101 protein-coding genes and 3 tRNA genes (2 of these 104 running past the window's edge) are annotated in these 114522 nt (G+C 73.3%); 45 read left to right on the plus strand and 59 right to left on the minus strand.

The genetic code is table 11. From position 1 onward, the window contains the following. From D7M15_RS13915 to D7M15_RS13925, 3 genes are all read left to right on the plus strand, one after another. Positions 1-558 carry the end of an acyl-CoA dehydrogenase gene (locus D7M15_RS13915; protein WP_121517802.1) on the plus strand. It extends 1281 nt beyond the left edge of the window, so the window shows 558 of its 1839 coding nt (coding positions 1282-1839); its start codon lies off the left edge, out of view; it ends in the stop codon at positions 556-558. Between the two features lie 247 nt (positions 559-805). Beyond that, on the plus strand, positions 806-2101 hold the full coding sequence (locus D7M15_RS13920; RefSeq protein ID WP_121517803.1) for a M18 family aminopeptidase: 1296 nt from the start codon (positions 806-808) through the stop codon (positions 2099-2101). A 145-nt stretch (positions 2102-2246) separates the two neighbouring features. After that, positions 2247-2462 (plus strand): hypothetical protein, encoded by a 216-nt coding sequence (locus tag D7M15_RS13925; protein ID WP_121517804.1) that lies wholly within the window; start codon positions 2247-2249, stop codon positions 2460-2462. 24 nt (positions 2463-2486) lie between these two features. Here the strand turns inward: D7M15_RS13925 and D7M15_RS13930 are convergent, their stop codons facing one another. Both D7M15_RS13930 and D7M15_RS13935 read right to left on the minus strand, forming a co-directional pair. Continuing rightward, positions 2487-4421: an NHL domain-containing thioredoxin family protein gene (locus tag D7M15_RS13930; RefSeq protein ID WP_121517805.1), complete on the minus strand. Its 1935-nt coding sequence runs from the start codon at positions 4419-4421 to the stop codon at positions 2487-2489. A 69-nt stretch (positions 4422-4490) separates the two neighbouring features. Next, complete coding sequence (locus tag D7M15_RS13935; RefSeq protein WP_121517806.1) at positions 4491-5045, minus strand: MarR family transcriptional regulator; 555 nt, start codon at positions 5043-5045, stop codon at positions 4491-4493. A 122-nt stretch (positions 5046-5167) separates the two neighbouring features. Here D7M15_RS13935 and D7M15_RS13940 point away from each other — a divergent pair, with 122 nt between their 5' ends. Continuing rightward, positions 5168-5581: an organic hydroperoxide resistance protein gene (locus D7M15_RS13940; RefSeq protein ID WP_121517807.1), complete on the plus strand. Its 414-nt coding sequence runs from the start codon at positions 5168-5170 to the stop codon at positions 5579-5581. Positions 5582-5701: 120 nt separating this feature from the next. Beyond that, positions 5702-6190, plus strand: coding sequence for an LURP-one-related family protein (locus D7M15_RS13945; RefSeq protein ID WP_121517808.1), 489 nt, complete (start codon positions 5702-5704; stop codon positions 6188-6190). Positions 6191-6270: 80 nt separating this feature from the next. On the opposite strand, the gene D7M15_RS13950 is transcribed toward D7M15_RS13945, so the two are convergent. Then, on the minus strand, positions 6271-7050 hold the full coding sequence (locus D7M15_RS13950) for a carbon-nitrogen family hydrolase (protein WP_121520763.1): 780 nt from the start codon (positions 7048-7050) through the stop codon (positions 6271-6273). Positions 7051-7256: 206 nt separating this feature from the next. Here D7M15_RS13950 and D7M15_RS13955 point away from each other — a divergent pair, with 206 nt between their 5' ends. Further along, entirely contained in the window at positions 7257-8087 is an 831-nt protein-coding gene (locus tag D7M15_RS13955) for a maleylpyruvate isomerase family mycothiol-dependent enzyme (protein ID WP_121517809.1), read from the plus strand. Positions 8088-8149: 62 nt separating this feature from the next. Here the strand turns inward: D7M15_RS13955 and D7M15_RS13960 are convergent, their stop codons facing one another. The 7 genes from D7M15_RS13960 to D7M15_RS13990 all read right to left on the minus strand — a co-directional run bounded on the left by D7M15_RS13960 (position 8150) and on the right by D7M15_RS13990 (position 17250). Further along, positions 8150-9391: an MFS transporter gene (locus D7M15_RS13960; RefSeq protein WP_121520765.1), complete on the minus strand. Its 1242-nt coding sequence runs from the start codon at positions 9389-9391 to the stop codon at positions 8150-8152. Positions 9392-9516: 125 nt separating this feature from the next. Next, positions 9517-10224, minus strand: coding sequence for a GntR family transcriptional regulator (locus D7M15_RS13965; RefSeq protein WP_121517810.1), 708 nt, complete (start codon positions 10222-10224; stop codon positions 9517-9519). Between the two features lie 134 nt (positions 10225-10358). Beyond that, positions 10359-11846: a dihydrolipoamide acetyltransferase family protein gene (locus tag D7M15_RS13970; protein ID WP_121517811.1), complete on the minus strand. Its 1488-nt coding sequence runs from the start codon at positions 11844-11846 to the stop codon at positions 10359-10361. Positions 11847-11867: 21 nt separating this feature from the next. After that, positions 11868-12851, minus strand: coding sequence for an alpha-ketoacid dehydrogenase subunit beta (locus D7M15_RS13975; protein WP_121517812.1), 984 nt, complete (start codon positions 12849-12851; stop codon positions 11868-11870). Continuing rightward, complete coding sequence (gene pdhA, locus D7M15_RS13980; protein ID WP_121517813.1) at positions 12848-14023, minus strand: pyruvate dehydrogenase (acetyl-transferring) E1 component subunit alpha; 1176 nt, start codon at positions 14021-14023, stop codon at positions 12848-12850. The genes D7M15_RS13975 and pdhA overlap by 4 nt, the downstream gene beginning before the upstream one ends. Positions 14024-14497: 474 nt before the next feature. Then, positions 14498-15553: a phosphotransferase gene (locus D7M15_RS13985; RefSeq protein WP_121517814.1), complete on the minus strand. Its 1056-nt coding sequence runs from the start codon at positions 15551-15553 to the stop codon at positions 14498-14500. Between the two features lie 20 nt (positions 15554-15573). After that, a complete protein-coding gene (locus D7M15_RS13990; RefSeq protein WP_121517815.1) occupies positions 15574-17250 on the minus strand; it encodes a protein kinase in 1677 nt (558 codons plus the stop codon). A gap of 438 nt (positions 17251-17688) precedes the next feature. On the opposite strand from D7M15_RS13990, the gene D7M15_RS13995 reads away from it, so the two are divergent. Further along, a complete protein-coding gene (locus D7M15_RS13995) occupies positions 17689-19380 on the plus strand; it encodes a protein kinase (RefSeq protein ID WP_121517816.1) in 1692 nt (563 codons plus the stop codon). Between the two features lie 196 nt (positions 19381-19576). Here the strand turns inward: D7M15_RS13995 and D7M15_RS14000 are convergent, their stop codons facing one another. The 9 genes from D7M15_RS14000 to D7M15_RS14040 form a co-directional block, all read right to left on the minus strand. Then, on the minus strand, positions 19577-20143 hold the full coding sequence (locus D7M15_RS14000; protein WP_121517817.1) for a bacterial proteasome activator family protein: 567 nt from the start codon (positions 20141-20143) through the stop codon (positions 19577-19579). 185 nt (positions 20144-20328) lie between these two features. Continuing rightward, positions 20329-21132, minus strand: a complete 804-nt coding sequence (locus D7M15_RS14005; RefSeq protein WP_121517818.1) for a hypothetical protein — start codon at positions 21130-21132, stop codon at positions 20329-20331. A 319-nt stretch (positions 21133-21451) separates the two neighbouring features. Further along, the gene (locus tag D7M15_RS14010; protein WP_121520767.1) at positions 21452-22456 is read right to left on the minus strand and encodes an NAD(P)H-quinone oxidoreductase; all 1005 of its coding nucleotides are present in this window, start codon (positions 22454-22456) and stop codon (positions 21452-21454) included. A gap of 221 nt (positions 22457-22677) precedes the next feature. After that, on the minus strand, positions 22678-23694 hold the full coding sequence (locus D7M15_RS14015) for a potassium channel family protein (RefSeq protein WP_240649642.1): 1017 nt from the start codon (positions 23692-23694) through the stop codon (positions 22678-22680). Between the two features lie 163 nt (positions 23695-23857). Then, the gene (locus D7M15_RS14020; RefSeq protein WP_121517820.1) at positions 23858-25564 is read right to left on the minus strand and encodes a molybdopterin molybdotransferase MoeA; all 1707 of its coding nucleotides are present in this window, start codon (positions 25562-25564) and stop codon (positions 23858-23860) included. Continuing rightward, positions 25561-26415 (minus strand): DUF6457 domain-containing protein, encoded by an 855-nt coding sequence (locus D7M15_RS14025; RefSeq protein WP_121517821.1) that lies wholly within the window; start codon positions 26413-26415, stop codon positions 25561-25563. Before D7M15_RS14025 ends, D7M15_RS14020 begins: the two co-directional genes overlap by 4 nt. A gap of 3 nt (positions 26416-26418) precedes the next feature. Next, on the minus strand, positions 26419-27972 hold the full coding sequence (locus D7M15_RS29410; protein WP_121517822.1) for a dihydrolipoamide acetyltransferase family protein: 1554 nt from the start codon (positions 27970-27972) through the stop codon (positions 26419-26421). Continuing rightward, positions 27972-28997 (minus strand): alpha-ketoacid dehydrogenase subunit beta, encoded by a 1026-nt coding sequence (locus D7M15_RS14035; RefSeq protein ID WP_121520769.1) that lies wholly within the window; start codon positions 28995-28997, stop codon positions 27972-27974. The genes D7M15_RS29410 and D7M15_RS14035 overlap by 1 nt, the downstream gene beginning before the upstream one ends. Positions 28998-29083: 86 nt before the next feature. Continuing rightward, the gene (locus D7M15_RS14040) at positions 29084-30340 is read right to left on the minus strand and encodes a thiamine pyrophosphate-dependent dehydrogenase E1 component subunit alpha (protein ID WP_121517823.1); all 1257 of its coding nucleotides are present in this window, start codon (positions 30338-30340) and stop codon (positions 29084-29086) included. A 183-nt stretch (positions 30341-30523) separates the two neighbouring features. On the opposite strand from D7M15_RS14040, the gene D7M15_RS14045 reads away from it, so the two are divergent. The 5 genes from D7M15_RS14045 to D7M15_RS14065 all read left to right on the plus strand — a co-directional run bounded on the left by D7M15_RS14045 (position 30524) and on the right by D7M15_RS14065 (position 34788). Next, positions 30524-31033, plus strand: a complete 510-nt coding sequence (locus tag D7M15_RS14045; RefSeq protein WP_121517824.1) for an Lrp/AsnC family transcriptional regulator — start codon at positions 30524-30526, stop codon at positions 31031-31033. 176 nt (positions 31034-31209) lie between these two features. Further along, entirely contained in the window at positions 31210-31959 is a 750-nt protein-coding gene (locus D7M15_RS14050) for a VCBS repeat-containing protein (RefSeq protein WP_121517825.1), read from the plus strand. Between the two features lie 246 nt (positions 31960-32205). Continuing rightward, entirely contained in the window at positions 32206-32874 is a 669-nt protein-coding gene (gene dhaL, locus D7M15_RS14055; protein WP_240649302.1) for a dihydroxyacetone kinase subunit DhaL, read from the plus strand. Positions 32875-33022: 148 nt separating this feature from the next. Continuing rightward, complete coding sequence (locus tag D7M15_RS14060; RefSeq protein WP_121517826.1) at positions 33023-33799, plus strand: DUF4097 family beta strand repeat-containing protein; 777 nt, start codon at positions 33023-33025, stop codon at positions 33797-33799. Between the two features lie 125 nt (positions 33800-33924). Beyond that, positions 33925-34788 carry a hypothetical protein gene (locus D7M15_RS14065; protein WP_240649303.1) on the plus strand — a complete coding sequence of 288 codons (864 nt, stop codon included), beginning with the start codon at positions 33925-33927 and terminating at the stop codon, positions 34786-34788. Between the two features lie 270 nt (positions 34789-35058). Here the strand turns inward: D7M15_RS14065 and D7M15_RS14070 are convergent, their stop codons facing one another. Further along, positions 35059-35385 (minus strand): AzlD domain-containing protein, encoded by a 327-nt coding sequence (locus D7M15_RS14070; RefSeq protein ID WP_121517827.1) that lies wholly within the window; start codon positions 35383-35385, stop codon positions 35059-35061. After that, positions 35382-36116, minus strand: coding sequence for an AzlC family ABC transporter permease (locus tag D7M15_RS14075; protein WP_121517828.1), 735 nt, complete (start codon positions 36114-36116; stop codon positions 35382-35384). The genes D7M15_RS14070 and D7M15_RS14075 overlap by 4 nt, the downstream gene beginning before the upstream one ends. 66 nt (positions 36117-36182) lie before the next feature. Here D7M15_RS14075 and D7M15_RS14080 point away from each other — a divergent pair, with 66 nt between their 5' ends. Then, positions 36183-36749: an XRE family transcriptional regulator gene (locus D7M15_RS14080; RefSeq protein ID WP_121517829.1), complete on the plus strand. Its 567-nt coding sequence runs from the start codon at positions 36183-36185 to the stop codon at positions 36747-36749. 91 nt (positions 36750-36840) lie between these two features. Here D7M15_RS14080 and D7M15_RS29415 read toward each other — a convergent pair whose 3' ends face one another. Next, positions 36841-37635: a pentapeptide repeat-containing protein gene (locus tag D7M15_RS29415; protein ID WP_276314489.1), complete on the minus strand. Its 795-nt coding sequence runs from the start codon at positions 37633-37635 to the stop codon at positions 36841-36843. A gap of 306 nt (positions 37636-37941) precedes the next feature. On the opposite strand from D7M15_RS29415, the gene D7M15_RS14090 reads away from it, so the two are divergent. Next, a complete protein-coding gene (locus D7M15_RS14090; protein ID WP_121517831.1) occupies positions 37942-38781 on the plus strand; it encodes an alpha/beta hydrolase in 840 nt (279 codons plus the stop codon). A 65-nt stretch (positions 38782-38846) separates the two neighbouring features. Here D7M15_RS14090 and D7M15_RS14095 read toward each other — a convergent pair whose 3' ends face one another. Both D7M15_RS14095 and D7M15_RS14100 read right to left on the minus strand, forming a co-directional pair. Continuing rightward, positions 38847-39371 carry a GNAT family protein gene (locus D7M15_RS14095; protein ID WP_121517832.1) on the minus strand — a complete coding sequence of 175 codons (525 nt, stop codon included), beginning with the start codon at positions 39369-39371 and terminating at the stop codon, positions 38847-38849. Between the two features lie 136 nt (positions 39372-39507). Then, the gene (locus D7M15_RS14100) at positions 39508-40140 is read right to left on the minus strand and encodes a TetR/AcrR family transcriptional regulator (protein ID WP_121517833.1); all 633 of its coding nucleotides are present in this window, start codon (positions 40138-40140) and stop codon (positions 39508-39510) included. A gap of 457 nt (positions 40141-40597) precedes the next feature. Between D7M15_RS14100 and paaN the strand changes: the two genes are divergently transcribed. Continuing rightward, entirely contained in the window at positions 40598-42265 is a 1668-nt protein-coding gene (gene paaN / locus D7M15_RS14105) for a phenylacetic acid degradation protein PaaN (RefSeq protein WP_121520773.1), read from the plus strand. Positions 42266-42345: 80 nt separating this feature from the next. Here the strand turns inward: paaN and D7M15_RS14110 are convergent, their stop codons facing one another. The 3 genes from D7M15_RS14110 to D7M15_RS14120 form a co-directional block, all read right to left on the minus strand. Next, positions 42346-43182, minus strand: coding sequence for a TrmH family RNA methyltransferase (locus D7M15_RS14110; RefSeq protein ID WP_121517834.1), 837 nt, complete (start codon positions 43180-43182; stop codon positions 42346-42348). A gap of 128 nt (positions 43183-43310) precedes the next feature. Further along, complete coding sequence (locus D7M15_RS14115) at positions 43311-44795, minus strand: HTTM domain-containing protein (protein WP_240649304.1); 1485 nt, start codon at positions 44793-44795, stop codon at positions 43311-43313. Continuing rightward, positions 44792-45451, minus strand: a complete 660-nt coding sequence (locus D7M15_RS14120) for a DUF5819 family protein (protein WP_121517835.1) — start codon at positions 45449-45451, stop codon at positions 44792-44794. The genes D7M15_RS14115 and D7M15_RS14120 overlap by 4 nt, the downstream gene beginning before the upstream one ends. A gap of 266 nt (positions 45452-45717) precedes the next feature. Here D7M15_RS14120 and paaA point away from each other — a divergent pair, with 266 nt between their 5' ends. The 5 genes from paaA (at position 45718) to D7M15_RS14145 (ending at position 49634) form a co-directional block, all read left to right on the plus strand. Further along, positions 45718-46692, plus strand: coding sequence for a 1,2-phenylacetyl-CoA epoxidase subunit PaaA (gene paaA, locus D7M15_RS14125; protein WP_240649646.1), 975 nt, complete (start codon positions 45718-45720; stop codon positions 46690-46692). Continuing rightward, positions 46689-47015, plus strand: coding sequence for a 1,2-phenylacetyl-CoA epoxidase subunit PaaB (paaB, locus tag D7M15_RS14130; RefSeq protein ID WP_121517837.1), 327 nt, complete (start codon positions 46689-46691; stop codon positions 47013-47015). Before paaA ends, paaB begins: the two co-directional genes overlap by 4 nt. Before the next feature lie 80 nt (positions 47016-47095). Further along, the gene (gene paaC, locus D7M15_RS14135; protein ID WP_121520775.1) at positions 47096-47809 is read left to right on the plus strand and encodes a 1,2-phenylacetyl-CoA epoxidase subunit PaaC; all 714 of its coding nucleotides are present in this window, start codon (positions 47096-47098) and stop codon (positions 47807-47809) included. Next, positions 47803-48543, plus strand: a complete 741-nt coding sequence (gene paaD / locus D7M15_RS14140) for a 1,2-phenylacetyl-CoA epoxidase subunit PaaD (protein ID WP_346428804.1) — start codon at positions 47803-47805, stop codon at positions 48541-48543. The genes paaC and paaD overlap by 7 nt, the downstream gene beginning before the upstream one ends. A gap of 2 nt (positions 48544-48545) precedes the next feature. Then, positions 48546-49634, plus strand: a complete 1089-nt coding sequence (locus D7M15_RS14145; RefSeq protein ID WP_121517838.1) for a 2Fe-2S iron-sulfur cluster-binding protein — start codon at positions 48546-48548, stop codon at positions 49632-49634. Between the two features lie 183 nt (positions 49635-49817). Here the strand turns inward: D7M15_RS14145 and D7M15_RS14150 are convergent, their stop codons facing one another. From D7M15_RS14150 to D7M15_RS14165, 4 genes are all read right to left on the minus strand, one after another. After that, on the minus strand, positions 49818-50162 hold the full coding sequence (locus D7M15_RS14150) for a rhodanese-like domain-containing protein (RefSeq protein WP_121517839.1): 345 nt from the start codon (positions 50160-50162) through the stop codon (positions 49818-49820). 20 nt (positions 50163-50182) lie between these two features. Then, the gene (locus D7M15_RS14155; protein ID WP_240649305.1) at positions 50183-51265 is read right to left on the minus strand and encodes a J domain-containing protein; all 1083 of its coding nucleotides are present in this window, start codon (positions 51263-51265) and stop codon (positions 50183-50185) included. A 24-nt stretch (positions 51266-51289) separates the two neighbouring features. Continuing rightward, positions 51290-52756 carry a DUF2252 domain-containing protein gene (locus D7M15_RS14160; protein WP_121517840.1) on the minus strand — a complete coding sequence of 489 codons (1467 nt, stop codon included), beginning with the start codon at positions 52754-52756 and terminating at the stop codon, positions 51290-51292. 437 nt (positions 52757-53193) lie between these two features. After that, positions 53194-53601, minus strand: coding sequence for a helix-turn-helix domain-containing protein (locus tag D7M15_RS14165; RefSeq protein ID WP_121517841.1), 408 nt, complete (start codon positions 53599-53601; stop codon positions 53194-53196). A 118-nt stretch (positions 53602-53719) separates the two neighbouring features. Between D7M15_RS14165 and D7M15_RS14170 the strand changes: the two genes are divergently transcribed. Then, positions 53720-54370, plus strand: coding sequence for an NAD(P)H-dependent oxidoreductase (locus D7M15_RS14170; protein ID WP_121517842.1), 651 nt, complete (start codon positions 53720-53722; stop codon positions 54368-54370). A 167-nt stretch (positions 54371-54537) separates the two neighbouring features. On the opposite strand, the gene D7M15_RS14175 is transcribed toward D7M15_RS14170, so the two are convergent. Beyond that, positions 54538-54621 (minus strand) — tRNA-Leu (locus D7M15_RS14175). Between the two features lie 376 nt (positions 54622-54997). Here D7M15_RS14175 and D7M15_RS14180 point away from each other — a divergent pair. From D7M15_RS14180 to pknB, 6 genes are all read left to right on the plus strand, one after another. Beyond that, positions 54998-55846, plus strand: coding sequence for a DUF3662 and FHA domain-containing protein (locus D7M15_RS14180; protein WP_121517843.1), 849 nt, complete (start codon positions 54998-55000; stop codon positions 55844-55846). Between the two features lie 10 nt (positions 55847-55856). Further along, positions 55857-56375: an FHA domain-containing protein gene (locus tag D7M15_RS14185; protein WP_121517844.1), complete on the plus strand. Its 519-nt coding sequence runs from the start codon at positions 55857-55859 to the stop codon at positions 56373-56375. A gap of 27 nt (positions 56376-56402) precedes the next feature. Next, a complete protein-coding gene (locus D7M15_RS14190) occupies positions 56403-57995 on the plus strand; it encodes a Stp1/IreP family PP2C-type Ser/Thr phosphatase (protein WP_121517845.1) in 1593 nt (530 codons plus the stop codon). A gap of 15 nt (positions 57996-58010) precedes the next feature. Then, a complete protein-coding gene (locus tag D7M15_RS14195) occupies positions 58011-59420 on the plus strand; it encodes an FtsW/RodA/SpoVE family cell cycle protein (protein ID WP_121517846.1) in 1410 nt (469 codons plus the stop codon). After that, positions 59417-60889, plus strand: coding sequence for a penicillin-binding protein 2 (locus tag D7M15_RS14200; protein ID WP_121517847.1), 1473 nt, complete (start codon positions 59417-59419; stop codon positions 60887-60889). The genes D7M15_RS14195 and D7M15_RS14200 overlap by 4 nt, the downstream gene beginning before the upstream one ends. A gap of 141 nt (positions 60890-61030) precedes the next feature. Next, positions 61031-63037, plus strand: a complete 2007-nt coding sequence (gene pknB, locus D7M15_RS14205) for a Stk1 family PASTA domain-containing Ser/Thr kinase (RefSeq protein WP_121517848.1) — start codon at positions 61031-61033, stop codon at positions 63035-63037. A 127-nt stretch (positions 63038-63164) separates the two neighbouring features. On the opposite strand, the gene D7M15_RS14210 is transcribed toward pknB, so the two are convergent. The 5 genes from D7M15_RS14210 to D7M15_RS14225 all read right to left on the minus strand — a co-directional run bounded on the left by D7M15_RS14210 (position 63165) and on the right by D7M15_RS14225 (position 67465). Beyond that, positions 63165-63872 carry a class E sortase gene (locus D7M15_RS14210; protein ID WP_240649648.1) on the minus strand — a complete coding sequence of 236 codons (708 nt, stop codon included), beginning with the start codon at positions 63870-63872 and terminating at the stop codon, positions 63165-63167. A 300-nt stretch (positions 63873-64172) separates the two neighbouring features. Continuing rightward, on the minus strand, positions 64173-65861 hold the full coding sequence (locus D7M15_RS14215) for a class E sortase (RefSeq protein WP_121517849.1): 1689 nt from the start codon (positions 65859-65861) through the stop codon (positions 64173-64175). After that, positions 65858-66487: an aminodeoxychorismate/anthranilate synthase component II gene (locus tag D7M15_RS14220; RefSeq protein ID WP_121517850.1), complete on the minus strand. Its 630-nt coding sequence runs from the start codon at positions 66485-66487 to the stop codon at positions 65858-65860. The genes D7M15_RS14215 and D7M15_RS14220 overlap by 4 nt, the downstream gene beginning before the upstream one ends. Before the next feature lie 17 nt (positions 66488-66504). Next, on the minus strand, positions 66505-66666 hold the full coding sequence (locus D7M15_RS28460; RefSeq protein WP_165906254.1) for a hypothetical protein: 162 nt from the start codon (positions 66664-66666) through the stop codon (positions 66505-66507). A 91-nt stretch (positions 66667-66757) separates the two neighbouring features. Continuing rightward, a complete protein-coding gene (locus D7M15_RS14225) occupies positions 66758-67465 on the minus strand; it encodes a DUF881 domain-containing protein (RefSeq protein WP_346428805.1) in 708 nt (235 codons plus the stop codon). A gap of 135 nt (positions 67466-67600) precedes the next feature. Here D7M15_RS14225 and crgA point away from each other — a divergent pair, with 135 nt between their 5' ends. Continuing rightward, positions 67601-67867, plus strand: coding sequence for a cell division protein CrgA (crgA, locus tag D7M15_RS14230; protein WP_121517852.1), 267 nt, complete (start codon positions 67601-67603; stop codon positions 67865-67867). A gap of 340 nt (positions 67868-68207) precedes the next feature. On the opposite strand, the gene D7M15_RS14235 is transcribed toward crgA, so the two are convergent. Together D7M15_RS14235 and D7M15_RS14240 are read right to left on the minus strand one after the other, a co-directional pair. After that, positions 68208-69077 carry a rhomboid family intramembrane serine protease gene (locus D7M15_RS14235; protein ID WP_121517853.1) on the minus strand — a complete coding sequence of 290 codons (870 nt, stop codon included), beginning with the start codon at positions 69075-69077 and terminating at the stop codon, positions 68208-68210. Between the two features lie 151 nt (positions 69078-69228). Then, entirely contained in the window at positions 69229-69756 is a 528-nt protein-coding gene (locus D7M15_RS14240) for a peptidylprolyl isomerase (RefSeq protein WP_121517854.1), read from the minus strand. Positions 69757-69970: 214 nt separating this feature from the next. Here D7M15_RS14240 and D7M15_RS14245 point away from each other — a divergent pair, with 214 nt between their 5' ends. The 3 genes from D7M15_RS14245 (at position 69971) to D7M15_RS14255 (ending at position 73323) form a co-directional block, all read left to right on the plus strand. Further along, a complete protein-coding gene (locus D7M15_RS14245) occupies positions 69971-70705 on the plus strand; it encodes a DUF5324 family protein (RefSeq protein WP_121517855.1) in 735 nt (244 codons plus the stop codon). A 392-nt stretch (positions 70706-71097) separates the two neighbouring features. Beyond that, complete coding sequence (locus D7M15_RS14250; RefSeq protein ID WP_121517856.1) at positions 71098-72078, plus strand: fibronectin type III domain-containing protein; 981 nt, start codon at positions 71098-71100, stop codon at positions 72076-72078. Positions 72079-72135: 57 nt separating this feature from the next. Further along, a complete protein-coding gene (locus tag D7M15_RS14255) occupies positions 72136-73323 on the plus strand; it encodes an amidohydrolase family protein (protein WP_121517857.1) in 1188 nt (395 codons plus the stop codon). Between the two features lie 10 nt (positions 73324-73333). Here D7M15_RS14255 and D7M15_RS14260 read toward each other — a convergent pair whose 3' ends face one another. Beyond that, positions 73334-74071 (minus strand): SDR family oxidoreductase, encoded by a 738-nt coding sequence (locus D7M15_RS14260; RefSeq protein WP_121517858.1) that lies wholly within the window; start codon positions 74069-74071, stop codon positions 73334-73336. A gap of 94 nt (positions 74072-74165) precedes the next feature. Between D7M15_RS14260 and D7M15_RS14265 the strand changes: the two genes are divergently transcribed. Continuing rightward, positions 74166-75026 (plus strand): LysR family transcriptional regulator, encoded by an 861-nt coding sequence (locus D7M15_RS14265; RefSeq protein WP_121517859.1) that lies wholly within the window; start codon positions 74166-74168, stop codon positions 75024-75026. Between the two features lie 61 nt (positions 75027-75087). Here D7M15_RS14265 and D7M15_RS14270 read toward each other — a convergent pair whose 3' ends face one another. Beyond that, positions 75088-76311: a histidine kinase gene (locus D7M15_RS14270; RefSeq protein ID WP_240649306.1), complete on the minus strand. Its 1224-nt coding sequence runs from the start codon at positions 76309-76311 to the stop codon at positions 75088-75090. Positions 76312-76496: 185 nt separating this feature from the next. Between D7M15_RS14270 and D7M15_RS14275 the strand changes: the two genes are divergently transcribed. Then, positions 76497-78023, plus strand: a complete 1527-nt coding sequence (locus D7M15_RS14275; protein WP_121517861.1) for an alpha/beta hydrolase — start codon at positions 76497-76499, stop codon at positions 78021-78023. A gap of 97 nt (positions 78024-78120) precedes the next feature. Here the strand turns inward: D7M15_RS14275 and D7M15_RS14280 are convergent. Next, a tRNA-Ala gene (locus D7M15_RS14280) sits at positions 78121-78193 on the minus strand. A 131-nt stretch (positions 78194-78324) separates the two neighbouring features. Here D7M15_RS14280 and D7M15_RS14285 point away from each other — a divergent pair. After that, entirely contained in the window at positions 78325-78876 is a 552-nt protein-coding gene (locus tag D7M15_RS14285) for a DNA-binding protein (RefSeq protein WP_121517862.1), read from the plus strand. Beyond that, the gene (locus D7M15_RS14290) at positions 78877-80178 is read left to right on the plus strand and encodes a serine/threonine-protein kinase (RefSeq protein ID WP_121517863.1); all 1302 of its coding nucleotides are present in this window, start codon (positions 78877-78879) and stop codon (positions 80176-80178) included. Positions 80179-82139: 1961 nt separating this feature from the next. On the opposite strand, the gene D7M15_RS14310 is transcribed toward D7M15_RS14290, so the two are convergent. The 10 genes from D7M15_RS14310 to dnaA form a co-directional block, all read right to left on the minus strand. Next, entirely contained in the window at positions 82140-82274 is a 135-nt protein-coding gene (locus D7M15_RS14310) for a DLW-39 family protein (protein ID WP_240649307.1), read from the minus strand. 123 nt (positions 82275-82397) lie between these two features. Beyond that, positions 82398-82471: transfer RNA gene (locus D7M15_RS14315), tRNA-Ile, on the minus strand. A gap of 93 nt (positions 82472-82564) precedes the next feature. Next, positions 82565-83068 carry a DUF3566 domain-containing protein gene (locus D7M15_RS14320; RefSeq protein WP_121517866.1) on the minus strand — a complete coding sequence of 168 codons (504 nt, stop codon included), beginning with the start codon at positions 83066-83068 and terminating at the stop codon, positions 82565-82567. 261 nt (positions 83069-83329) lie between these two features. After that, entirely contained in the window at positions 83330-85969 is a 2640-nt protein-coding gene (gene gyrA, locus D7M15_RS14325; protein ID WP_121517867.1) for a DNA gyrase subunit A, read from the minus strand. A gap of 61 nt (positions 85970-86030) precedes the next feature. Then, the gene (gyrB, locus tag D7M15_RS14330; RefSeq protein WP_121517868.1) at positions 86031-88106 is read right to left on the minus strand and encodes a DNA topoisomerase (ATP-hydrolyzing) subunit B; all 2076 of its coding nucleotides are present in this window, start codon (positions 88104-88106) and stop codon (positions 86031-86033) included. Positions 88107-88513: 407 nt separating this feature from the next. Further along, positions 88514-89134: a DciA family protein gene (locus D7M15_RS14335; protein ID WP_121517869.1), complete on the minus strand. Its 621-nt coding sequence runs from the start codon at positions 89132-89134 to the stop codon at positions 88514-88516. Then, positions 89127-90284: a DNA replication/repair protein RecF gene (gene recF / locus D7M15_RS14340; RefSeq protein ID WP_121517870.1), complete on the minus strand. Its 1158-nt coding sequence runs from the start codon at positions 90282-90284 to the stop codon at positions 89127-89129. The genes D7M15_RS14335 and recF overlap by 8 nt, the downstream gene beginning before the upstream one ends. An 85-nt stretch (positions 90285-90369) precedes the next feature. After that, a complete protein-coding gene (gene gnd, locus D7M15_RS14345; protein WP_121517871.1) occupies positions 90370-91251 on the minus strand; it encodes a phosphogluconate dehydrogenase (NAD(+)-dependent, decarboxylating) in 882 nt (293 codons plus the stop codon). Positions 91252-91425: 174 nt separating this feature from the next. Further along, positions 91426-92556, minus strand: coding sequence for a DNA polymerase III subunit beta (dnaN, locus tag D7M15_RS14350; RefSeq protein WP_121517872.1), 1131 nt, complete (start codon positions 92554-92556; stop codon positions 91426-91428). 970 nt (positions 92557-93526) lie between these two features. Next, positions 93527-95335, minus strand: a complete 1809-nt coding sequence (gene dnaA, locus D7M15_RS14360; RefSeq protein WP_121520781.1) for a chromosomal replication initiator protein DnaA — start codon at positions 95333-95335, stop codon at positions 93527-93529. Positions 95336-95718: 383 nt separating this feature from the next. Here dnaA and rpmH point away from each other — a divergent pair, with 383 nt between their 5' ends. From rpmH to D7M15_RS14405, 9 genes are all read left to right on the plus strand, one after another. Further along, positions 95719-95856 (plus strand): 50S ribosomal protein L34, encoded by a 138-nt coding sequence (gene rpmH / locus D7M15_RS14365; RefSeq protein WP_016906158.1) that lies wholly within the window; start codon positions 95719-95721, stop codon positions 95854-95856. 24 nt (positions 95857-95880) lie between these two features. Further along, on the plus strand, positions 95881-96246 hold the full coding sequence (gene rnpA, locus D7M15_RS14370) for a ribonuclease P protein component (RefSeq protein ID WP_121517873.1): 366 nt from the start codon (positions 95881-95883) through the stop codon (positions 96244-96246). Next, positions 96243-96533 carry a membrane protein insertion efficiency factor YidD gene (gene yidD, locus D7M15_RS14375; protein WP_121517874.1) on the plus strand — a complete coding sequence of 97 codons (291 nt, stop codon included), beginning with the start codon at positions 96243-96245 and terminating at the stop codon, positions 96531-96533. Before rnpA ends, yidD begins: the two co-directional genes overlap by 4 nt. Before the next feature lie 3 nt (positions 96534-96536). Further along, positions 96537-97691 carry a membrane protein insertase YidC gene (gene yidC, locus D7M15_RS14380; protein ID WP_121517875.1) on the plus strand — a complete coding sequence of 385 codons (1155 nt, stop codon included), beginning with the start codon at positions 96537-96539 and terminating at the stop codon, positions 97689-97691. A gap of 14 nt (positions 97692-97705) precedes the next feature. Beyond that, complete coding sequence (locus D7M15_RS14385; protein ID WP_121517876.1) at positions 97706-98206, plus strand: R3H domain-containing nucleic acid-binding protein; 501 nt, start codon at positions 97706-97708, stop codon at positions 98204-98206. Further along, positions 98203-98931, plus strand: a complete 729-nt coding sequence (gene rsmG / locus D7M15_RS14390; RefSeq protein ID WP_121517877.1) for a 16S rRNA (guanine(527)-N(7))-methyltransferase RsmG — start codon at positions 98203-98205, stop codon at positions 98929-98931. The genes D7M15_RS14385 and rsmG overlap by 4 nt, the downstream gene beginning before the upstream one ends. 351 nt (positions 98932-99282) lie before the next feature. After that, positions 99283-100377, plus strand: a complete 1095-nt coding sequence (locus D7M15_RS14395; protein ID WP_121517878.1) for a ParA family protein — start codon at positions 99283-99285, stop codon at positions 100375-100377. Next, positions 100374-101588: a ParB/RepB/Spo0J family partition protein gene (locus D7M15_RS14400; protein ID WP_121517879.1), complete on the plus strand. Its 1215-nt coding sequence runs from the start codon at positions 100374-100376 to the stop codon at positions 101586-101588. The genes D7M15_RS14395 and D7M15_RS14400 overlap by 4 nt, the downstream gene beginning before the upstream one ends. Before the next feature lie 36 nt (positions 101589-101624). Next, positions 101625-102242, plus strand: coding sequence for a GNAT family N-acetyltransferase (locus D7M15_RS14405; protein ID WP_121517880.1), 618 nt, complete (start codon positions 101625-101627; stop codon positions 102240-102242). Between the two features lie 65 nt (positions 102243-102307). Here D7M15_RS14405 and trxA read toward each other — a convergent pair whose 3' ends face one another. The 7 genes from trxA to D7M15_RS14440 form a co-directional block, all read right to left on the minus strand. Continuing rightward, positions 102308-102637: a thioredoxin gene (gene trxA / locus D7M15_RS14410; protein ID WP_121517881.1), complete on the minus strand. Its 330-nt coding sequence runs from the start codon at positions 102635-102637 to the stop codon at positions 102308-102310. 67 nt (positions 102638-102704) lie between these two features. Further along, entirely contained in the window at positions 102705-103694 is a 990-nt protein-coding gene (gene trxB / locus D7M15_RS14415) for a thioredoxin-disulfide reductase (RefSeq protein ID WP_121517882.1), read from the minus strand. A gap of 207 nt (positions 103695-103901) precedes the next feature. Then, positions 103902-104897, minus strand: a complete 996-nt coding sequence (locus D7M15_RS14420) for a zf-HC2 domain-containing protein (protein WP_121517883.1) — start codon at positions 104895-104897, stop codon at positions 103902-103904. After that, complete coding sequence (sigM, locus tag D7M15_RS14425) at positions 104894-105628, minus strand: RNA polymerase sigma factor SigM (protein ID WP_121517884.1); 735 nt, start codon at positions 105626-105628, stop codon at positions 104894-104896. Before sigM ends, D7M15_RS14420 begins: the two co-directional genes overlap by 4 nt. 62 nt (positions 105629-105690) lie before the next feature. Beyond that, the gene (locus D7M15_RS14430) at positions 105691-107775 is read right to left on the minus strand and encodes a protein kinase family protein (protein ID WP_121517885.1); all 2085 of its coding nucleotides are present in this window, start codon (positions 107773-107775) and stop codon (positions 105691-105693) included. A 132-nt stretch (positions 107776-107907) separates the two neighbouring features. Further along, on the minus strand, positions 107908-110433 hold the full coding sequence (gene murJ, locus D7M15_RS14435; RefSeq protein WP_121517886.1) for a murein biosynthesis integral membrane protein MurJ: 2526 nt from the start codon (positions 110431-110433) through the stop codon (positions 107908-107910). 38 nt (positions 110434-110471) lie between these two features. Continuing rightward, positions 110472-113012: a DUF6049 family protein gene (locus tag D7M15_RS14440; protein WP_206337365.1), complete on the minus strand. Its 2541-nt coding sequence runs from the start codon at positions 113010-113012 to the stop codon at positions 110472-110474. A 341-nt stretch (positions 113013-113353) separates the two neighbouring features. Between D7M15_RS14440 and D7M15_RS14445 the strand changes: the two genes are divergently transcribed. Further along, positions 113354-114522 carry the 5' portion of a CCA tRNA nucleotidyltransferase gene (locus tag D7M15_RS14445; protein ID WP_121520783.1) on the plus strand. The gene runs 271 nt beyond the window's last position, so only the first 1169 of its 1440 coding nucleotides appear in the window; its start codon is at positions 113354-113356; its stop codon lies off the right edge, out of view.

Genomic DNA, 114522 nt, shown 5'->3' on the forward strand with positions numbered 1-114522 from the left:
GAGTACCCGGTCGAGCAGTACATCCGGGACGCCAAGATCGACACCCTCTACGAGGGCACCACCGCGATCCAGGGCCAGGACTTCTTCTTCCGCAAGGTCGTACGCGACCAGGGCCAGGCGCTCACCGCGCTCTCCGAGGAGATCAAGAAGTTCCTCGCGGAGGCGAAGGGCGGCGAGGAGCTGGCCGCCGCGCGCGACGAGCTGTCCCGCGCCACCGGCGACCTGGAGGCCATCGTCGGCGCGATGCTGACCGACCTGGCCGCCACGGAGAAGGACGTCAGGTCCATCTACAAGGTGGGCCTGAACACCACCCGCTTCCTGATGGCCTCCGGCGACGTCGTCACCGGCTACCTGCTGCTGCGCGGCGCGGCCGTCGCCGCCGAGAAGCTGGCCGAGCGCACCGCGAGCGGCAGCACCAAGGACGTGGCGTTCTACCAGGGCAAGATCGCCGCGGCGAAGTTCTTCGCGACGACCGTGCTGCCGGGGCTCGCCGTGGAGCGCGCGCTGTCCGAGTCGGTGGACCTGTCCGTCATGGACCTGGACGAGTCGGCGTTCTGACGCCACGGCCCCACGGGGCCGCGCACCAGCCCCCCATGCGGGACGGGCCCCACTCCCGGTCGGGGGAGCGGGGCCCGTCCCGTGCGCGCCGCGGGCGTACGGGGGCGGGTCCCGCAGGCGTACGGGGGCGCGCGCCGCGGGCGTACGGGGAGCCGTCCCGTTCGCGCGGAGGGTCCCGCGCCGTCCGGACAGTGGAGTCCGCCCCCGTTCGTCCGGTGGTCACGGGCCCGTTCGTATGCTGAGGGCCATGACGAACGCCAGTCGCTTCGACCGCGGACACACCGACGAGTTGCTGACCTTCCTCACGGAGTCGCCCACGCCGTACCACGCCGTGGCCACCGCCGCGCGGCTGCTGGAGAAGGCGGGCTTCCGGCAGGTCGAGGAGACGGCCGCCTGGGAGGGCGGGACCGGCGGCAGGTACGTGCTGCGGGGCGGCGCGCTGATCGCCTGGTACGTGCCGGAGGGCGCCGGGGCCGCCGCCCCGTTCCGCATCGTGGGGGCGCACACCGACTCCCCGAACCTGCGGGTCAAGCCGGTGCCGGACACCGGCGCGAACGGCTGGCGGCAGATCGCCGTCGAGATCTACGGCGGCACCCTGCTCAACACCTGGCTCGACCGCGACCTGGGGCTGGCCGGGCGGCTGTCGCTGCGCGACGGTACGACGCGGCTGGTGAACGTCGACCGGCCGCTGCTGCGCGTTCCGCAGCTCGCCATCCACCTGGACCGGCAGGTCAACGACGGGCTGAAGCTGGACCGGCAGCGGCACATGACGCCCGTCTGGGGCCTCGGCAGCCCCCGCGAGGGCGACCTCCTCGACTTCCTCGCCGGGGAGTGCGGGGCCGGGGTGAGCGCGGCGGACATCACCGGCTGGGACCTGATGACCCACAGCGTGGAACCCCCGGCGTACCTGGGCCGGGAGCGCGAACTGGTCGCCGGGCCCCGCATGGACAACCTGCTGTCCGTGCACGCGGGCGCCGCGGCGCTGGCGGCGGCGGCCGGGCGTACGGACCTGGCGCACGTGCCCGTGCTCGCCGCCTTCGACCACGAGGAGAACGGCAGCCAGTCCGACACCGGCGCGGACGGGCCGCTGCTCGGCACGGTGCTGGAGCGCTCGGTGTTCGCGCGCGGCGGCAGCTACGAGGACCGGGCGCGCGCCTGGGCCGGGACGGTCTGCCTGTCGTCCGACACCGGGCACGCCGTCCACCCCAACTACGCCGAGCGGCACGAGCCGGGGCACCACCCGATGCCGAACGGCGGCCCGATCCTCAAGGCGAACGTCAACCAGCGCTACGCCACCGACGGCACCGGCCGCGCGGTCTTCGCGGCGGCCTGCGAGCGGGCGGACGTGCCGTGGCAGCACTTCGTCTCCAACAACGGGATGCCGTGCGGCACCACCATCGGCCCGATCACCGCGGCCCGGCACGGCATCGCCACGGTGGACATCGGTGTGGCGATCCTCTCGATGCACTCGGCACGCGAACTGTGCGGCGCGGACGACCCGTTCCTGCTGGCGAACGCGCTCGCGGCGTTCCTCGCGGGCTGAGGCGGCCCGCCCCGGACGCCGGGGGGCGGGGCAACGGGGTGCGGGCGTAAGGAGGTTGGCGGGGCGTCAGCCGTTTGCCGTGCGCCGGGCCTGGTACCCGCCTCCCGGACAGCACAGACAGCGTCCGAAGGAGGCGGGACAACCCATGGGCATCGTCATGCTCGCCGCGGGGGCCATCCTCACCCTGGCCGTCGACTGGAACACGGAGGCCGTGAACCTCGACGCGGCCGGGCTCATCCTGATGGCGGTCGGGATGCTCGGACTCTCCGTCTACGTGAGCATCTTCAAGCGGCGGCGTACGCAGCCGCCGAGCCCGGCGGCGCCGATCAGCGTCGAGGACAACCAGCACCACTGGGGGTAGTCCCGGTCTCCGGGCGCCCGGCGCTCAGTGGTCGGCGGCGTCGGTGGCGGCGTCGGTGTCGGCATCGGTGTCGGTGGCGTCCGCGTCGCCGTCGGTGTCCAGGCCCGCCAGCACCAGCGGGAGGCGCCGCGCGCCGTCCGGCGTGACCCGGACCGGGACGCCCCAGTCCTGCTGGTGGACGTGGCAGGCCGGGTACGGGTTAGCCGGGTCGTCGTCGCAGGACGCGGCCATCGCGGAGACGTGCAGCACGCCCTCCGTACCGGCGTCCGGCGCGAGGACGAGGGCGCGGGTGAGGTCCGTGCCGTCGCCCGCGCCCTCCGCCAGCAGCTCCGGCGGGGTGGCGCTGACGCGCAGCCGGGTGGAGGGGCCGTAGCGCGTGTCGAGCTTCTGGCCCGCGGGCGCCCGGAAGACGACGTCCAGCCGGAGCGCGCCCGGCGCGACCCCGGTGGCCGCGCGCCGCGTGCGGTGGGCGACGGACGGGACGCGTACCGCCTCGTCCGGCAGCCGCAGCCGGGTCAGCCGGTGCCGCGCGGACTCGACGGCCAGCAGCTCGCCGCCGTCCGCGAGCACCGCGTCCGACACCTCGCGCAGGTCGGTGGCGAGGGTGCTGACGCGGCCGGTCGCGGGGTCGTAGCGGCGCAGCGCGTGGTTGTACGTGTCGGCCACGGCCACCGAGCCGTCCGGGAGCGCCGTCACACCCAACGGGTGCTGGAGCAGGGCCTGTTCGGCGTCGCCGTCGCGGTGGCCGAAGTCGAAGAGGCCGGTGCCGACGGCCGTACGGACCTCCCAGCCGTCCGCGTACGCGTCCCCGTGCCCGTACGGCTCGCTGTCCGTACGGGCGCCGTCCGCGCGCCGGACCCAGCGCAGCGCCGAGGTCTCCGCGTCCGCCACCCACAGCCGGTCCCCGGCCGCCGCCAGCCCGGACGGCTGCGCGAACCACGCCTCGCCCGCCGGGCCGTCCACCAGCCCCTCGTCGGCGGTGCCCGCGGTGAGCGCCACCGTCCCGGCGGCGGGGTCGTACGTCCACAGCTGGTGCGTACCGGCCATCGCCACCCACACCCGGTCCGCGAACCACGCCACGTCCCACGGCGACGACAGCGCCACCTCCCGCGCCGGGCCGCGCACCGACCCGCCGCGCCACCACTGCGCGCCGGTGCCCGCGAGGGTGCCGACGAAGCCGGTCACCGGGTCGTACGAGCGCAGCGCGTGGTTGACCGTGTCCGCGACGACGACCGTGCCGTCCGGCAGCGCCGCGAGGCCCTGCGGCTCGCTGAAGCGGGCCGTTCCCGGCGGGCCGTCGACCAGCCCGCGTACGCCGTCCCCGATCCGCCGCAGCGGCGTCTCGCCGTCCTCCGCCAGCTCCACGAGCTGGTGCCGGGTGGTGTCCGAGACGAGGAACCGGCCGGTGCCCGGCAGGCGCAGCGCCTTGCCGGGGAAGCGGAGCACACCGGGCTCCGGCTCGGGCGGCACGTACGGGCCGTCGCCGCGGCGCAGCGTGCCCTTCGCCGCGTGCTCCTCGACCAGCTCCCCGACGAGGGTGTCCAGCGCGTGCGCGTGGCCCTCGCCCGCGTGCTGCGCGACGACGTACCCCTCGGGGTCGACGACGACGAGCGTCGGCCAGGCGCGTACGGCGTACTGCTGCCAGGTCGCCAACTCCGGGTCGTCCAGCACCGGGTGGTGCACGTCGTAGCGCTCGACGGCGTCCACGACGGCGCCCGGCTCGGCCTCGTGCGCGAACTTCGGCGAGTGCACGCCGACGACGACGAGCGTGTCCGCGTACCGGCGTTCCAGGTCGCGCAGTTCGTCGAGGACGTGCAGGCAGTTGACGCAGCAGAACGTCCAGAAGTCCAGCAGCACGATCCTGCCGCGGAGTCCGGCCAGGGTCAGCTCCCGGCCGCCGGTGTTCAGCCAGGCGCGGCCCCGCAGCTCGGGGGCGCGTACGCGCGCACGTCTCGTCATGCCCCCAGGGTGTCACGCCGGAACGCGGTCGCGGCCGGGTCGCGCCTGGTCACGACGGGTTACGGCAGGTTACGTCCGGTCGCGTACGGCGTCGTCCAGCGCCCGCGTGAGGCGGTCGAGCCGCTCGCGCAGCCCGTGCAGGTCGTCGGCCTCGATCCCGGCGGCGGCCCCGATCCGTACCGGGATCGAGCGCGCCCGCTCGCGCAGCGCCCACCCCTCCCGCGTCGGGCTGACGAGCACGGAGCGCTCGTCCTCGGGGCTGCGCCGCCGCCGTACGTACCCGGCCGCCTCCAGCCGTTTGAGCAGCGGCGACAGCGTCCCGGAGTCCAGGCGCAGGCGGCGGCCCGCGTCCCGTACGGGCAGCTCGCCGTCCTCCCAGAGGACGAGCATGGCGAGGTACTGGGGGTAGGTCAGGCCGAGGTCCTTGAGCAGGACGCGGTAGAGGCCGTCGAACGCGCGGGAGGCGGCGTGGAGGGAGAAGCAGATCTGCTGGTCGAGGCGGAGGGCGTCGACGGGGGCGGCGGGGTCCGGCGGTTCGGTCGGGTCCGGCGGGTCCGCGGGGTCCGCCGGGGCGCCCGGGGTGCCCGGAGGGGTGTCGGACGCGGGTTGCGGGAGCGGGCTCATGCGATCAGGGTAGCGCCGCCGAGATTTAAGTTGTGCACAACTTAATTGCGTGCTTGAATTACCGCCGTGGACGGCCGGGCAGGCCGCCACGAGCCCGGACCCACGACGTAAGGACGGACCCGATGAACCCGCTCTACACCGCCACCGCCACCGCCACCCACGGCCGTGACGGGCGGGCCGTCAGCTCCGACGGCAAGCTCGACCTCGACCTCAGCGTGCCCAAGGAGATGGGCGGCGACGGCGTCGGCACCAACCCCGAGCAGCTGTTCGCCGCGGGCTACGCCGCGTGCTTCGCCGGTGCCCTCGGCGCGGTCGGCCGGGCCGCCAAGGCCGACGTCGCCGACGCGTCCGTCACCGCCGAGGTCGGCATCGGCAAGGAGGGCGAGGGCTTCGCGCTCGCCGTCACCCTGCGCGTGGAACTCCCCGAGTCCCTCGACCAGGAGACCGGCCGCAAGCTCGTCGAGCAGGCCCACCAGGTCTGCCCGTACTCCAACGCCACCCGCGGCAACATCCCGGTCGAGCTCGTCGTCGAGTGACACCCGCCGCGCGCGCACCGCGCCGCCCGTCCGCGCCGTCCGGGGGACGACACGGGCGGGCGGCGTGCTTTCCGGCCGTACGGAGGTGAGATCTCGCGCGGGCGGGGAAACAGCTGAGCCATGAGGTATCTGGTACGGGAACGCGTGTTCGGCATCGGCGACGACTTCTGGGTCACGGACGAGAACGGGGAACGGGCCTTCCTCGTGGACGGCAAGGCGCTGCGGCTGCGCGAGACGTTCGAGCTGAAGAACCCGGCGGGCGACATCGTCGCCGTCATCCGGAAGAAGGCCGTCAGCATCCGCGACACCATGGTCGTCGAGCGCGACGGGGACACCCTGCTGACCGTCCGCGAGAAGCACTTCACCCCCATGCGGAAGGTCTACCGGGCCGAACTGGCCACCGGCGAGGAGCTGGAGATCCGGGGCGACCTGATCGGCAAGGAGTACGACGTCGAGTACGAGGGGGAGCGGCTGGCGCGGGTCTCCCGCAAGTGGTTCCGGGTGCGCGACACGTACGCGGTGCAGGTGGAGCGGCCGGACTCGGACCCGTCGGTGCTGATCGCCCTCGCGGTGTGCGTGGACCGGCTGATGGAGGACGACGACGAGTAGGCGGTGTCCGGGCGGCGGCCCGAGCGACGGCCGCCGCCGGCCCGTCCCGTTCCCGGCCCGTTCCCGTCCCGTTCCCGGCCTTACAGCACGCGGTCCTTCAGCGCCGGGAACTCCTCCCGCACCCGCGCCACCTGCGCCGGGTCCACCACCGCCGTGAGGACGCGCTCCGCCGCGTCCGGCGCCTCCGCGAGGACCTCGCCCCACGGGTCGACCACGACGCTGCGCCCGGCCTGCGGCACGTCCGCGTGCGTACCGGCGGAGCAGCACGCCAGCACGTACGCCTGGTTCTCCACCGCGCGGGCGCGGGCCAGCAGCGACCAGTGCGCCGCGCGCCGCGCGGGCCAGCCCGCGGGTACGACGAACAGGCCCGCGCCCGCGTCGACCAGCAGCCGGAACATCTCCGGGAAGCGCAGGTCGTAGCAGGTGGCCAGGCCCAGTACGGCCGACGGGTGCGCCACGGTGACCGGTTCGGTGCCCGCCTCCATCAGGACGGCCTCGCCCCGGTCGAAGCCGAAGCGGTGGATCTTGCGGTACGTGGCGACCAGCGCGCCGTCCGGCGAGAACACCAGCGAGGTGTTGAACAGCCCGCCGTCCGCTGCCCGTTCGACGACGGAGCCCGCGTGCAACCACACCCCCGCGTCGCGCGCCGCCGCCGACATCGCCTCGGCGGTGGGGCCCTCCGCGGGGGACTCGGCCTCCGCGTCGAAGCGCGGGTAGTCGAAGGCGCCGGTGGGCCACAGCTCGGGCAACACCACGAGATCCGCGGCGTGTTGGGCGCGTACGAGGTCGGCCGTACGGGCGCGGCGCGCGGCGGGCGGCTCGGCCGGGTCGACGTCCAGCTGGATCAGGGACACCCGGATCGGCGCCCCTCCGGTCGGGGCCGGGACGGACTCCGTGACCGGTTCCTTCGGGTTCGGGGAGGAAGCGCGCACCGTACCACCGTCCTTGCGTTCAAGGGGCTCGAAGGGACATAGCATCGTCACCCGAAAGCACTGCCGCCGTCCCCGTGGGCAGCGTAACTTGAGAGCACCCAGCCCGCCGAACGACCGTACCGCCGAGGGGTTCCGTGTCCGACCACCCAAACCTTCAGCACTACGCCGACGCCTGGACGCAGTCCATAGAATCGATATCGGAGCTGGTACGGCCGCTCGCCGAGGGCGAGTGGAACCGCAGGACCGACTGCACGGGATGGTCCGTCCGCGACGTCGTCTCACACATCATCGGCATCGAATGCGAGCTGCTGGGCGATCCGCGCCCGATCCACACACTTCCCCGCGACATCCGCCACGTGACGGACGAGTTCAGCCGCCACATGGAGATCCAGGTCGACGTGCGGCGCCACCACACGGGCCCGGAGATGACGAGCGAGCTGGAGTACACGATCATCCGGCGCTCCCGCCAACTGCGGAACGAGAAGCGCGAGCACGACTCGATGGTGCGGCACGTGCTCCCCGGCTGGGCGGAGGTCACCCTCGAACAGCAGCTGATGCTGCGGGCGTTCGACGTGTGGGTGCACGAGCAGGACGTCCGCCGGGCGCTGCGGCTCCCGGGCAACCTCGACTCGCCCGCGGCGCTGGTCACCCGCGACGTGCTGATCTCGGGGCTGGGCCCGGTGGTCGCCGAGCGGGCGGCGGCCCCGCGGAACTCGGCGGTGGTCATCGACGTCAGCGGGCCGGTGGAGTTCCTGCGCACGGTGCGCGTCGACGAGAACGGGCACGGCACGGTGAACGGCAGCCCGTCGCTGGGCCCGGCGGTCACGCTCTCTCTGGGCTGGGAGATGTACGTACGGCTGGCCTGCGGGCGGGTACGGCCGGAGGTGGCGGCCGAGCACGTCACGGTGGACGGGGACGCGGCGCTGGCGAAGGCGATCATGAAGAACTTCACCGTCGTCCCCTGACCCCGTCGTTCCCTGACCCCCCTTCGGGCGGCGGCGGGCCGACGGGGCGCGCGGCACGCCGTTCACGCCGGGACGTGGTGGACCGCCTCGACGCGGCTGGCGACCACCCGTTCCCGCTCCCGGCGCCGCGCGCGCCCGCGCAGCCGGAGGATCTGGCTGAGCCCGACCGCCTGGAGCACGAAGATCGTGCTGAACGCGGCACGGTAGTCGTCACCGGTCAGGTCCAGCAGCACGCCCACCGCGAGCAGCGTCGTCATCGAGGCCGTGAAACCGCCCATGTTGACGATGCCGGAGGCGGTGCCCTGACGCTCCGGCGGGTTGGCCGGGCGGGCGAAGTCGAAGCCCACCATGGACGCCGGGCCGCACGCGCCGAGCACCGTGCAGAGCGCCACCAGCACCGCCATCGGCGCCCGGCCCGGCCAGGCGAGCACCAGCGCCCAGACCCCGGCGGTCGCCGCGACCGTACCGAGCACGATCGGCATGCGCGCGGTGTGGTGCCGGGCGATCACCTGGCCGTAGACGAGGCCGAAGACCATGTTCGCCAGCACGATCAGCGTCAGCAGCCCGCCCGCCGTACCGCGCCCGAGGCCCTGCGCGTCCACGAGGAACGGCAGCCCCCACAGCAGCAGGAACACCATCGCCGGGAACTGCGTGGTGAAGTGCGCCCACAGCCCCAGCCGGGTGCCCGGCTCGCGCCAGGCGTCGGCGATCTGGCGGCGCACGTAGTCCCGTCCGAGGCGGGTGGGGGGCGCCGGGGCGTGGCCCTCCGGGTGGTCCCGGAGGAAGAGGAGCACCAGCGTCAGCGCCAGTACGCCGCCGAGCGCGCTGCCCGCGAACGTCGGCGTCCAGCCCGCCGCGGCGAGCACCCGGGCCAGTACGAGCGTGGTGACCAGGTTGCCCGCCATGCCGACCAGCCCGGCCAGCTGGCCGATCAGCGGGCCGCGCCGCGCGGAGAACCAGCGCCCGCCGAGCCGCAGCACGCTGATGAACGTCATCGCGTCACCGCAGCCGAGCAGCGCCCGGCAGGCCAGCGCCGTCCCGTACGTCTCGGACAGCGCGAAGCCGAACTGCCCGAGCGTGAACAGGACCGTGCCGAACGCCAGCACGCGCTTGGTGCCCCAGCGGTCGACCAGCAGGCCGACGGGGATCTGCATGCCCGCGTACACGAGGAGTTGGAGCAGGGAGAACGTGGAGAGGGCGGAGGCGTTGACGTCGAAGCGCTCCGCCGCGTCGAGCCCGGCGACGCCGAGGCTGGTGCGGAAGGTGATCGCGACGAAGTAGACGCCGACGCCGATGCCCCACATCGCGACGGCCCGCCGCCCGCCGAGCCCGGAGCCCTCCGGGGAACCGGCGGAGGAACCGGACGGGGAGCCGGGCGCGCGGCCGGGCGGGGAGCCGGGCGACGAGCCGCCGCCCGCGGATATGCCGCTCACGTCAGGTCACCGCGTACCAGGTGCCGTACGCGGCTGACGTGCTGCCGTACGGAGTCGGCGGCCGCGTCGGCGTCGCCCGAGCGGATCGCGTCGAGGATGCGGGCGTGCTCGGTGATGCTCTTCGCGACCCGGTCGGGGTGGGAGTGCATCACGGCGACGCCCATGCGCAACTGGCGGTCGCGGAGCTGGTCGTAGAGGCGGACCAGGATGTCGTTGCCGGTGGCGCGGACGATCTCGGCGTGGAAGCAGCGGTCGTGCACGGCGACCTCCGCGAGCCGACCCGAGGCGGCCTCGGCGCGCTGGCGCGCGAGCAGCTCCTCCAGCCGGTCGGTCAAACCGGCGGGCGGGGCGGCGGCGGCCTTGCGGACGGAGTGCTCCTCGACGAGCAGCCGGGTCTCGACCACGTCGGAGATCTCCTGCGCCGAGACGGGCAGCACCAGCGCGCCCTTCTTCGGGTACAGCCTGATCAGCCCCTCGGCCTCCAGCCGCAGCAGCGCCTCCCGCACCGGCGTACGGGAGACCCCGACCGCGGCGGCCAACTCGCCCTCGGTGAGCAGCATCCCGCCCTCGTAGCGGCGCTCCAGCACGGCCTGCTTGATGTGCGCGTAGACGCGGTCGGGCGCCGGGGGCCGCTTCGCGGGAGCGGAGGCGGACGCGGCCCCGGACGTGGGCGCGGGTGGGGTGAGGGCGGACGGGGAAGGCATGCACGCATCTTAGATACAACAGGTATGCGTACGGTACGCCGGTCCAGGATGCGGACCGGGCGGCCACCGGCCCCGCCCGCCCGCGGCGGGTGCCGGGGCGGACGGGGCCGGGTGGTCGCCGGGAACGGGACCGGTCAGGACCAGGTGATCAGGCGGCGCGGCCGTTCCAGCACGGCGGCGATGTCCGCCAGCACCCGCGAGCCGAGGGCGCCGTCGACCAGCCGGTGGTCGAACGACAGCGCCAGCGTGGTGACATGGCGCGGCTTGACCTTGCCCTTGTGCACCCAGGGCTGCTCCCGCACCTGGCCGAAGGCCAGGATCGCGGACTCGCCCGGGTTGAGGATGGGCGTGCCGGTGTCGACGCCGAAGACGCCGACGTTGGTGATCGTCACCGTGCCGCCCTGCATGTCCGCCGGGCTGGTCCTCCCCTCCCGCGCGGTGGCGACCAGGTCGCCGAGGGCGGTGGCCAGCTCCGGCAGCGTACGGGCGCCCGCGTCCTTGATGTTCGGGACGATCAGGCCGCGCGGGGTGGCGGCGGCGATGCCCAGGTTGACGTAGCCCTTCTGGACGATCTCCTGGTTCTCCTCGTCCCAGGCCGCGTTCACCTCCGGGTTCCGCCGGATCGCGACGAGGAACGCCTTCGCGACCAGCAGCAGCGGGTTGATCCGCAGCCCGGCCAGGTCCGGGTCCTCCTTCAGCTCCCGGACGAGCCGCATGGTGCGGGTGACGTCGACCGTCACGAACTCCGTGACGTGCGGCGCCGTGAACGCGCTGCTGACCATCGCCGCAGCGGTGGCCTTCCGCACGCCCTTGACGGGGATGCGGGTCTCCCGCGCCGCGTCGCCGGACGCGGGCCGTACCGCCGGGGCCGTCCGTCCGGCCACGGGCTCCGTACGCCCGGCCGCCTCGGCGGCGGGCGCGGGCTCGCGTGCGACGGCCGCGTGCACGTCGTCGCGGGTGATCACGCCGTCCGCGCCGGTCGGGGTGACCGTGGCCAGGTCGATGCCCAGGTCCTTGGCCAGCTTCCGTACCGGCGGCTTGGCCAGCGGGCGGCCCGCGCCGTTCGGGGACGCGGGTACGGGCGCCGGTTCCGGTTCGGGTACGGGCGCCGGTTCGGGTACGGGCGCCTCCGCCCGGCCGTTCAGCTCACCGGGGCGCTGCTTGCGCGGGCGGCGCTTGGTGGAGCTGGCGCTCACCCCGTACCCCACCAGCACCGGCTGCCGCTTGCCGCCCTCGGGCCCGTCCTCCGCCTCGTCGGCGTCGGTGTCGGCACCCGCCGTGTCCACGGAACCGGCGGTGTCCGCGGCCCCCGCGGCGGTCGCGGCGTCCACGACCTTCGCCGGGGACCCCACCGGGCCGGCCGACGGGTCGGTGTCGACGGTGATGATCACCTGCCCGACGTCGACCGTCACCCCCTCCTCGAAGCGCAGCTCGTGCACCGCGCCGTCGTAGGGGATCGGCAGCTCCACGGCGGCCTTCGCCGTCTCCACCTCGCAGACCACCTGCCCGTCCGCGACCGTGTCACCCGGCCGTACGTACCACTTGAGGATCTCCGCCTCCGTCAGCCCCTCGCCCACGTCGGGCATCCGGAACTCGCGGATACGGGTCGAAGTGTCCGTCATCGTCACGACTCTCCTCGGTCCTCAGTACGCCAGCGCGCGGTCGACGGCGTCGAGCACCCGGTCGAGACCCGGCAGGTACTCGTCCTCCAGCCGGGCCGGCGGATACGGCGCGTGGAAGCCGCCGACGCGCAGCACCGGGGCCTCCAGGTGGTAGAAGCAGCGCTCCGTGATCCGGGCGGCGATCTCCGCGCCCGCACCGAGGAAGACCGGCGCCTCGTGCACCACGACCAGCCTGCGCGTCTTCTCCACCGACCGCTGGACGGTGTCGAAGTCCACCGGGGAGATCGAACGGAGGTCGACGACCTCCAGGGACCGCCCCTCCTCCTCGGCCGCGGCGGCCGCCTCCAGGCACGTCTTCACCATCGGCCCGTACGCCGCCAGCGTCGCGTCCGTGCCCTCCCGCGCGATCCGCGCGGAGTGCAGTCCGGGGCCGGGGACGGTGGAGGTGTCGACCTCGCCCTTGTCCCAGTAGCGCCGCTTGGGCTCGAAGAAGATGACCGGGTCGTCGCTCTCGATGGCCTGCCGCAGCATCCAGTAGGCGTCCGAGGAGTTCGACGGGGAGACGCACTTGAGGCCCGCGACGTGCGCGAACAGCGCCTCCGGCGACTCGCTGTGGTGCTCCACGGCGCCGATGCCGCCCGCGTACGGGATGCGGATGACGACCGGCACCTTCACCTTGCCCAGCGCACGCGCGTGCATCTTGGCGAGCTGCGTGACGATCTGGTCGTACGCGGGGAAGACGAAGCCGTCGAACTGGATCTCCGCCACGGGCCGGTAGCCGCGCAGCGCCAGCCCGATGGCCGTGCCGATGATGCCGGACTCCGCGAGCGGGGTGTCGATGACCCGCTCCTCACCGAAGTCCTTCTGGAGTCCGTCGGTGATCCGGAAGACGCCGCCGAGCTTGCCGACGTCCTCTCCCATGACGAGGACCTTGGGGTCGTCCTCCATCGCCTTGCGCAGCGACTCGTTGAGCGCCTTCGCGAGAGGCATCCTGGTGGCGGTCACGACTGCTCGCCCTCCTCGGGCTCGAAGGACTCGAGGTAGGCGGCGTACTGCGCGCGCTCCTCGTCGACGAGGGCGTTCCCGTCGGCGTAGACGTGCTCGAAGATGGCCGTGGTGTCCGGGTTCGGCATGGTGCGCACCGCGTCCCGTACGCGCTTGGCGAGCGCGTCGCTCTCCTCGTCGATCGAGTCGAGGAACTCCTTGTCGGCCAGCTTCTCCTTCTCCAGCAGCGTGCGCAGACGCAGGATCGGGTCCTTCACCTCCCACGCCTCGCGCTCCTCGTCCCGGCGGTACTTCGTCGGGTCGTCGGACGTGGTGTGGGCGCCCATGCGGTACGTGAACGCCTCGACGAGCATCGGCCCCTGGCCGGAACGGGCCCGTTCCAGGGCCGCCTTGGTGACGGCGAGGCAGGCCAGCACGTCGTTGCCGTCGACCCGTACGCCGGGGAAGCCGAAGCCGGCGGCGCGCTGGTAGATCGGCACGCGGGACTGGCGCTCGGTGGGCTCGGAGATGGCCCACTGGTTGTTCTGGCAGAAGAACACGACCGGCGCGTTGTAGACGGCGGCGAAGGTGAACGCCTCGGCCACGTCGCCCTGGCTGCTGGCGCCGTCGCCGAAGTACGCGACGACCGCCGAGTCGGCGCCGTCCTTCGCGACGCCCATCGCGTACCCGGTCGCGTGCAGCGTCTGGGAGCCGATGACGATCGTGTAGAGGTGGAAGTTGTTGCTGTTCGGGTCCCAGCCGCCGTGGTTCACGCCGCGGAACATGCCGAGGAGGTTCGTCGGGTCGACGCCGCGCACCCAGGCGACGCCGTGCTCGCGGTAGGTCGGGAAGACGTAGTCGTCGTCGCGCAGCGCGCGTGCCGAACCGATCTGGGCGGCCTCCTGGCCGAGCAGCGAGGCCCACAGGCCCAGCTCGCCCTGGCGCTGCAACGCCGTGGCCTCGGCGTCGAAGCGCCGGGTCAGCAGCATGTCGCGGTAGAGGCCGCGCAGCTCGTCGGGGGTGGGGTCGAAGGCGTAGTCCGGGTGCTCGACCCGCTCGCCCTCGGGGGTCAGCAGCTGGACCAGCTCCGGGTCGCCCGAGGCCGCCTTCTTCTTCCTGGCCGCGCTCGCGCGCTTCCCGGTGCCGCCGCTGCGGCGCGTCGCGCTGCGCGCGGCAGTGCCTTCCACGGTCACGTGTGCTCCTCCGTCTTTCCGGCCCCCGGGATCTGCCGGGCGACCAGTGCGGCTCGCCCGGCCCCGGCACGGCGCACGGGGTTGGGTGCGGCGCGGACGGAACCGAGCGGTGACAGGCGTCCCGTTCGATGGCCCGCTGGGGAACAAGCTACCCAGCGGTGCCTGGTGCTTGCGAAGCCCTGTTGACCTGCGAATTTGCTCGGACGTCCAAGCAAAACCACGTTGATGTGCGATCGCACTGGTCACAGCCTCGGAAGCGGACGGGACTGTCGCACGGTATCCCGGCCCCCCGGAGCTCGGGAAGAGCCGAGAGCGGGCGGTGTACGGGACCGAACGGGTACCCGGAAGGGGTGGAAGCGGTACGTTCCGGGCGGGCGCGGCATACGGCGTCCGGCATATGGCACCCGGCACATCCACCTCGGGACGGGGACGGGGGCGGGGCGGCCCGACGTACGGCTGCCCGCGCGGTGCCCCTCAGCCGCAGAACGCCTCGCGCACCCGCTCGTAGTGCCGCGTCCACCAGACCACCAGCGCCGACGCCGCCGGGAACTGCGGGTCCGTACGCCGGTCCCGCAGCTGGTAGCGCCAGCGCAGCATCCAGAAGTCGTTCAGCCGCTCCCACCACACCCGGTGCACCGCCGCGCTCAGCTCCGCGACGGAGGCGGCGGCACTGCGCCGGTACGCCCGCGCGTACGCCCGCACCTTGGCCAGGTCCATCGTGCCGTCGGGCCGTACGAAGAAGATCGCCCCGCCCCGTACGGCCTCCTCCGCGCGCGGCTGCACGTCCAGCCGGTCCCAGTCGACGATCGCGACGGGCTCGCTGGCGCGGCCGGGGGCGAGGACGCCGTAGAGGAGGTTCAGCGGGTGGAAGTCGCCGTGCACCCAGCCCGTGGCGGGCACCGTGTCCGCGTCGGGGCGGCGACCGCCGTGCGCGCGGAGCAGCTCCAGCCGTTCCAGCAGCCGGTACTCGGCCAGCTCGTCGAAGCCGTCCCGGTCCCGGCGCGACCGCACCCGCCGCAGCAGCTCCCCGATGAGGCCCTCCGTCTCCGCCGGGTCCGCGCTGACCTGCGCCGCGACCGCGCCCGGCCCCGGTACGGGCGCGGGCTGCACCTGCGCCAACCGCGTGTGCACCTGCCCGAGGAGGCCGCCGAGCCGACGGCACTGCGCCGTCGTCAGCTGGTCGCCGTGGCAGTGGCGGCCCTCGACCCAGGGGTGCAGCGCGTAGCAGCGGCCGTCGACGACGGTGACCGTACGCCCGTCGCCGTCCGCCATCGGCGGCACCGCGGGCAGCCCCAGCTGCTCCAGCCGCGCCGTCGCCCGGTGCCGCTGCTCCAGCGGCGCGGGGTCGGCGGGGTCGGCGTCGAGGTGGTGCTTGAGGAAGAACCGGCCACGGGTCGTACCGAGCCGGTAGCCGTGGTTGAGCAGCCCGTACGAGAGCGGCTCGCAGGAGAGCACCTCGCCCACGCGGTGGCGGGCGAGCAGCGTCCGGAGGGTGTCCGCGGCGAGGCGCGGACGCGGCGGGTGGAGCACCGTACGGCCGGGAGCGTCGGTCAGTTGCCGGTGGCGCCGCCCGCGTCGGGCGCTCCCGCTTCGCCGCCGCCGTCGTCCGCACCGCCCGCCGGGTCGCCCTCGGAGCCGCCGTTCCCCGGGTCCGGCGGGTCCGTCGGACCGGTGCCGCCGTCGTCCGCGCCGCCCGCCGGGTCGCCGCCGCCGGGGGCGCCGCCGCCCTCGGTGCTGCTGTTCGGGCCGGACGGGGTGTCCGTCGGGTCGCCGGACGGGGTGTCCGAACCGTCGGTGGGCCGGGTGTCCGTCCACGTCGGGGACGGCTCCCAGGTGTTGCCGCCGTCGCCGCCGGTGCTGGTGCCCGGGTCCTCCGTCTCGTCCGGCCCGTCCGTCGGCTCGTCGCTCTTCTTCTCCTTCTTCGTGCTGCTGGAGCTGGTCTCGGGGTTGACGTCCTTCTTGTCCCCGTCACTGCCCAGGTCGAGCGCGAAGAAGATGCCCGCGGCGATCGCGATGACCGCGAGGAAGGCGATCAGCGCGTACTTGAAGCCGCCGCCACCGCCGCCACCGTGCCCGGCGCCGCCCGCGCCCATGGCGCGCGTGCCGTCGTACGCCCCGCCGTCGTCCCGGTCGGGGCGGCCCATCAGCAGCGGCGGACCCATCTGCGACGTGTCCGAGTGCTGCGGGTGGCCGAGCGCGCCCGCGCCGGGCACGCCCATCGCCGGGGTGGAGCCGCCGCCGTGCCCGACCGGGCCGGTGTTCCACAGGCCGCCGGTGTGGCTGCCCTGCTCGTGCAGCATCCGCAGCGCGTACTGGACGAGGCCGCGCATCTCCTCGGCGCTCTGGAACCGGTCGTCCGGGTCCTTCGCCAGCGACCGCATCACCAGGCCGTCCAGCTCCGGCGGCACCGCGTCGGAGACCTCGGACGGGGGCGCGGGGATGTCCTGCACGTGCTGGTAGACCACCGACAGCGGGGTCTCGCCCGTGAACGGGGGCCGCAGCGACAGGAGTTCGTAGAGGAGGCAGCCGGTCGCGTACAGGTCGGACCGGGTGTCGACGGTCTTGCCGAGCGCCTGCTCCGGCGAGAGGTACTGCGGGGTGCCCATCACCATGCCGGTCTGCGTCATGGTGTTGGACGCGCCGTGCAGGGCGCGGGCGATGCCGAAGTCCATCACCTTGACCGCGCCCTGGGCGGTGATGATGACGTTCGCCGGTTTGATGTCGCGGTGCACGATGCCGTGCTGGTGGCTGTAGGCCAGCGCCTCCAGCACGCCCGACACGATGATCAACGCCTGGTCGGCGGGCGGGGAGTCGGCGTTCTGGAGCAGCTCGCGGATGGTGCTGCCCTCGACCAGCTCCATCACGATGTACGGCGTGACGTTGCCGCCGCCGGTCTCCTCGCCGGAGTCGTAGACGGCGACCACCGCGTGGTGGTTGAGTCCGGCGACGGACTGGGCCTCGCGCGTGAAGCGGGCCTTGGAGACGGGGTCCTCGGCGAGGTCGGGGCGGAGCAGCTTGACCGCGACCGTACGGCCGAGGCGTACGTCCTCCGCCGCGAAGACCTCCGCCATGCCGCCGCGCCCGAGCCGGTGGGTCAGCCGGTAACGGCCGTCGCCGACCAGGCCGTTGTTCCCCCACGCCTCCGGCGAATCGGACATGGAACCGCCCGCTGACCCGCGCGACGCGTCAGGCTCCGAGGGGCCCCCAGCGGCTTGCGTCTGTGCCATCAGTCCTCGCCGTCGATCGTCCGCGGGTGGTGCGGTCGGGTACGCTCTCCCCCGCCTGGAGGCTACCGCCTCGCCGGGAGTGCCGGGATCGGGGCGGAACCGTCATCCAACCGGCTACGGCGTCCGGCTGGCAAGTTCGCTGACCGCGACGTGGGGGTACGCACCGCGGAGCCCTGAATTGAGATATGTGTCTCGCCGCCGCGGGCGCGAGGCGCGCATCGGGTCACGGAACGGGCAACGCGCTTGACGTGGCGTCCCCCTGCGGCAGACTTGACCAGGATCAGGGATCGGTGACGGCTGTCCGCGGGGCGCGGCCGCGGCGTCCCTGCAGCGCCGGGCGGACCGGCCGCGGACCCGGCGGGCCCGCGCCAGCCGCCCGCACCACTCGATCGAGGCTCGACACGCGCCGTTCAGCGCCGCCAAGGGGGAAGCAGTCAGATGAGCGACGACGGCGGGCAGGGTGCCGCGCACTACTTGGGCCGCTCGGTCGGCAACGGCCGGTTCCAGCTGCGGAGCCTCCTCGGCGCGGGCGGCATGGCGTCCGTCTACCTCGCGTACGACTCGGTGCTCGACCGGCAGGTCGCGGTCAAGACCCTGCACACGGAGCTGGGCCGCGAGCAGTCCTTCCGCGAGCGCTTCCGGCGCGAGGCGCAGTCCGTCGCCAAGCTGACGCACACCAACATCGTCTCCGTCTACGACTCCGGTGAGGACGAGATCGACGGCGCGATGGTGCCGTACATCGTCATGGAGTACGTCGAGGGCAAGCCCCTGCGGAACGTGCTGGACGAGGACGTCGCGCAGTTCGGCGCGATGCCCGCCGACAAGGCGCTGAAGATCACCGGGGACGTGCTGGCGGCCCTGGAGGTCAGCCACGAGATGGGCCTGGTGCACCGGGACATCAAGCCGGGCAACGTGATGGTGACCCGGCGCGGCGTCGTCAAGGTGATGGACTTCGGCATCGCGCGGGCCATGCAGTCCGGCGTCACGTCGATGACGCAGACCGGCATGGTCGTCGGCACCCCGCAGTACCTCTCGCCCGAGCAGGCCCTGGGACGCGGCGTGGACGCCCGTTCCGACCTGTACTCGGTGGGCATCATGCTCTTCGAACTGCTCACCGGGCGGCTGCCGTTCAACGCCGACTCGCCGCTGGCCATCGCGTACGCGCACGTCCAGGAGGAGCCGGTGGCGCCCTCCTCGATTAACCAGTCGGTGACGCCCGCGCTGGACGCGCTGGTGGCCCGCACCCTGAAGAAGAACCCGAACGAGCGCTTCCCGTCCGCCGAGGCCCTGCGCGACGAGTGCCACCGCGTCGGCGGCACGGGCGCCACGCCCGTCATCATCAGCGCCGGACCGGCCGCCAGCGGCGCCGGGCTCGGCCAGGCCGTGTTCCCTCCCGTGGACGCCAACGCGCAGCCCCCGGCGGGGAGCGTGCAGCAGCCGTACCAGCCGCAGCAGTACGGCGGTTACGCCCCGTCCACCCCGCCGCCCACACCCGCGTACGGGCAGCACCAGCAGGGGTACGCGCAGCCCGCGTACGGGCAGCACCAGCACGGCGGACCGCAGACCCCGCCCCCGTACAACCTGACGCCCGGCGGCGGGTCCGGCGGTGGCGGTGGCGGCAGGAGCGGCAACGGCATGCTGATCGGCGCGGCCGTGGTCGCGGTCGCGGTGGTCGTCGCCGTGGTCGTCGCGGTCGCGATGAAGGGCGACGACGACAAGCAGGCCGGCGGCGACCCGCAGGACACCGCCTCCGCGCAGGCCGAGACCGGGGGCGGCACCGACGGCGGCGCCACCGAGGACGCGGCGGACGCGGGTGGGACGCAGGAGCAGGAGAAGTTCAAGGGCGAGGACAAGACGAAGACCATGGACGCCACGGAGTGCACCGAGGCCCGGGAGCACTACGAGGACAAGAACAAGGTCTACGTCCCCGACTTCACGTACAAGAACCTCAGCTCCGTGAAGGAATGCATCCGCAAGGCGGGCTGGAAGCTGGGCGACGTGTCGTACGAGGACGAGAACGTCTGGGGCAAGAACGCGGTCCTGGAGCAGACCCCGGACGACCTGGACGGCTTCGACCCGAAGAACGACAAGGTCGACCTGACGGTCTCCTCCGGCCAGCCCGGCAGCTAGCCCGGACACCGCCCAGTCCGTACGGCGGCGCGCCGACGGGCGGCACGGCACGGTGAGGGGCCCCGCGCACCAGGTGGTGTGCGGGGTCCCTTCGGCTCCGTCGCGGGCGGCGGGCGCGTACGGCGGCGGGTGCGTGCCGCGGTACGGCGCGTGCCGCGGTACGGCGGGCGCGTACGGCCCGTCGCGTGCGGTGGGCTCAGAGGTACGGGCCGCCCGTGCGCGCGTCGCCGGGGTCCTCGACGTCCGGGAGGTCGTCCGGGAGCGTGCCGGGCGGCAACGCCCGGCGCATCTGCTCCAGTTGGGCGCGGGCCGCCATCTGCTGCGCGAACAACGCCGTCTGGATGCCGTGGAACAGCCCCTCCAGCCAGCCCACCAACTGGGCCTGCGCGATGCGCAGTTCGGCCTCGGTGGGCACGCCCTCGTCGGTGAAGGGCAGCGAGAGCCGTTCCAGCTCCTCGATCAGTTCGGGCGCGAGACCGTCCTCCAGCTCCTTGACCGAGCTGGTGTGGATCTCCTTGAGCCGTACCCGGCTCGCCTCGTCGAGGGGGGCGGCCTTCACCTCTTCCAGCAGCTGCTTGATCATGCTGCCGATCCGCATGACCTTCGCGGGCTGCTCGACCATCTCCGTCAAGGGGACCTCAGCCTGCTCGCCGGTTTCACCGTCGCCGCCTCCGGAGGCGGCACTGCCGAGAGCCATCCCGTCCGGTCCCACGACCAGGACGTGCGGGCTCTCCTGCGTCCGTTCACTGCTCGGCTGTGTCATACCCCCATTCTGCATCCCGGCCACCCGTCGGGCCCGGCCACTCCCGGGAACCGGGCGGGGGCGCGGTGGGGCACCGGGGCACGGGCCCGGTGCGCGGGGCGTACGCGGTCACGGGGCGCGGGGGCGGTACGGCGGCGTGGGCGGTACGGCGGCGGTACGGGGTGCGGGTCCGCGCCGGGTACCGGTCAGGCGCGGCGCAGGCGGAGGGCGAGGAAGCCGAGGCCCAGGCCGAGCGAGGTGAGGCCCGCGCCCAGCGGCAGCACCGGCAGGATCGGCTCGCCACGGCCCGCCGCGGTGGCGCCGGTCCCCTCGAACGCCGCCTCCACGCCGCGCGCCGCGTCCGTACGGGCGCGGGCGTCGCCGCCGGGCGACACGACGGGGGCCGGGCTCCACGGCTCGGAACCGACCTGCGGTTCCGTCTCCGGCTCGACCGGGGAACGCACGGACAGCCGCTCCGCCGCCGGCTCCACCGGCTCCGGCGCGGGCTCGTCGGCGGGCCGCTCGCGCGGCGTCCGCCCGTACGCGCCGGGGTGCGCGCCGTCCACGCGGCCGTCCAGCGCGTCGCCGGGGCGCGGCGACGGCTCCGCGCTACCCGTACGGGCGCCGTCGCGCGCGCCCTCCGGGCGCTCCGCGCGGCGTTCCGCGGCGGTCTCGCCGCGCGGGTCGGCCGGGGTGCCGGGGCGCGCCGCCGAGGGGTCGTCGGCGTCGGGTCCGGCACCGACGGCGCCCCACCCGGCGCCCGCCCACGGCGGGGTGGCGGGCGCGGAGTCGGGCCCGTGGCGCGGCGGTTCGTTGCCCGCGGCGGCGAGCGGGGCGGGCAGCAGCACGGCGGCGCAGGCGAGCACGGTGACGCCGAGGGAGGCGCGGGCGGCGCGTGCGGCACGGGTGCGGACGCGGGGGCGATCGCGTCCGTGGTCGCGGGTGCCGGGGTCACTGCGGGTGTTGTGCTCGCTGCGGGTGCTGCCGAGGTTCCGACGCGCGTCAGCCACGATCGCTTCCCTCCCGTACCGGGCCTGTCCAACGGCGTGTCCAGCGTCACACGAACCGACAAGCCCGGCATCTCGGACATAGGTCACGACCGTCCCGAAGGTCACTTCGGTCCCACGGGACTCCTGCATCCCACGATTCACTGCCGTCCCATGCGTCACTGCCGCCACTCGCGCCCCGTCATTCGTTTCCGTCACCGCTGCCATCCGCCGCCACTCGCCGCCCGTCCTCCGCCACCGCCCCGTGCGGTCGCCGCCGCCACGCACCGCCGTGGCCCACCGCTACAACTCGCCCGCACGGGGGGGAGGTCACTGCCGTCACTCACGTGGTGGTGAGCACGACCTTCCCGACGTGCGTGCTCTCGTCCAGGACCCGGTGCGCCTGGGCCGCCTCGCGCAGCGGCAGCGTACGGTCCACCACCGGCCGTACCCGCCCGTCCGACAGCAGCGGCCACACGTGCTCCCGTACGGCGCTGACGATCGCCGCCTTCTCCCCCGCCGGGCGCCCCCGCAGCGACGTCACCGTCACCGCGCCGCGCTTCGCGCCGAGCGCGCCGAGGTTCAACTCGCCCTTGATGCCGCCCTGGAAGCCGATGATGGCGAGCCGCCCGTTGACCGCGAGCGCCCGTACGTTCCGCTCCAGGTACTTCGCGCCCATGATGTCCAGGATCACGTCCGCGCCCTGCCCGTCCGTGGCCGCGAGCAGCTCGTCGACGAAGTCCTGCTGCCGGTAGTCGATGAGGATGTCCGCGCCCAGCTCCGCGCAGCGCGCCAGCTTCTCCGGGCTGCCCGCCGTCACCGCGACGCGCGCGCCCGCCGCCTTCGCCAGCTGCACCGCCATGGTACCGATGCCGCTGCCCCCGCCGTGCACGAGCAGCGTCTCGCCGGGCCGCAGGTGGGCGATCATGAAGACGTTCGACCAGACGGTGCAGACCACCTCCGGCAGCGCGGCCGCCCGTACCCAGTCCAACCCCTCGGGCACCGGCAGCAGTTGGCCGACGGGCACCGCGACCTTCTCCGCGTAGCCGCCGCCCGCGAGCAGCGCGCACACCTCGTCGCCGACCGCCCAGCCGCCGCCCGCGCCGGGCGCCCGCTCCGCGACACCCGGCCCCAGCGCGGCGATCCGGCCCGCACACTCCAGGCCCGGGTACGGCGAACTGCCGGGCGGCGGCGGGTAGAAGCCCTGCCGTTGGGCCAGGTCGGCGCGGTTGACGGCGCTCGCCGCCACCTCGACCAGCACCTCCCCCTCACCGGGTACGGGGTCGGGGACCTCCGCCCACACCAGTGCGTCGGGACCGCCGGGCTCGGGAATCGTGATCGCATACATGCCCGCGACGCTACCGCGCCCCGCACCGCAACCCGCACGGAGAGGGACGGTCACGGGCGGCAGCGGGCGTTCCCGCGCGAACCCGGCGAACGGCGGCACCTCCGGCACCGGCCCGCAGCGGCCAGGGCACGCCCGTACGGAACCCGCGCGACGGCCGTACGGGACGCGCGCGGGACGGCCGTACGGGACGCGTGGCGGGCCCGACTCCCGTACGGCGGGCGTCAGTTCGCGTCGGGGGCCGTCGACGGGGACGGGGACGAACGGTGGATGACCACCACGCGGTCCGTGAGCTGGAGCGTGGCCGCCTCCGGGTCGTCGAAGCCGAGCAGCCGGTGGCCGCGTACGACCGTCACCACCAGGTCCCCGCACTCGCGCGGCGAGCGGCCCGCCTCGGCCTTGGTGACGGGGCGTTCGCTGAGGCTCAGACCCGTGCCCTGCTGGATCAGGTCCTCCATCACGGAGCTGGCGTTCGGGCTGAGGACCGAGAGGCCCAGCAGGCGGCCGGCGGCGCTGGAGCTGGTGATCACCGAGTCGGCGCCGGACTGGCGGAGCAGCGGCGCGTTCTCCTCCTCGCGTACGGTCGCGACGATGCGGAGCTTCGGGTTCAGCTGACGGGCCGTCAGGATGACGAGCACGGCGGTGTCGTCGCGCTGGGGCGCCACGACGATCTGCTTCGCGCGCTGCACCTCGGCGCGTACGAGGATGTCGCTGCGCGTCGCGTCACCGATCACGCCCGCGTAGCCCTCCTCGGCGGCGAGCTTGATGACGTGGTGGCTGGTGTCGATCAGTACCAGCCGCTCCCGGGCCGTACCGGTGGACAGCAGCGTCTGGGCCGCGGACCGGCCCTTGGTGCCGAAGCCGACGACTACGGTGTGATCGCGCAAATCGGACCTCCAGCGCGTCTGGCGCCACTGCTCGCGGGTGCGCTCGGTGAGGACTTCGAGCGTCGTACCGACGAGGATGATCAGGAACAGGACGCGGAGCGGTGTGACCAGCAGGATGTTGACGAGCCGGGCGCCGTCGCTGACCGGCGCGATGTCGCCGTAGCCCGTGGTGGAGAGGGTGACGGTGGTGTAGTAGACGGAGTCGAGGAACGAGACCGAGTCGTCGTAATTGTCGGCGTACTCGTCGCGGTCCATGTAGACCAGCAGGACCGTCGCCAGCAGCACCGCCCCCGCCGCCAGCAGGCGGCGGGCGACCTGCACCAGCGGGCCGACCGTCGACTGCGGCAGCAGGATGTGCTGGTCGGCGGTCCCGCGCTGCCTGCGCGGCCTCACCGGGTCCGCCGGGCGGGCGCGGTGGCGCGTACGGGCGCGGGCGGGCTCACGGGCGCGGTGGCGCGTGCGCGGGCGGGCGTCGGGGCCGTGCGGGCGCGGGCGTTCGGGGTGGTACGGGCGGTGGTCACCAAGGCAGTTCCAGGAGCTGTACGGGGGTGCCCGCCGCGGCGCCGCCGGGCGGTACGACGGCCAGGTGGGACGCCGACGCGATACCGCGCAGCATGGCAGGCCCCGTGTAGTGCAGCGGCACCGCCCCCGCGCCGTCCCCCGCGTACTCGACCGGCACCAGCCGGGTGTCGCGCGGATGCCCGGCCACGGCGGCGGTCAGCGGAGCCCGTACGGGGGCGGGCGCGGGGCGGCCCGCGAGCGCGCGGATCAGCGGGCCCGCGAGGGTCAGCAGGCCGGAGACGGCGGCGAGCGGGTTGCCGGGCAGGCCCACCAGATGCCGGGCGCCGAGGTCCGCGAGGAGCATGGGGTGGCCGGGGCGCACCTCCACCCCGTCCACGAGCAGCCGCGCGTCGAGCCGCCGCAACGTCGGACGCACGTGGTCCAGCGGGCCCGCGGCGGTGCCGCCCGTGGTGACGACCAGGTCGGCGTCCGTACCGGCCAACGCCCCGTGCAGCGCCTCGGCGTCGTCCCCGAGCCGCCGCGTCGCCACCACGTCGGCGCCGAGCGCGGCCAGCCACGGGCCGATCATCGGGCCGAGCGCGTCGCGGATACGGCCGTCCCGCGGGCGCCCCTCGTACAGCAACTCCTCGCCCAGCACGAGCACTTCGACGCGGGGGCGGGGGACGACGGTCAGCCGGTCGTACCCGGCGGCGGCCACCAGGCCCAGCACGGCGGGCGTCACGACGGCGCCGGAGGCCAGCAGCCGGTCGCCGGAACGGCACTCCTGGCCGCGCGGGCGGATGTCCGTACCCTGCCCGGCGCCGCCGCGCGGCGCGTCCGGCGCGAGGCGCAGGCGCGTACCGGCCTCGCGGGCGCGCTCGCTGCGCAGCACCGCCGTGGCGCCGCGCGGGACGCGGGCGCCGGTGGCGATACGTACGGCGTGGCCGTCGGACAGCGGCGCGGGGGCGTCCTGACCGGCGACGATGCCGCGCGCGGCGGCGGCGGTGGGGGTGGGGGCTTCCTGCGCGGCCGGGTCGGCCGGGGCTTCGGGGGTGGCGGGGGCTGCCGGGGCGGCGGAGCCGTCGGGTGCGGCGAGGTCCCAGGGGCCGGGGCCGGAGACGGCCCAGCCGTCCATGGCGGAGGTGTCGAACGGCGGGAGGTCGGTCAACGCCTCGACGGGCGCGGCCAGTACGTGCCCCAGCGCCTCGTCGCACGGCAGCGTGACGGGCGTACCGGAGGAGGCGGCGCGGCCTGCCGTACGGCGCGCCTCGCGCCAGTCGGTACCGCCGTGCCGGTCGGGCGGCGCGACGGTGGGGGTGGGGGCTTCCGGGGCGGCCTGGTCGGCCGGGGCGGGGGCGGTACGGGCGGGGGCGTGCAGCCAGTCGGGCACCAGCTCGTCCCCGGGGGCGGGGGGCTCGGCGGCCGGGTCCGGAGCCGTACGGGCGGGACCCGTACGGGCGGGGGCGTGCACCCAGTCCGGCAGCAGTTCCTCGTCGTCACCCGGGTCGCCGGAGGGGGCGGTGACGGCGGCGACCGGCGGCGGGGCGTCCCCGCGCCCGGCGCCGCCGCTCACGTCCGCGCCCCCACCCCCGTCCCCGCCCGCCGTGAGCCAGCCGGGCAGCAGCCCGTCGTCGCCCACGGCGGGCTGGCGCCGTGAACCGGCCTTCGGCAGGCGGTCGTTGGCGAGGGCGAGCGCCTCGTCCAGCTCGTCGGCGCCGCTCATCCCGCGTCCGTTTCGGCTTCCCAGCGTTTGGCCAGCTCCGCCGCCTTGCGGGCCAGCTCCGACACGGTCTCCGGCGAGGCGTCGCCGCGCCGCCCGGCCGCGTACCCGACCAGGAACGTGGTCAGCGGCGCCGCGGGCCGCGCCACCCCGTGGGCGGCGTCGCGGGCCACGGCGAGCAGCTCGTCGACGTCCACGTCGAGGTCGATGCCCAGTTCCGCCTTGACTGCTTCGGTCCATTCGTCCAGCACGTGGTCATGCTCCCTGATACGGGCCCGTGCCGCCGCGACGTCCTCCCAGGTGTCGCAGTCGGCCGCGTCGGCGGCGGCGGTGCGGCGGAGCCGCAGTCCGGGCAGGAGGAGCCGCAGCGGGAGGCCCCCGAGGCGGTCGTACTCGGTGCGGAGCAGGGCGAGTTCGCGGCGGAGCGGCTCCGCGCGGTAGGCCGCGACGAGCGGCTGGTCACGGTCGCCGAGGACGGCGACGGTGCCGTCGTCACCGTCCCGTACGTCCAGCAGCTCCCGTACGGTGCTCCGCCGCAGGAACGGCACGTCCGCCGAGAGCACCAGCACCGTGTCCCGCCCGGTGTGCCGCAGGCCCGCGTCGAGCGCGGCGAGCGGGCCGCCGCCGGGCGGGTCCTCGCGGACCCGGACGACGGGCCGGTACGCGGGGCGGCGCGGCCCGACGACGACCGTCGTCGCGGCGTCGCGGCAGGCGGCCAGCACCCGGTCGAGCAGGGCGCGGCCGCCGACGGTGAGGGCGGGCTTGTCCGCGCCGCCGAGGCGGCGCGCGCCGCCGCCCGCGACGACGATCGCGTCGTACGCGGGCGGCGGGCCGTGCGGAGAGTCGTGTGCCACGTCTCAGAGCGTACGGAGCAGCACCGCCGGATGCTCCACGCAGTCCGCGACGTAGCGCAGGAAGCCGCCCGCCGTACCGCCGTCGCACACCCGGTGGTCGAACGTGAGCGACAGCTGCACCACGTGCCGTACGGCCAGCTCGCCGCCGACGACCCACGGCTTCTCGATGATGCGGCCGACGCCGAGCATCGCGGCCTCGGGGTGGTTGATGATCGGGGTGGAGCCGTCGACGCCGAAGACGCCGTAGTTGTTGAGGGTGAAGGTGCCCCCCTGGAGGTCGGCGGGGGACAGCGTGCCCGCGCGGGCGGATTCGGTGAGCCGGGCGAACTCGGCGGTGAGCTGCTCGGCGTTGCGCGCGTGCGCGTCCCGTACGACGGGGACGACCAGGCCGCGTTCCGTCTGCGCCGCGAAACCGAGGTGCACGGCGTCGAGCCGGACGATCTCGCGGGCCTCGGTGTCGACGGTGGCGTTCAGCTCGGGGTGGCGGGCGAGGGCGGCGGTGCAGACGCGGGCGAGCAGCGCGAGGAGCGATATGCGGGCGCCCGGGGCGGTGTGGCCCTCGTTCGCGGCCTGGCGGGCGGCGAGGAGTTCGGTGGCGTCGGCGTCAACCCAGCAGGTGGCGTCGGGGATCTCGCGTCGGCTGCGGGACAGCTTCTCGGCGGCGAAGCCCCGGAGTCCGCGCAGCGGCAGACGTATCCCCTCGGGCGCGGCGGCCGCGCGGGGCACCGGCGCGGGGCTGTGCACGGGGGCCGTGCCACGGGGGGCGGGCGCGGTGGTGCCGTACGACCGCTCACGGACGGCCCGTTCCACGTCGGCGCGGAGCACCAGTCCGTCGGGGCCGGTGCCGGGCACGTCGCGCAGGTCGACACCGTGCTCGCGGGCGAGGCGGCGGACCAGCGGGGAGATGACCGGCACGGGGCCGGTGGTCGCCGGGGCGGGACCGCTGGCGGTCGTCGTCGGGGGCGTTGGGGCGGGTGTCGGTCGGGCGGGCGCGGTGCCCGCCGCGCCGTTCAGGTGCCGGGGCGCGCCGGACCGTACGGGCGCGGGCGCCGTCGCGGCGGCCGGGTCCGGGCCGTACGGCTCCGGGCCCGTGGCCGGGGCCGGTTCCGGTGCCGCTGCCGGTGTCGTGAGGGGCGCCGGGCCGCCGACGCGGCCACGGCGGCGGGTGGAGGGGGCGCGGGTGCCGTACCCGACGAGCACGTTGCCCGAGCCCTCCTGCTCGGCGGCGGGCACGGCCGCCGGAGCCGGGGCCGCCGGAGCGGAAGCGGAGGCCACGGACGCGGCGGTGGCGGCGGGTGAGGCACCCGCGTGGCCCGCCACGGCGACCGCCACCAGCGGCGTGCCGACGGGCACCTCGTCGCCCTCCTCGCCGTACCGCGCGGTGACCACGCCACCGTGCGGGCACGGGACGTCCACGAGCGCCTTGGCCGTCTCCACCTCGACGACCGTCTGGTCCACGGCGACCACGTCGCCGACCGCCACCATCCACCGCACGATGGTGGCCTCGGTCAGGCCCTCGCCCAGGTCGGGGAGGTTGAATTCGCGGACTTCAGCCATCAGTCACCGCCGCCTTCGGTACCGCCGTCGCCGCCGCCGTCGCCGGACATCGTCCGACCACTCTCCCACTGGAGCCGTGCGACCGCGTCCAGAACGCGGTCCACTCCCGGCAGATGATGCCGTTCCAGCATGGGCGGCGGATAGGGGATGTCGAGACCGGTGACGCGCAGCACCGGCGCCTCCAGGAAGTGGAAGCAGCGCTCGGTGATCCGCGCGACGATCTCGCCGCCGGGCCCGCCGAAGCCGGAAGCCTCGTGCACGACGACGGCGCGGCCCGTCCGCCGTACCGACGCCGCCACCGTCTCCTCGTCGAACGGCACCAGCGAACGCAGGTCGACGACCTCCAGCTCCCAGCCGTCCTCACGCGCCGCCTCGGCGGCGGCCAGACAGACCGGCAGCGACGGGCCGTACGTGATCAACGTCGCCGAGGTGCCGCGTCTGCGGACCACCGCGCTGCCGATGCCCGGGACCTCCTCGGGGTCCTCGGGCGACCACTGCTCCTTCGCCCAGTAGAGCCGCTTGGGCTCCAGGACCACGACCGGGTCGTCGGAGGCGATCGCGGCGCGCAGCAGCCCGTACGCGTCGGCCACCGTGGCGGGCGTGACGACGTGCAGGCCGGGGGTGGCCACGTAGTACGCCTCGGAGGAGTCGCTGTGGTGCTCGACGCCGCCGATGCCGCCGCCGTAGGGCACGCGGAGGGTGAGGGGCATCGGGAGGGAGCCGCGCGTGCGGTTCCGCATCTTGGCCACGTGCGAGATCAGCTGCTCGAACGACGGGTACGCGAACGCGTCGAACTGCATCTCCACGACCGGCCGCAGCCCGTACATCGCCATGCCCACCGCCGTGCCGAGGATGCCGGCCTCGGCGAGCGGGGTGTCCGTGCAGCGGTCCTCGCCGAACTCCGCAGTGAGGCCGTCCGTCACCCGGAACACGCCGCCGAGCGCGCCGACGTCCTCGCCCATGACGTGCACGGCGGGGTCGGCCGCCATCGCGTCGCGCAGCGCGCGGTTGACGGCCTGCGCCATCGCGACGGGCTTGCGGGCGCCCGCCGCGCCGCGCCCCGCCGCCGCACCGGCGCCCGTACCGCCGGGTGCCGCCGTGTCGAGCGTGCTCATCGGCCGCCGCCTTCCGTACGGGTCTCCGCCCGGTTGTCCGCCTCGGCCCCGGCTTCCGCCGCGGCCTCCGCGTCCAGCTCCGCGCGGAGCTGCGCGGCCTGGGCCGTCAGTTGGGGTGTGGGCGCGGCGTAGACGTCCGCGAAGAGGTCCGCGGGACGCAGCTCCGGGTCCGCGTTCATCCGGGCGCGCAGGTCCGCGGCCATCTCCTCGGCGTCGCGCGCCGCCTCCGCGACGCCCGCGTCGTCCAGCAGGCCGCGGGACCGCAACTCCCGTTCCAGCAGGGCGACCGGGTCGTGCTCGCGCCACGCGGCCACCTCGCCGTCGGTGCGGTAGCGGGTGGCGTCGTCGGCGTTGGTGTGGGCGTCGATGCGGTACGTGACGGCCTCGACCAGGGTGGGGCCGCCACCGGCGCGGGCGTGGGCCACGGCGTCGCCGAGGGCGCTGTGCATGGCCGCCACGTCGTTGCCGTCCACGAGGCGGCCGGGCATGCCGTACCCGACGGCCTTGTGCGCGAGGGAGGGCGCGGCGGTCTGCTTGGCGAGCGGCACGGAGATGGCGAAGCCGTTGTTCTGCACCAGGAAGACGACGGGCGCCCGCCACACGGCGGCGAAGTTGAGCGCCTCGTGGAAGTCGCCCTCGCTGGTCCCGCCGTCCCCGACGAGCGCCAGCGCCACCAGGTCGTCGCCCGCCAGCCGGGCGGCGTGCGCCAGCCCGACCGCGTGCGGCAGGTGCGTGGCCAGCGGCGTGCAGAGGGGGGCGACGCGGGTGGCGCGCGGGTCGTAGCCGCCGTGCCAGTCGCCGCGCAGCAGCGTCAGCACCTCGACGGGGTCGAGGCCGCGGGCGACGGCGGCGAGCGTGTCCCGGTAGCTGGGGAACAGCCAGTCGCGCTCCTCCAGCACCAGCCCGGCGGCGACCTGCGCGGCCTCCTGGCCGGTGGAGGACGGGTAGACGGCGAGGCGGCCCTGCTTGGTGAGGGCGGTGGCCTGCTGGTTGTAGCGACGCCCGCGGACGAGCGCGCGGTGGAGGCGCAGCAGCAGCTCGGGGTCGAGCGCGCCGCCGTCCGCCGTACCGGCGTGCGCGCCGGACGCGGCGCGGCCGTCCGCGTCGGCACCCGCGCCGCCGTCCGGGCCGGTGCCCGTGCCCAGCAGGCGGAAGGGCGCGGCGTCCGGCAGCAGCGGGGCGGGGTCGGTACGGGGTCGCCAGCCGGGCGGCGGGGCGAGGCGGTAGGCGCCGGGCTGCTCGAGGACCGTCACGGTGAGCACCTCCTCGTAGGGGGTCGCTACAGGCGGGAGGCTCCTGTCGGAACCACCCGTGCTTCCCTACCGATTGTTCGGTCGCCGGTACGTTTTGGCTACACGCGGCCCCAGCCTGTGGACAAACGGCCCGGTACCCCGATCCGCGCGTGCAGGGCGTCCACGGCGGGGAAGCCTGAACGTATGTCCGACGAACAAATGGCCCGGCCGCCCGGCCCGGAGGACCCGGAAGCGCTCCGTCCGCCGGTCCGTCCGCTCGACTCCGTGGACCGCGAGATCCTGCGGATACTGCGCGCGGACGGCCGGGCGTCGATCCGTTCCGTCGCCGAGCAGGTGCACGTGTCGCGGGCCAACGCGTACGCGCGGATCAACCGCATGATCGACGACCGCGTGATCCGCGGCTTCAGCGCCCGTGTCGACCAGGAACGGGCGGGCCACGGCACGTCCGCGTACATCACGTTGAAGATCGTCCAGGACTCGTGGCGCTCCGTACGGGAGCGGCTGCGCGAGTTGCCCGGCGCCTCCCACATGGCGCTCGTCGGCGGCGACTTCGACGTGCTGCTGCTGGTGCACACGGCGGACAACCGGTCGCTGCGGGACCTGGTGCTGACCCGTATCCAGGCGATCCCGGAGGTGCTGAGCACCCGCACGCTGCTGGTCTTCGAGGAGACTGACCTGGACCCGGAGCCGTGAACGGGCACCCGGGGCGCGGCACCGCGCGGGGGTGCGTGCGGGGTGTAGGGGGCGTGCGGGGGACGTCGCCGGAATCTCGTCCTCCTGTCACACCCTCGTAACGCGGTGAACGGGAGGGCAACGGACGGCGGCACCCAGGCATCTCACTTCTCGACCACAGGAAAGGAAGCCCTGAGATGCTTCGTACACGTACGCGCCTGATCGTCGCCCCCGTGGCGGCGGCAGCCGTCGCCCTGACCCTCGCCGCCTACCAGGCCGGCGCCACCGAGCCCACGGACGGCTCGTCGCACTCCGGCGCCGTGGGGGCGGCGCCCTGCCTGAGCGGCCTCGACGTCCTCATCGGCGACCTCGACGGCGACTCGTACCCGGACCGGATCGGCAACCGGGGCCTGGACGGCACCAAGACGACCGTCGAGTGGGGGAACGCGGACGGTTCGTTCGGCGACAAGCAGGAGATCAACGACCTGGTCGGCGCGGGGAACGACGAGACCGCCACCGCGGCCGTCGCGGACTTCCAGAACGACGGCGTCCTCGACCTCGTCGTGAACATCGTCGAGCCCTCCGGCGGCGACGACCCCTCGACGGCGCGCCTCTCGGAGTACCGCCCCGGCCCGCTGAAGCGTGCCGACCTGTCCTCCGGCGAGACGCAGAAGCTGGACATCGACAAGCACGGCGAGGTCCGGACGCTCGGCATCGCCCGTTACGACGAGCCGGTCGGGAACCCGGACGACTTCCCCGACCTCGTGATGGTCAACTACGCCGGTGACGGCGTGCTGGAGCGTTCCGTGCGCCTGTCGCAGGCGGACGGCACGCCGGGCGCGTTCAGCCGCGAGGCCGACGACAAGTACGGCGACTGGGGCACGCCCGCCGAGCCGCCGAGCATGCCCAACGACGGCTGGAAGCAGTTCTACGAGCCCTGCTCCTGAGCCGTCGCACGAGAGACGTCGCACCCGGACGTCGCCACCCCCCGGTCCGCGCGTGGGCCGGGGGGGTCGCGCCGCGCGCACCGTACGGGCGCCGCGGGTCCCGCGTGGACCCGCGGCGCCCGTTGCCGTGGGGGCGGGGTGGCGGGAGGCTGGTGCGCGGCACGTGGCGGCGTCACCGCCGTCACCCGCCGCCGTCACCCTCGTCAACGCCGTCATCGCCGTCATCGCCGTCACGAAGGAGTTCCCGTGGACCCGCAGGTGGACATCGCCCTCGTCCGGAGCTGGATACGGTCCGTCGCCGCCGCCGTGGACGCGCACAAGGACCAGCTCACGGAGTACGACTCGGCCATCGGTGACGCCGACCACGGCGCGAACCTGCACCGCGGATTCTCCGCCGTCCTCGACGCCCTCGCCGCGCAGGAACCGGCCACCGTCGGCGACGTACTGGTGAAGACCGGCAGCACCCTCGTCTCCAAGGTGGGCGGGGCGGCGGGACCGCTGTACGGGAGCGCGTTCCGGGCCGCCGGCAAGAAGCTGACGGAACCGACGGCGGACACCCGGGAGTTCGGGGAGGCGCTGGCCGCCGGGCTGGAGAGCGTACGGCGGCTGGGCGGCGCGGCACCCGGCGACAAGACGATGGTCGACGCGTACGCGCCCGCGCTGGAGGCGTTCCAGCGGGTCGCCGCCGAGGGCGGCGGCCTCGCGGTCGCCGCGCGCGCGGCGGCGGACGCCGCCGAGGAGGGCGTGCGCGCGACGGTGCCGCTCCAGGCGCGCAAGGGGCGCGCCTCGTACCTGGGCGAGCGGAGCGTCGGCCACCAGGACCCGGGCGCGACGTCCACGGCGCTGGTGTTCGGCGCGCTGGCGGAGGCGGCGGAGGCGGCGAGTGGGGCGGCCGGGGCTGGTGAGGCGGGCTGAGGCTCGCGGGGCGGGCGGGGCGGGCGGGGCGGGCGGGGCGGGCGCGGTGAGCTGAGGCGCGCGCCCCGGACGACTGTGGGGATTTCCCCACCCCGACCCGGTGGTCCACCGCATTCCGGGCGGTCCGGCGCGTTCCTACGGTGGACCCATGAGGAAGACGACCGCCGGCGGCGCGCTGGCACTGACCCTGATCGCCGTGCTCGCGGCGCTGTCGGGCTGCTCGATGCAGAAGGTCAGCGACGGCGAGGCGGAGCACAGGTCGTTCGCGCTGACGGGCCGGAAGCTGACGGTGGTCAGCGACGACAGCAGACTGGAGCTGGTGCCCGTCGACCGCGCGGCGGACGGGGACGGGAAGCGGCGGCTCGACGTGACGCGCTGGTTCAAGGCGTCGAAGCTGAACGGCAAGGTCGGCGTCAGCTGGAAGCTGGAGGGCGGCGACACCCTGCGACTGAAGGTCACCTGCACCGGCGTCGTCGTGGACTGCTCCGCCCGGCACCGGGTCGAGGTGCCCCGCGACATGGCGCTGGACGTGCGGTCCCACGACGGCCGGGTCGTGGCGAACGGCTTCAGCACGCCGCTGTCGATCCGTACGGGCGACGGCAGTGTGGGCGTGCGCGGTGCCAGCGCCGCCCTGCGGATCAGCACCCGCGACGGCTCCGTACGGGCGGAGGAGCTGCGCTCGCCCACGGTCACGGCCGAGTCGCACGACGGCTCGCTGGAGCTGGGCTTCCGCGAGGCCCCGACGTCCGTCCGGACGGAGAGCCACGACGGCAGCACGACGCTGACGGCGCCGCGCACCCCGTACCGCATCGAGGCGGACGCGAAAGACGGCTCGGTGGACGTGTCCCTGCCACGCGCGGACGACAGCCGCCGCAGCGTAGAAGCGATATCGCACGACGGCAGCATCACCCTGCGCGGACGGTGACGGCCCGGTGGTGACGGCCCGAGCGGGGCGCCGGGCGTACGGGGTCGGGCGCCCTCCGGCGTACGGGCGGCGGGGTGGCCGTTTCGTTCAAGACGGCGGGGGCCTCGGGGACGGAGGGTGGGCGCATGGACGATTCGACGCAGCCCGCCACCGACCCCGCCGCCCCGGGGCCGGCACCCGTGCCCGATCCGGCCGCGGCCGCCGCCTTCCTGACGACGCACGCCCGCCTGCTGGACCGCCGCCGACTCGAACTGCTGCTGGGCCGCTGCAAGCCGGACTCCGTCGTCGCCGCCCTCGACGGCTACCGCAACCCCGACGGCGGCTACGGCTGGGCCCTCGAACCGGACCTGCGGGCACGCGGCAGCCAGCCGGTCGCGGCACTGCACGCGTTCGAGCCGCTGGCCGAATGCGGGCCCGCAGGACCGTATCCGCAGGCCGCGGCCCTGTGCGACTGGTTGGGGACGGTGACGCTGCCGGACGGTGGGGTGCCGTTCGCGCTGCCGATGGCGGGGCAGGACCTGGCGGGTGCCGCGCCGTTCTGGGCGGAGGCCGACCCGGCGGTGTCGTCGCTCCACATGACGGCGGTGGTCGCGTCCGCCGCGCACCGCGTCGGCCGCCACGACCCGGCCGTACGGGACCACCCCTGGCTGGCGCGCGCCACGGAGTTCTGCCGCCGGACGATCGCGGCGCTGACGGAGCAGCCGCACGCGATCGAGTTCCGCTTCGTGCTGGACCTGCTGGACGCCGTGTACGAGACGCACGACTGGGCCGCGCCCGAGCTGGCGCGGCTCGCGGCCTGGCTGCCGTACGACACCGGGACCCTCGCCGTCGCCGGAGGCGCGGACGGCGAGGCGATGCGCCCGCTGGACTTCGCTCCCCTCCCGGACCGGCCGGTGCGGCGGCTGATCGCCCCGGGGCGATCGAGGCCGACCTGGACCGGCTGGCTCGCGGACAGCTGGACGACGGCGGTTGGGCGGTCGACTTCGTGACCCGGTCACCGGCCGCCGCACTGGAGTGGCGCGGCTACGCGACGGTCGGCGCGGTGCACGTGCTGCGCGCCAACGGGCGAATGTAGGGCAGCCGTTGGCGCGAGGGAGGGACGTATGGGGCGGAGAGACACGGGACGGAGGGACGTACGGGGCGGAGAGACACGGGACGGAGGGACGTACGGGCGCGCGTACGGGTGCGGAGGGGCGCCGTTCCAGCGGGCGGCCGACGCCGTACGGGTCCCGCGTACCGTCACCTGCCGTCGCGTGCCGTCACTCCAGCCCGAGCAGCCGCAGGGCCGCCGCCGTGCCCGCCGCCGCCAGCACGACGGCCACGAACGGCAGCCGCCGCCACGCCAGTACGCCGCCCACGAGGACCCCCGCCGGGCGGGCGACCCCGGCGGGCCCGGTGCCCTCGGCGAGCGCCGTGGTGGCGACCAGCGCGACGAGCAGCACGACGGCGGAGGCCGTCATCAGCCGCTCGGCGCGGTCAGTGCCGCCCAGGCGGGTGCGGAGCAGCGGACCGGCGTAGCGGAAGGTGAAGGTCCCGGCGGCCAGTACGGCGACGGAGGCGGGGAGCAGGAGCGTGTGCGCGTTCATCGGGCGGTCTCCTCCCGTACGGGCTCCCCGTCCGCCGGACCGGGGCCGCCTTCGGCGGGGCCGGGCGCGCCGCCCAGGGGCAGGAGGAGAGCGGGGAGGGCGGCCAGTACGGGCAGCCCGGCGGGCAGGAACGGCGTCGCCGCCAGCGCGAGGACGGCACCGGCGAGCGCGGTGCGGCGCGTACGGGCGTCGTCGCGCAGGGAGGGGAGCACCAGCGCGAGCAGGACGGCGGGGAACATCGCGTCGAGGCCGTACGCGTCCGGGTCGCCCAGTACGCCGCCGAGCAGCCCGCCCGCGAGGGTGCCCAGCGGCCAGCAGACGAGGATGCCGAGGCCGCACGCCCAGTAGGCGGCGCGCCTGCGGTCGGGCGTGGACTGGCCGAGGGCGAAGACGACGGACTCGTCGTTCATGACGTGGCTGCCGAGTACGCGCCGTACGCCGCGCCCGAGCACGTCACCGGCGGCGAGGCCGAACGGGACGTGGCGGGCGTTGACGAGCAGCCCGCCGAGTGCCGCCGCGGCCGGGCTGCCGCCCGCGGCCACGATGCCGACGAAGAGGATCTCGGACGCACCGGCGAGGACCAGTACGGAGAGGGTGAGGGGAAGCCAGAGGTCGAGGCCCGCGCTGACGGAGATCGCGCCGTACGACATGCCGACCACCCCGTCGGCGAGGCAGACGAGGGCGATGTCCAGGCGCAGTCGCCGGTCCAGGGTTCGCCATATCGAACGCATGACTTCTACACTGAACGAGACACCGAACGTTCGTCAAACCGAACGCACGACTTCTGGAGCGAACGCATGCCACAGCGGCCGGGCCAGACCGCCCCCCTCGCCGCCATCGCCGCCTCCCTGCAACAGGAACGGCGCCGCACCGGACTGTCCCTCGCCGAGGTGGCCCGGCGGGCGGGCATCGCCAAGTCGACGCTCTCCCAACTGGAGTCCGGCACCGGCAACCCCAGCGTCGAGACGCTCTGGGCGCTGAGCGTCACCCTCGACGTGCCGTTCGCCCGGCTCGTCGACCCGCCACGGCCCACGGTGCGGGTGATCAGGGCGGGCGAGGGACCGGCGTTCGCCTCGGAACGCGCCGACTACCTCGCCGTCCTGCTGTCCTCGGCGCCGCCCCACTCCCGCCGAGACCTGTTCCTCATCACGGCCCAGCCCGGCACCCCGCGCACGTCGGAACCGCACATGCCCGGCGTCGTCGAACACGTCGTGCTGTGCGCGGGACGAGCCTCCGTCGGGCTCGCCGACGACCCGGTCGAGCTGGCCCCCGGCGACTACACCGCCTACCCGGGCGACGCCCCGCACGTCTTCCGCGCCCTGGAGCCGGACACCCGGGCGGTGCTGGTCTCGGAGCACAACTGACGGGCACGCCCTACGCGGACGGGCGTACGCGAGCGGGTCCCGTACGCGCGCGGGTCCGCTACGGGCGCGGCACCCGTACCCCGCCGCGCCGCTACCAGTGCGCGGGCCGTCCGAGCCCCGCCGGCAGGCGCGTCGCGGCGTCGCCCCGCGCAGATTCGAGCTGCGCGCGGGTGAGGAACAGGCTGCCCGTCAGGTCCGCGCCACGCAGGTCCGCGTCCCGCAGGTCGGCGCCGATCAGGTCGGCCGTCCGCAGGTCCGCCCCCGACAGGTCCGCCGCGACCAGCAGCGCCCCGCGCAGACTGGCGCCCCGCAGATCCGCGCCGCGCAGCCGAGCGCCCATCAGGTCCGCGCCCCGGTGGTCCCGGCGCCCGCCGCGCCCGCCCGGCGCCGCCGCCCGTACGAGCCGACTGGCACGCAGCAGCAGGGAGTTGACGGCGTCACGGTGGGGGGTGACGTCGAGGGCGGCGAGTTCGGCGGCGGGGGCGAGCGTGAGGCGCTCGACGCGTTCGGCGGCGGCGCGCAGCGCGCCGTGCACGGGGGCTGCGGCTGGGAGGGTCAGGGCCTCGGCGAGGTGGCGGAGGAGTTCGTGCAGGTGCCGCATGACGGGCAGCACCGCGAACATCTCCCCGGCGGTGCCCGGCTCCTCCCGCCAGTCGCGGCCCGCGAACGTCACCTGGGAGACCTTCTGCCCGGCGCCGAAGCAGTCGTAGACGGTGCAACCGCGGTAGCCCTCCCGCCGGAGCCGGGAGTGGATGCCGCAGCCGAAGTCCGTACGGAGGTGGGAGCAGGGCCGTCCGGCCGGTTTGTCGCGGGCGAAGTCCGCCGAGGCGGTGAAGGGCAGGGCCACGCAGCACAGCCCGAAGCAGCGCGCGCAGTCGGCCCGCAGGTCGGGGCGGTCGGGGCCGGGGCCGGGGCCGGTCCGTACGGGGTCGGGGTCGGGGTCGGCGTACGGGGCAGGGTCGGCGTACGCGTCGGGGCGCGGGTCAGGGGGCGGGTCGGGGTCGGCGGCGGAGGGCTGGGGCACGTGCGGAACTCCTGGTCGGGAACGGGAGCCGGGTACGGGAATCCGGGGGGTTGGGCGGGCGCGCGGGAGCGGCGGCGGGCGCGCGTAAACCGTTCGGCGCCGGGCGGGCCCGGCTGGCACGATGTCCCGTCCCCCGCCCGCCCCTCCCACCGCACCGGAAGCAGAGGCATGCTGCCCGTCGAGACGTTCCGCACCCTCCGCCGACGCCGTTTCGCCTGCCTGGACTTCGGCGGCCCCGGCCCCGCCGTCCTCGCGCTGCACGGCCACTTCGGCCGCTCCCGCCTCTTCGCGCCGCTCGCCGCCGCGCTCGCCGGGCGGCACCGCGTCATCGCCCTCGACCAGCGCGGCCACGGACTGTCCGACCACGGCGGGGACTTCGGGCCCGACGCGTACGTCGAGGACGCCGCCGCCCTGCTCCGCGCGCTCGACCTCGGACCGGTGGCGGTGCTCGGGCACTCGATGGGCGGCCTCGTCGCCCTGCACCTCGCCGCCCGGCACCCGGAGCTGGTCGACGCCCTGGTGGTGGCCGACATGACGGTGCTCAACCGCGAACCGGAGGCGCACCCGGTGCTGGACGTCTCCGACTGGCCGCGGCGCGCCGCCACCCGCGACGGGCTGCGGCGAGCGATCGAGGAGCGGGGCGTACCGGACGCGGGCTACTTCCTGGAGAGCGCCGTACGCGACGGCGACGGCTGGCGCCTCCTCTTCGACCCGGCCGAGATGATGGCCTCGCAGCACGCGATGACGGGCGACCACTCCGCCGCCTGGTACGCCTCCCGGCAGCCGGCGCTGCTGCTGCGCGGCGGCGACACGTTCATGCTCGACCGGGGCACGGCGGAACGCATGGCGGCCGGTCGGCCCGGCACGGAACTGGTCGAACTCCCGGACTGCGGGCACTGGTTGTACGCCGACGACCCGGACGGCTTCGCGTACGCCGTCGGCGCGTTCCTGGACCGCCACCGCGGGGCCGGACACCACGGGGCCGGGCCCAGCGGGGGCGGGGCCTGAGCGAAGCCGAGCCGTGGGCGGGTGTCGGACCGTGGGCGGGTGCCGGGCCGTGGGCGGGTGCCGCGTCACCGCAGTTCGTCGGCGAAGAGGCCCATCGTGAACATGTCGTACCACTCGCCGTCCCGCCGGAAGACCTTCCGCAGCCGCCCCTCCTCGACGAAGCCGACCTTCCGGTACACGCGGTACGCGGCGTGGTTCTCCGTCACGACGGTCAACGTGATCTTGTGCAGGCGCATCTTCTCGAAGCCGTAGCGGCACATGGCGCGCATCGCGTCGGTGGCGTAGCCACGGCCCCAGACGTCCTTCTCCCCCAGGTACAGGTCGAGTTCCGCGCAGCCCGTCTCCGGCTCGGCGTCCCGCAGCCGGACCAGGCCGACGAGCCGCCCGTCGGCGCGCGCCTCGATGCCGTACAGCACGTCGCCGTACGCGTTGCGCGGCCGTTCCGCCAGCTGCTTGCGCGCGTCGCTCAGCGACTGGCCGTAGCCGTCGCTCATCCAGCGCATCACGTCCGGGTCGTGGTTCCAGCGCCACAACGCCTCCGCGTCGTCCGGCTCCAGCGGGCGCAGCCGCACCAGTTCCCCGAGCACCATCCGCCGCCGCCTCCCGTCACGCACCACCCGCCCGCATCCGCGGCGCCGTCCGCGTCCCGCGGGCGACGGCACCAGCCAACACGGCGCGGCGGTGGCCCTCAACCGGATAACGCCGGCGGTCCCGTGCCGACGGGGCTCAGGCGGTGCCCGTACGCGGTTCCGCCCGCGCGCCCGTACGCAGCCCCGTGAAGGCCGTACGGACCACCGCCTCCGCGACCTCCTCGTCCGGGCCCCCGGCCCGGCCGCCGTGGTCCGGGCGGTACCACTCCACCAGCGAGTTCACCATCCCGAACAGCAGCCGCGTCGCCAGCCGCGGGTCCACGTCCGTCCGCAGGTCGCCCTCCGCCGCCGCCTGCCGCAGCAGCGCCGTGACGCGCTGGTCGAAGTCGCGGCGGCGGTCCATGGCCCAGCGCTCGGTGTCGGTGTTGCCGCGGACGCGCAGCAGCAGGGTGACGTACGGCAGCTCGCTCATCAGCACCTCGGCGGTGCGGCGCGCGACGTGTTCGAGGCGGTCGACGGCCGGGCCGTCCAGCGCGGCGGGCTCGTCGAGGATCGCGAACAGCCCGTCCAGGGCCCGGCTTATGGCCCGCCGGAGCAGCTCCTCCTTGCCGCGCACGTGGTGGTAGATCGACGACTTGGAGATGCCCGCCGCCCGCGAGAGGTGCTCCATGGAAGTGCCGTCGTAGCCACGCTCGTTGAAGACCCGTACGGCGACCGCGAGGAGGGTGTCGGGCGTGTAGGTGTCGCGCTTGGCGGGCACTGTGGGCATGCCGCCGATGCTATCGGCGCGCGCGGCGGCCGTTCGCCGTGCGTACGGGGACGCGGGATCGTGCGGGGTCACCGGATCACACCCCTTTCGGGTGACGCGGACCCCGGCTCGGCGGGGGCGCGGGAGCGGTCGGGAACCCCGGGGAGCGGGGCACGGGGCGGGAACGGACCGGGCACGGGGCGGGGGACACGCCGGGGGAGGCGCCGGGACGGGACGGCGGGGCCCCCTTGCCCCGACCGATCGTTCGGTAGCAGTATCGGACCCGGGCGTACGGGAAGCCAACCCGGCGTCCCCGGCCGACCCGGCCCGCATCCGCCCCAGTCCAGCCGCCACAGTCCAGCCGCCACCCCGGCTCAGCGAGGAGTTGGTCAACGTGACCGCCGAAACCACCGGACCGGCCACCCCGCCCGCGACCCAGACCCAGGCCCCCGCCCCGGCCGGAGGGCCCGTCGCGGCGCTGGTCGAGAAGCACCGCGACACCCTCGGCCAGGCCCTGGACGCGATCCGCAGCCGCGCGTACTGGTCGCCGCACCCCGAGCACCCCAAGGCGTACGGCGCGGACGGCTCCCTCGGCGCCGACGAGGGCCGGGCGGCGTTCGACGCGCTGCTCGGCGGCCGCTTCGAGCTGCCCGGACAGCCCGGCACCGACGGCTGGACGGCCACCGAGTCGTCGCCGTACGGGCTGCCGCTGGGCGTCGAGTACCCGCACCCGGACACCGACGTGCTGCTCCCCGCCATGCGGGAGGCCGTGCCCGGCTGGCGCGCGGCGGGCCCGGAGGCGCGGGCGGCGGTCTGCGTGGAGATACTGGCGCGGATCAGCGCGCGCACCCACGAGTTCGCGCACGCGGTGATGCACACCAGCGGGCAGGCGTTCATGATGGCGTTCCAGGCGGGCGGCCCGCACGCGCAGGACCGCGGCCTGGAGGCGGTGGCGTACGCGTACGCGGAGCAGGTCCGCGTCCCCGCGAGCGCCGACTGGTCGAAGCCGCAGGGCAAGCGGGACCCGCTGCACCTCAGCAAGGAGTTCACGGCCGTCGGCCGCGGCGTCGCCCTGCTGATCGGCTGCAACACCTTCCCCACCTGGAACGGCTACCCGGGCCTCTTCGCCTCCCTCGCCACCGGCAACCCGGTGCTCGTCAAGCCGCACCCCCGCGCCGTACTGCCCCTGGCGCTGACCGTCCGCATCGCCCGCGAGGTGCTGACCGAGTCCGGCTTCGACCCGAACCTGGTCGCGCTCGCCGCCGAACGGGAGGGCGAGGGCCTCGCCAAGGAGCTGGCCGTACGGCCCGAGGTGCGGATCATCGACTACACGGGCTCCACGGAGTTCGGTGACTGGCTGGAGACCAACGCCCGGCAGGCGCAGGTCTACACGGAGAAGGCGGGCGTCAACACCGTCGTCGTCGACTCCACCGACGACTACCGCGGCATGCTCGCCAACCTCGCGTTCTCCCTCTCCCTCTACAGCGGCCAGATGTGCACCACCCCGCAGAACCTGCTGATCCCCCGCGACGGCATCACCACGGACGACGGCCCCAAGTCGTACGACGAGGTGGTGGCCGACCTCGCCGGGGCCGTCGGCGGGCTCCTCGGGGACGACGCGCGGGCGAACGGCCTGCTCGGCGCCATCGTCAACCCGCAGGTCGGGGAGCGGGTCGACGCGGCGGGCTCGTTGGGCGAGGTGGCGCTGCCGTCCCGTTCCGTGGCCCACCCGGACTTCCCCGGCGCGACGGTCCGCACGCCCGTGATCGTCAAGCTGGAGGCGGCGAAGCCGGAGGCGGAGGCGGTGTACCTGTCGGAGTGCTTCGGCCCGGTGTCGTTCGCCGTGGCCGTCGGCTCCACGCGGGAGGCGGTGGCGCTGCTGCGGCGGACAGTACGGGAGAAGGGCGCGATGACGGTCGGCGCGTACACCACGTCGCCGGACGTGGAGCGGCTGGTCGAGGAGGTCTGCCTCGACGAGTGCGCGCAGCTGTCGCTGAACCTCACGGGCGGGGTGTACGTGAACCAGACGGCGGCGTTCTCCGACTTCCACGGCTCGGGCGGCAACCCGGCGGCCAACGCGGCGCTGGTGGACGGCGCGTTCGTCGCGAACCGCTTCCGCACGGTGGAGGTCCGCCGCCCGGCCTGACCGGCGGGCGGCCCGCGGGCTCGGGGGCGGGTCGTACGGGCTCGGGTCGGTACCGGCGCGGATCGGTACCGGCGCGGGCGCTAGTCGGCCGTACGGGCCAGCCAGTGGTAGAGGGTGATGGCGACGCTCGTCGCCAGGTTGTAGCTGGAGACGAGCGGGCGCATCGGCAGCGACACCACGTGGTCGGCGCGGGCACGCAACTCCGGCGACAGCCCGCGCCGTTCGGAGCCGAAGGCGAGCAGCGCGTCGTCCGGCAGGGTGCGGGTGCGCAGGTCGGCGCCGTCCGGGTCGAGGGCGTAGAGGGGGCCGGCGGGGAGGTCGGCGACGGAGCGGCGTTCGACGGCGGTGGCGAAGTGGAGGCCCGCGCTGGCGCGCAGCACGTTGGGGTGCCAGGGGTCGACGGTGCCGGTGGTGAGCACACCCGAGGCGCCGCAGCCCGCGGCGACGCGGATGACCGCGCCGATGTTCCCGAGGTGGCGCGGGTCGTCGAGGACGACGAGCGGGGCGGCGCGCGGCCCTTCGGCCCGCAGGGCCGCGGCCTGCCCGCTGCCCCGTACGGCGAGCGCGGCGACCCCGGTGGGGTGCGGGCGCGCGACCAGCCCGGCGAGGGTTCCGGACGGTACGGGTCGCAGCAGGGCGGCCAGCGCGCCCGACAGGTCGGGGGCCAGGTCGGCGGCGAGCGCGAGGGCCCGGTCCCGGTCCTCGGTGAGTGCGAGCGGCACCTCGGCGCCGAAGCGGAGGGCGTGCTTGAGCGCGTGGAAACCGTCCAGGAGGACGGTGTCCGGGGCCAGTCCCCGCCAACGGCGGACGACGTCCGCGGCGACGGCATCGTGGCCGGGACCAGGGCCGGTCCCGGGGCCGGGGTTGCCCGCCGGGGCCGGGGCACCGGGGGCGGGCGCGTCGCGGTCGTGGCTCATCGGGCCAGCGTATGCGGGAGCGCGCGGGCGGAACGTACGGGCAACCGTACGGCGGTGGCGGGCGGGCGACGGACGGACGCGGAGGCGCGTACGGGCACGGCGTGCGGACGTACGGGCGGGCGCGGGAGTCAGTCGCGCGGCGCCCGTTCGGCGGTCGGCGCCGGTACGGGCGCCCGCCCGTGCGGCACCGCGGGCGCCGCGCCGGTGTCCGCACCGGTGTCCTCGGCCGCCCCCGACCCCGCCCCCGCGTCCCCGGCGGGAACGCCTTCGCCGCGCGCCCCGAAGCCCGTACCGCGCCGCAACCGCCCGGCCAGCCCGGAGGCACGGGTACCCAGCCACACCAACAGCACCGTGGGCAGGAACACCGCGTCCGCCGCGATCATCGCGAGCGAGAAGAACGGCAGCCCGAGCAGCACCGCGATGCTCAGGTGCTCCACGATCATGACGAACAGCAGGACGTTCTTCACCCGCCGGTTGAAGAGGGTGAACGGGAACGCGACCTGCACGATCACCGTCCCGTACGTCATGATCATGATCATCAGCCCGTTGCCGACGAACAGGTCGTTGAGGGCGGGCCAGGGCGCGAAGTAGTCCAGTTTCATCGGGTAGTAGGCGGCGGTGCCGTCCTGCCAACGGGAACCCTGGATCTTGTACCAGCCCGCCGTCGCGTAGATGAAGCAGACCTCGGCCATGATCACGACCATCGTGCCGTTGTGCACGAGGTTCGCGACGATGTCGCAGACCGCACGCGGCTCGCCGGGCGCGCGGCGGCAGACCAGCCACCAGAGCCCCTGCACGGCCCACAACCCCCAGAACACCAGCGCCCAGCCCGCGGTGAGCCCCGGCCCGAACGTCGCGACGGCGAGGGCCAGCGCGGCGAGCGTCCACAGGACGACCCCGGTGACGTCCCGGGACACGAGGGCCGCGGCGGGTGCGTCAGGTGCGGCGGTCGGGCCGGAGGCAGCTGAGGCGGCAGGCGCCGTACGGGCGGCGCGGCGCGCGTCGAGCGACCAGACGCGGCCGCAGCGGGTGAGCACGAGGTAGATCGACATCAGGTGGATGACGTTGTCGCCGCCGTCCCCCATGAAGATGCTGCGGTTCTGGAGCGACAGCACGCCGACCATGAAGAGGACGGACATGGTGCGGGTCCGCCAGCCCAGCAGCAGGGCGGCGCTGGCGAGGACCGCGAGCGCGTACACGCACTCGAACCAGACGCCGCTCTCCGTCCACATCAGGACGCTGAACGCCTCGTTGGCGTCGTTCAGCCGCTCGGCCAGCTCCCAGCCCCACGGGCTCTCGGGTCCGTACAGCTCCCGGCGGTGCGGCAGTTCGCGCAGCAGGAACAGCAGCCAGGTGGCGGCGAAGCCGATCCGGACGACGGCCGCCTGGTACGGGCCGAGGGCCGTGCCGGTGACGCGGGCGAGCGCCTTACCGGCGGCGGCCTCGGCACGGGCCCGCCACTCGGCGGGGCGGAACGGGGGCGGGGGCGGCGGCGTGCGGTCGGCCCGGTGCCCGTCGGGGCGGTACTCGTCGGCCCGGTGCTCGCCGGTCCGGGAGTCGTCGACCCGGTGCTCGTCGGGGCGCGGGCCGTCCGGCCGTTCGTGCGCGGTCACTTGCTCCCCTTCAGGTCGTCGCGGCCGACGCTCCACCAGGGCAGCACCCGGTACTCGGTCTTCGTGTCGATCTTCTCGCTGCTCCACGCCGGGGGCGCGACCCTGGTGACGGCCGAACGGAGCTGGACCCGGTCCACGGTGCCGCCGTTCAGCTCCGTACCGAAGCGCTCCAGCACGATCCGCTTCATGTACGCCTGCGACAGCTCGCCGCGCAGGCCGATCGCCCGGTGGTCGTTGTCGTGCGAACCGCTGTAGAAGTCCCAGCCGCGGCGCAGCTCGTTCTGCACGGTGTGGCTGGGGAAGGGGTTGCCGCGGATGTTCGCGCCGTCCATGCCGGAGAGGTTGACCCAGCCGGTCGTCTCGGAGGCGCCGTCGTCCTTGGTGACCCGCGCGCGGGCGTGGACGTGGATGTTCTGCTGGAGGGGGTTGGGGGCGAAGAGCTTCCAGTTCTGCTCGAACTCCGGCAGGACGTAGTCGTCGATCGTCCGGCCGTGTTCCTTGCTGAGCGTGTTGTCGGGCGCGACGTGCAGGAAGACCATCGTCAGATGCACGGCGACGGCCACCGCGACGACCGCCACGGCTATCGCCACCACGGCACGTCCGGGCGCCGACAGCGCGGCGACCCCGCCGCCCCGCCGTTCCTCGTGAGGCTCCATGCCCTCCCCGTCCCTCTCCCCGCTCGCGCCCGTCGGCACCGCTCGCCGACACCGCACCCCGAAGGTTAGCCACAGTCCGCCCGGTCTTGACACCGTGTGGCGGACCGGCCCACCATTGAACCGAACGATCGGTCGGTCGGTCTGTGGAGTGAGTCGAGGAGCCTCGCATGACAACGGTGCTGCCGGGCACGCCCAGCGACACACCCGCGGGCGCGGGACCAGGCACGGGAGCGGACGCGGGACCCGACGCGGCACCCCGCGCCCCGATGGACGCGGAAGCGGCGGCACGGGCGTACGGCCCGGCGTTCGACGCCGCCGTCGCCGCCGACGAGCGCATCGAGCCCCGCGACTGGATGCCCGACGCGTACCGGGCCACGCTCGTACGGCAGATCGCCCAGCACGCGCACTCCGAGATCATCGGCATGCAACCGGAAGCCAACTGGATCACGCGCGCACCCTCCCTGCGCCGCAAGGCGATCCTCATGGCCAAGGTCCAAGACGAGGCCGGTCACGGCCTCTACCTCTACAGCGCCGCCGAAACCCTCGGCGCCAGCCGCGACGACCTGCTCGACAAGCTGCACAGCGGCCGCCAGAGATACTCCTCGATCTTCAACTACCCGACCCTCACCTGGGCCGACGTCGGCGCCATCGGCTGGCTCGTCGACGGCGCCGCCATCACCAACCAGGTGCCGCTCTGCCGCTGCTCGTACGGCCCGTACGCCCGCGCCATGGTGCGCGTCTGCAAGGAGGAGTCGTTCCACCAGCGCCAGGGGTACGAACTGCTGCTGGAGCTGAGCCGCGGCACCGAGGCGCAGCACGCCATGGCACAGGACGCGGTGGACCGCTGGTGGTGGCCGTCGCTGATGATGTTCGGTCCGCCCGACGACGAGTCGGCGCACAGCGCGCAGTCCATGGAGTGGAAGATCAAGCGGCACTCCAACGACGAACTGCGGCAGCGCTTCGTCGACATCTGCGTCCCGCAGGCCGAGGCACTGGGCCTCACCCTCCCCGATCCGGACCTCAAGTGGAACGAGGAGCAGGGGCGCTGGGACTTCGGAGCGATCGACTGGGACGAGTTCAAGGCCGTCCTCAAGGGCGACGGCCCCTGCAACGAGCAGCGCCTCACCCAGCGCCGCACGGCGCACGAGGAAGGCGCCTGGGTGCGCGAGGCAGCGGCGGCCCACGCGGCGCGGAAGCAGGCCCGTACGGCCACGGAACGCGAAGGGGCGATGGCCCGATGAACGGCACCGACAGCACGGGCGGGGAAGGCGGGGCGACCCGTACGGGCGGCTGGCCGCTGTGGGAGGTCTTCGTCCGCAGCAGGCGCGGCCTGTCCCACACGCACGCCGGGAGCCTCCACGCACCCGACGCCGAGATGGCGCTGCGCAACGCGCGGGACCTCTACACCCGGCGCTCCGAAGGCGTCTCCCTCTGGGTCGTCCCCTCCGCGGCGATCACCGCCTCGTCCCCCGACGAGAAGGACCCCTTCTTCGAACCGGCCGCGGACAAGCCGTACCGGCACCCCACGTTCTACGAGGTCCCGGAAGGAGTACGGAACCTGTGAGCGACGCGACGACGACCCCCCGCCCGGGCACGCGCACCGGCACGGACACGGCCCCCGCCCCCCGTACGACCGCGGGCGCGATACCGGAGCCGGAGCCCGGCACCCTCGCCGCGGCCGAACTGGCCCTCGCCGACGACGCCCTCGTCCTCTCCCAACGCCTCGGTCAATGGGCCGGGCACGCCCCCGTGCTGGAGGAGGAGGTCGCCCTCGCCAACATCGCGCTGGACCTCCTCGGCCAGGCCCGCACCCTCTACTCCGGCCTCGGCGACGAGGACGCCCTCGCCTTCCTCCGCGAGGAACGCGCCTTCCGCAACTGCCAGCTCGTCGAGCAGCCGAACGGCGACTTCGCCGCCACCATCGTCCGGCAGCTGTTCTTCTCCACCTACCAGGAACTGCTGTACGGGCAGCTCACCACGCACCCGCTGGCCACCAAGGCCGTACGGGAGGTCGCGTACCACCGCGACCACGCCGAGCACTGGACCCTGCGCCTCGGCGACGGCACCACCGAGAGCCACGACCGCACGCAACGCGCCGTGGACGGCCTGTGGCGCCACACCGGCGAACTCTTCCAACCCCTGCCCGAACTCGACGTCGACTGGAGCGCGCTGCGCGCCGACTGGGACACCCGCGTCGCGGACGTCCTCACCCGCGCGACGCTCCGCGTGCCCGAAGGGGCGCAGGGGCACGGGTGGAAGGCGGGCGGCGGACGGCAGGGGCTGCACACCGAGTCGTTCGGGCGGCTGCTGGCCGAGATGCAGCACCTGCACCGCAGCCACCCGGGCGCGACATGGTGACGGGCATACGCGCCGAAGCCCAGGCGCGCGCCGAAGCCGGGACCCGTACGGGTGGCGCGGGCGACACCGCCGCCGAACGGCTCGGTTTCCTCCGCGAGTTGGCGGGCGGCGTACCGGACCCGGAGCTGCCGGTCGTCAGCCTCGCGGAGCTGGGCGTCCTCCGCTCCGTACGGGAGACCGGCGCCGGCACGGTCGAGGTCGACCTGACGCCCACCTACACCGGGTGCCCCGCCATCGAGACGATGGCCGCCGACGTCGCCCAGGTCCTGCGCGACCACGGCGTCCGCGACGTCGCCGTACGCACCGTCCTCGCGCCACCCTGGTCGACGGACGACATCACGGACGAGGGGCGGCGGAAGCTGGCAGAGTTCGGCGTCGCCCCGCCCCGTACCGACCACGGGCCCCGCACCGGCCCGGTGCCGGTCGGGCTGGGGCCGACCCGCACCCGTTCCGGCGGCCCGACCGGCGACGGCACGGGCGGGCCGCGCGCCTCGGAGCCGCACGCCTCGGACCCGTACGCCGTAAGCCCGTACGCCGTGGACATCACGTACGCCGCGGACGGCCCGCACACCGTGGAGATCCCCTACGCCACGGACCTCCGCGACCCCGTGCGCTGCCCGCACTGCGGCTCGCCGGAGACCACGCTGCTGAGCCGCTTCTCCTCCACCGCGTGCAAGGCGCTGCGCCGCTGCGAGACCTGCCGCGAACCGTTCGACCACTTCAAGGAGCTGTGACGATGTTCCACCCGCTCCGGGTCACGGCGGTCGACCACCTCACCGACGACGCCGTCGCCGTCACCTTCGCGGTGCCGCCCGCGCTGCGCGAGACGTACGCGTACACGCCCGGCCAGCACATCGCCCTCCGCCACCGCGACGACGACGGCGAGGAGATCCGCCGCACGTACTCGCTGTGCGCGCCCGCCGAGTCGGCGCCGAGCGCGCTGCGGATCGGCGTACGGCGGGTCGAGGGCGGCGTGTTCTCCACGTACGCGCTGAAGGAGCTGGCCGTCGGGGACCATGTCGACGTGCTGCCGCCGACCGGCCGCTTCAGCCTCGTACCACGGGCCGGGCACTTCGCGGCGATCGTGGGCGGCAGCGGCATCACGCCCGTGCTGTCGATCGCCGCGACGCTCCTCGACGCGGCGCCGGAAGCCCGCTTCTGCCTGGTGCGCAGCGACCGTTCGGCGGCGTCGACGATGTTCCTCGACGAGGTCGCGGACCTCAAGGACCGCTATCCGGAACGGCTGCAACTGGTCCACGCCCTCTCCCGCGAGGAGCAGCAGACGGGCCTGCCGTCGGGGCGCCTCGACGAGGAACGGCTGACGAAGCTGCTGCCCGCGCTGCTCGCGGAGCACGGCGTGGACGGGATCGACGGCTGGTACCTGTGCGGGCCGCTCGGGCTGGTGACCGGCGCGACGAAGGCCCTGCGGGGGCTCGGAGTGCCGCGGAACCGCGTGCACCAGGAGATCTTCCACGCCGAGGAGCCGGAGGCGGCGCCGCTGGGCGCGGCGGAACGCGGCCCGGCGGGCGGGCGGCCGGGGACACCGGAGTCGGCCACGGTGGCGGCGACGCTCGACGGGCGGTCGGGAAGCTGGGCGGGGCGGGACGGCGAGTCGGTGCTGGAGACGGTGCTGCGGAACCGCGCCGACGCGCCGTACGCCTGCAAGGGCGGTGTGTGCGGTACGTGCCGGGTGCGGCTGCTCGACGGCGAGGTGCGGATGGACCGCAACTACGCGTTGGAACCGGACGAGTTGGACGCGGGCTACGTGCTCGCCTGCCAGTCCCACCCGGTGACGCCCGCGGTGACGGTGGACTTCGACGCGTAGGTCGCGCGGCGGGCGTGCGGCGGGAGCGGGCAGCCCGGCGCGGGCCGGGCCGTCACCTCGTACGGGGAACCGTGCGGGGCAGGGCCCTGGCCCGCACGTACGGCCCGGGGCCAACGTCGTCCGGGGCCCCGCCCGCCAGCCGGGCCGCCTCCAGCCAGAGCCACCACCAGCCGGGGGCGCCGCCTAGATGACCTCGGCCGGGCCCCCGCCTTCGGTGACGAGCGGGCGCCCGGCCGACTCCCAGGCGAGCATGCCGCCGTCCACGTTCACCGCATCCATGCCCTGCCGCAGCAGGTACTGCGCGACCTGCGCGGAGCGGCCGCCGACGCGGCACACCACGTAGATCCGCTCTCCCTCGCCGACGCGCTCGGTCAACTCACCGAAGCGGCCCACGAAATCGCTCATCGGGATGTGCAACGCGGACTCGGCGTGCCCCGCCGCCCACTCGTCCTGCTCCCGGACGTCCAACAGCAGACCTTCCGCGGGCACCTCCGCGGCACCCACCGCGGGCAACTGACCGAACTGCATCAACTACAGCCTTTCTCCGGCTACTTCTCGTCGTTCGGGGACGCGTCTCGGGGGGCCCCCTCCCCCCCACCCCCGCCCCCGTCTGTCTCTTCCCCCGCCACCGGGCCCGCGCCCGGCGCCGGGTCCGCACCCGCGCCCGGCACCGGGTCGGCGCCCGTGGCCGTGCCCGGCGCCGTCCGCGCGCCGACGGGCGCGGCCGCGCCGCCGTCCTCGGGGGACGGCTGCGCGAGCAGCTCGGCCAACCGCGCCTCGCGCTCCGACACCTGCGCCAGCAGCTGTTCCGCGATCTCGTCCAGCAGCCCGTCCGGGTCGTCCGGAGCCATGCGCAGCATCGCTCCGATGGCGCTGCCCTCCAGCTCCTCCACGGCCGAGGCGAGCATCTCCTTGCGCGCCGCCAACCACTCCAGCCGGTCGTACAGCTCCTCGCTGCGGCTCGGCGGCCGCTCCGCCTCCGCCGGTCCCGCCTCCCATTCGGCCGCCAACTGCCGCAGGGCGTCGGTGTCCCCGGCGGTGTACGCCTTGTTGACGCGGACCATGAACGCCTCCCGGCGCTCCTGCTCCGCCTCGTCCTGCGCCAGGTCCGGGTGTGCCTTGCGGACCAGCTCGCGGTACGCCTTGCGTGCCTCCTCACCGGGCCGTACGCGGCTCGGCGGCTGCACCGGCTGCTCGTTGAGCATCGCGGTGCCCTCGGGGGACAGGCCGTCGGAGTCGATCCAGCCCTGGAACAGCTCCTCCACACCCGGCATCGGCATCACGATGGCCCGCGCCTCGTCCGCCCGGCGCAGGTCCTCCGGGTCGCCCGTGCGCGCGGCCGTCGCCTCGGCGATCTGCGCGTCCAGCTCGTCGAGCCGCGCGTACATCGGGCCGAGCCGCTGGTGGTGCAGCCGGGAGAAGTTCTCCACCTCGACCCGGAAGGTCTCGACCGCGATCTCGAACTCGATGAGCGCGTTCTCCGCGGCCCGTACGGCCTTCTCCAGCCGTTCGGTGCCCGCGTCGGCCTCGGGTCCCGCGCCCCCCGTGCTGGACGCGGCGTCCGCGCCGCCCTGGTGCGGGTGGTCGGCGTGCTCGGCTTGCTGGGCCTGCTCGGCTTCCGGATTGGTCACCGGTCCAGCCTACGGAACGCGCGCTCACACCCCCAGCTCGGCCGGTATCCGGCCGTTCCGTACGGCCCTGACCAGCACGGCGTGGTCCCGCTCCGTCCGGTCCGCGTATCTCAGGGCGAAGTCGCGCACCGCCTCGTCCAGCTCCTCGGACTTGCCGCAGTACCCCGCTATCCGGCGCGGGTCCGCGCTGTGCGAGTGGGCGCGGGCGAGGAGCGCGCCGGTCATCCGCCCGTAGTCGTCGACCTGGTCGGCGGCGAGGGCCGCCGGGTCGACGCTGCCCTTGCGGTTGCGGAACTGCCGCACCTGGTACGGCCGTCCGTCGACCGTCGTCCAGCCCAGGAGGATGTCGCTGACGACCTGCATCCGCTTCTGCCCGGCGACGACGCGGCGTCCCTCGTGGACGGGCTCGGGCGGTGCGAAGCCCGCGTCGGCCAGGTACGGGTGGAGGGCGGAGCGCCGGGCCTCCTTCACCTGGAGGACGAGGGGCTTCCCCCGGTGGTCGAGGAGCAGCACCACGTACGACCGGGTGCCGACGCTGCCGGTGCCGACGACGCGGAAGGCGACGTCGTGGACGGCGTACCGGCCGAGGAGCGGCAGGCGGTCCTCGGGCAGCGTCCCCAGGTACGCGCCGAGGGCGGTGGTGACGGTCGCCGCCTCCGCGTCGGGCACGCGGCGCAGGACGGGCGGGGCGTCGACGAAGCGGCGTCCTCCGTCGCCGTCGTCCTCGGTGGACTTGGCGGCGAAGCGGGCGCTGGTGTTGCGTCGTGCCTTCTCCGCGACGCGTTCCAAGGTGCCGAGGAGGTCGCGGGCGTCGGTGTGGGAGACGAGGCGTTCGTCGGCGATGGCGTTCCACGCGTCGGTCGCGGGCATCTTGGCCAGCAGGCGCATGGTGCGGCGGTAGGCCCCGGCGGCGTCCTGTGCGGCGGCGGCGCACTGGTCCTCGTCGGCTCCGGCTTCGCGTCCGGCGAGGACGAGGGAGGTGGCGAGACGTTTGAGGTCCCATTCCCAGGGGCCGCGCACGGTCTCGTCGAAGTCGTTGAGGTCGATGACGAGGCCGCCGCGCGCGTCGCCGTAGAGGCCGAAGTTGGCGGCGTGGGCGTCGCCGCAGATCTGGGCGGCGATGCCGGTGGACGGGGTGGCGTGCGCGAGGTCGTACGCCATGAGTCCGGCGGAGCCGCGGAGGAAGGCGAAGGGGCCGGCGACCATGCGGCCGACGCGGATGGGGGTCAGCTCGGGGATGCGGCCCTCGTTCGACGTCTCGACCGCGGTGACGGCGTCGGGGCGGTCGTCGGCCGCGCCGAGCCGGGCGTGGGCGGCGCGGGGGAGGGTGTGGCGCAGGGCCTTGCCCGCCCTCTTGGGGGACTCGGTGGTGTGCCTGGCCGCGAAGCCGTCGACGTGCGGGACGCGTGCCGGGGTCGGTGCCGGTGCCGGGTCGTGGTGCGGGCGGTCGGCGGGGGTGGGTTCCCCGGGTGTGCTGGTGTTGCGCTCCATGCTGGTGTCCCCCTCTGGTGGTTCCGCGACGAGGTCGGGTGCCGTGCCCCTGTGCGCGCACCCGTCCGTGCCCGGGCCCGGCGCCGGGCCCGAACCGTCCGGGTGGTGACGGCTGTTGCCGTCCCGGTGGCGCGGGTGGCGGCCGGTGGGTGGCGGGTGGCCCGATCTCGACGGGCATGACGTTACTCGGGGTGGGTGCCGGTGGCGACCCTTGTGGATAACCTGGGAAAGTGCAGGTCAGGGTGGTGGCGATGGCCGTTTCCCGGTGCCGCCGCGCCAGTGCCCGGCCCACCGGTGCCCCCGTACCCGCACCGCGCGCCCGTACCGCCCGTCCCGCCCGCCCCCGCCGCCATACGGCGGCGCGGGCGGGACCACACCGTACGGCGGCGGGTACCCGTACGCCGTGCGCCCCCGGGCTCAGCCCCGTCCCGCCCCGTTCAGTCGAAGCCGGGGCACTGCGACGACTCCTCCTCGGGGAGGTGGTCGACGGCCCAGCGGGTGAGTTCGGCCATGGCGGGGCGGAGGGCGGCGCCCGCCGGGGTGAGGCGGTAGCTGACGCGCAGCGGTGGTCCGGCGTCGACCTCGCGGGCGACGAGGTCGAGTGCGGCGAGTTCGCTGAGGCGGTCGGAGAGCATGCGTTCGCTGATGCCGGGGACCGCGCGGCGGAGTTCGGTGAAGTGGCCGGGGCCGTTCATGAGGGCGGCGATGATGACGCCGGTCCAGCGTTTGCCGAGCATCCGGAAGACGCGGGTGATCGCCGCTTCGGGCTCGGTGCAGATGGAGTCGCAGTCCGACGCGTCGCCGGGCGACGCGTCCTCGACCGATGCTTGCCGCCGCTCTGCCATGCCCCCAGGGTACGGGAAAACCCCACAGTAGGTGCAGAAAAGTAAGTGACTGTGCTATCAATAGCTACGTACGGAAGTTCACCCCGGCTTCCGGCCCACTCACCCTGGAGCGCTCGACATGGCCACCCTCCTGCACCTCGACTCCTCGCTGAACGGCGACCAGTCCCACTCCCGCACCGTCACCGCCGCCTTCCGCAGCACCTGGGAGGCCGAGCACCCGGAGGGGAAGGTCGTCTACCGCGACCTCGCGGCCGAGCCGCTCCCGCACCTCACCGCGCCCGCCTTCTACGCGGCCTTCGTCCCCGCCGCCGACCGCACCCCGGAGCAGGCCGCGTCGGTCGCGCTGCGCGAGGAGCTGATCGCCGAGGCCGAGGCCGCGGACGCCCTCCTGATCGGCGCCCCCCTCTACAACTACTCGATCGCCTCCAGCCTCAAGGCGTGGCTCGACCACGTCATCTCCGTGGGCCGCACCACGGGTACGGAGACGCCGTCCCTCGCGGGCAAGCACGTGACGGTGGTCACCAGCCGCGGCGGCTCGTACGCCCCGGGCACCCCCGAGGAGGGCAACGACCACGCGCAGCCGTACCTCCGGATGGTGCTGGGCGAGAAGCTCGGCCTGGAGACGGACTTCATCGTCCCGGAGCTGACGCTGGCGCCGTCCACCCCGGCGATGTCCTCCCTCGTTCCGCTCTACGAGGAGTCGCGCGCGAAGGCGCTCCAGGACGCGGAGACCAAGGCGAAGGCGCTGGCGGGCCGCCTCGCGGCGTGACGCGGGACCCGTACGACCGGGCCCCTCCGGAGCAGGCGCGGCGCCGCCCCCGGAGGGGCCCGACGCGTGGCGCCCGCGGACACGAGGGCCCGAGGCACGCAGGAGCCCGGGAACGCGAAACGGTACGGGCGGCACCGTGATCACGATGCCGCCCGTACCGTCTTCTGTGCGCGAGGGGGGAGTTGAACCCCCACGCCCTTTCGGGCACTGGAACCTGAATCCAGCGCGTCTGCCTATTCCGCCACCCGCGCATGGGTGCTCCCCCACCACCGTGGGGAAGGACGCTGCCGACGGGACCGTGCTGGCTCCCTGCCGACGTCCCAAAGATTAGCACGGTGAACGGGGTGGGCTCACCTCCGTTCCCGTGCCCCGTATCCCCGTAAGCGGCGCACCGTTGGCCTGCGCTGGGGGACACTGGGAGGGGGCGTCACACGGCACCCGGCACGTTCCGTGCAAGGGTGTGAGAGGTGCCACTCCGCTTGGCGAGCGCTGTGGGGAACCAGCTGATTTCCCCGCGCGTGGATACGATCAGTAAGCACTACCGGCAAAGCGGCATGCGCGCGTTCAGGGACACTGGAGCGGCAGCCGTCGCACTAGGGCGACGGCCATCTGGGAAGGAGGTGCACCGTGGGAGTCATGAAGCGGTTCGAGCAGCGACTCGAGGGTCTCGTCAACGGCACCTTCGCCAAAGTGTTCAAGTCCGAGGTGCAGCCCGTCGAGATCGCCGGCGCCCTCCAGCGCGAGTGCGACAACAACGCCACGATCTGGAACCGCGAGCGGACGGTCGTGCCGAACGACTTCATCGTCGAGCTGAGCGCCCCCGACCACGAGCGGCTCAGCCCGTACTCGGGGCAGCTGGGCGACGAACTCTCCAGCATGGTGCGGGACTACGCGAAGCAGCAGCGCTACACCTTCATGGGCCCCGTCAAGGTGCACCTGGAGAAGGCCGAGGACCTCGACACCGGCCTGTACCGCGTACGCAGCCGCACACTCGCGTCCAGCACCTCCCAGGCGCCGTCCCACCTCGGCGGTTCGCCCGCCCCCGGTTCGCCGACGCAGGCCGGCGCGGGGGGCGGTTCCGGCGGCGGGCAGGGCGGTTTCCCGGCCCGGCCCGCGAGCGCGCCGCCGATGCCCTCCTCGGCGCCCCCGCCGCCCTCGTACGCCCCGGGTGCCTCCGGCCCGCTGCCGCGGTCCGAGACGCGGCGCTGGGTGGAGATCAACGGGAGCCGTCACCAGATCTCCCGCTCGACCCTCGTGCTGGGCCGCAGCACCGAGGCCGACGTGCGCGTCGACGACCCCGGAGTCTCCCGCCGGCACTGCGAGATCCGTGCCGGGAACCCGCCGTCCGTCCAGGATCTCGGGTCCACGAACGGCATCGTGGTGGACGGGCAGCACACGACTCGCGCTACGCTCCGCGACGGCTCACGCATCGTCGTGGGCAGTACCACGATCATTTACCGGCAAGCCGAAGGGTGAAGCGGGGGCAATGTCAGAGCTGACCCTGACGGTCATGCGGTTGGGCTTTCTCGCCGTGCTGTGGCTGTTCGTCATCGTGGCGGTGCAGGTCATCCGCAGCGACCTCTTCGGTACGCGGGTGACCCAGCGGGCCGCCCGGCGCAACGACGCGCGTCCGCAGCGGCAGCAGGCCCCGCCGCAGCAGCGCCAGCAACAGCAGCAGTCGTCCTCGCGCCGGGGGCGGGGCGGGCGGAACGCGCCCACGAAGCTGGTGGTGTCCGAGGGGTCCCTCACGGGTACGACGGTGGCGCTCCAGGGGCAGACGATCTCCCTCGGCCGGGCGCACGACTCGACGATCGTGCTGGACGACGACTACGCCTCCAGCCGGCATGCCAGGATCTACCCGGACCGGGACGGTCAGTGGATCGTCGAGGACCTGGGCTCCACCAACGGCACGTACCTCGACCGGACCCGGTTGACCACGCCGACACCGATCCCGCCCGGAGCGCCGATCCGTATCGGCAAGACGGTCATCGAGCTGCGGAAATAGACAGGCCGAAGAGATGACGACCGGAGGGTGGGCACCGTGCGGATGTACCCGGAGCCGACGGGCGAGGTGCGCATGAGTCTGTCACTGCGCTTCGCCGCCGGATCGCACGACGGCATGATCCGCGAGCACAACGAGGACTCGGGTTACGCGGGTCCGCGGCTGCTCGCCGTGGCCGACGGGATGGGCGGCCAGGCCGCCGGTGAGGTCGCCAGCTCGGAGGTGATCTCGACCATCGTGCAGCTGGACGAGGACATTCCCGGCTCCGACATCCTCACGTCGCTGGGCAGTGCCGTGCAGCGCGCGAACGACCAGTTGCGCGTCATGGTCGAGGAGGACCCGCAGCTGGAGGGGATGGGCACCACCCTGACCGCGCTGCTGTGGACGGGGCAGCGGCTGGGCCTGGTGCACGTCGGGGACTCGCGGGCGTACCTGCTGCGGGACGGGCGGCTGTCGCAGATCACGCAGGACCACACGTGGGTGCAGCGGCTGGTGGACGAGGGCCGGATCACGGAGGAGGAGGCCACGACCCACCCGCAACGCTCGTTGCTGATGCGGGCGTTGGGCAGTGGCGACCACGTGGAGCCGGACCTGTCGATCCGTGAGGTACGGGCGGGCGACCGGTACCTGCTGTGTTCCGACGGTCTGTCGGGTGTCGTGTCGCACCAGACGATGGAGGACACGCTCGCCAGCTACCAGGGTCCGCACGAGACGGTGCAGGAGCTGATCCAGCTGGCGTTGCGCGGGGGTGGCCCGGACAACATCACGTGCATCATCGCGGACGTCCTCGACGTGGACGGCAACGACACCCTCACCGGGCAGCTCAACGACACCCCGGTGATCGTCGGCGCGGTCGCCGAGAACCAGCACCAGTTGGGCGGGGACGCGCAGACCCCGGCGGCCCGTGCCGCCGAGTTGGGCCGGCAGGTTCCGCCGCAGCCGTCCGGCGGCTCTCCCGAGGGCGGCTTCGGCCCGCCCGGGAGCGGCGCGTCGCCCGCGGCGGCGCCGCCGCCCGCGGACTCGTTCGGCCGGTACACGGACGGCGACTTCGTGAAGCGCTCCAGGCGGGGCCTGTGGGTGAAGCGTTCGCTGTTCGTGGGGCTCGCGCTGGTGGTCGTCGGCGGCGGCCTGTACGGGGGCTACCGGTGGACGCAGGCGCAGTACTACGTGGGTTCCGAGAAGGACCATGTGGCGCTCTACCAGGGGATCAGCCAGGAGTTGGCGGGCATAAGCCTCAGCGAGGTGGAGAAGAGCCACCCCGAGATCGAACTCAAGTACCTTCCGCTGTACCAGCGTCAGCGTGTCGAGGAGACCATCGCCTCGGACAGCCTCGGGCAGGCCGAGGACAAGGTCGCCGAGCTGAAGGCGCAGGCCGACGTCTGCAAGATCGTCGCGGAGCAGAAGGACCGGAAGACCCCGGGCGGCGAGGCGGGCGGCGGGCAGGACAAGGGCGAGGACGACGGCAAGTCCCCGGACCCGACCGAGACGGGTGGCGCCGGAGCCGGTGACCAGGCCGGTGCCCCGGCCGCAGACGAGACCAGCCAGAGTTCCAGCTCGCCTTCGCCCAGCCCCAGCCTCTCGGAGCAACAGCGCGAGCTCGCCAAGCAGTGCACAGCACCGTAGGGGGCCGCAGCAGCGATGAGCAGTAACCTCAACATCAACACCGGCAGCAACACCACGGTCTCCCCCGGGGGTCTGCCCAGTCGGCGCAACACCGAGCTGGCGATGCTCGTGTTCGCCGTCCTCATCCCGGTCTTCGCGTACGCCAACGTCGGTCTGGCCAAGGACGGTTCGCTGCCCGCGGGCATGCTGGGCTACGGGCTGGGGCTGGGGCTCCTGGCGACGGTCTGCCACGTGGTGGTGCGTCGTTGGGCGCCGTACGCGGACCCGCTGATGCTGCCGATCTCGACGCTGTTGAACGGTCTCGGGCTGGTGCTGATCTGGCGGCTGGACCAGGAGCCGAACATCACGACCCCGGCGCTGGGCGGGGCGATGGCGCCGGGTCAGCTGATCTGGTCGACGCTGGGTGTGGCGCTGTTCATCGGGGTGCTGCTCTTCCTGAAGGACCACCGCGTCCTCCAGCGGTACACGTACATCTCGATGGTCGTCGCGCTGATCCTGCTGATCCTGCCGATGTTCTTCCCCGCCCGTTTCGGCGCGCGGATCTGGATCACGATCCCCGGTGTGGGTTCGCTCCAGCCCGGCGAGTTCGCGAAGATCATCATCGCGGTGTTCTTCGCGGGCTACCTGATGGTGAAGCGGGACGCGCTCGCGCTCGCCAGCCGCCGCTTCATGGGCCTCTACCTGCCGCGTGGCCGGGACCTCGGGCCGATCCTGGCGATCTGGGCGCTGAGCCTGATGATCCTGGTCTTCGAGACGGACCTGGGCACCTCGCTGCTGTTCTTCGGCCTGTTCGTGATCATGCTGTACGTGGCGACGGAGCGGACCAGTTGGGTCGTCTTCGGTCTCGCGCTGAGCGGTGCGGGCGCCGTCGCGGTCGCGTCGTTCGCCGGGCACGTGCAGAGCCGGGTCGACGGCTGGCTGGACCCGTTGGCGCGGGAGAACGGCGGTGTCACGGAGACCGCGCAGGCGATGTTCTCGTTCGGTTCCGGCGGCATCCTCGGGTCGGGTCTCGGGCAGGGCTACTCGCGGCTCATCGGCGGTATCGCGCCCAAGAGCGACTACATCCTCGCGACCGTCGGCGAGGAGCTGGGGCTCACCGGGGTGATGGCGATCCTGGTGCTGTACGCGCTGCTGATCGAGCGTGGCATGCGGACGTCGCTGGCCGCCCGCGACCCGTTCGGGAAGCTCCTCGCGGTGGGTCTCGCCGGGGCGTTCGCGCTCCAGGTGTTCGTCGTCGCGGGCGGTGTCACCGGCCTGATCCCGCTGACGGGCATGACGATGCCGTTCCTGGCGCAGGGCGGTTCGTCGGTCATCGCCAACTGGGCGCTCGTGGCGATCCTGCTGCGCATCAGCGACACCGCGCGCAGGCCCGCGCCCGCCCCCGCCCCGAACTCCGACGCCGAGATGACCCAGGTGGTCCGATGAACAAGCCTCTCCGCCGCGTCGCCGTCTTCTGCGGTCTGCTGATCCTCGCGCTGCTGGCGCGCGTCAACTACGTGCAGTTCGTGCAGGCCGACGAGTTGTCCGAGCACGAGGACAACCGCCGGGTCGCCATCGAGCGTTACGCGCAGCCCCGCGGCAACATCCTCACCAGCGACGGCAAGCCCATCACCGGCTCCACGGAGACCGAGGGCACCGACTTCAAGTACAAGCGGACGTACAAGAACGGCCCGGTGTGGGCGCCGGTGACGGGTTACGCGTCGCAGGCGTTCGGCGCGACGCAGCTGGAGGCGCTGAACGACGGCATCCTCACCGGCGACGACGACCGGCTGTTCTTCAACCGCACGGTCGACATGCTCACGGGGAAGCCGCAGAAGGGCGGCAACGTCGTCACGACGCTCAACTCGAAGGCGCAGAAGGCGGCGTTCGAGGGGCTGGGCGACAAGAAGGGCGCCGTCGCGGCGATCGACCCGGAGAGCGGCGCGGTGCTGGCGTTGGCGAGCACCCCGTCGTACGACCCGTCGAGCTTCGCGGGGAACGGCGACAAGGACTCCGAGGCGTGGTCCGGTCTCCAGAAGGAGAAGAACGAGGACCAGCCGATGCTGAACCGGGCGCTGCGGCAGACGTACCCGCCGGGTTCCACGTTCAAGGTCGTCACGGCGGCCGCGGCGCTGGAGAGCGGCGACTACGGGCTGGACGACAAGACGGACTCCCCGACGCCGTACCGGCTGCCGGACAGCAGCACCGACCTGGGCAACGACGGTGACAACCCGGCGTGCAAGAACGCGTCGATCCGCGTCGCGATGCAGTGGTCGTGCAACACGGTGTTCGCGAAGATGAGCGACGAGCTGGGCAACGACAAGATGCGCGAGATGTCCGAGAAGTTCGGTTACGGGAACGGAGAGCTGGACATTCCCGTGCGCGCGGCGGAGAGCGACTACCCGAAGGACAACCGCCCGCAGAACGCGATGGCGGGCATCGGGCAGGCCAGCAACCGCGCCACCCCGCTGGAGATGGCGATGGTGGCGTCCGCGGTCGCCAACGACGGTTCGCTGATGAAGCCGTACATGGTGGACAAGCTCGTCGCGCCGAACCTGAACGTCGTCGAGCAGACCAAGCCGAAGCAGCTGGGCGAGCCGGTGTCCTCCGACAACGCGCAGAAGCTCCAGGAGGCCATGGAGACGGTCGTGGAGAAGGGCACGGGAACCACCGCCCAGATCCCCGGCGTCACAGTCGGCGGGAAGACGGGCACCGCGCAGCACGGCGAGAACAACAACCAGAACCCCTACGCGTGGTTCATCTCCTACGCGAAGGGCGAGGACGGCTCGTCTCCGGTGGCCGTCGCGGTGGTCATCGAGAGTTCCGACACGTCCCGCGACGAGATCGCCGGCAGCAAGCTCGCGGCGCCCGTCGCGAAGGACGTGATGAAGGCCATCCTCGACACCAAGCAGTGAGCGGGCACCCGCACAGCACGAGGTGACAACGGTTGCCTCGGCCGGGCGGGGCCCGTAACCACGGCCGGGTACCGTATGCCGAGCAGCACACCGCCGGCCGGTACGAACGCGGCCCGGACGTACGGAGAGGGCTGGAGACTTATGGAAGAGCCGCGTCGCCTCGGCGGCCGGTACGAGCTGGGGTCGGTGCTCGGCCGTGGTGGCATGGCCGAGGTGTACCTCGCGCACGACACCCGCCTCGGCCGCACGGTGGCGGTGAAGACGCTCCGGGTCGACCTCGCCCGCGACCCCTCGTTCCAGGCCCGCTTCCGCCGGGAAGCCCAGTCGGCCGCCTCGCTCAACCACCCCGCGATCGTCGCCGTGTACGACACCGGCGAGGACTACGTCGACCAGGTGTCCATCCCGTACATCGTGATGGAGTACGTCGACGGGTCCACGCTCCGCGAGCTGCTGCACAGCGGCCGGAAGCTGCTGCCCGAGCGGTCGATGGAGATGTGCGTCGGCATCCTCCAGGCGCTGGAGTACAGCCACCGCAACGGCATCGTGCACCGCGACATCAAGCCCGCGAACGTGATGCTGACGCGCGGCAGCCAGGTCAAGGTCATGGACTTCGGCATCGCCCGCGCGATGGGTGACGCCGGGATGACGATGACGCAGACGTCGTCGGTCATCGGCACCGCGCAGTACCTCTCGCCGGAGCAGGCGAAGGGCGAGTCGGTGGACGCGCGGTCCGACCTGTACTCGACGGGCTGCCTGCTGTACGAACTCCTCACCGTGCGGCCGCCGTTCATAGGCGACTCGCCGGTCGCGGTGGCGTACCAGCACGTGCGGGAGGAGCCGCAGCCGCCCAGTTCGTTCGACCCCGAGATCACGCCCGAGATGGACGCCATCGTCCTGAAGGCGCTGACGAAGGACCCGGACTACCGCTACCAGAGCGCCGACGAGATGCGCGCCGACATCGAGGCGTGCCTCGACGGGCAGCCGGTCGCCGCGACGGCCGCGATGGGTGCCGTGGGCTACGGCGGGTACGGGGACGAGCAGCCGACCGCCGCGATCCGGCCGCAGGACCAGAACCACACGTCGATGCTGCCGCCGATGCGCGACGACGACGGCGGGTACTACGGGGACGAGCCGCGCGGCAGGCGCCGTACGCAGAAGAAGAACAACACCTCGACGGTGCTGCTGGTCGCCGCGCTCGTCCTGGTCCTGGTCGGTGCCGTCTTCATCGGCAACGCGCTGTGGGGCGGCGACAAGGACAGCGGCGACGTGGTCGTGCCGGAGCTGGCCGGGAAGACCCTGGAGGAGGCCGAACAGCTCGGCGACAACGGGGACTTCACCATCGAGAAGGGCCAGAGCAAGTACTGCGACCAGAAGAAGAGCACGATCTGCGAGTCGACGCCCGCGGCGGGCGAGAAGATCGAGCACGGTGCCGCCGTCACCGTGGCCCTGTCGAAGGGCGCGGCGCCGGTCGAGGTGCCCGACGTCGAGGGTGACGACTTCGACAAGGCCGAACAGGAGCTGGAGGACGCCGGCTTCGAGGTGAAGCGGAAGAACGAGGAGTCCGACGCCGACGAGGGCAGCGTCATCGGCCAGGACCCGGCCGGCGGCGACAAGGCCCGCAAGGGCTCGACGATCACCCTGACCGTCGCCACCCAGCAGCAGACGTCCGTGCCGAACGTCGTCGACAAGGACTTCGAGGAGGCCAAGGCCCAGTTGGAGGGGCTCGGCTTCACCGTCGCCAAGGTCGAGCAGGACGCCCCCGGCAAGGAGCCGAACAAGGTCATCAAGCAGGACCCGGCGCCGCCGTCCAAGGCCCCCGAGGGCGGGCAGGTCACCCTGACCGTCGCGAAGGCCCCCGCGGAGGACGAGGACCCGCCGGAGGACGACAAGCCGGTGAACGTGCCCGACGTGAGCAACCAGCTCGTACGGGACGCCCGCGGGGCGCTGGAGGGCGCCGGGTTCAAGGTGGAGGTGCAGGGCGCGCCGGACGAGAACAACGCGACCGTCCTCACCACCAACCCCGGCCCCAACACCCCGGCCAAGAAGGGCGACACGGTCACCATCATCGCCCGCCCGGGCGCGCCCGGTGGCGGGCCCGGCGGCGGGGACAACGGCGGCTTCCCGTTCGGGGGCCTGCGGGGGGACTGACCCGCGGCGGGACCGGAGGGCAGGACCGGATGACGGCGGCGGGCCGGGCGCGTGAGGCGTCCGGCCCGCCGCCGTCGTACGGGGCGGGTGCGGCTGTTGGTGTACGGGCGGGGTGCGCGGGCGCGGGTCAGCGCAGTTCGCGGGGCGGGGTGCGGTCCTCGTCGACGTCCTCGGTGCGGACGAGTTCGCCCCACACCACGTAGCGGTGCTCGGAGGTGAAGACGGGCGTGCAGGTCGTGAGCGTCACGTAGCGGCCCGCGTCCTTCCGGCCGGACTCCTTCGGCACGGCGTCGAGGACGTCGACGTTGTACTTGGAGGTCTTCGGCAGGATCGCGTAGACCTCGTAGACGTACCAGGTGTTCTTCGTCTCGAACACCACCGGGTCGCCCTCGTCGATCCGGTCGATGTCGTGGAACTTCGCGCCGTGCCCGTCGCGGTGCGCGGCGAGCGCGAAGTTGCCCGACTGGTCCCAGGGGAGCGCGGAGCGGACGGGCTCGGTGTAGTAGCCCGCGATGCCGTGGTTCAGCTCCTTCGTCTCGGTGCCCTTGGTGACCAGCACGTCGTCGTCCGTCATGGACGGTACGTGCAGGAAGCCGATGCCGTCCTTCAGGTCGCGGGCGCCGGGGCCGTCCGGGCCGCGTCCGGCGGCCCAGTGGTCGCGTACGCGCTCGCTCTTGCGGTCGGCCTCGCGGTTGGCGACGACGTTCGTCCACCACAGGGAGTAGACGACGAAGAGGGCGAGGACGAGGCCCGCGGTGATCAGCAACTCCCCGACGACGCCGACGACGACGGCGACCCGGCCGCGCGTACGGCTCACGGGCGCGGGCTCCGGCACCGACTCCGGTTCGGAGTCCGCTTCGGTCTCCGGTTCGCTCTCGCGGTCGTCGGGCTCGGCGTCGGTGGTCGGTTCGGTGTCGGCGTCGGCGTCGAGTTCCGGCCGGGCTTCGGGCTCGGGCGCGGGGTCCGTCGTACGGTCCTCCGCGGGCCGTACGGTCCCCTCCGCGCCCCCGGCCCCCGCCGTGGCGCCGTCGTCCGCCGGTCCCCCCGAAGTGCCGTCGCCCGCTGCCCCCTCGGCGTTCCCGGCCCCCTTGGCGTCCTCCGCCACGGTCCGTCCCCCGTCCCCCTGTCGACACCGCTATCCCACGAGAGCGTCCGGTTTCCCCTTGCTCCGCGGGCGTTCCTCGGCCATTTTGCCCCATACGATCAGACGGAACTTCGACGTGAACTCCGGGGTGCACGTGGTCAGCGTGATATAGCGGCCCGGTTTCTCGAAGCCCGACTGCGGCGGCACCGGCTCCACCACCGTCGTGTTCGACGGGGAGGTGGACGCGAGGCGGCTCTGCATCGTGTACGTGAAGTAGGTGTCCGCCGTCTCCACGATGATCTCGTCGCCCGCCACCAGCTTGTTGATGTAGCGGAACGGCTCACCGTGGGTGTTGCGGTGCCCGGCCACCGAGAAGTTGCCCCGCTTCTCCCACGGCATGGCCGTGTCCAGGCCGGACTTGGCGTCGTAGTGGCCGACCATGCCCTTGTCGAGGACGCTCTCCTTGTCGGTGCCCTCGGCGACCGGCACCCGGATGTCCAGCTTCGGGATGTACATGATGGCGAAGCCCTCGCCCGCCGTGAACCTGTCCGGCCGCCGCTCCGGGTTCTCGCTCCAGCGGTCCGCGAGGTCGTTCGCCGCCCGGTCGGCCTTCTGGTGCGCGAGGACGTTCGTCCACCACAGCTGGTACGCGACGAACAGCAGCATCACCACGCCCAGCGTGATGAACACCTCGCCGATGAACCGGCTGAGGATCACCACCGGCCCGTCCTTCGCCGCCCGCGCCGCCCGCCGCGCCTCCAGCCGGGTGCCCGCCCGCGCGGGCGCGGGGGTGGGCGGCGGCCCCTTGCGGGCGCGCGTACCACCGCGGGGAGCGGCGCGCGTACCGCCGCGCGCCCGGCCGCCGCCCTTCGCCGCCCTGCGGCGGGCGGCGCGGCCCGACCCGGCGTCGTCCGCGGCCAGTTCGCCGCCCGCGCCGGTACGGGCCCCGGGCTCCGCCGGGCCGCCCGTACGGCTGCCGCCGCCCGCCCCGCGCCCGCCCCGCGTCCGGCGCGCGCCCGGCCGCTCCGCGCGGGCCGCCGCGCGGCGGCCCGACCCGGCGCCGGGGACGGGCCCCGGTGGGGTTCCCGTTCCGGTTCCGGTTCCCGTTCCGGCGGGGGGTCCGGCGGCGTCCGGGAGGTCCAGCGCGGGCAGCGCGGCGGTCTCCGCCACCTCGGGCACGGGGGCGTCGGGCCCGGCACTCCCGCGCCCACCGGGGGGCGTACGGCCCCACTCCAGGCGCTGCGGCTCGGCGGCGGCGGGCTCCTGCGGCTGCCCCCCGGCGCCGTGCCCGCCTTCACCGCCCGGCTCCGCGAGCGGCGGTAACGGCTGTGCGGCGGGCGGGGTGTACGGCACGGGCGGCGGCTGTCCCCCGCCCGCCGGGCCGGGTGTCCCGCCGCCGGGCAGCGGGTCCGTCAGCGGGTCGGCGAGCGCGCCGACGGCCGCCTCGTACGCGTCGGGGTCCCCGTACCCGCTCCCGGCACCCGCGCCGCTCCCGGCACCGGCGTCCGCGCCCGCGCCGTTCCCGTACGCCGCCGGGTCGCCGTGCCCCGTCCCGTACGCCGGACTCCCGTACGCGCCACCGCCGTACGGCTCGCCCCCGTACGCCGACTCCCCGGGCTCCCCCGACTCCCCGCCCGCGTGCGGCGCCCGCGGGGCGTCGTCCCCGCGCGGCTCGGTGCCGTACGGGTCGCTGTACGGGCCCCCGTAGGTGCCGTCGTACTCCGGGCGGTCGTGGTTCACGTGCCGACGACCGGCGCCAGCCCCGCGGACCGGGCGACCGCGTCCGGGTCGCCGCACTCCGCCAGCCAGTTGGCCAGCATGCGGTGGCCCCACTCCGTCAGCACCGACTCGGGGTGGAACTGCACGCCCTCCACGGGGTGTTCGCGGTGCCGCAGCCCCATCACCAGGCCGGTCTCCGTCCAGGCGGTGACCTCCAACTCGGGCGGCACCGTGGACCGTTCGACACCCAGCGAGTGGTAGCGGGTGGCGGTGAACGGGGACGGCAGCCCGGCGAAGACGCCGGCGCCCTCGTGCAGCATCAGCGACGTCTTGCCGTGCAGCAGCTCCGGGGCCCGGTCCACGACCGCGCCGTACGCGACGGCCATCGACTGCATGCCCAGGCAGACGCCGAAGACCGGCGGCCCGCCGTCGGCGCAGTGCCGCACCATGTCCACGCAGACACCGGCCTGTTCGGGCGTCCCCGGGCCGGGCGAGAGCAGCACGCCGTCGAAGCCGTCCCGCGCGTGGGCGGTCCGCACCTCGTCGTTCCGCAGGACCTCGCAGTCGGCACCCAGCTGCTGGAGGTACTGGACGAGGTTGAAGACGAAGCTGTCGTAGTTGTCGACGACCAGAATCCGCGCGCCCATCAGCCCGTACCCGCTCCTCAACCCTCGTCGACGGTCACGTCGTTGAACGGCAGCAGCGGCTCCGCCCACGGGAACACGTACTGGAACAGCACGAAGACCACCCCGAGGGCCAGCACGAGGGAGATCAGCGCCCGCACGTACGCGTTGCCCGGCAGGTGCCGCCAGATCCAGCCGTACATCCCGTGAGCCGTCCCTTCCGCTCCCGCGCCCCTGCGGCGCGCCCTCCAGAGTAGCGGCCCCCGGTTCCGCCCAGGGGCGTACTCCCGGGGGTCACTCGACGGGGGAGGCGTGCTGGAGGTCGACCGTCCCGCGGTAGCCGGGGAGGGTCGTGGCGGAGTCCTCCTCGACCTTCCAGCCGAGGCCGTACGCGTCCACGTACTGGAGGTAGTTCTGCACGGCGGGCGCGGTGTCCAGGGCGCGGCGGAGGGCGTCGCGGTCGCCGACGGCGGTGATCTCGTAGGGCGGGGAGTAGACGCGGCCCTGGAGGATCAGGGTGTTCCCGACGCAGCGGACGGCGCTGGTGCTGATCAGCCGCTGGTCCATGACGCGGATGCCCTTCGCGCCGCCCTTCCAGAGGGCGTTGACGACGGCCTGGAGGTCCTGCTGGTGGATCACCAGGTCGTTGGGCTGCGGGTCCGGGACGCCGGGGGTGAGGGGGGTGGCGTCCGGCGGGGCGTCGGTGAGGGTGACGGTCAGGGACTCGCCGGAGACGCCGGTGGTGCCGGCGGCGCGCTTGAGGGCGTCGAGTTCCCGCTCCTCCTCCTCGGTGGCGCCGCCGTCGCGCTCGGCGAGGCCGTCGACGCGGGAGCGGAGGGTGGCGGCGGACGTCTCCAGGTCGCCGTTCTTCTCGCTGCGCTCCCGGATGAGGTCGGAGAGGCGCAGCATCGAGTCGTCCGTACGGATGTTGGTGCCCGCCGCGGTGTCCCAGCTGATCCAGAAGAGGAGTCCGGCGAGGGCGAAGATTCCGGCTGTGGCCACGCGGGCCGGCCTGATGCGAAAATTGAACACCGTACCCCTGTCTCCCTCCGCCCCTACGACGCACTACGCTAACGGACCACCGACCTCACGATTCACCCAGCGCGGTCACGAAGCGCATCGACAGGAGAGTCCCTCGTGCCGAAGTCACGGATCCGCAAGAAGGACGAGTTCAAGCCGCCGCCCGAGCGGAAGGCGACCAAGATCGATCTGGGCGGCGGTGGTGGTGGCCGCCGGTGGGTGGCGCCGCTGATGCTCACCCTGTTCGGGCTGGGGCTGGCGTGGATCGTCGTCTTCTACGTGACGACCGGCACGCTGCCCGTGGAGTCCCTGGGGAACTGGAACATCGTCGTGGGCTTCGGCTTCATCGCGGGCGGGTTCGTCGTCTCCACGCAGTGGAAGTAGCCGTTCACCAGGGGCTTCACGGCTCCACCGAGTTATCCACAGGTTGATCCACAGCACTGGAAAACTTCAGAAGATCTGTGGATAACTCAACCGGGGGCCCTTCGGTCACGGCCTCGGGCCACACTTCTCGACGGACCGGGCCACCCCGATCTTGCTGGGCAAACGCGCCCGCACCCGTGCTCGAACAGGCGCTCCCCACTCCGTACACAAGATCTCCGCCGCACTGTGGACAACTCCGGGCGCGCGACGCGCGTCCGGGGGCGCGGGACGCCTGGTGGGCGGGTGTACGGGCGGGGGGTGTACGAGCGCGGGGCGGGACGGGCTTCGGGTAGGCGGCGCGTCAGCCGGTGAGCGCCAGCGTGCGGAACAGGCACAGCAGCACCAGCACGACGAACACCGCGCCACACGTGCCGTACTGCACGAGCGTCCGCCGCTCACGCGGCGCGTGCACCATCGCGTACGCGATGAGCGCGCCGACGAGCAGACCGCCGATGTGCGCCTCCCAGGCGATGTCCTCCCACGTGAAGGTGAAGACCAGGTTGATCCCGAGGAGGATCAGGATCGGCCGCATGTCGTACTGGAGCCGCCGCATCAGCACGGCCGTCGCCCCGAACAGCCCGAAGATCGCGCCGGACGCGCCGAGCGACGGCGCCGCCGGGTCCGCGACGAGATACGTGAGGGTGCTGCCGCCGAGTCCGGCGAGCAGGTAGAGCGCGACGAAGCGGAGCCGGCCGAGCGCGGACTCCAGGGGCGGCCCGAGGAACCACAGCCCCAGCATGTTCATCGCGATGTGCCAGATCTCCTGGTGCAGGAAGACGGAGGTGAGCAGGCGGTACCACTGCCCCTCCGCGACGCCCTCCGTCGGCTCGTAGAACGGGTGGTGCGGCCACTGGCCGATCATCACCAGGTCCGCGGTGAGCCGGTCGCCCGCGGTCTGCACGGCGACGAACAGCGCCACGTTCAGCGCGAGCAGCACCTTGGTGACCAGACGCGGGTCGGCCGTGACGGAGGCGCCCGCGAGCGTACGGGGCTGGTTCGCGTGCGCGGGGTGTCCCGTGCCGGAACCGCTCCTGACGCACTCGGGGCACTGGAACCCGACGGACGCCGTGATCATGCAGTCGGGGCAGATGGGCCGCTCGCAGCGCGTGCAGCGTATGCCCGTCTCACGATCCGTGTGCCGGTAGCAGACCACCGACTGGTGCTGGTCCATGCGGACTTCCCTTCAGACCGATCCGCCCTGACCGTTCTACGGACGGGCAGGGCGGATCAGTTCCCGTTTCCCGGCGCGCTTCCCGGGCGCGCGGTGGCGGCCCGCGCCGCGGTGCGGCGGCGCCGCTTCCGCGCGGTCGGCTCCCGCGGGGTCAGCGGGTTTCGATGCTGACGCTCTCGATCACGACGTCCTGGACCGGGCGGTCCGTGCGCGGGTTGGTCGCGGTGGCGCCGATGGCGTCGACGACCTTCTTGCTGGCCTCGTCGGTGACCTCACCGAAGATGGTGTGCTTGCCGGTCAGCCAGCCCGTGGGGGCGACGGTGATGAAGAACTGCGAACCGTTGGTGCCCGGCCCGGCGTTCGCCATGGCCAGCAGGTACGGGCGGTCGAAGACGAGGTCGGGGTGGATCTCGTCGCCGAACTCGTAGCCCGGACCGCCGGTGCCGTTGCCCAGGGGGTCGCCGCCCTGGAGCATGAAGCCGCTGATGACACGGTGGAAGACGGTGCCGTCGTACAGCTTGTCGGTCGACTTCTTGCCGGTCTCCGGGTGGACCCACTCGCGGGAACCCTCGGCCAGCTCGACGAAGTTCTTGACCGTCTTCGGGGCGTGGTTCGGGAAGAGCTGTACCTCGATGGTGCCCTGGTTGGTCTTCAGGGTGGCGTAAAGCTGCTCGGCCACGATCTACCTTCCATCAATGTGCAGTGACTCGCCCGATCCTCCCACGGACCGCGTCCGGTACGGGGGCCGAGTGACCCGGATGCGTCCGCACGCATGCCCCCGAACGACGGCCAGGCATGATCTGCGCAACAGGTGGAACGCGAGAGACTGTGTCTTCGTCGTCCCGGGGAACCACTCCGGGGCACCCAGGCACACCACCGAGGAGGAGGAACCCGTGACCCGCATCGACAGCGCACGCGCCGCGGCCGACAACGCCAGGTCCGGCGTGCGGCACGCCGCGGAGGCTGCGGCACCCTACGCTGAGACGGCCAGGGAGACCGCCTCGTACTACGCGCACGAGGCCGGTTCGCGGCTCGGTCCCAAGGTGACCGCCGCCGCCCGCGGCGCGCGGGACGGCTACGACAGTCACGTCGGGCCGCGGCTCAGCAAGGCGCGCGACGCGCTGCCGCCCGAGTTCGAGGAGACCGCGGCGCGCGCGGGCCGGAAGACCCGGCGCGCCGCCCGACAGGCCACCGACTACACCGTGCCGCGCGTCGAGTCGGCGCTCGCGGACGCCCGTTCGGCCGCCGGGCCCGCCCGGGACGAGGCGCGCCAGCGCAGTGCCGCCGCCCTGGCGGCGCTCCGCGGCGAGGTCAGCCCGTGGGAGATCGACAAGCTCGCGCGGCGGCGTACGCGGCGCGCGCGTACCGGTCGGCTGGCGAAGCGGCTGGGGCTGCTCGGGCTGGTGGCGGGCGGCGCGTACGCCGCCTGGCGCTGGTGGGACAAGCAGGCCAACCCGGACTGGCTGGTCGAGCCCCCGGCCGCCACGGAGGTACGGGACGGCGCGGCGCTGCCCGCGTCGGCGCCCGAGGCGTCCGTGGACTCGGAGGCCCCGGCCGCCGTCCTCGACCCGGAGGTCGAGGCGAAGCAGGCGGAGTCGGAGGCGGGACGCGGGGACGACGCGCGCTGACGGCGCGCGCCCGGGGCGTCGCGTACGGCGGCGTCCGGTACGGGGCACCGCGCGCGGGTCGTCACGTGCGGGCTGGTCCGTGAGGGTCCGTGGGACGCGCCGCGTACGGCTTCGGCTTCGGCCGCGCGTACGGGCGCGGGTGGCGGTGACGTGACGGCGCGGCGGTGGTGCCGCCTCCGGTGGGGGGTGGCGCCGCCGCCGCGTCCGTGTGTCCGGGGACGGGCGTGGGGCGCGGGCGTGGGGTCGACGGGGACGGGGCGCGCGCGTGGGGCGCTTCGGGGCGGGCGGGGTGGTCGGGGCGGAAGTGCCCCCGGCCGCCGAGGTCTTGAATGTACGCAGTCACCTGTGCGATATGTGTCTAGACCATTGCTCGCCCGATGAGAGGCGTCCTCGTGAGGCCCACCCCCTGGCTCGCCGCGCTGAGCACCGCCGCCTGCCTGCTGGCGCTGTCCGCCTGCGGCTCCGACGACGGCGACACCGAGCCGCCCTCCGTACCGTCCAACGTGACCGTCGACTCCAGCAGTTCGACGTCGGCACACGTCATGTGGAACCGCTCCGCCGACGAGGGGGAGGTGAAGCGGTACGAGGTCTTCCGCAACGGCGCCAAGTTCAAGGACGTACCCGCCTCCCGGCACATGCTCGACGTCACCGGCCTGAAGGCGTCGACCACGTACACCTTCGCCGTACGGGCGCGGGACGCCGACGGCAACGTCTCCCGGCGCAGCACGACCGCCTCCGTCACGACGCCCTCCGCCGCCGCGGACGACAGCAAGCCGCCGACCGCGCCCGCCGGCCTCAAGGGCCGCGCGAACGGCCCCCGTTCGGCGACGCTCACCTGGCAGCGGTCGAAGGACGACCACGAGGTCACCGCGTACGACGTCTACCAGGCGGGCACCAGGATCCACAGCGTGTCCGGCACGAAGACGACGGCGGCCGTCACCACGCTCCGCCCCGGCACCCGCTACGCGTTCACCGTCAAGGCGCGCGACGCCGCCGACAACGCCTCCCCGGAGAGCGAGGGCGTCACCGTCACCACGAAGGCGCAGCCCGGCGGCGACACCGGCGCCGAGGTCCCCACCGACCTCCAGGGCACCTCCCGCCTCGAAGCCGGGCGCTACCAGCTCGACCTGGTCTGGAACGCGCCGAAGACGGACGGCGAGATCACCGAGTACGAGGTGTACGTGGACGGGAAGTTCGGCTCCAAGCTGGTCCTCGGCGGCACCGCGCCCAAGGACACCGGCACCCTCACGCTGCCGATGGGGAAGAAGGCGGGCGTCACGTACGCCGTGAAGGTGCGCGCGAAGCTGCCCGACGGCAACTGGGGGCCGTTCACCGAGGAGACCGAGGTGAAGGCGGAGGGCGGCGAGCGGTAGGCCCGTACGGTCGGGGTGGCGCGGCACGGGTGCGGCGGGGGAGAGCGAGGAGTCACCATGCTGATCACCGCCGACCGGGTGCTCGTCGGCTCGGGCACGTACCTGGCGGACGGCGCCGTGCTCGTCGACGGCGACACCGTCGCGGCCGTCGGCCCGCGCCGGGAGGTCGCGGCACGGGCCGCGTCCGACGTACCGCGCCTCGACCACGCCGGTACGCTCCTGCCCGGCCTGGTCGACGCGCACGTCCACCTCGCCTTCGACGGCGGCCCCGACCCGGTGGCCACCCTCCGCGCCACGCCGGACGGGACGCTGCTCGCGGACATGCGCGGCCGCGCCGCGCGGCTGCTGCGCGGCGGCGTCACCACCGCCCGCGACCTGGGCGACCGCGGGGGGCTGGCGTTCCGGTTGGCCGCCGAGGTGCGCGACGGACGTACGCCGGGACCGCGCCTCGTCGCCGCGGGCACCCCGGTGACGACCGTCGGCGGCCACTGCCACTTCCTCGGCGGCGAGGTCACCGGCGAGGCCGGGGTCCGCGACCTCGTACGGCGCGAGGTCGCCTCCGGAGCGGGTGTCGTCAAGGTCATGGCCACCGGCGGCGGCCTGACGAAGGACGGGCCCCCGACCCACCGGTCGCAGTTCACCGCGGCGGAGTTGGCCGCCCTGGTCGAGGAGGCACACGCCGCCGGGGTGCCCGTCGCCGCCCACGCCCACGGCGCCGACGGCATCGCCGCAGCCGTCGAGGCGGGCGTCGACACCCTGGAGCACTGCACCTGGCTGACCGCCGACGGCCTGGACTACCGGCCCGACGTCGTCGAACGGATCGTCGCGCGCGGCATCGCCGTCTGCCCCACCGTCAGCCCGCACTGGCGGCTGCTCCCCCGCCTGTTCGGCGCGGAACGCGCCCACGCGGTGTTCGCCCTCGTACGGCGCATGGCCGACGCCGGTGTGCGCCTCGTCGCCGGTACGGACGCGGGGGTGCAGCGCGCGGGCTTCGACGGCCTGGCCCAGGCCCTGACGTTCTACGCCCACCTCGGGCTGCCGCACGCCACGATCCTCGACATGGCCACCTCCCACGCGGCCGACGCCCTCGGCCTCGGGGGCACCACGGGGAGGATCGCCCCCGGCCTCCGCGCGGACCTGCTGCTGGTCGACGGCGACCCCCTGGCGGACCTGGCCGCGTTGCGCGACGTACGGGCCGTGTTCGCCGCCGGGCGCCGCCACGACGTCGACGGCGGGGGGACGTGACCCGCCGCCGCTACCAGGGGACGGGCCCGTCCTCGTCGTGGAACGTGCCGGTCGGGCCGCCGTCGGGAAGGGTCGCGAGGCGTACGGCGGTGGCGGCGCCCTGTGCGGGGGTGCGGGTGCCCTGGTGGTGGTTGAAGTCCGTGGCGACGAAGCCGGGGCAGGCGGCGTTGACGAGGACGCGGGTGTCGGCGAGCTGGCGGGCGTACTGCACGGTCAGCGCGTTGAGGAACGTCTTCGAGGGCGCGTAGAGCGCCATGACGGGGCCGGTGTCGGTGTGCGGGTCGGTCTGCCGGGTCAGGGAGGCGAGGCTCGTGGAGGCGTTGACGACGCGGGGGGAGGGGGCGCGGAGGAGGAGGGGGAGTACGGCGTTGGTGACGCGTACGGCTCCCAGCACGTTGGTGTCGAGGACGGTGTGCAGGGCGTCGAGGTCGACCGACGTGGGGTCCTGCGTCCAGGTCGGGCCCAACTCGCCCGCGATCCCCGCGTTGTTGACGAGGACGTCGAGCCGCCCGGCGCGCTCCTCGATCAGCGTGGCGGCGGCCGCGACGCTTCGGTCGTCGGTGACGTCGAGGGGTACGCCGAAGGCGTCCGCCCCGGCGGCCCGCAGCTTCGCCACGGCGGCGTCGCGCCGGGCCTCGTCGCGGGCGCCGACGGCGACGGTGTGGCCGAGGGCGGCGAGGCCCGCGGCGATCTCGTAGCCGATGCCCTTGTTCGCGCCGGTGACCAGCGCGGTCCTGTTCTCGTTCATGGCGGGAATGCTGGCGCGGGGGAGGTCACGGCGGCCAACACCGATCCGGTCCCTGGTGATACCCGGCCGGTATCGTCCCAGCTAGGGTGGAGCGATGGAGTGGCTGGAAACGCGGGAGCTGCGCTATTTCACCGCCGTCGCCGAGGAGTTGCACTTCGGCCGCGCCGCCGAGCGGCTGGGCATGGCGCAGCCGCCGCTGTCCCGTGCCGTGCAACGGCTGGAGCGGCGGCTCGGCGTGGTCCTGCTGGACCGCGGGCGCCACGGCGTCGCCCTGACCCCGGCCGGTGCGGTGCTGCTCGACGAGGCGCGGGCGACGCTGGACGCGGCGGCGGCCGCCGCGCGGCGTACGCGGCGGGCGGTCGAGCCCGGCGGGCGGCTGGTGCTGGCGGTCAAGGCGAACGGGGCGCACGACCTGCTGCGCGCGCTGCTCGACGCCTACGCGCGGGAGCCGGACGCCGCCGAGGTGGAGGTGGTCCTGTGCGGGATCGGGGAGGACGAGCGGATGCTGCGCGACGGGCGGGCCGACGCCGCGCTGCTGCACCCGCTGTACAGCTCCCTGGCCGGGTTCGACAGCGAGGAGGTGCTGACCGAGGAGCAGGTCGTCGTCCTGCCCGCCGGGCACCCGCTCGCCGCCCGTACGTCGCTGACGCTGGCGGAGGTGGCGGACGTCCCCGGGCTGCCCGCCGCCCGCTGGCCGCTGCGGGACGGCGGCTACCCGCCGGGCCCCGGGCCGGAGGTGCGGGACCTCTCGCAGCTCGCCCAACTGATCGCGCTGGGAAGGACGTCGACGGTCATCCCGGCCTCGGCCCGCGCATGGCTGTGGACCGCGCACAGCGCTGTACCCCTGGTGGACGCGCCGAGCGTCACGACGCACATCGCGTGGCCGCCGCAGAGCCGTTCCCGGCCGCTCGCGGCCCTGGTGCGGACGGCGGTGGGGCTGGGGCGGGAGGCGTGACCGGGGTACGCGCGGAGGTCGTCGGCGGGACCGGGCGCGGGTGCCGTACGGCGGGCGCCGGTCACTCCGAGCCGGGGCGGCGCGGCCACGGCAGCCGCGCGGTGAGGAGGTGGCCGCCGGTGGGGGTGGCGTGGTGGTCGAGCCGTCCGCCCGCGAGGGAGACCCGTTCGGCGAGACCCCGCAGCCCGAAGCCCGACTCCGGCGCGGGCACGGCCGGTCCGACGCCCTGCCCCGCACCCGGCCCGGCGTCCCGACCGGCGCCGTCCGCCGGGGAGTTGTGGACGCGGACGCTCAACGTGCCGCCCGCCTCCCCCTCGACGGTGACGTCGATGCGGGCGCCGGGCGCGTGCTTGGCGGCGTTGGTCAGCCCCTCCTGCACGACGCGGTAGCAGGTCCGTCCGGCGTCCTCGGGCGGCGTCCCCGACACCGACGAGCCGAACGTGACGTCCAGCCCCGCCGAACGGGCACCCGCCACCAACTCCCCGACCCCCTCGAACGACGCCTGCCGCACCTCCCGTCGCTCCGGGTCCGCCCGCAGCGCGCCGAGGACGTCCCGCAGTTCCTCCAGCGCCTGCCGGGAGCCGTCGACGATGCCGCGGATCAGCACCCGGCTGTCCTCGGCCGGGAGATCCGTACGGTGGTCGAGGACACCGGCCTGCACGGCGATCAGCGAGATCCGGTGCGCGAGGACGTCGTGCATCTCGCGGGCGATCCGGTTCCGCTCCCGCGCCTCGGCCTCCGCGGCCAGCGCGCGCTGCTCGCGTTCGACGCTCTCGGCCCGCTCCCGCAGGGAACGCGTCTCGCTGCGCCGCGCGCCCACGGCGACGCCCGTGGCGACCGCGACACCCGCCGCCAGCACGTGCGTCACCAGCCCGACCGTGAGCCACCAGCCGCCCTCCGGGGTCCCGAGCGGGTAGAGCGCGACGGACGCCTGCGCGCCGACCACGAAGGCCAGTACGACGGGCACGGTCTCCGCCGTACGGCGCCGGGTGGCGACCGAGGCCACCGCCAGCAGCGCCGCCCCGAGGGCGGCGGTCGACGCGCTCGCGGCGAGCGCGACCACGGTGGGGACGGCGCGCGGGAAGCGGCGGCGCCACCGGAGCGCCACCAGGCAGCACAGGGCCGTCAGCGGGTCACCGACGCGGAACCAGAGGCCCGTTTCCCCCTGCTGTGCGTGCATCAGCACGCCGGTGCCCAGCCAGACCGGTACGCCCACGGCCGCGGCCGCCACCAGGGTCCACACCTGCCGCCACCGTACGGCGTGGGCCGCGAAGTTCGTGTTCACCGGCTCCATGTTCTGGGGGCCCGACCGGGGTGTCCATCCCGTGGTGGATCTCCTCGACCGGAGTCGAACCACGGCTTGGCCCTGGGGCGGAGACGGCGCTAGACGCGGGGTCGATGTGCCGCTGTCGGCGGCGTCCTAGCGTCGTGAGCATGCCGATGACGCCGGACGTGAGAAGAGGACTTCGGATGCACCGCAGGAAGCTGGCCCTGGCCCTGGCCGTGACCGCGACAGCGGTGGCCGTCATCCCCGGGGCGTCGGCGGCGATGAGGGACACGCCGTCGGCGCCGGAGCCCCTGAGCTGGAAGGCGTGCCCGAAGGACGAGAAGGGGGAGAAGGGGGAGAAGAAGCCGACCAAGGCCGACGACCCGGTCGCGGAGGCCGCCGCCCGGCTGGAGTGCGCGACGCTGGAGGTCCCGTTGGACTACCGGCACCCCGACGGCCGCAAGATCGACATCGCGGTGTCCCGGCTGGCGAGCGAGACGCCCGCGAAGCGCCGCGGGGTGCTGCTCACCAACCCGGGCGGCCCCGGCGCCCCGGGGCTCGACTACCCGGCCCTCCTCGCGGCCTCCGGACTGCCGAAGAGCGTGCTCGACTCGTACGACGTGATCGGCTTCGACACCCGCGGCGTCGGCCGCAGCACCCCGGTCACCTGCGACCAGACCGAGTCGCAGCTGCGGCGCGGCGCGTTCCCCGCGTACGCGCGCTCCGCCGCCGACGTGACCCGGGAGGCGGCGTACGCCCGTACCCTCGCCCGGCAGTGCGCCACCTCAAGCAGCGCGTGGATGCTGCCGCACGCCACGACCGCCAACGTCGCCCGCGACATGGACCGCATCCGTACGGCGCTGGGCGAGGACAAGGCGTCCTACCTCGGCGCCTCGTACGGCACCCGGCTCGGCGCCGTCTACGCCGAGCTGTTCCCGGAGCGCGGCGACCGCATCGTCCTCGACAGCAACGTCGGCGCCGGGGGCTACGACCGCACCGCCTTCCGGGAGTTCGCCCGCGGGATGCGGGACCGCTTCCCCGACTTCGCCAAGTACGCGGCGGAGCACCCCGAGTACGGGCTCGGCCGCACCCCCGCGCAGGTCACCGCCACGTACCACCGGCTCGTCGCCCGCCTCACCGCCCACCCGGTCGGCACCACCGACGGCATGCAGTTCCGCGGGCTGACCTTCGAACGCCTCTACAGCAACGCCTCCCTGCCCAAGCTCGCCGAGGACTGGCGGTCGCTCGACCGGGGCGAGCCCGTACCGCCGGACTCGCCGCTGGACGCCGCGGCCGAGAACACGGCCGCCGCCCGGCACCACGTGGTCTGCGCCGACTCCCGCTGGGCGCGGTCGCTGAGCACGTACCAGCGCGCCGCCGCCGTCGACCGGCAGCGGTTCCCGATGCTGGGCGGCTCCACCGGCAACGTCACGCCCTGCGCGTTCTGGCCGCGCGAGGGCATCGAGAAGCAGGTGACGGTCGACGACGAGGGCCCGTCGAACGTGCTCATGGTCCAGAACGAGCGCGACCCGGGCACGCCGCTGGCCGGGGCGAAGACCCTGCGGAAGGCGCTCGGCCAGCGGGCCAGGATGGTCACCGCCGACCAGGGCGGCCACGGCCTCTACCCCTTCGGCACCAACACCTGCGCCAACGACGCGACGACCGCGTTCCTCACCACCGGGCACCGGCCCGCCGCGGACCTCGCCTGCCCGGCCGAGCCGGACGCGTGACCCGCCCGCCCGCCCGCCGGTGAGTCCGCCGGAACCCCCGCGCACGCGAAAGAGGTCCCCCGGCCTGTGTGACACAGGCCGGGGGACCTCCGGTGCGTGGAGCCTAGGAGAGTCGAACTCCTGACATCCGCCATGCAAAGACGGCGCTCTACCAACTGAGCTAAGGCCCCGTTCGCGACCAGGGTACCGGGTCCGTGGGACGAATTCCGACCGGGTATCGCCCCGCGCCCATCACCCTCCGTAGGATGCACCGCAAGTTCGCGCCAGCGAAGCGACATCGGGGAGTCCGGGGAGAAACGTGATGGACGCAAGCCAGCAGGAAGCAGCTGCCAGGGCGCAGGAGCTGCAGAGCCAGTGGTACGGGGAGCCCCTGGGCGTCCTCTTCCGCAGGCTGATCGACGACCTGGGGCTCAACCAGGCCAGGCTCGCCACCGTGCTGGGGCTGTCCGCGCCCATGCTGTCGCAGTTGATGAGCGGGCAGCGGGCCAAGATCGGCAACCCCGCCGTCGTCCAGCGGGTGCAGGCGCTCCAGGACCTCTCGGCGGACGTCGCGCGCGGCGACATCAGTGCCGGGGACGCTACGCAGCGTATGGACGAGATCCGGCGCACCGCCGGGGGCAGCGTGCTCAACAACGCGACGCAGCACACCTCGTCGGGTGCCACGCAGACGCCCGTGAAGCGCGTCGTACGCGAGATCCAGTCGCTGCTGCGGTCGGTCTCCGACGCGGCGGACATCATCGAGGCGTCCGCGACACTGGCGCCCACCCACCCCGAACTCGCCGAGTTCCTGCGGGTGTACGGGGCGGGCCGCACCTCGGACGCGGTGAAGCACTACGAGGAACACCAGAACTGAATGGGCGAGATCTTCGCGGGCCGCTACGAGTTGGTGAACCCGATCGGCCGCGGCGGCGCCGGCGAGGTGTGGCGCTCGTGGGACCACCGGCGGAAGCGGTACGTCGCCGCCAAGGTGCTCCAGCAGGGCGACGCGCATACGCTGCTGCGCTTCGTACGCGAGCAGGCGCTGCGCATCGACCACCCGCACGTGCTGGCCCCGGCCAGCTGGTCGGCGGACGACGACAAGGCGCTGTTCACGATGGACCTGGTCGCGGGCGGGTCGCTGGCGCACCTGGTCGGTGACCACGGGCCGCTCCCGGCGCCGTACGTCTGCGTGCTGCTCGACCAGCTGCTGGCGGGGCTGGCGGCGGTGCACGCGGAGGACGTCGTGCACCGGGACATCAAGCCCGCCAACATCCTGCTGGAGCCCACGGGCACGGGCCGCCCGCATGTGCGCCTGTCAGATTTCGGCATCTCCATGCGCAAGGGCGAGCCGCGCCTGACCGAGACGAACTACGTGGTGGGCACGCCCGGTTACTTCGCGCCCGAGCAACTGATGGGCGCCGAACCGGACTTCACCGCCGACCTGTTCGCCGTCGGCCTCGTCGGGCTGTACCTGCTGACCGGCCGCAAGCCCGACTCCATGGCGCTGGTCGAGAACTTCAAGCGCGGCGGCGGCGTACGGAACCCGGACGGGCAGGTGCCCGAACCGCTCTGGCAGATCCTCGGCACGCTCCTCCAGCCCGACCCGCAGCACCGCTTCCGTACGGCCACGGGCACGCGCAAGGCGCTCGCGGGCGCGGCGGAGATCCTCGGCGGCGACGGGGCGCCGGAGCCGACGGGCGTCGAGGTCAGGGACCAACTCGGGCCGTTGCCACCGGGGTTCGGGCCGGACGGGCCGGTGGGCCGGGCCGCGGGGCCCGTGGACGGCGCGGCGGGTGGTCCGGCGGGCGGCGGTACGACCGCCGGTACGGCGGGGGCGTACGGTGCCGGGCCCGACACGGAGAGCTTCCATCTGGCGCCGCCGCAGGGCGCGTTCGGCGCTCCGGCGACGCCGGAGCCGTACCCGAGCGGGTACGGGCCGGGGGCCGGGCCGGTCCAGGGGCAGGTGCACGGGCAGGTGCACGGCGACGGCGCGGGAGCGGGCGCCCCGACGCCGCCGTACGGCCCGTACGGGGCGCCCGGTCCGCACACCCCGACGCCGACACCCGCGCCGACGCCCGTACGGCGGCCGGGGCCGCCCCCGAAGGTGGTGATCCCGGTCCTGGTCGTGGCGCTGCTCTGCCTCGCGGTGGGCGTCTGGGCGCTGGCCGCCTCGTAGGCGGTGCCCGGACGGTGTCCGGGCGGCTGGAGCTAGCTCCAGCCCCGGGCGGCTGGGGACCCCAGCCGCCCGGCCCGGCCCCGGTCGGCTCCCGGCCCGCGCTCGTACCCATGCCCGTACCCGCACCCGTACCGGCGTCGGGGGCGCCCGCCCCGGCGCGCCGCCGGGCGAGCACCGTCCAGGCGCCGAGCCCCGCGAGGAGCACGGTGCCCGTGCCGATCCCCGCGTACCCGACGAGGCGCAGCGCGCCGCCGTCCCCGTCCTCGGCGGCGTCCGCGCTCTGCCCCTTCTCGGCCTGCTCGCGGTCCTCGCCGGTGACGCCGAAGCCGCCCTCCGCCGGGTCGCCGTCGTAGCCCGGCCCGGCCTCGCGCTCGCCGCGCAGCGCCGTGCGCAGCGTCACCGGCACGGGCCCGTCGGTGAACTCCCCGACGGCGGCGTGCGCGTGCACCGCCACGTAGTACCAGCCCGCGACGGAGGCGTGCGACACCGCGCCGTCGTACGCGTACCGCCCCTGGTACGTCACCGGGTACGTCGCCGCCGTCACCTGCTCCGGCTCCCCGGCCGTGTACGTACCGCCCGCGTCGTCGATGTGCCCGCGCGCGGGCCCGTACAGGTCGACGCGTACGCCGTCGCTCGCGTAGGCCGTCTCGTCGGACGTACGGGCCGTGCCGAACTCCGCGCTGAGCACCAGCTGTTGGCCCCAGTCCACCGGCACCCGGTACCAGCGGGTCTCGCCCGGCCGCAGCCGGTCCTTCCACGCGCCCCCGGTCATGCCGACGGCGTCGTTGAAGCCGGTGCCGCCGTCGAGTTCCCGCGCCTCCCCGGTGGGCAGGTCGGGGGCGCCGGTCGGCAGGTCGCCGTTCTCCGGCGGGGTGGTGGACTCCAGCCTGCGGAGCCCCGGTTCACGCATGAAGCACAGCTCCAGCGGCCAGGCGGCGGGGTCGGTGGGGGCGTCGGGGCCGCTGCCCGCGACGCGTTCCACGGACAGGTGGTAGACGCCCGGCTGCTGGCAGTTGCCGTCCGGCTCGTCGAGGCGGCCGACGCTCGCCGCGATGGGGCGGGCCGCTCCGTCGGCGCCGAAGTCGACGTCCTCGCTGCCGCATTCGGTGCCGTCGGCGCCGAGCAGCGTGAGCGACAGGCCCTCGGCGCCGCCGACCTCGGCGCCCGCCTCGGGCAGTGCCGCGGCGGACAGCCACGGGGTGGACTTCCGGTCCAACTCGACGCTGTAGTACCGCTTCTCGCCCGGCCGGATCGTGTCCGTGTACGTGCCGCCCGCCGCGAGCCGCGGCCCGTCCGAGCTGCTCGCGGCGCCCTTCACCGGCTTCGCGCCGTCAGCCGTGCGGTAGGCGGGCAGGTCGCCCGGGTCCGCCGTCGCCGCGCCGGGCAGGGCCGCCACCGCGCACAGTGCGGCCGCCGCGGCCACGCCGCCTCTCGTCGTACGCCGCGTCACCACGCGCCTCCCCCTGCCGCATCCACCCGGACCGTCCCCGTACCCGTTCCCGCGCCCACAGCCGTCCCCGTTCCCGTACCCGTACCCGCCGCCGTCCCCGCGCCCGTACCCGTTGCCGCGTACGCGACCGGGTACGCCGCCGCGTACCCGTGCGGGCACGGGCGGTGACCCCAACTCCCGCCGTACACAGGGCCGTTGCTCACACCCGGCACCCGACCGGCGCCCGAGGCGTTGCCATCCGCAACGCCCGCGGCGCGCCAGGCCCCACCGACACCCGCCGACCCGCCCGCCGTACGTCCCCGCACCACCCGCGCCCCCTCGCACCCGCTCTCCGGAGGTGACCCCCGGTGCCTCCGGGGCAACTCCCCGAGAGCTTTGCTCGGGCACCTTATTTCTTTGCACAAGCACACTTCAAGAGAGAGGGCGTCACGGTACGGCAACATCGCGCCCCGGACGCGACGAGGCCCCGACCGCGTCGGCGGTCAGGGCCTCGTGGTGACGTGTCAGTGGCTCACACACCGGAGCCGACGGGCACGGAGTCGGTGGCCTCCGTCCACAGATCCTGCTCGGCCCGATCCGCCTGGATCTGGCGGTACACGAGGAGCCCGCCGATGGCGGCCAGTGCGACCAGGAGAAGCTTCTTCACCGCGCTACCTCGTCATTCATTGGAGGTTGGGACCTTTGGCGCCCGATGATACCCAACGGTCCCGGGACACAAAACGGACGGCCCGGGTGGCGAGAAACCTTCCACCCGGGCCGTCCACATGCGTGGGGCTAACAGGACTTGAACCTGTGGCCTCATCCTTATCAGGGATGCGCTCTAACCATCTGAGCTATAGCCCCGTGCCGCACCGAAAGATTAGCGCACTTCAGGACCGGCGCCAAAATCGGTAACGGGCCCTCCGCCGAGGCGGAGTCGGAGGCGTGCCCGCCCCGTCACTCGTCCTCGGCGAGCGTGACCTCCACACCGCCCACGAACCCGGCCGACAGGTTGTAGATGAACGCACCCAGCGTCGCCAGCGCGGTGGCCAGCACCACGTCGATCAGCGCGACGACGGAGGTGAACAGCAGCACCCGCGGCAGCGACAGGAACGTCTCCAGGTCGAAGCCGCCGCCCTCGTCCGACGACGTCGCCTCGCTGATCGTGTCGCCCAGCGCGGAGAAGACGCCCATCGCGTCCATCACCATCCACAGCACCGCGGCCGCCACGACGGTGCACACGCCCAGCGCGATCGACAGCAGGAAGCTGACCTTCATCACCGACCACGGGTCGGCCTTCGCCACCCGCAGCCGCGCCTTGCGGGTGCGCGGCACCGTACGGGCGCCCGTACGGGGGACGCGGCGGGCCGCGTTCCCCAGGCCGAGGCCCATCGTCCCGCCGCCGCCACCCGTGCCCGTACCCGAGCTGGTGGCGGCGGTGGCGCCCGCCGGGGCGCCCATCACGCCGCTGTCCGCGCCGCCTTGGCCCGCGCCGCGCTGACCCGCGCCACCCGCCGCCGCCTGTCCGGCGTCGGCGGGCTGGGGCGACGGGTACGCGCGGGGCGGATGGTGCGGCTGGTGCCCGTGCGGCGGTCCGGCCGGAGGCTGCGGGCCCGGCGGCTGCGCCGCGGGCTGTGCCGGAGGCTGCGGCCCGGCCTGGGCCTGCTGTGCCTGCGGCGGCTGTGGCTGTGCCTGCTGCCGGGGCTGGGCACCACTCACGCCTTACTCCTCGTCGCTCGACGCGGCCGGAGGTTCGGTCGGGGACTCCTGCTCCGCCACGGACCCGTCCGCGGCGTCAGCATCGACGACCCCGGCCTCGTCCACGACGGCCTCGACTTCCTCTGCCTCACGACCGGCCTCGGCATTACGGGCGACGCCGACGACGGCGTCCCGCTTGCCCAGGTTGATCAGTTGGACGCCCATGGTGTCACGGCCGGTCTCCCTGACCCCGTTGACCCGTGTGCGGATCACACCACCGCTCAGCGTGATGGCGAGGATCTCGTCCGTCTCCTCGACCACCAGGGCGCCGACCAGCTCACCGCGGTCCTCCACGATCTTGGCGGCCTTGATGCCGAGGCCGCCACGACCCTGGACGCGGTAGTCCTCGACCGGCGTCCGCTTCGCGTAACCGCCATCGGTGGCGGTGAAGACGAACGTACCCTCCCGGACGACATTCATCGAGAGCAGCTCGTCCCCTTCGCGGAAACTCATGCCCTTCACGCCGGACGTGGCCCGCCCCATCGGCCGCAGCGAGTCGTCGGTCGCGGTGAAGCGGATCGACTGCGCCTTCTTGCTCACCAGCAGCAGGTCGTCGTGGGGGAACACCGGCTCGGCGCCGATCAGTTCGTCGTCGCGGCCGTCGTCCATCTCGCGGAGGTTGATGGCGATGACACCGCCGGAACGCGGCGAGTCGTAGTCCTTCAGCGGCGTCTTCTTCACCAGCCCGGACTTGGTGGCGAGCACCAGGTACGGCACCGCCTCGTAGTCCCGGATGGCCAGGATCTCCGCGATCCGCTCGTCCGGCTGGAACGCGAGCAGGTTCGCCACGTGCTGGCCGCGCGCGTCCCGACCGGCGTCGGGCAGCTCGTACGCCTTCGCGCGGTAGACCCGGCCCTTGTTCGTGAAGAACAGCAGCCAGTGGTGGGTCGTGGAGACGAAGAAGTGGTCGACGATGTCGTCTTCCTTGAGCTTCGCCCCGCGTACGCCCTTGCCGCCGCGCTTCTGCGCGCGGTAGTCGACGGTCTTGGTGCGCTTCACATAGCCGCCACGGGTGATCGTGACGACGATGTCCTCCTCCGCGATCAGGTCCTCGATGGACATGTCGCCCTCGAAGGGCACCAGCATGGTCCGCCGGTCCTCGCCGAACTTGTCGACGATGGCGGCCAGTTCCTCACCGATGATCTGCCGCTGCCGCTCGGGCGAGGCGAGGATCGCCTGGTACTCGTCGATCTTCTGCTGCAGCTCGTCGTGCTCCGCGGTGATCTTCTGCCGCTCCAGCGCGGCCAGCCGCCGCAGCTGCATCTCCAGGATCGCGTTCGCCTGGATCTCGTCGATCCGCAGCAGGCCCATCAGGCCCTCGCGGGCCTCCTCGACGGTCTGGCTGCGCCGGATCAGCGCGATGACCTCGTCGATCGCGTCGAGCGCCTTGAGCAGGCCGCGCAGGATGTGCGCCCGCTCCTCCGCCTTCCGCAGCCGGTAGCGCGTACGGCGCACGATGACGTCGATCTGGTGCGACACCCAGTGCCGGATGAACGCGTCCAGCGACAGCGTCCGCGGCACGCCCTCGACCAGCGCCAGCATGTTCGCGCCGAAGTTGGTCTGGAGGTCGGTGTGCTTGTAGAGGTTGTTGAGGACGACCTTCGCGACGGCGTCCCGCTTGAGGACCACCACGAGCCGCTGGCCCGTACGCGACGAGGTCTCGTCCCGTACGTCCGCGATGCCGCCGACCCGGCCCTCCTTCACGAGGTCCGCGATCTTCAGCGCGAGGTTGTCCGGGTTGACCTGGTACGGGAGCTCGGTGATCACCAGGCACTGGCGGCCCTGGATCTCCTCGACCTCGACGACCGCGCGCATCGTGATCGAGCCGCGCCCGGTGCGGTACGCCTCCTCGATGCCGGAGCGGCCCACCACCAGCGCGCCGGTGGGGAAGTCGGGGCCCTTGATCCGCTCGATCAGCGCGTCCAGCAGCTCCTCGCTGCTCGCCTCCGGGTGGTCCAGGTACCACTGCGCGCCGGACGCCACCTCGCGCAGGTTGTGCGGCGGGATGTTGGTGGCCATGCCGACGGCGATGCCCGCCGAACCGTTGATGAGCAGGTTCGGGAAGCGCGACGGGAGGACCGTCGGCTCCTTGTTGCGGCCGTCGTAGTTGTCCTGGAGGTCGACGGTCTCCTCGTCGATCTCCCGCAGCATCTCCATCGCCAGCGGCGCCATGCGGCACTCCGTGTACCGCATGGCGGCGGCCGGGTCGTTGCCCGGGGAGCCGAAGTTGCCGTTCGAGTCGACCAGCGGCATCCGCATCGACCAGTGCTGGGCGAGGCGGACCAGGGCGTCGTAGATCGACGAGTCGCCGTGCGGGTGGTACGTGCCCATCACGTCGCCGACGACGCGGGCGCACTTGTAGTAGCCCTTCTCCGGGCGGTAGCCGCCGTCGTACATCGCGTACAGCACCCGCCGGTGCACCGGCTTCAGACCGTCGCGGATGTCGGGCAGCGCACGCGACACGATCACGCTCATCGCGTAGTCGAGGTACGAGCGCTGCATCTCCGTCTCCAGGCTCACCGGCTCCACACGGAGCACGGCGGCGCCGTCGGCGACGGTGCTGCCCTCTACGGGCGCGTTCTCGGGAAGGTTCTCGTCGGCCATCGCTGGTCAAAATCCTTGTCTGTGCTGCTGCGCCGCTGCCGTCGTGGGGGGAGGTGCCGGCTCAGATGTCGAGGAAGCGGACGTCCTTGGCGTTGCGCTGGATGAACGAGCGCCGCGCCTCCACGTCCTCACCCATGAGGATCGAGAACAGGTCGTCGGCGGCCGCCGCGTCGTCCAGCGTCACCTGGCGCAGCACGCGGTGGTCGGCGTCCATCGTGGTGATGCGCAGCTCCTCGGCGTTCATCTCGCCGAGGCCCTTGAAGCGCTGGATCGCGTCGTCCCGGATGCGCTTGCCCTGCTCGCGGCCGAGCTGGATCAGGCTGTCCCGTTCGCGGTCGGAGTACGCGTACTGGTGCTCGTCGCGGCCCCACTTGATCTTGTAGAGCGGCGGCTGCGAGAGGTAGACGTGCCCGGCCTCGACCAGCGGGCGCATGAAGCGGAACAGCAGCGTCAGCAGCAGGGTGTTGATGTGCTGACCGTCGACGTCGGCGTCCGCCATCAGGATGATCTTGTGATAGCGGAGCTTCTCGATGTCGAAGTCCTCGTGGATGCCGGTGCCGAACGCCGAGATCAGCGCCTGCACCTCGGCGTTCTGGAGCACGCGGTCGATGCGCGCCTTCTCCACGTTCAGGATCTTGCCGCGGATCGGCAGGATGGCCTGGTACTGCGGGTTGCGCCCGGACTTGGCGGAACCGCCCGCCGAGTCGCCCTCGACGATGAAGATCTCGCACTTCACCGGGTCGTTCGACTGACAGTCCGACAGCTTGCCGGGCAGCGACGCCGTCTCCAGCAGCCCCTTGCGGCGCGTCAGGTCGCGCGCCTTGCGGGCCGCCACGCGCGCCGTCGCGGCCTGGATGCCCTTGCGGATGATGTCCGCGGCCTCGCTCGGGTGGCTGTCCAGCCAGTCCGCCAGGTTCTCGTGGACGATCCGCTGGACGAACGTCTTCGCCTCGGTGTTGCCCAGCTTCGTCTTGGTCTGACCCTCGAACTGCGGCTCGCCCAGCTTCACCGAGATGATCGCCGTCAGCCCCTCGCGGATGTCCTCACCCGTGAGGTTGTCGTCCTTCTCGCGGAGCAGCTTGCGGTCGCGGGCGTAACGGTTGATCAGACCCGTCATCGCCGCGCGGAAACCCTCCTCGTGGGTGCCGCCCTCGTGCGTGTGGATCGTGTTGGCGAAGGAGTACACACCCTCGCTGTACTGGTTGTTCCACTGCATCGCGATCTCGACCGACAGCAGCCGCTCCTTGTCCTCGGCCTCGATGTCGATGACCGTGGGGTGGATCAGCTCGCCCTTGCGGGAGTTGAGATACGTGACGAAGTCGCGGATTCCGCCCTCGTAGTGGTAGCGGATCGAGTTCTGCTCGCCGTCCTCGTCCACGTGCTCGGCGCGCTCGTCCGTCAGGGAGATCGTCAGGCCCTTGTTGAGGAAGGCCATCTCCTGGAAGCGGCGCGCGAGCGTCTCGAAGGAGTAGTCGGTGGTCTCGAAGACGTCGCCGTCCGCGTAGAACGTGGTGCTGGTGCCGGACTCGTCCGTCGCCTCGTTCTTCTGGACCGGCGCCGTCGGCACGCCCAGCTTGTAGTCCTGGGACCAGCGGAAGCCGTCGCGCCTGACCTCGACCGCGACCTTCGTCGACAGCGCGTTCACCACGGAGACGCCGACGCCGTGCAGACCGCCGGAGACCGCGTAGCCGCCGCCGCCGAACTTGCCGCCCGCGTGCAGCACCGTCATGACGACCTCGAGGGCGGGCTTGCCCTCCGAGGCGACGATGTCGACCGGGATGCCACGCCCGTTGTCCGAGACCCGTACGCCGCCGTCGCTCAGCAGGCGGACGTCGATGGTGTCGGCGTGGCCCGCGAGCGCCTCGTCGACGGAGTTGTCGACGACCTCCTGCACCAGGTGGTGCAGGCCGCGCTCGCCGGTCGACCCGATGTACATGCCGGGCCGCTTGCGGACCGCGTCCAGTCCCTCGAGGACGGTGATGTCGCTGGCGTCGTACGACGGGGCGCTCTCGGCGGGGGCGGCGGCGGGCGCGGCGGGGGCCGCCGTCACCTCGGCGCCCTCGGGGCCGTTGTCGGACGTGTTGCTCTGGTTGGGGTTGCCGGAATCGGCCACGAAGCGCCCTTTCTGGCACAGCACAGGCCGTCTCCCGGGCAAAGGGGAAGCGGCTGCGTCGTTCGACATGTTCCGCAACGGGGCGGCTGCCGTCCAGTGTACCGGTGGCGCGGCCATGAATGGGGCTTTGCCGGTACCTGAGTCCGCATGTGCCGTCCTGTGGTGGGCTCAGCCGACTCCCTATATGCGGACCGGGGGCCCAAGAGGCTCACGGCGCCACTCAGCGCTTCCGCCTGTCAACGGTCCGCACCTGTGTGTGTTGCCTCACCCTCACGCGCCCTCGGGGCCGCCCCGCGCACGCCTCCGGGCCGTGCACCAGCACGTACGCCGGTACGGGCGCCAGCGCGAACGCCCACCGGTGCGGGCGCCGTACGCCCGCGCCCGTACGCCCCTCGCGGGCGGCCCGCCCCGGCCCCCGTACCCGGCGGATGTCAGCCGTACGTGTCACCCGGACCCGTACTGCCCGGCGCGCGCAACCGCCCGTACCCGCGGGCGGGGGCCTCCGGGCCGCGGACCTTCAGCATGCGGACCGTGCCCTGGCCCAGCTCCTCGTTCAGCCGGGCCACCAACCGCGGCGCCAGCAGGCGCAGTTGCGTCGCCCACGCCGACGAGTCGCAGCGGACCAGCAGGCTCCGCTCCTCCTCGTCGTACCGCTGCGGCTCGCAGTGCTGCGCCACCTCCGGGCCCACCAGCTCCGGCCAGCGGCCCATCACGCCGCCGACCGCGGCCGGGGCCTCCCAGCCGCGTTCCGTGATCAGCCTGCTCACCGCCGCGCCCAGCGGCAGCGGGTCCCGCCCGTCCCGGCCGGAGCCCGAACGCAGCCCCGTACGGCGCGCCTGCTTCTTCTGCCGCGCCGCGTCGCCGCGCTCGCGCGCCCGCTCCTTCGCCGCGCGGAGCGCGACGCGCGCCAGGTCGACGCCGGACGGCTCGGGCACGGGCGGCTGGGGCGCGGGCGACTCAGGTCCGGACGACTCCGCCGGGCCGCCGGACGCGGGCGTACCGGACGCGGGCGCTCCGGCGCCGGGCTCCTCGGGACCGCCCGCCTCACTCATCGCGGGACACCTCGCCCGCCGCCACCGCGTACCGCGTGCCCGCCAGCGGCTCCGGCACGTCCGCCGCCACCGCCGCCGTCACCAGCACCTGCTCACCCGCCGCCACCAGCTCCGCCAACCGCTCCCGACGCTGCACGTCCAGCTCCGCGAACACGTCGTCCAGGACCAGCACCGGCTCGTTGCCCTCGGCCTTCAGCAGCTCGTACGACGCCAGCCGCAGGGCCAGCGCCAGCGACCAGGACTCGCCGTGGCTCGCGTACCCCTTCGCGGGCAACTGCCCCAGCCGCAGCAGCAGATCGTCCCGGTGCGGGCCGACGAGCGTGACGCCCCGCTCCAGCTCCTGTCCGCGCGCCTCCGCCAGCGCCGCCAGCAGCCGCTCGTACAGCTCCTCGCGCGAACCGGCCTCCACCGGGCAGCGGTACTCCAGCGCCACCGGCCCGCCGCCGGGCGCCAGCTGCTCGTACGCCTTGTCCGCCAGCGGCTGGAGCGCGGCGACCAGCGCGAAGCGCTGCGCCAGCAACTCCGCGCCCGCGCGCGCCAGATGCTGGTCCCACACGTCGAGCGTCGCCAGCTCGGCGCCGCCCCCGGCGGAGGCGCCGCCGTCCGCGGCGGCCGCGCGGCGACCCGACCGGCGGCGGGACGTCGACGCCGAACGCAGCAGCGTGTTCCGCTGCTTGAGCACCCGGTCGTAGTCCGCGCGCACTCCCGCCATGCGCGGCGCGCGCGCCGTCACCAGCTCGTCGAGGAACCGGCGGCGCTCCCCCGGGTCGCCCTTCACCAGGCTCAGGTCCTCCGGCGCGAACAGCACCGTCCGTACGATCCCCAGCACGTCCCGCGGCCGCACCTGGGCGGAACGGTTCACCCGCGCCCGGTTCGCCCGCCCCGGGTTCAGCTCCAGCTCGATCAGCTGCTGCCGGTCGCCCTGCCGGACCGTCGCCCGTACGACCGCGCGCTCCGCGCCCATCCGTACCAGCGGCGCGTCCGAGGAGACGCGGTGGCTGCCGAGCGTCGCGAGATAGCCGACGGCCTCGACGAGATTGGTCTTCCCCTGGCCGTTCGGGCCCACGAACGTCGTGACGCCCGGCCCGAGCGCGACCTCGGCGCGGGCGTACGACCGGAAGTCGGCCAGTGACAGATGCGTGACGTGCACGGTTGCGCGCTGACCTCCCTGAGGGGCGGCGGCGCCCGTACGCGGCCCGCCGCCTGCTTCTCCGCTGCTTCCCGCTCCGCGGCCGCTACTTGCCGGGGCGCTCCACCGCGTGCCCGCCGAACTGGTTCCGCAGGGCGGCGATCATCTTCATCTGCGGCGAGTCCTCCTGCCGCGACGAGAAGCGGGCGAACAGCGAAGCGGTGATCGCGGGCAGCGGCACCGAGTTGTCGATCGCCGCCTCCACCGTCCAACGGCCCTCGCCGGAGTCCGCCGCGTACCCCCGCAGCTCCGCCAGGTGCTCGTCGTCGTCCAGCGCCTTCACCGCCAGGTCGAGCAGCCAGGAGCGGATGACCGTGCCCTCCTGCCAGGAGCGGAAGACCTCGCGCACGTCCGTGACGGAGTCCGCGGCCTCCAGCAGCTCCCAGCCCTCCGCGAAGGCCTGCATCATCGCGTACTCGATGCCGTTGTGGACCATCTTCGCGAAGTGCCCGGCGCCGACCTTGCCCGCGTGGACCGCGCCGAACTCGCCCTCCGGCTTCAGCGCGTCGAAGACCGGCTGCACCGTGGCGACGTGCTCGGCGTCGCCGCCGTACATCAGCGCGTAGCCGTTCTCCAGGCCCCAGACGCCGCCCGAGACGCCGCAGTCGACGAAGCCGATGCCCTTGGCCTTCAGCTCCTCGGCGTGCTTCTCGTCGTCCGTCCAGCGGGAGTTGCCGCCGTCCACGACGATGTCACCCGGCGACAGCAGCTCGGCCAACTCGTCCACGGTCGACTGCGTGGCGGCTCCGGCGGGGACCATCACCCAGACCACGCGCGGGCCTTCGAGCTTCTCCACCAGCTCCGTGAGGCTGTGGACGTCGGCGAGCGCCGGGTCGCGGTCGTATCCGACGACGGTGTGGCCCGCGCGGCGGATGCGCTCGCGCATGTTGCCGCCCATCTTGCCCAGGCCGACGAGACCGAGCTCCATTGTGGCGCCTTCCTTCGGTGCTGCTGCATGGCTTCACTGGCTGGCTACGAGCGTACGCCCGGGGCCGCGCGCACACCTGTGGGCCCGGCCGCTCAGCCGTACGCACCGACCGGCCGCCGAACCCGTCCCGGCGGCGCGGGTGATGGGCGTCCCGGGGGACGGCCCGCGTGGCGGCTAACCGCTCAACCGCACCGGCATGATCAGGTACTTGTACGCGTCGTCCGCCTCGACGTCCTTCGCGGGCCGGCCGGTGAGCAGCGCGGGCTTCGTCGACGTGGTGAAGGAGAGCTGGGCCACCGGCGAGTCGATCGCGCTCAGGCCCTCCAGCAGGAAGCCGGGGTTGAAGGCGATCGACACGTCGTCGCCCTCCAACTCCGCGTCCACGCGCTCCACAGCCTGTGCGTCGTCGCTCGAACCGGCCTCCAGGGTCAGCACGCCCTGCTCGAAGCTCAGCCGGACCGGGGTGTTCCGCTCGGCCACCAGCGCGACGCGCTTCACCGCCTCGACGAACGGCGCCGTCTCGATCACCGCGACGGAGTTGAACTCCGTGGGGAACAGCGTGCGGTACTTCGGCAGGTCCCCTTCGAGCAGCCGCGTCGTCGTACGCCGCCCGGCGCCCTCGAAACCGATCAGGCCCTCGCCGGCACCCGCGCCCGACAGCGCCAGCGAGACGCTCTCGCCGCTGCTCAGCGACTTGGCCGTGTCCAGCAGCGTCTTGGCGGGCACCAGCGCCACCGACGAGGTGTCCGGGGTCTCCGGCTTCCACAGGAACTCGCGGACCGCGAAGCGGTAGCGGTCGGTGGAGGCGAGGGTGACGGTGTCGCCCTCGATCTCGATCCGTACACCCGTGAGCACCGGCAGGGTGTCGTCGCGTCCGGCGGCGATGGCGACCTGGCTGACGGCGGCGGCGAACACCTCGCCGGGCACCGTGCCGGTCGCGGTCGGCATCTCCGGCAGCGCCGGATACTCCTCCACAGGCAGTGTGTGGAGGGTGAACCGCGACGAGCCGCAGACCACCGTGGCGCGGACGCCGTCGGTGGAGATCTCCACCGGGCGGTTCGGCAGGGAGCGGCAGATGTCGGCGAGCAGCCGACCGGACACGAGGACCGTGCCGTCCTCCTCGACCTCGGCCTCGACCGAGACGCGTGACGAGACCTCGTAGTCGAAGCCCGACAGGCTCAGTGCGCCTTCCTCCGCCTTCAGCAGCAGCCCCGCCAGGACCGGCACCGGTGGACGAGCGGGGAGGCTCTTGGCGGTCCACGCCACTGCCTCAGCGAGTACGTCGCGCTCTACCCGGATCTTCACCTTCAGCCGCCTCCTGCTCTTGCTGCTGGCCTCTTGCCGGGGTCCAGTCTGACGCACCGCACTGACAGCCGGGAGCCATGAGGGTCAAGTCGGTGCCGGGTGGGTACGACGGCCCGAGGTCGAGTTGTGCACAGCACCCACTTCGATTCGTTTCCCGGGCTGACTCTAGGTGGTCGTAGTAGTAGGGCTTGTGGAAACCGTGGATAACTCCCTTTTCCCTGGTCAGCCTCCAGATTTTGTCCACCGCGCCCTGTGGGCGGACCGGTGGACGGACAGCGGTTCCTGTGGACGCCGGAAAGTTCTGCACATGCCGTGCACAGCTCCGGGTGACTTGCCCACAGCCCCACCCACAGGTTTCGAGGACTTCCCCACAGGGCATCAGGCGGGGTCCCTGTGACCTGATTCACCCGGACGGATGAGAAGCCGTGCCGCGTTGCCGAACAGTGGACAGGGCTGTGGAGAAGCTGGGGACAACCCCATGTTTGCTGTGGGCGGCCGGTGGACAACATCTTGGGCCGCCTGTGCACGACCGATCCGTCCACAGCCTGTGGAAAGTCTTCGCCCACAAATCCCCAGCCGTCTGACCTCCCAAGATCCTCTCGCAGCGGACGCGCCTGTGGAGGGTTTCTGGACAACTCGCCGGTCCCCAGGGTGTGGACGCCGCTTCCGGCGATTTCCTGTGGACTTCGGGGCCCGTGAGCAGGCGATTCGAACAACGCGAAGCGCCCCCGTCCGGCATGACGGGGGCGCGGGAGGGCCGCGGGCGGGCGGCGGACGGCGTACGGGAGACGTACGGAGGCAGGCGTACGGCACGAGTCGTACGCGGGGAGGGGACGGCGCCGTACGCGTGCCGGTGCGGCGGGCGCGTACCGCGAGAGGGAGCACGGCGAGGCAGGCACGGGACATACGCGGAGACATACGCGGCATCGCGCCGCCCGGGGACGTCCGCCGCAGCCGTACGCCGTACGCGTCAGGCGTTCTTGATGCGGTTGGTCAGCTCCGTGACCTGGTTGTAGATGGACCGCCGCTCCGCCATCAGCGCGCGGATCTTGCGGTCGGCGTGCATCACCGTCGTGTGGTCGCGGCCGCCGAACTGCGCGCCGATCTTCGGCAGCGACAGGTCCGTCAGCTCCCGGCACAGGTACATCGCGATCTGCCGCGCCGTCACCAGCACCCGGCTGCGCGAGGAACCGCACAGGTCGTCCACGGAGAGCCCGAAGTAGTCGGCGGTGGCGGCCATGATGTCCGACGCCGTGATCTCCGGGGACGCGTCCTCGCCGCCGGGGATCAGGTCCTTCAGCACGATCTCGGTGAGACCGAGGTCCACCGGCTGCCGGTTGAGACTCGCGAACGCCGTGACGCGGATGAGCGCGCCCTCCAGCTCCCGGATGTTGCGGGAGATGCGCGAGGCGATGAACTCCAGCACCTCCGGCGGCGCGTTCAGCTGCTCCTGCACCGCCTTCTTCCGGAGGATCGCGATCCGGGTCTCCAGCTCCGGCGGCTGGACGTCCGTGATGAGACCCCACTCGAAACGGTTGCGCAGCCGGTCCTCCAGCGTCACCAGCTGCTTCGGCGGCCGGTCGGAGGAGAGCACGATCTGTTTGTTCGCGTTGTGCAGGGTGTTGAAGGTGTGGAAGAACTCCTCCTGCGTCGACTCCTTGCTCGCCAGGAACTGGATGTCGTCGACGAGCAGGATGTCCATGTCGCGGTAGCGCTTGCGGAACGCGTCCGCCTTGCCGTCGCGGATGGAGTTGATGAACTCGTTCGTGAACTCCTCGGAGCTCACGTACCGCACCCGGGTCCCCGGGTAGAGGCTGCGGGCGTAGTGCCCGATCGCGTGCAGCAGGTGCGTCTTGCCGAGCCCCGACTCCCCGTAGATGAACAGCGGGTTGTACGCCTTCGCGGGCGCCTCCGCGACGGCCACCGCGGCGGCGTGCGCGAAGCGGTTGGAGGCGCCGATGACGAAGGTGTCGAAGAGGTACTTCGGGTTGAGCCGCGCCGTCGGCTCCCCCGGCCCGGTCGCCGGCGCGGGCTGCGCGGCCAGCGGGCCGGGCGCGCCGGAGGGCGCGGGCAGCTGGCTCGGCCCGTCGTAGCGCGGCGCGGGCGGCTGGCCCTGGCGCGGGAGGTGGATCTGCGGCTGCGGGTGCGGCGCGTGCTGCGATCCGTACTGGTCGTACGGGGAGTGCTGCGGCGCGTGCTGCCCCTGCTGGTCGTAGTGCGGCGGGTCGTACCGCTGCTGCTCGTACTGCTGGTGCTGCGGCGGCCCCGGGTACGGGTCGTGGCGCTGCTGGTGCTGCCAGGACTCCGGCTGCTGCTGGTGCTGCTGGTGGTGGTGCGGCGGGCCGCCCTGCTGGGTGGCGGGCGGCTGCGCGTAGCTCTGGTACGCGGAACGGGGGTTGGGCAGCTCCGGCGTGTCGTAGCCGCGCTCACGCTGCGGCGGGCCGGAGCCCGCGGGCGACCCGTTCTGCGGGGCCGACGGCGGGGCGGCGGCGGGCGTGGGCGCCGGGGCGGCGGGGCCGGTGACGGTGATCGCGAGCCGGATCGACTGCTGGCACTCGCGGCTCAGCGCGTCGCTGATCATCGGCGCGAGGCGGCCCTCCAGGACGCCCTTCGCGTACTCGTTGGGCACCCCGAGCAGCGCCGTGCCCGAGACGAGCACGAGCGGCTGGCAGTCCTTGAGCCACCGCTGGTCCTTCGCCTCGATGCCCTGCCCGTCGGTGAGGAGCTGTTCCAGTACGCGTGGCCAGACCGCGGCGAGGTCTGCGGGTAGATCGGCCACGGGCACGCTCTCTCATCTCGCTGGGCGGGGCTCACTCTGGGAGGCGACGAGTCCCGCGAATGTGTGATTCTCGGGACGCTCGGGAAGGAACGGGGGTTGAGCCACGGTAATCAGGGCTGGGTGCACCGTACAAGTCGTTGTCCACAGGCTGTGCACGACTGGCCCGATGAGGCCCCCCACGGGCTCGTTTGACCGGATGGCGCAGCCGCGCGTACCGTATCGAGGTCGAGTTGTCGACGGCTGCTGCCGCCTGCCTCCGATGGGCAAGTTCACGCGGTGCACACTCGGGCGTTGCGAGCTTCTCGTGGGCGCACGGTGACAGCCGGTCGACGCTCCCCCACGCCCCGTCTCGACCGAGACTCAAGCTTTCCTGGAGCCCCCGAGTGAGCAAGCGCACTTTCCAGCCGAACAACCGTCGCCGCGCCAAGACCCACGGCTTCCGTCTGCGCATGCGCACCCGTGCCGGTCGTGCGATCGTCGCGAACCGGCGCAGCAAGGGCCGTGCCCGTCTGTCGGCCTGAGCAGCCTGACCACAGGTCCATGACGTGCTGCCTACCGAGCACCGGCTGAGGCGGCGCGAGGACTTCGCGACCGCGGTACGGCGAGGCCGCAAGGCCGGTCGTCCGCTGCTCGTCGTCCACCTGTTTCGTCGTACGGACCCGCACGAGCCGGGGGAGGTCCCTCCCCCGACGCGTGCGGGTTTCGTCGTGAGCAAGGCCGTCGGCGGGGCGACCGTGCGCAACCTCGTGAAGCGCCGCCTGAGGCACCTCATACGCGACCGGCTCGCTTCACTTCCTACGGGTAGCCTGGTGGTCGTACGGGCGCTGCCCGGTGCGGGCACCGCGGACCACGCGGAGTTGGCCCGCGACCTGGACACCGCGTTGCAGCGGTTGCTGGGGAGGGCACCGTGAAATACCCGCTGCTCTGGTTGATCAAGATCTACCAGTGGACCATCAGCCCGATGCTGGGGCCGGTCTGCCGGTACTACCCGTCGTGCTCCCACTACGGATACGGGGCGATCGACCGGCACGGCGCGGTCAAGGGGACGGTGCTCACCGCCTGGCGCATCCTGCGCTGCAACCCGTGGTCGGCCGGTGGCGTCGACCACGTCCCCGCCCGGAAGCGTCCGGTGTGGCACCAGAGGCTTCGTGGCCGCTGGCAGCAGCACCGGACCCAGTCCCACGCCCAAGGAGTCTGATTCGTGGACACGATCCTCGGTCCTCTCTATACCGCTGTTTCCTGGATCATCGTCCAGTTCCACAAGCTGTACAGCCTTGCGTTCGACGAGGACAGCGGTTGGGCCTGGGGTCTGTCCATCGTCTCGCTGGTGATCCTGATCCGTATCTGCCTGATCCCGCTCTTCGTGAAGCAGATCAAGTCGACGCGGAACATGCAGGCGCTCCAGCCGCGGATGAAGGCGATCCAGGAGCGCTACAAGAGCGACAAGCAGCGCCAGTCCGAAGAGATGATGAAGCTCTACAAGGAGACGGGCACCAACCCGCTCTCCAGCTGCCTGCCGATCCTGGCGCAGTCGCCGTTCTTCATCGCGCTCTACCAGGTGCTCAACAAGATCGCCGGCAACCACCCGGTCGGCGTGCTCGACGCGGAGCAGGTGGACAGCGCCCGTAACGCGCACGTCTTCGGCGCCCCGATCGCCGCGAAGTTCATGGACGGCGCCGAGAAGGTCGAGTCGCTGTCGGCCACGCTGGTCGACGTCCGCGTCGTCACCGTCGTCATGATCCTGCTGATGTCGGCGTCGCAGTTCTACACGCAGCGCCAGCTGATGACGAAGAACGTCGACCTGACGGTCAAGACGCCGTTCATGCAGCAGCAGAAGATGCTGATGTACGTCTTCCCCATCATGTTCGCCGTCTTCGGCATCAACTTCCCCGTCGGTGTCCTCGTCTACTGGCTGACCACCAACGTGTGGACGCTCGGGCAGCAGATGTTCGTCATCAAGCGGAACCCGACACCGGGCAGCCTCGCGTTCCAGCAGCGCCAGGAGAAGCTGCGCGCCCAGGGCAAGATCAAGGAAGACCCCGAAGAGGTCCAGGCGAAGAAGGCCGTCGAGGAAGCGCGCGCCAAGCGGACCCAGCCGAAGCGGCAGACCAAGGCGAAGCGGCAGACCACCGTCGCCGGTGGCACCGCGGCGGCCGAGCGGAAGCCGGACCTGGAGAAGCAGCCGCAGGCGTCGGCGGGGGCCAAGCAGACCGCCGCGTCGAAGGCGGAGGTGCGGAAGCCGGCGACCACGCAGAAGGCCGCCGCCCAGGGCCAGGGCAAGTCCGCCTCAGGCCAGAAGAAGCCGCACGGCCAGCAGGGCAAGAAGAAGCCGCAGTCCGCCAAGTCCAAGAAGTAAGAAGGAGTCCATCAGTGACGGAGACGACCTCCGCAGAGGGCACCGACACCCTGTCCCGGCTGGAGCAGGAGGGGGAGATCGCGGCCGACTACCTCGAGGGACTCCTCGACATCGCCGACCTCGACGGTGACATCGACATGGACGTCGAGGCGGACCGGGCCGCGGTGTCGATCATCAGTGACGGCTCCGGGCGCGACCTCCAGAAGCTGGTCGGCCGGGAGGGCGAGGTCCTGGAGGCGCTCCAGGAGCTGACGCGGCTGGCGGTCCACCGGGAGACCGGTGAGCGGAGCCGCCTGATGCTGGACGTCGCGGGCTTCCGCGCGCGGAAGCGCGAGGAGCTGACGGAGCTGGGTACGAAGGCGGCCGAGGAGGCGAAGGGCAACGGCGAGCCGGTGAAGCTGCGCCCGATGACGCCGTTCGAGCGCAAGGTCGTGCACGACGCCGTCGCCGAGGCCGGACTGCGCAGCGAGTCCGAGGGCGAGGAGCCGGAACGCTGCGTGGTAGTGCTTCCGTGAGCCAGGGCCCCGCCGAGGAGCTGCCGCCTGCCCCCGAGGTCGCGCGGGAGTTCTTCGGCGCTTCCTTTTCGGCGGCGCAGCGGTACGGCGAGCTGCTCGCCGACGTGGGCGTGCGACGCGGACTGATCGGCCCGCGCGAGGTGCCCCGGCTCTGGGAGCGGCACCTGCTGAACTGCGCGGTGCTGGGCGAGCTGGTGCCGGAGGGCGTGACGGTCTGCGACGTCGGTTCGGGCGCCGGACTGCCGGGTATCCCCCTGGCGCTCGTACGGCCGGACCTGCGGATCACGCTGCTGGAGCCGCTGCTCCGGCGGACGACGTTCCTCCAGGAGGTCGTCGAGGTGCTCGGCCTGGAGCATGTGACGGTCGTGCGCGGGCGGGCCGAGGAGGTGCTGGGCACGTTGCCGCCGGTGCAGGTGGTGACGGCCCGCGCGGTGGCGCCGCTGGACCGGCTCGCGGGCTGGGGCGTGCCGCTGCTGCGGCCGTACGGCGAGATGCTGGCCATCAAGGGGGACACCGCCGCGGAGGAGCTGAAGGGCGCCCGTGCGGCGCTGCACAAGCTCGGCGTCGTCGACACCTCGGTCATCCAGGTCGGTGCCGGCGTGGTGGACCCGCAGGCGACGATCGTACGGGCGGAGGTCGGGGAGAGCCCCGGCGGTGTGCGGTTCGCCGCGAAGCGCGCCAAGGCCGCGAAGACGGCCCGGGGCAAGCGGCGGCGCCAGCGCTGAGCGCGGATGCGGACCCCGGCAGGGGTTGAAGTGAGCGGCACAGGGAGGGCCCGGGATTCCGGGCCCTTCGTCATGAGGCGGTGTCTGGTGGCAGGCGCCCGGTGCTGGGCGACCGGTTGGTCCGCGTTACTCCATAAAAGCGCTTAGCTTACGCATGGGCGGAGTGTCGCCGTGGTCGGTGAGCGCTGCGCCTGCATGGTGTTTCACGTGAAACGACGCTCTCTCCTGCAAGGAATCATCAGTCGTGGGCGTGCGGCGGCTGCTCCACGTGCCCGTACTCACCGAGGAACGCCTTCTGTGGCGGATTCATCCACAGGGAAGAGGGGCTCGCTGGTTCGCGACCCCGAAAGCATGGCAGGCTTTGAACCTCAAAGAGGTCTTGCCGAGGAGAGTGAACCGTTGCGGTCCGACGCCAACTTCGCGGGGCCGATGGCCGATCCGGTCCCCGGTCCCCGTACCGAATCCACGGACGTTTCACGTGAAACGCCACCTCCGATGGACGCTGCCCCCAGCTTCGCTGCCCAACCGCCGACTCCGGCCGGTCAGACGCCGCAGCTGGTGGGCAGAGCCGCCCAGCAGGTCGTCGAGGCGATGCATCAGGCCGGTGAACGGCTGCCCAGACCCGAGCGCACGCGCGTGATGGTCGTCGCCAACCAGAAGGGCGGCGTCGGCAAGACCACCACCACCGTGAACCTCGCCGCCTCCCTGGCGTTGCACGGTGCACGCGTACTCGTGGTCGACCTCGACCCGCAGGGAAACGCCTCGACCGCGCTGGGCATCGACCACCACTCCGAGGTGCCGTCGATCTACGACGTACTGGTCGAGAGCAAGCCCCTGTCGGAGGTCGTGCAGCCCGTACCGGATGTGGAAGGTCTCTTCTGCGCCCCCGCCACCATCGACCTCGCCGGTGCGGAGATCGAGTTGGTGTCCCTGGTGGCCAGAGAGAGCCGCTTGCAGCGGGCCATCGAGGCGTACGAGCAGCCGTTGGACTACATCCTCATCGACTGCCCGCCCTCCCTCGGTCTCCTCACGGTCAACGCCCTTGTCGCCGGTGCGGAGGTGCTGATCCCGATCCAGTGCGAGTACTACGCGTTGGAAGGGCTCGGCCAGCTCCTCCGCAACGTCGATCTGGTCCGTGGTCACCTCAACCGGGACCTGCGTATCTCGACGATCCTCCTCACCATGTACGACGGCCGCACACGGTTGGCGTCCCAGGTGGCTGAGGAGGTGCGCAGCCACTTCGGCAGCGAGGTGCTGCGGACGAACATCCCGCGTTCGGTCCGTATCTCGGAGGCGCCGAGCTACGGGCAGACGGTGCTGACTTACGATCCTGGTTCCAGCGGCTCGCTCTCCTATCTGGAGGCGGCCCGTGAGATCGCCCTGCGCGACCCGAGCGCGCAGTCGGAACAGCCACAGCAGCAGAGCCTCGCGGAGGGGAACCAGTGAGCGATCGACGTAGGGGACTGGGGCGGGGGCTCGGCGCGCTGATTCCGGCCGCGCCGAAGCCGTCGGACGAGGCCGATGCCGGCGCTTCGGGCGGCCGGGGTTCCACGTCGCCTTCGGCGGTGCCGGTGCTGACACCGGAACGCGGAGTGGCGGCGGCGAAGGTCACCACGCTGCCCGACAGTGGCGCGGCGGCCGGTGTTCCACGTGAAACAGCTGCGGCCCAGCCGGGACGACAGGTGGACGGGGCGTCCGAGGGAGCACGGGCTGGGGAGCCCGCGGTGCTGTCCGGCAGCGAACCGGGCGCGCACTTCGCGGAGTTGCCGCTCGATTCGATCACGCCCAACCCGCGGCAGCCGCGCGAGGTGTTCGACGAGGACGCGCTCGCCGAGCTGGTCGCGTCCATCACGGAGGTGGGTCTGCTCCAGCCCGTGGTGGTACGGCAGTTGGCGCCGGGCCGCTACGAACTCATCATGGGCGAGCGCCGCTGGCGTGCCTGCCGTGAGGCCGGGCTCGAAGCGATCCCCGCGATCGTACGGGCCACGGATGACGAGAAGCTGCTGCTGGACGCCCTGCTGGAGAACCTGCACCGGGCGCAGCTCAACCCGTTGGAGGAGGCGGCGGCGTACGACCAGCTGCTCAAGGACTTCAACTGCACGCACGACCAGCTGGCCGACCGCATCGGGCGGTCCCGTCCGCAGGTGTCCAACACACTGCGGCTGCTCCGCCTCTCTCCCTCCGTCCAACGTCGGGTCGCCGCCGGGGTGCTGTCGGCCGGTCATGCGCGAGCCCTGCTCTCGGTGGACGACAGCGATGAGCAGGACCGCCTGGCGCACCGCATCGTGGCGGAGGGCCTGTCGGTACGGGCCGTCGAGGAGATCGTCACGCTCCTCAACTCCGACCCGAAGAGCACGCCCAAGTCCAAGGGGCCGCGAGCGGGGAAGCGGGTCTCGCCCTCGCTCGACCAGCTCGCGGGGCGTCTCTCGGACCGGTTCGAGACACGCGTGAAGGTCGACCTCGGGCAGAAGAAGGGCAAGATCGTCGTCGAGTTCGCGTCGATGGACGACCTGGACCGGATTCTGGGCCAGCTGGCACCGGGCGAGGGTCGTGTCCTCGCACAGCAGCTGTCAGCCGAGGACGTCGACGCTGACGTGGAGCAGGCCGCCGCCTCGGAGCGCGGCACGGCGGACGACGGGGACGACGCCCGGCAGTGACGCGAGGAACTGACGCCCCATGGATACGATGTGTCCATGGGGCGTCAGCTTGTTCCGCTCACTCTGGACAACCTCCCGGACCTGCCGAAGCGCTGCCGTGAGTGCGTCTTCTGGGAGCTGGACCCGGTCAACGGCGAAGCCGCGATCAAGGGGGGCCGTCCGGATCTGGAGAAGGAGTCCTGGATCTCGGGCGTGCTGCTGGAATGGGGCTCGTGCGGACGTGTCGTCTACGTGGACGACGTGGCGGTCGGCTTCGTGCTGTACGCGCCGCCCGCGTACGTACCGCGTTCCGTCAACTTCCCCACGAGTCCCGTGTCCCCCGACGCCGTGCAGCTGATGACCGCGTGGCTGATGCCGGGATACCAGGGGCAGGGGCTGGGGCGGGTGATCGTGCAGACCGTGGCCAAGGACGTTCTGCGGCGCGGCTTCAAGGCCATCGAGGCGTTCGGTGACGCGCGGTGGAAGGAACCGGGGTGTCTGCTGCCGGCCGATCATCTTCTGGCGGTGGGCTTCAAGACCGTCCGGCCCCACTTCGCGTACCCCCGGCTGAGGCTGGAGCTGCGGTCGACGGTCTCTTGGAAGCAGGATGTCGAACGGGCGCTGGACCAGCTGCTGGGCGCGGTGCAGAAGGAGCCCGCGCTCCGGCCGCTGTGAGGGCGGCTCCGGAAATACGAAACGGGACCCGTCCCTGAGGACGGGTCCCGTTTCACGTGAAACGATCAGCCGATGAAGTCGGCCAGGTCGCGCTCCAGGGCGGCCTTCGGCTTCGCGCCGACGATGGTCCGTACGACCTCGCCGCCCTTGTAGACGTTCATCGTCGGGATGGACATGATGCCGTACTTGGCGGCCACGGCGGGGTTCTCGTCGATGTTGAGCTTGACGACCGTCAGCGCCTCGCTGTTCTCCGCGGCGATCGCTTCGAGTGACGGCGCGATCTGACGGCACGGACCGCACCAGGCGGCCCAGAAGTCGACCAGCACGGGCTTGTCGCTGTTGAGGACCAGCTCCTCGAAGTTGGCGTCGGTCGCGGTCACGGTGGCACCGGCCATGGTAGTTCTCCTCTTTTCCTGTGTGTCTCTATGTCTGTGCGGGCGAAGGGCTACAGCGGTAGCCGGGTCAGACGGCGGCGACCTTGTCCGGCTCGGGGGTCGACTCCGGCGAGGAGGCGCCGTCGGCCAGGGCGGCGAGATACCGCTCGGCGTCCAGAGCGGCGGAACATCCGGTGCCCGCCGCGGTGATCGCCTGCCGGTACGTGTGGTCCACGACGTCACCGGCCGCGAACACGCCGGGGACCTTCGTCCGGGTCGAGGGCGAGTCGACCACCAGGTAGCCCTCGTCGTCGAACTCGAGGACGCCCTCGAAGAGTTCCGTACGCGGGTCGTGGCCGATGGCGACGAACAAGCCGGTGGCCGCGAGTGCGGAGGTCTCGCCCGTCGTCGTGTCGCGCAGAGTCAGGCTGGCCAGCTTGCCGTCCTTGTCGTGGATCTCCGCGACCTCGCTGTTCCACGCGAAGTTGATCTTCGGGTCGGCGAAGGCACGCTCCTGCATCGCCTTCGAGGCGCGCAGGGTGTCCCGACGGTGGACGATGGTGACGGTCTTGGCGAAGCGGGAGAGGAACGTGGCCTCCTCCATCGCGGTGTCGCCGCCGCCGACCACGACGATGTCCTGCTCGCGGAAGAAGAAGCCGTCACACGTGGCGCAGTACGAGACACCGCGTCCGGACAGCTCGTCCTCCTGGGGGAGACCGAGCTTGCGGTGCTGCGAGCCGGTGGACACGATCACCGTACGGGCCCGGTGCACGGTGCCCTCGGAGTCGGTGACCGTCTTGATCTCACCCGAGAAGTCGACGGCGGAGACGTCGTCGGCGACCAGCTCCGCGCCGAAACGCTCCGCCTGCGCGCGCATCTGGTCCATCAGGTCCGGGCCGAGGATGCCCTCGCTGAAGCCGGGGAAGTTCTCCACCTCGGTCGTGTTCATGAGCGCGCCACCAGCGGTGACCGAGCCCTCGAAGACAAGGGGCTTCAGCGACGCGCGGGCGGTGTAGAGCGCGGCGGTGTAGCCCGCGGGCCCCGAACCGATGATGATCACGTTACGGACGTCGCTCACAGGAGCCTTCCTTGTCTGCCGACTGCGGGTCTGGATTGCTTGGCAAGGCTTTCACCCCACCCAACCGATCCTACGGGGGAGACATTCCCGTACGGCAGCGGTGCACCCGGACGAGGTGCCGGAGTCGTACGCCGACGGCTCGGCCCGGCGCTCCTCGGCCGAAGCCGGAGTGCGCCGGGCCGAGCCGGGCCACCGCCGTCGGGCGGATCAGTCGCGCGCGTACGTGTGCTTCGTGAGGACCTCGCCCGGCTTCCCCTCGGCGGAGGCCGAGACGCAGCCGGGGTCGACGACGTACGCGTCCACGTAGCGGGAGTCACCGGAGTGCGGCAGGACGACCAGATACGCGGCGCTGCCCTTGTACTGTGCGGCCGGATCCACGGCGAGAGGCGCCTCGGCGCGGCCGATGCCCTCCCGTACGCAGCTGGGCAAGGTGGTGGCTCCGTCGCCCCGGAGCGGGGTGCCTTCGCCGGGCGTCGGGTTCGTCTCGGCCTTCGGCGCACTGGACGAACCCGGAGCGAAGTCGCTCTCGTTGACCAGGGCGCGTACCTGCTTGCCAAGAGCGTCCGTACTGCTCTCCTGGTTGTCGCCCGAGGAGTTCTTCGGGGGCGAGCCGCCGTCCGCCGTCTGGGAGCTGTCGGACGAGCCGCCCGAGACACCCTGCACGATGACGGCGCCGAGTCCGAGGGCGGCCATGGCACCCGCGGCGGCGAGCAGGGTCGTACGCCACCGGCGCGGTGCGCGGCTCCGGCCGGGGCCGGTGGTCGCGTGCGAACGTCCGGGGGGTCGGCTCGCGCTGCGACGGCCCGTTTCACGTGAAACATCGCCCCGTGCTGCGACGTGCCCGGAGATCCGGTCCGCCGGTGCCACGACGTCGGACACCGTCTCCGTTTCACGTGAAACGGCGCCGTCGCCGCCGTCGGTGGATTCGTGCGACGCGGCGGCGTTCAGCAGGGCCTCCGCCGCGAGTGCCGCGTCGATGCGCTGCGCGACGTCCTCCGGCATTCTCGCCGGGCCCGGTACGGAGCCGAGGAGGCCGCGGATCTCGTCGAGGGACGCTCTCACGTCGGCACAGAGCGGGCAGCCCGCGAGGTGGGCGCGGAGGACGCTACTGCGTTCCGCGTCCAGTTGGCCCTCGGTGAGCGCCGAGATCTCCTCGACTTCGGGATGTTCGTCCGTGCCGAACGGAATCGAAGGGGATGTCATGTGCCGGTGCCACCTCCGCCCTTCACTGCGCCTGACCCACGGAAACCCTTCCGGATACTTCTCGAGGGTGGGACGGATGCCGCCCCGCCCGGGTTCCCTCCCTCGTCGGGTGGAGGGGATTCGTCTCGTACGGAGCCGTCCGGCCGCAGGTGCGACACCAGCGGGAGCAGCCGGGCGCGCCCCCGGGCACAGCGGCTCTTCACGGTGCCCACCGCCGTGTCCAGGACGGCGGCCGCCTCGGCCACCGGATAGCCCTGCATGTCGACGAGGACGAGTGCCGCGCGCTGTTCCACCGGGAGCTGCGCGAGTGCGGCGAGGAGCTGGCGGTGGAGGTCCTGCCGTTCGGCGGGGACGGCCGCGGACTCCTCGGGGTCGAGGAGCTGCTCCAGGCGTTCCGTGTCGTCCGTGGGCGAGCTGCGTCGCGACGCGGCCTTGCGGACGCGGTCGAGGCAGGCGTTCACGGTGATGCGGTGCAGCCAGGTCGTGACGGCCGACTGGCCGCGGAACGTGTGCGCCGCGCGGTACGCCGAGATCAGCGCGTCCTGCACCGCGTCGGCCGCCTCCTCCCGGTCCCCCAACGTCCGCAGGGCCACGGCCCAGAGCCGGTCGCGGTGCCGTCGGACGATCTCCCCGAACGCATCGGGGTCCCCCGCGACATGTCGCGCCAGCAGTTCCCGGTCATCCGGTGCGGCAGTGCCCGGAGCGGACGCGCGCGCACCGTCGTCGGTCATCCTGGCAGCACCCCCTTCCGTCGCTCCGCCGGCCGGTCACGCACGGCGGTCCTGCACGGAGGTCAGCCCGAGACGCTGACTTCCGTGATGCGGCCACGGTAGTTCCCGTCGGTCGCCAGCGGGAGCTTGGTGAGCCAGACCAGAACGTACCGCGTGGTGACCGGCTTCTCCGCCTCGTAGGCGAGGCTTTCGCCGGTCTTCGCGGTGAGCTTGCGGAAACCGTCGTACGAGGCGGGCATGGTGGTCGTCCCCTCGGGCGCGGCAAGCAGCTCGGCGGACGTCTGCCCCTGGAACTGCACCTTCACGCCTCCGACATCCTGGGCCTTCCCGAGGTCCAGGATCAGCCCGACGCCGGGCTTGAGCTTGCCGAAGTCGGGCTGGCCGTAGTAGTTCCGCGTGTACCAGAACGTGTCGGGGTCGCCGTCGTACGCGTCCGGAACGGTCGCCGGATTCTCCGAGCCGTCGCCCATCGGATCGAAGTCCTTGGCCTCGACGATCTTGATGGGGGTGTTGCCCACGGGCTCCTGGTCGGCCTGCTCCGACTGGCCGGAGCCGCCGGAGGTGTCGCCGTTCATCAGGGTGTCGGCGACCTGCCAACTGCCCAGCCCCAGCGCCACGATGAGCAGCGCGGAGACGCCCCACTTCAGCGCCTTGCCCGTACGGCCCGGCAGCGCGGGCGGTGTGGCCTCGGGCGGAACCGCCCCCGGCCCGCCGCCCATCCGGCCGCCCGCGGCGTACACGCCCTGCTGGCGCGTCGTGCGCTGGTACGGCGGGGGGACGTCGAAGCTCTGCTCCGGCGGACGGATACGGGGAAGGGCGGCGACGGCCGTACGCAGCTCCTCCGGGGTCGCGCACGGCTGCTCCTGCCGGGACGCGGTGGCGCCGTCGTTGACGAGCGCGCGCATCGCCAGCTCGGACAGGCCGCGGTGGACGCCCGCCCGGACCTGCTCGGGCGGCAGCAGCGTCCCCATGTCGAGGCTGCCGACGCCGCCGAGGCCGTACGCGTCCTCCTCGTACGGCCAGCGCTGCGTCAGCGCGGCGTACAGCAGGGCGCCGATCGCCTCGGTGTCGGTGCGCTGCGGGTGCTCACTGGTGGTGCCGCGGAGGGCGGCGCTCACGGCGAGGCCGCGGACGCGGTACTGACCGGAGCCGGTGCGCAGGACGGATCCCGGGGTGAGGCGCAGATGCGCCAGCCCCTCGCGGTGCGCGGCGGTGAGCGCCTGCGCGAGCTGGGACACCAGTTCGTACGCCTCGTGGGCGGGGAGCGGGGCGGCCGCGAGGACCTCGGTCAGCGGGGTGGCGTCGGAGAGCCACTCGTGCACGACGTAGACGAGGTCGTCGTCCTCGACGGCGTCCAGGACCTGGACGAACCGGGGGTCGCCGAGGAGCGCGGCGGAGCGGGCGGCGGCGAGCACCGGGCGGGCGCGCGGGTGGTCGGAGGGGAGCAGGTGGACGCCGACGGCGCGGCGCAGCTTCTCGTCGACGGCGCGCCAGCTGCTGAAGCCGTCGAGGCGGGTGACGCACTCCTCCAGGCGGTAGCGCTTGGCGAGCTTGTGCCCGCTGTGCAGCTCGGGTGGCGCGAGGGGAGCGGCAGTGGTGGTGGCGGCGGGCGCGGACGCGGTGGTGGGGGCGTCGGCGGTGGACGCGGAGGTGGTGTCGGCGGTGGCCGTCGGGCCCGCGACGGACGGCGCCACGAGCGTCGGGGCGACCGCGTCGATCGGGGCGGTCGGCGCTTGGCCGTCGGCCGGGGCGAGCTGTGCGGTACGGGCGTCGCCGTCGTCGGCAGTCGTGGTGACGGTGGCGGTGGCGGTGGTGGTGGCGTCGGAACCGGTCGCACCGCCACGGGCTTCCGCCTCGGGCTCCGCTTCCGGGATCGGCTCCAGCGGTGTCGTGGGAGCGGTCTCAGCTGACCCGTTCGTGTCCCCGTGCTCCGGCTCCCCGCGTCGCGCGCCGTCGCGGTCGGCGTCCCCGCGCTCCGCCGCCGCGCTCCCCCCGGACGTTCCGTCCGCCGCGCGCTCCGTGCGGTCCCTGCCGTTGTGCCCTTCGGTCGAACCGTCGCCCGTGGCTCCGCCCGTCTCGCCGGACTGCGGCATCTGCTCACCGCTGGTGCTGGCCACGTCGACGGCAGCTGTGCTCCGTTCCGCCACCGTCGTTCCTGCCTCCCCATTCCATTGCGGCCGTTTCCGAGGAACAGCCGGATCCCATTGTGCCTACGGTCCGCCGTTATGCACGACACACGGTGGCGGTCGATGGTTGTGCTCGCGCCCCGCCTTACCGGGTCATCTGCCGAGTCTGCCCCGGACCATGCCGACCATGGCGTTCATCTCCTCGATGCGCATCCGCTTGCCCGCCAGGACGAAGACGACGCCCAGCGTCAGCCCGCCCGCGAGCAGCGAGCACACCGATCCGATCAGCCCGCTGCCCAGCGCGCCCGTCACGGCGTACGCGGCGCCGCCCGACGCCAGGGCCGCCGGGACGCTGGCGCCGCACAGCCGGGCGAAGGTGCGGACGACGCGTGCGCCGTCCAGGTCGCCGCCGAGCCGGGCGCTGAGCCGCCGCCAGGCGATGCGTACGCCGATGATGTACGCCAGCCCGTACGACGCCGCCATGCCGACGACCGCCCAGCGGGCGGGCAGCAGCAGGAAGCACAGTCCGGAGGCGGCGGCGTTGACGACGGCCACGATGACGGTGTTGTAGAAGGGCGTGCGCGTGTCCTCGTACGCGTAGAAGGCGCGGAGCACGATGTACTGCACCGAGTACGGGATGAGGCCGAGGCCGAAGGCCATCAGCATGTAGCCGATGGCCCGCGCGCCGTCCGCGCCCGCCGAGCCGAAGATGAACGTGCACATCGGGATGCCGAGGGCGACGAAGCCGAAGGCGATGGGCACGATGGCGACGGCCGAGTTCCGCAGGCCCTGCGAGATGTCGTCGCGCACGGCGCCGGTGTCGCCGTCGCTGGCGGCGCGCGCCAGCCGCGGCAGCAGCGCCGCCATCACCGAGACGGTGATGATCGCGTGCGGCATGGTCCAGATGAGCTGCGCGTTCGAGTACGCGATGTAGTTGGTGCCGGGGTGGCCGTCGTCGGAGGCGACGTCACCGGCCCAGGTGGACAGCTGCGTGACGACGAGGACCCCGGCCTGGTTGGCGAGGACGAACGCCACGGTCCACTTGGCGAGCTTCGCCGCCCGCCCGAGGCCGTGCCCGCGCCAGTCGAAGCGCGGCCTGATCCGGAAGCCGGCGGCGCGCAGGTACGGGACCATCGCCAGCGACTGCGTGACCAGGCCCAGCAGGGTGCCCACGCCCAGCAGCCGTACGCCCTCGGGCGGGATCGTCTCCACGTCCAGCGCGGAGTGGCTGGCGGAGCCGTACACCCAGAGGAAGAGGGCGATGGTGAAGATGATGACGACGTTGTTGAGGACCGGCGTCCACATCATCGCGCCGAAGCGGCCGCGGGCGTTGAGGATCTGGCCCATGACGACGTGGATGCCCATGAAGAAGATCGACGGCAGGCAGTAGCGGACGAAGGTGACGGCGATCTCGTTCGACTGCGGGTCGTTCGCGATCTTCACCGACATCAGCTTGACCAGGACCGGCGCGGCGACCACGGCGACCACGGCGAGCACGCCGAGGATGACGGCGACCAGCGTCAGCAGGCGGTTGGCGTACGCCTCGCCGCCGTCCTCGTCCTCCTTCATGGCGCGGACGAGCTGCGGCACGAAGACGGAGTTGAGGCCTCCGCCGACGGTGAGGATGTAGATCATCGTGGGCAGCGTGATGGCCAGCTGGTACGTGTCACCGAGGGTCGTCGCGCCGAGCGCCACGAGGATCAGCGCGGAGCGGACGAAGCCGGTGAGCCGGGACACCATGGTGCCCGCCGCCATGATGGCGCTGGACTTGAGCAGCCCGGCGGCCTTGCCCCCGGAACGCGGCGGCTCCGGTGCCGGTGCCTCGGTACGGCCCGGCCCGTCGCCGGAGGGGGGCGGGGCGCCGGTCGCGGCGGGGTCGCCCGGCGGGCGGGAGCTGGCGGGCTGCTGGTCGCGGAAGAGGTGCGCGAACGCGTCCTCCGGGTTCGGCTTGGTGCCCGACGGCGCGCCGTACCCGCCGCCGGGGTCCTGCTCGTAGCCGTGGCCCGCGCCGCCGTGCGGCATGCGCGGTGCCTGGGTCAGCAGGTCGTCGAGGCCCGTGAACTGGACGGTCGCCGGGTCGTCGCCGTACGGCATGTACTGCGAGACGCCCTCGGTGTGCGGCGGCGTCGGCGCGGGTGCCCAGTGGCGCGGGTCGGGGCCGTACGGGCCCGGGGGCGGCGGCTGGTACTGCTGCGCGCGCGGGTCGTGGTGGGGCGGCTGCTGGGGCGGAGGTTGCCGGTCGTGGGGCCGCAGGTGGTGCGTCGCCTGGTCCGGCGAGGGGCCGCCGAGGTACGGGTCGCGCTTGTACGCCTCCTCGCCGTACGCGCCCTGCGGGTACGGGTCCGGGTCCGGGGCGTAGGCGTTCTGCCCGTGGCCGCCCTGCGCGTACGGGTCCGGCCCGTACGCGTCGCGGGCGTACGGGTCCTGGCCGTACGGGTCCCCGCCCCGCGGCGGCCCGCCGTACGGGTCGTGGTCGAACTGCCCCTGCCCGTGCGGGTCCTGACCGTAGCCCGCGCGGGGGTCGGGGGCGTACGGGTCCTGGGCGTGGTCGCCGCGCGGATCGCCGTACTCCGGGTGCGGGGGCCGGGCGTACGGGTCGTCGGCGTAGGGCTGCTGCGCATACGGGTCGTCGGGCGGCTGATGGCCGCCACCACGATCACCGTCGTACGGCGCGTTCATCTTCGCTACCTACCCCTGCCCGTGCTCGGCCAGCTGACTCAACGGTCCACTTTCTCACCCGTGTCCCGCGGGCCGCTGCTTTCCCCGGAGGTGTCCGCGCCCCGCTCACCCGGGTGCTCGGGCGGGTGCCCGGACACCTCCGACGGTGAAGAGGACGGTTCCGAGGGGGTGTTCGGCTCCCGTACCGACCCGGCCGCCGGGGCGGCGCCGACACTTCCGGTGGCGTCCGCGTCCGGCTCCGGCCGCGTGTCGGCGGCTTCCGGGGCCTCGGGGGCCGTGCCGGTCTCCGCGCCCGCCTCCGCCGTCGCGTCCTCCGCCGCGCTGCGGCGCTTGCGCTGCGTGTACATCCGGATGCCCGCCAGGACCACGAGCAGCACGCCCACCGCGATCACCAGCAGCACCGTCGAGGTGATGGAGGTGACCTTGACCTGGAACGTCATCGGGGGACCGTACGGCTTGCCCTCCTTGGTGTAGAGCTGCGCGGTCACGGTCGTGAGGCCGTTGGCCTTGGCGGTCGAGCCGAACTTCACCGACTGGCTGTGCCCGCCGGTGACGACCACGGGCTGCTCGTCCCCGACCTCCAGACCGATGGTGCGGCTCGACGTGAGCCGCAGGACCAGGCCGTTGACGTCCTGGCGCAGGTTGTTCTGCACCGTGACGGGGATCGTGGCGCTGCGCCCGGACAGCGTCAGGTCGGACTTGGGGATCAGGCCGACCTCCTCGGTGAGGTCGTCGAGGTAACTCTGCACGGAAGCGCGGAAGTTCGCGGCGTCGGTGCGCTCCCCGCGCCAGGAGTTGGAGATCTCCCGGTCTATGGCGTTCCCGAACGGGGGCATCACACGGTCCTTGCGGGACAGGATCTCGCTGAAGTCCGCCAGCTTGACCTGCGTCCGCTGGATCTGCTCGAACGCGCTCGTCGGCAGCTCCTGCCCGCGCAGCGCCCTCGGGTACTCGCCGCCGCCCGGCACCGTACGCCGCGCCGCCGGGTCCGGCTTGGCCTTCGCCGCCTCGGTGAGGTCGACGGCCTGCGTCCAGCCGCCACCGCCGGAGAGCGCCTCGACCGCCTGCGCCATCGCCCGTACCTGCGAACCGGTCGGCATCCGCTGCGGTGCGACGACGATGCTGCGCTGCTGGTTCGGCACCTGGTCCGCGATGGCCAGGGTCTCGGCGAGGAACTGCTGCACCGCCTGCGTGGACGCCCCGGCGCCCGACAGGTCCCGGTCGAACGCCGTCGACAACCGGTGGTCGGCCACCACGGCGGTGGTGCCGCCGCCGATCGGCCGCGCGGCCGTCGGGGTGTACGGGACGCCGCCGCTCTCCTGGAAGCTGTCGCTGCGCCCGATGACGTGGTGCGCGCCGCCGGACGTCGCGACCTGGACGACGGACGAGTCGAGCGCGCCCTCGTACGGCCAGGCGAAGTCCGTGCTGGGCTTGGTGTGCAGGATGACCTCGACGGTGTCCGACGCCAGCTCCGTCGCGGGCCGCAGCCGGCTCAGCGCGCCCGGCACGGCGCGCCCGCGGTGCGCGAGGGACGCCAGGTCGGGGTCGGCGAACGGCAGCGCGACGACCTTCTTGCCGCGGACCGCGTCCTGGAGGTCCTTCAGCCACTGTCTCGCGGCGGCCTGCCCCTTGCCCGGCTCGCCCTCGTCGCCGGTCCGCACCTCGTACGACTTCGTCATGGCGTCGACGCTCGCCAGCAGGTCCGGGTCGACGACCCAGGTCACCGGCAGGTCGGCGCCCAGCTCCACCATCTGCTGGAGGCGACCGCCGGGGCCGATCGCCTCGGCCAGGTCGTCGTCGCGGAAGACGGACGTCTGCTGCTCGTCGGACTCGGTGCGGGCGGTGAGGTGGGAGGTGGAGACGAGCGGCCAGAGGTACGTCAGCTTCGTCTTCGGGGAGGACGCGGACGTCCGCCAGGGCAGGAACGTCCGCTCCACGCCCATGACCTGGTCGTACGGCTGCGCCTTGGTGTGCGCGGTGAGGGTCACGCTCAGCTGGTAGACGCCGCTGCCACCGAGGTCGAGGTCCCCGACGGGCACCTTCATGCTGAACTTCCGCGAGACGCCCGCCGGGAGCAGCGCCGTCTTCGCGCGGTGGCCGTCGACCGCGGTGCCGTCCGCGCCCGGCGCGTACCCCTTGCGGCGCGCGACCTCGTCGATCGCGCTGCGGCTGTTCATGGCGGGGCCGACGCGGAGGCCGATCTCGCCGCTGCTCACGGCCCGGTCGCTCTTGTTGGTGACCGTGCCGGAGACGGTGAGGGTGTCGCCCTTTCCGGGGACGGAGGGGGTCAGCCGGTCGAGGGAGATCTCCGTCGTACGGGAGCCGGTCGGCGCGTTCTGCCGCTTCTGCGCGGTGAGTTGGGCGCCCGTCTGCTGCCGCGCGTCCTGCCGCGCCGCCCCCGCCGTCCGTACGGCCTCCTGGGCCGCTGCCTGGGGCCGCGTCTGCGGCCGGGCGTCGGGAGAGGCGGCGGTGGCGGTCCCGGCCGGGAGAAGGGCGCACAGCAGCGGCACGGAGACGAGCGCGGACACCGCCGCCCGCCGCAGTCTGCCGCGGGCGGGAGCGGTCGGGGTGCCTCGCATCTCAGCCGCCTCGGCCACGCTTGTCCGTCCCGTCGTTCCGTCGTGGGTGTGTGGTGGTCCTGAGCCCCTGATGGTAACGATCCCCATCGGCGCGAAGTGCCGGGGCCGTCTCCCCGCGGTCCATGATCCACCGGGGGACGCCCGGACACGGCCCGGCAGAGGTCAACGTAACCTGTTCTGCTGTGCCGAACGCCAACGATGACAGCCAGCAGACAGAGCAGCGGCCCCCGCGGTCCGCGCGGCCCGAGGGCTCCGGTCGCACCGGGCAGCCCACGGAGCCCGCGAGTGAGCGGGGTGAGCAGGACGAGCGGGGTGAGCAACCCCAGGCCGCCGCCCAGGAGCTGAGCGGGGCACAACGGCGGGCCGTGAGCGAGCTGCTGCGGGTGTCCCCCGTCGCCGACGACCTCGCCCGCCGCTTCGCGCGGGCCGGGCACACGCTGGCGCTCGTCGGCGGTTCCGTACGGGACGCGCTGCTGGGACGGCTCGGCAACGACCTGGACTTCACCACGGACGCGCGTCCCGAGCAGGTCCTCGCACTGGTGCGGCCGTGGGCGGACGCGGTGTGGGAGGTGGGGATCGCGTTCGGCACCGTCGGCTGCAAGAAGTACGGGCCGGGCGCGGGCGACGCGCGGCAGCGGTTCGACATCGAGATCACGACGTACCGTTCCGAGGCGTACGACCGCATGTCGCGCAAACCGGAAGTGTCCTACGGCGACACGATCGAGGACGATCTGGTCCGCCGGGACTTCACGGTCAACGCGATGGCCGTGACGCTGCCGGAGAAGACGTTCGTCGACCCGTACGGCGGGCTGGACGACCTGGCGAGGCGGGTGTTGCGTACGCCGGGGGCGCCGGAGGACTCGTTCTCGGACGACCCGCTGCGGATGATGCGGGCGGCGCGGTTCGCCGCGCAGCTGGACTTCGAGGTGGCCGACGACGTCGTGGCCGCGATGACGGCGATGGCGGAACGCGTCGACATCGTGTCCGCGGAGCGGGTGCGCGACGAGTTCAACAAGCTGCTCCTGGCGCCCCGTCCGCGCAAGGGGCTGCGGCTGCTGGTGGACACCGGGCTCGCCGCGCGGACGGTGCCGGAGATCCCGGCGCTGCGGCTGGAGCGGGACGAGCACCACCGACACAAGGACGTGTACGAGCACTCGCTGATCGTGCTGGAGCAGGCGATCGACCTGGAGGAGGACGGCCCCGACCTCACGCTCCGGCTCGCCGCGCTGCTGCACGACATCGGCAAGCCGAGGACGCGGCGCTTCGAGTCCGACGGCCGGGTCTCGTTCCACCACCACGAGGTGGTGGGCGCGAAGATGACGCGGAAGCGGATGACCGCGCTCAAGTACTCCAACGAGCTGGTGAAGGACGTCTCCCGGCTGGTCGAGCTGCATCTGCGTTTCCACGGCTACGGCACGGGAGAGTGGACCGACTCGGCGGTGCGCCGGTACGTACGGGACGCGGGCCCGCTGCTCGCGCGGCTGCACAAGCTGACGCGTTCGGACTGCAC

Origin of the sequence: Streptomyces sp. Z26 (assembly GCF_003665095.1) — a bacterium.
Lineage (GTDB): Bacteria > Actinomycetota > Actinomycetes > Streptomycetales > Streptomycetaceae > Streptomyces > Streptomyces phytohabitans.

Bases quoted from the DNA above. Each gene is read 5' to 3' on its own strand.
- D7M15_RS14260 (WP_121517858.1), bottom strand. From the start codon at position 74,071: ATGAACGAGAACAGGACCGCGCTGGTCACCGGCGCGAACAAGGGCATC.
- D7M15_RS14145 (WP_121517838.1), top strand. From the start codon at position 48,546: ATGTTCCACCCGCTCCGGGTCACGGCGGTCGACCACCTCACCGACGAC.
- D7M15_RS14050 (WP_121517825.1), top strand. From the start codon at position 31,210: ATGCTTCGTACACGTACGCGCCTGATCGTCGCCCCCGTGGCGGCGGCA.
- D7M15_RS14275 (WP_121517861.1), top strand. From the start codon at position 76,497: ATGCACCGCAGGAAGCTGGCCCTGGCCCTGGCCGTGACCGCGACAGCG.
- D7M15_RS13965 (WP_121517810.1), bottom strand. From the start codon at position 10,224: ATGCCTTCCCCGTCCGCCCTCACCCCACCCGCGCCCACGTCCGGGGCC.
- murJ (WP_121517886.1), bottom strand. From the start codon at position 110,433: ATGAACGCGCCGTACGACGGTGATCGTGGTGGCGGCCATCAGCCGCCC.
- D7M15_RS14265 (WP_121517859.1), top strand. From the start codon at position 74,166: ATGGAGTGGCTGGAAACGCGGGAGCTGCGCTATTTCACCGCCGTCGCC.
- D7M15_RS14010 (WP_121520767.1), bottom strand. From the start codon at position 22,456: ATGTATGCGATCACGATTCCCGAGCCCGGCGGTCCCGACGCACTGGTG.
- D7M15_RS14165 (WP_121517841.1), bottom strand. From the start codon at position 53,601: ATGGCAGAGCGGCGGCAAGCATCGGTCGAGGACGCGTCGCCCGGCGAC.
- D7M15_RS14120 (WP_121517835.1), bottom strand. From the start codon at position 45,451: ATGGAGCCTCACGAGGAACGGCGGGGCGGCGGGGTCGCCGCGCTGTCG.
- gyrA (WP_121517867.1), bottom strand. From the start codon at position 85,969: ATGGCCGACGAGAACCTTCCCGAGAACGCGCCCGTAGAGGGCAGCACC.
- D7M15_RS14200 (WP_121517847.1), top strand. From the start codon at position 59,417: ATGAACAAGCCTCTCCGCCGCGTCGCCGTCTTCTGCGGTCTGCTGATC.
- D7M15_RS13940 (WP_121517807.1), top strand. From the start codon at position 5,168: ATGAACCCGCTCTACACCGCCACCGCCACCGCCACCCACGGCCGTGAC.
- gnd (WP_121517871.1), bottom strand. From the start codon at position 91,251: ATGGAGCTCGGTCTCGTCGGCCTGGGCAAGATGGGCGGCAACATGCGC.
- D7M15_RS14195 (WP_121517846.1), top strand. From the start codon at position 58,011: ATGAGCAGTAACCTCAACATCAACACCGGCAGCAACACCACGGTCTCC.
- D7M15_RS14020 (WP_121517820.1), bottom strand. From the start codon at position 25,564: ATGAGCGGCGCCGACGAGCTGGACGAGGCGCTCGCCCTCGCCAACGAC.
- sigM (WP_121517884.1), bottom strand. From the start codon at position 105,628: ATGACCGACGACGGTGCGCGCGCGTCCGCTCCGGGCACTGCCGCACCG.
- D7M15_RS14235 (WP_121517853.1), bottom strand. From the start codon at position 69,077: ATGGACCAGCACCAGTCGGTGGTCTGCTACCGGCACACGGATCGTGAG.
- D7M15_RS13960 (WP_121520765.1), bottom strand. From the start codon at position 9,391: ATGTGGGGCATCGGCGTCGGCGTCTACTTCGTCGCGATCACCTTCCGC.
- D7M15_RS14395 (WP_121517878.1), top strand. From the start codon at position 99,283: ATGGCAGGCTTTGAACCTCAAAGAGGTCTTGCCGAGGAGAGTGAACCG.
- D7M15_RS13935 (WP_121517806.1), bottom strand. From the start codon at position 5,045: ATGAGCCCGCTCCCGCAACCCGCGTCCGACACCCCTCCGGGCACCCCG.
- D7M15_RS28460 (WP_165906254.1), bottom strand. From the start codon at position 66,666: ATGTACGGCTGGATCTGGCGGCACCTGCCGGGCAACGCGTACGTGCGG.
- D7M15_RS14045 (WP_121517824.1), top strand. From the start codon at position 30,524: ATGTCCGACGAACAAATGGCCCGGCCGCCCGGCCCGGAGGACCCGGAA.
- D7M15_RS14170 (WP_121517842.1), top strand. From the start codon at position 53,720: ATGGCCACCCTCCTGCACCTCGACTCCTCGCTGAACGGCGACCAGTCC.
- D7M15_RS14440 (WP_206337365.1), bottom strand. From the start codon at position 113,012: ATGCGAGGCACCCCGACCGCTCCCGCCCGCGGCAGACTGCGGCGGGCG.
- D7M15_RS13925 (WP_121517804.1), top strand. From the start codon at position 2,247: ATGGGCATCGTCATGCTCGCCGCGGGGGCCATCCTCACCCTGGCCGTC.
- D7M15_RS13920 (WP_121517803.1), top strand. From the start codon at position 806: ATGACGAACGCCAGTCGCTTCGACCGCGGACACACCGACGAGTTGCTG.
- D7M15_RS14320 (WP_121517866.1), bottom strand. From the start codon at position 83,068: ATGGGCGCCCCGGCGGGCGCCACCGCCGCCACCAGCTCGGGTACGGGC.
- D7M15_RS14095 (WP_121517832.1), bottom strand. From the start codon at position 39,371: ATGGTGCTCGGGGAACTGGTGCGGCTGCGCCCGCTGGAGCCGGACGAC.
- D7M15_RS14065 (WP_240649303.1), top strand. From the start codon at position 33,925: ATGGACGATTCGACGCAGCCCGCCACCGACCCCGCCGCCCCGGGGCCG.
- D7M15_RS14335 (WP_121517869.1), bottom strand. From the start codon at position 89,134: ATGAGTGAGGCGGGCGGTCCCGAGGAGCCCGGCGCCGGAGCGCCCGCG.
- D7M15_RS14100 (WP_121517833.1), bottom strand. From the start codon at position 40,140: ATGCCCACAGTGCCCGCCAAGCGCGACACCTACACGCCCGACACCCTC.
- D7M15_RS13930 (WP_121517805.1), bottom strand. From the start codon at position 4,421: ATGACGAGACGTGCGCGCGTACGCGCCCCCGAGCTGCGGGGCCGCGCC.
- D7M15_RS14285 (WP_121517862.1), top strand. From the start codon at position 78,325: ATGGACGCAAGCCAGCAGGAAGCAGCTGCCAGGGCGCAGGAGCTGCAG.
- D7M15_RS14185 (WP_121517844.1), top strand. From the start codon at position 55,857: ATGTCAGAGCTGACCCTGACGGTCATGCGGTTGGGCTTTCTCGCCGTG.
- D7M15_RS14110 (WP_121517834.1), bottom strand. From the start codon at position 43,182: ATGAGCCACGACCGCGACGCGCCCGCCCCCGGTGCCCCGGCCCCGGCG.
- D7M15_RS14420 (WP_121517883.1), bottom strand. From the start codon at position 104,897: ATGACATCCCCTTCGATTCCGTTCGGCACGGACGAACATCCCGAAGTC.
- D7M15_RS14150 (WP_121517839.1), bottom strand. From the start codon at position 50,162: ATGCAGTTCGGTCAGTTGCCCGCGGTGGGTGCCGCGGAGGTGCCCGCG.
- D7M15_RS14060 (WP_121517826.1), top strand. From the start codon at position 33,023: ATGAGGAAGACGACCGCCGGCGGCGCGCTGGCACTGACCCTGATCGCC.
- trxA (WP_121517881.1), bottom strand. From the start codon at position 102,637: ATGGCCGGTGCCACCGTGACCGCGACCGACGCCAACTTCGAGGAGCTG.
- paaA (WP_240649646.1), top strand. From the start codon at position 45,718: ATGGACGCGGAAGCGGCGGCACGGGCGTACGGCCCGGCGTTCGACGCC.
- D7M15_RS13945 (WP_121517808.1), top strand. From the start codon at position 5,702: ATGAGGTATCTGGTACGGGAACGCGTGTTCGGCATCGGCGACGACTTC.
- D7M15_RS13990 (WP_121517815.1), bottom strand. From the start codon at position 17,250: ATGGCACAGACGCAAGCCGCTGGGGGCCCCTCGGAGCCTGACGCGTCG.
- D7M15_RS14290 (WP_121517863.1), top strand. From the start codon at position 78,877: ATGGGCGAGATCTTCGCGGGCCGCTACGAGTTGGTGAACCCGATCGGC.
- D7M15_RS14075 (WP_121517828.1), bottom strand. From the start codon at position 36,116: ATGCGTTCGATATGGCGAACCCTGGACCGGCGACTGCGCCTGGACATC.
- D7M15_RS14220 (WP_121517850.1), bottom strand. From the start codon at position 66,487: ATGGGCGCGCGGATTCTGGTCGTCGACAACTACGACAGCTTCGTCTTC.
- D7M15_RS14080 (WP_121517829.1), top strand. From the start codon at position 36,183: ATGCCACAGCGGCCGGGCCAGACCGCCCCCCTCGCCGCCATCGCCGCC.
- D7M15_RS13970 (WP_121517811.1), bottom strand. From the start codon at position 11,846: ATGACGGACACTTCGACCCGTATCCGCGAGTTCCGGATGCCCGACGTG.
- D7M15_RS14255 (WP_121517857.1), top strand. From the start codon at position 72,136: ATGCTGATCACCGCCGACCGGGTGCTCGTCGGCTCGGGCACGTACCTG.
- D7M15_RS14000 (WP_121517817.1), bottom strand. From the start codon at position 20,143: ATGACACAGCCGAGCAGTGAACGGACGCAGGAGAGCCCGCACGTCCTG.
- pknB (WP_121517848.1), top strand. From the start codon at position 61,031: ATGGAAGAGCCGCGTCGCCTCGGCGGCCGGTACGAGCTGGGGTCGGTG.
- paaD (WP_346428804.1), top strand. From the start codon at position 47,803: ATGGTGACGGGCATACGCGCCGAAGCCCAGGCGCGCGCCGAAGCCGGG.
- D7M15_RS14405 (WP_121517880.1), top strand. From the start codon at position 101,625: ATGGGGCGTCAGCTTGTTCCGCTCACTCTGGACAACCTCCCGGACCTG.
- D7M15_RS14035 (WP_121520769.1), bottom strand. From the start codon at position 28,997: ATGGCGCAGGCCGTCAACCGCGCGCTGCGCGACGCGATGGCGGCCGAC.
- D7M15_RS14070 (WP_121517827.1), bottom strand. From the start codon at position 35,385: ATGAACGCGCACACGCTCCTGCTCCCCGCCTCCGTCGCCGTACTGGCC.
- D7M15_RS29410 (WP_121517822.1), bottom strand. From the start codon at position 27,972: ATGGCTGAAGTCCGCGAATTCAACCTCCCCGACCTGGGCGAGGGCCTG.
- D7M15_RS13995 (WP_121517816.1), top strand. From the start codon at position 17,689: ATGAGCGACGACGGCGGGCAGGGTGCCGCGCACTACTTGGGCCGCTCG.
- D7M15_RS14090 (WP_121517831.1), top strand. From the start codon at position 37,942: ATGCTGCCCGTCGAGACGTTCCGCACCCTCCGCCGACGCCGTTTCGCC.
- D7M15_RS14160 (WP_121517840.1), bottom strand. From the start codon at position 52,756: ATGGAGCGCAACACCAGCACACCCGGGGAACCCACCCCCGCCGACCGC.
- paaB (WP_121517837.1), top strand. From the start codon at position 46,689: ATGAACGGCACCGACAGCACGGGCGGGGAAGGCGGGGCGACCCGTACG.